Consider the following 115343-nt stretch of genomic DNA (forward strand, 5'->3'; position numbering starts at 1 on the left):
ACTCATCGGAGCGGTGCGCCATAAAGTGCCAGCTGCGGTAGTAGCAGGCAAACTGCTGCAGACCCGAGTAGCAGGCGTACACTCCCTTGATGGCATCGTCCTGGGTTTTCCAGAACTGGTCGGTAGTAGGAGCGTTGGGGTTGGCTTGATCGAGCAAGTCCTTTTCGCAGCCGGTAGCTACCAGAAGGCTTCCTGCCAGTAGCAGGGTTGCTATCTTATTTGATTTCATGTCAGAGTAGAGAAGACGTTTTGAGTTAGAGCGGCTTACCGAAGTCCTTCGCTCAGTCCTGATCTAGAAGTTTACCTGCAGGCCGCCCGTGAAGCTGCGCACGTTGGGGTAAGAGCTTACATCGACGCCGCGGCTATAGAAACCGGTACCCGTGATTTCCGGATCGAAACCCGTGTAATCCGTGATGGTAAACACATTGCGTCCCGTTACATATAGGCGCACAGCCCCCATGCCCGACATGCGGTTGGTCAGGGTTTTGGGTAAAGTGTACCCTAGCTGAATGTTGCGCAACCGGATGTAGGAGCCGTCTTCGAGCCAGCGCGTGGTGTTGAACATGGCGTTGGACGAGGCGGCCAGTCCTAGGTCGCCGAGGCCACCGCCCTGCAACAGGCGCGGCGTAGTAGACGAAGGATTTGCAGCAGTCCAGGGCGTTACGTCGGCGTTATAGTTATTGGGGCCGTTGTAGCTCTCCAAGTCACGACGCGCTTGGTTGTAGATTTTGTTGCCGCTAGAGGAGTTGAAGAACACCGACAGGTCGAAGCCTTTGTAGGCCGCCGTCAGGTTCAGGCCCATCACCAGGTTCGGGATGGATTTGCCGGCAAACACGCGGTCGGCGTTGTCGATCCGGCCGTCGTCATTTACGTCGCGGTAGCGCACATCACCAGCCGAGGCGTAGGGCTGAATAACAGTACCATCAGAGCTCTTGTAGTTTTTGGCCTCATCATTCGACTGGAAAATACCGTCGAAAGGAATCAGATAAAACTCACCCAGCGAAGTACCCAGCTGCGAGCGGGTTACCCCTTCTCCGCCGCCAAAGGTCTGGCCTTCCACGGGCACGGCCGTAATCTTGTTCTTCACGGTGGTCAGCGTGAAGTCGGCGCCGTAGGTGAAGGCGTTGCGGTTTTCGTGGTAGCCCAGGGCTAGTTCAAAACCACGGTTTTCAATGTCGCCGGCATTCTGGAACAGATCCTGTCCGAAGTGGCCCAGGTAGGTTAGCACCTGCACGGGAGCTAGGGCGTTGCGGGTCTGCGAAATGTAGTAGTCGGTAGACACCGTAAACCGGTTTTCGAGCAATGCCAGATCCAGACCGATGTTACGGGTATAGCGGTCTTCCCACTTGATATCGGGGCTAGGCAGCGCCAACTGTGAAGCACCGTTCACGATGGTCTGGCCCGTGCCGATAACGTAGTTCACGTTTTGCCCCACGATGGGGTACGGCAGGTAGGCCCCGCCATAGATACCGCCTAGGGCATCGTTACCGTTGGTACCGTAGCTGGCGCGCAGCTTCAGGTTGCTAACCTGCGGCAGAGCATCTTTAAAGAAGTCCTCTTCGCTGATGCGCCAGCCGATGGAAGCGGCCCCGAAATTGCCCCAGCGGTTAGCCGGAATAAAGCGCGAGGAACCATCCCGACGGCCGCTCACCGACAGCAGGTAGCGGTTTTTGTAGTCGTAGGTAGCCTGAGCGAAGAAGGAGCGTTTCGTGTATTTGAACGAGGAACCACCGATAACACCTTTTTCCGGACCGGCGCTTAGTTCAAAGTAATACTGAGGCGAGGAGGTAAACCCTTGAGCACCTGCCTGAATATTATGCTGATTGTAGCTTTGCTCAGAGTAGCCGCCTAGCGCATTAATGGAGTGGTCGCCGAAAGTTTTATTGAAGTTCAGTGTGTTTTCAGCCAGCAAAAACACGTCGTAACCCAGGAACTCGTTCAGCGAAGAAGTATTGATTTCCGTGTTCTGACGCAGAATGCCGGCCTGTTGAGCATCGGCATTGCTGTACGTATGGCCGTCCATGGCCAAGTTCAGACGGTAGGTCAGGAAATCGAAGATGGAGAAGTCGGCGCTTACGTTACCGGCCAGACGGTTATCGTTCTGGGTGCGGCGCAACAGCTGCTGGGCCCCGATGGGGTTGGTAGCAAACGTGTTCAGGATGGGCGAGCCAGTCCCGAACCCGCCTTTGTTGGCGGGGTCATACACTGGAATGCTCGGAATCATGATCAGCACATCAATGAATGGCGCGCCGTTGAGCAGGGTCGAGTTCAGGTGCGTGAACTGCACGTTCTCCTGGAACTTCAACCGGCCCCGGGTGAGGCCCGAGTTCAGACGCAGGCTGTAGCGCTTGAAATCGGGACCTTTCACGATGCCTTCCTGGTGGAAGTACTCACCCGAAACCAAGAAGTTGGTAGCGGTTTTCTCGCCTGTAGAGCCACCCGAGAACGAGAGGTTATAGTCTTCGATAACGCCGGTCTGGAAAAACTCCTTCTGCCAGTCGGTATCCACGTTGGGGTTGAACGCTCCACCCGGACCTTTTACGGCACCCGGCAAGCTATTCTGACCATTGTTCAGAGGGTCGAGGCCAGCGTTGGCGTAAGCACCTACTGCGCGGTCAGCCCACTCGCTGGCGTTGGTGAGGTTATACTGCTTGTATACCTGGTCGAAGCCGCGGTATCCGTTGAAGCTGATAGAAGGCGTACCGGCACGGCCTTTTTTGGTGGTAATCTGCACTACCCCGTTGGCACCCCGCGAGCCGTACACGGCCGTGGAGGAAGCGTCTTTCAGGATAGAGAGGCTCTCAATATCGTTCGGGTTCAGGTCACGGATGTTATCCGTCCACAACCCGTCAATCACGTACAGCGGGGCGCTGCTGGCGTTGCCGAGCGTACCAATGCCCCGGATGTTGATGATAGGAGCAGCACCAGGACCGCCGGAACCCGTTACTTGCACGCCGGGCAGGCGGCCCTGCAGGGCCTGTGTAGCGGTAGCTACCGGAGCTTTATTGGCTTCCTTTACATCGAGGCTGCTGACGGCGCTACTTACGTTCTGGCGGTTTTCGGTCAGGTAACCTACTACCACTACCTCTGAAAGGGCGCGGCTATCGGGGGCCAACGACACGTTTACAGAAGTACGGCCGCTTACGGGCACTTCCTGTGCCGTGTAGCCTACAAAAGAGAAGAGCAGCGTAGCATTATCAGGAGCCGTCAGGGAGTAACGCCCGTCGGCATCTGTTTGGGTGCCGGTGGTAGTGCCTTTTACAATGACGTTGACGCCGGGAATACCAGCGCCCTTTTCATCTACTACCCGGCCCGTTACGGTAACGTCGGGCTGGGCTACTTCAGTGGCCCGAACGGCTACAGGCGTCCCCGCAATTTCTGCCAAGGCAGGCTGCAGAGGAAGGCAGCAAAGCAGAGCCGGAACAGTTAGCCGGCGCATTCTGGGTACAGGCTTTTTCATGAATAGTGTGGGAATTAAGGTGAGATTAACACAATCGTTTGTGTGTAGTAAAAATTCCACAATCGTTTGTGTACAGATTCAAAAAAAAAGGCGTTGTGAAAAAGGTGATGAATTACTCAGGGAATGGTGAACCGGGTTTTTAAGCAGGAAATGCGGTTTTTTGTTTTCGACCTGAGAATCGGTTAGTAAGGTTGGTAAAATCACAACAAATACCAAACAAATTATTCTGTTATGTGCTCGGCAAGGTGCTGCTCTCCCGGCATTACACAAACCTGAGGTAGAGCTTGTGAGTAACCACTTCATTACCGGAGGCAGCTGCCTTTACCTCCGAAAGGTTTGTGCATTCCGGCAGGGCTGTTCCGCGGTGCTGCCACTGCTAGGCACTAGGGTAGCTATGGCAAGAAACCGAGCCCGAACCGAGAGCCGCGTCTAGGGAATGGGCCGGTTGGCAGATGTTTTAGGGACCTTCCCGCAGGCAGGAACTAAGTTTGCACGGGTACTGGCTGCCGACGAGCCAACGGACCCTATTCCTTTCTACTAGTTTCCTGACCGATGGAAAAGCTCCTAGCAACTTCCTTTTTACTAGGCCTCACAGGAGCGCAAACCCGTTTTCTTCGGGGCGCGGCCCATAGCATTTCGATTTCATGAATCTTTCTCAGCCCCGAACCCGCTGGCGGCAGGTGCTCCATGTGATTGTGCACGTTACCGCCTGGATAGCAGTGGCCACCCTGCCACGCTTGCTTTCCAGCAACCCTCCCCCCTTTCGGTTGGGCAGCTTGCTGTTGCCACTCACGCTGGCCGGGTACTTCTACCTGAATTATTACGTCCTGATACCGCGCCTTTTTGCCCGGAAGCGGTTTGCGTTGTATTTCCTGGTAGCGCTAGGCCTGCTCGGGCTGGTGTATTTGCCGATGCTGCTGCATATGACCGGCCTGCTGCACCCAACGGGGCCCCACCACCTAGGGCCGCCGCCCGGGCCTCCTCCTTCGGGCGAGCATTTCTCTCGCCCGCCACGGGGACTGTGGCTGATTGGGGTGCTGGCCTGGATTGTGAGCAGCGGCATGCGCATTACCAGCGAATGGTTTGAAACGGAGAGGGCCCGGCGCGAACTGGAGAACAAGCACCTTACAGCTGAGCTGGCGTTCCTGAAGTCGCAGGTTAGCCCGCACTTTCTGTTCAATACCCTCAACAACATTTACACCCTAGCGCACCTGAAATCCGACGACACGCCCGAAGCCATTATGCAGCTCTCGCACCTGATGCGCTACATGCTCTATGAGTCAGAGGCGGCGCGCGTACCGCTGGGGCGCGAGGTAGACTACCTGCGCAACTATATGGACCTGCAGCGCCTGCGCCTCGACCCCGACCAAGTGAATATTCAGCTAACCATAGATGGCCCGCTGGAGGGCCACCTGATTGAGCCCATGCTGCTGATTCCGTTCGTGGAAAATGCGTTTAAGCACGGCATCAGCTCCCAGCATTTCTCTCGTATTGCCGTACACTTGGCAGTGCAAAATCAGCAGCTCTTGTTTACCGTCCAGAACTCTTTATTTCCGGTTTCCGGCACCCATGATCCAAACTCGGGCATTGGGTTGCCGAATGTGCGCCAGCGCCTAAACCTGCTGTACCCTGACGGGCGCCACCACCTGACCATTGCACAAACCTCCAGTGAATTTATGGTAGAACTGATCTTAACCTTGGCCTATGCTCCGGTGCCTGCTAGTTGATGATGAACCGTTGGCTCTGCGCCTGCTAACCAGTTATGTGGAGCGTGTGCCCTTTTTGGAGCTGGCAGGCACCTGCCGCAGCGCCCTAGAAGCCATGACGGTGCTGCAGCAAGAACCCGTAGATGTGTTGTTTCTGGACATCCAGATGCCTGACCTGACGGGGGTAGAGTTTGTGCGCAGTATGCAGCCCCAGGCCCTGGTTATTTTCACAACGGCCTATGAGTCATATGCGCTGGAAGGCTTTAACCTGAATGCCGTTGACTACCTCGTAAAGCCCATTGCGTTTGAGCGGTTTGTGAAGGCAGCCCAGAAGGCCCAAGACCGACTAGCCCCCAAACCTGCCGAACCGGCGGCCAGCCTGCCCGCTCCGCCGGCTCCGGCTCCACCAGCCGAAGACTACATCTTCGTGAAGGCCGACTATCACACGCAGCGCCTGAATCTGCGCGACATTCGCTATCTGGAAGGTTTAAAAGACTATATCAAAATATACGCCGGCGGCAAGCCCATTCTCACGCTCAATTCCCTGAAGGCATTCGAGGACCGCTTACCGTCGCAGGATTTTGTGCGCGTGCACCGCTCCTATATTGTAGCGCTGGCCCACATCGACTCCATCCGCAAAAACCGCATCTACATGGGCGAAACCATTATTCCCATTGGCGACTCGTATGCCGATGCGTTTCATAAGCTGATTGAGGAACGCAACATGCACTAGCCCCTCGCTGAGGCTCAACCCACCAAGTACTTCCGCCGACAGAGGAAAAGTAGGCTTACAGGTACCTGCTTTTCCTCTGTCGGCGGAAGTTGTGTGTGTGCTTGCTACTGTACTCGCGTTAGGTAGAGCCCCAGGCGAATAGGATTGGTGGCATGGCCAGAGCCGCCGAGCACCACGCGCTCAGGCGTGTCGAGGGAGTTGGGGGCTAGCAGAATGCCTTCGTTGGCTACTTCTCGCTTCAATAAGGCCTCGAGGTACGGCTGCAGCGCGAAGGTATAGCTGCCCTGCTCCAGATTGGTGCGCGGCGAGGTTCCGACTGAATAGGACCCTAGTAACTGCGTGCCATCTGGCTCAGCCAAGTACGTGCCGGGCTGGTTGGCTCGGTTGGTGGTTTGGGCAGTTAAGGTGCTGGGCGCAGGTAGCAGGTGGTTTTCGCTGCCGTTTACCGTTTCCAGCGTGAGGGTTGCACCATTAATTACCCAGGTACGGCCCAGCATATTAAGGTTGAGCAGGTACGGAATTTCAACCTTGGTTTGCAGCCCCAGCCCGCCTTGCACGTAGGTTTCCGCGGCCGTTAGGGTACTAGGTATGCTTTGGCGGGAAGCCGAAAGCGTGCTCAGCAACGTACTGCGGCGGTCAGCCTGCAACTGGTAGAAATGTCGCTCACCGCTCAGGGCCGTGAAGCTATAACTCACGGCTTCTGTGGGCGCTGCCGGAAGATGGCAGTGCAGTTGCAACACCAAGTCAGTGGAGGTAGCCAGAAAGCGCACCAAAGCAGCATTATCAGCTGAGGCAGGGGCCAGCACCAGCCCCGGCAACAAGGCTTCCAGCTCAGCATCGCTAGAAATCTGCCTTCGGATTCCGGCTTGCAACAGTTGTTGCCCTAGGGCATCGGAGAGCCGCAACCGTAAGGAGCCAAGCCCCGATTTCGGTAAAAACGAGTGCGTACCCAGCGGCGTAGCATTATAAGGCAGCGCGCTGATGCTGTAATATTTTTGAGCCGGTCGGATGGCATCCTTAAGTTGATGTACCTGCACATGCTGCAGGTGGGTAGTATCGCCGTAGCGGTACGTATCGGTGGGAAGCGTTAGGGTTAGTGAGTCGTACTGCGCCATTACATCGGGCATGAAAGCACCGCTACCTAGCCCCAGCCGCACATAGCTTCGGGCCGTAATGGTGCCTAGTCGCGCATCGGTGTACTGGCCCACCAGCAGGTAGTTGCTGGAGGAAGTCTCCACCGAATCGATGAGCACCGTGGATGTCCGGACCGTGAACGTATCCACGTAGACCGTGCCCGAAACGGGGTCTACTGAAAATTCAGCGCCTAGGTCAGAAGTGGTTTCGCAGCTACTCAGCAAGCCGGGTAACAGCAGCAGTGCGAGCAGGCGGGCGGCGACCCAAGAGAGCCACCGCCCCGTTCTCTGGCGTCCGTTACTCATCGGTGGTAGTGGGGTCTAGCTCCCAAAAGTCATCGAGGCGGGTGCTGCCGGTGGTGCCTAGGCCCACATAGCCTTTGCTGCCCAGCCCAAAGCCCACCGACTGCATACGCGCCGAGCCGCTAAAGCCTGTTTTCAGGGCCCAGGTATCCGCCGTTGGGTCATACACCCAGCACGAGGTCAGGTAGCCGCCGCTGTTGCCCAAGGCCACGTAACCCAGGTTATGGATGACAAAGCTCACGGCGTTGGTGCGGGGCACGTTGCTGTAGTCGTAGTCCTCGTCGGTGTTGGCCGTGAGGGTGCGATGCTCCGTCCATTGTTCCGTGGCGGGGCTATACGACCACACATCCGACAAGGTCAGGCCATTATCGGAGCCCGTCAGGATGTAGCCCTTGTCCGAGAGCGTGAAAGCCACGGCCCCAATGCGTTTGTTTCCTCCAAAGCTGGGCTTTTGCATCCATTGGTCGGTGGCGGGGTCGTACTGCCAGAAGTCCTTTTTGAAGTTGCCATCGTAGCCAGTACCCACGTAGCCTTTCTCCTGAATGGTGAGCGCCACGGCGCCGTAGCGGGCTGAGCCGGCAAAGTCAGCCTTTTGCGTCCATTTGTTGGTAGCGGGGTTATATTCCCAAAAGTCTTTGAGCTTATTCACGCCATCGGTGCCAGTGCCCACGTAGGCCTTGCCGCCGGCCGTAAAAGCCACCGCCTGAAACCGCGCTACCCCCGGAAAATCAGCAATCTGGCGCCAGGTGTTGGTGGCCGGAGTGTACTCCCAAAAGTCCTGGAACTTCTCCACGCCATCGGTGCCCAGGCCCACGTAGGCCTTGCCATCAAGGGTGAAGCTAACGGCCGAGTTGCGGGCTAGCCCCTCAAACTGCGAGCGGCTGGTCCAGGTGCCCAGCACTTCATGGGTGGGATCCTCATCATCGGAGGAGCAAGAGGTTAGATTCCAAGTGAGCGCCAGCAGCAGCCAGAGCAGGACACGGGGATAGTTCATACGTATGGTAGTTGTTGTTTGCGGGGTAGAGCACCAAGCACCCGCAGCAGGTTGCAGCCGAAAAGGCCCTCCCGGTCCTACAAACGTATTTCAGGCGGGCTGCTCCCCTCGCCTTACCTCTACCAATTGCCGGTTAATCCAGACGACTCTCCTCTTTTCATCGGCTGTTTCCGTTTGAGAAAAAAATGCGTTTTGGGTGAAAAAAAGTTGAAGAACCCCGGCTCATCTTATCTGTTTCTGTGCTTTCTTCTGCATGCCCTGCCTCGCTACTTCCGACCGTTATAGTATTCAGCTGCCCGCCGGCCACCGCTTCCCCATTGCTAAATACGCCCTGATTCGGGAACAGCTCTTGTGGCAGGGCATTGCCCCCATCGAGGATTTTTACGACCCCGGCCTCTGTCCCGAAGACGATATTCTGCGAGTGCATTCAGTGGAGTATTGGCACCGGGTGCGCGACTTGCAACTGTCTGCAGCAGAGGTGCGCCGACTGGGGTTGCCGCAAAGTACCGAGCTAGTGCGCCGTTCCCTGAGCAGCTCGGCCGGCACGCTGGAATCGGCAAGGCGGGCGCTGCAGGATGGCATTGGCCTGAGCTTAGCGGGCGGCACGCACCATGCTTTCCGAGACCGGGGCGAGGGGTTTTGCGTGCTCAACGACATTGCCATTGCGGCGGCCCACTTGCTCCACCACAGCTTGGCCCGCCAAGTGCTGGTAGTAGACCTGGACGTGCACCAAGGTGATGGAACCGCCAGCATTTTCCAGGCCGAGCCACGTGTGTTCACCTTTTCCATGCACGCGGGCGCCAATTACCCCTTGCGCAAAGAACAGTCGGACCTGGATGTGGCGCTGGACCTCGGCACCGATGATGCAACGCATCTGGGTATTTTGCAGGAAACGCTGCCTAGGCTGCTGGAGCAGGTAAAGCCTGATTTTGTCTTTTTTCAGGCCGGTGTAGATGTGCTGGCAACCGACAAGCTGGGCAAACTGGCCCTAACACAAGCCGGCTGCCAATCGCGCGATGCCTACGTACTAGGCCTCTGCCGCCAGCAAAGCCTACCCGTAGCCGTGAGCATGGGCGGCGGCTACTCCGAGCAGCTCCGCGACATCGTAGATGCTCACTGCAATACATTTCGGGTGGCGTATGAGCTGTATGGCTAACGGCCCCCTAGCAGCAGGCACCGCGCCAGGCTCGTACCTTTGCCGCATGGATTTGCACAACCCCTTCACTGACCTACCTGCCGCTAACTCCCTCCCCGTTCCGGCCGCCGCCCCCGCGCCTGGCAGTCCGGCCCAGCAAGCCTTTCGGGCGGCGGTAGAGCAGGTTGAAGGCTTACGGCAGCGGCTGCAGGAACTACAGGCCGAGCAAGCGGAAGCCCGCCGCCGCTACTGGCAGCAGGTAGGCCCGGCGGCCGCAATGGTCGTTGAGGCCCGTCGTGCGTTGTTCGGCCCGCTGGAGGAAGCGCTCCTTTTCGACTTCTTCAGCCGCCTGGAGCACCGCCAGATTCAGGACGTTATTGTTGGGAATGCGCGGGCCTTGCAAAACCGGTTTGGCGAAGACGCCGCCGATATTTTGCGCAAATACGCGCCACGCCGCCGCGTAGAGGAAGATGATGATGCCGAAGTGCCCGCCGCGCCCAGCCCTAGCCCCGACATCGACCCCAACCTGCCACCCCACGAGCAAGCGGCCGCAGCGGCCCGAGCCCGCCGCAAAAGCAAAGCCCAAAAAGCCCAGGACAGCGCCGCTGAGCAAGCCAAAGCCCAAGAGCAACAGCTGCTCTCAAACACCAAAACGCTGTACCGGCAGCTGGCCCGCATTCACCACCCCGATCTGGTCCGCGACACGGCCACCCAGCAGCAAAAAACCATGTTGATGCAGCGCATCACGGAAGCCTACGAAACCAACGACCTCTACACGCTGCTGCAATTGCTCTCCGAATCGGGCCCGGCCAACGCCGCCGATGACGACGTGCTGACCCGCTATACGCTAGCCCTGCTGCAGCAACAAACCGACCTGAAGAAACAGCTGAACGAGCTGAAATTCGGGGATAATGGCTTCTTCGGGAGTACCGGCAAAAAGCGGGAGCAGGAAATCCGCCAGCTGAAGCGCCACCTGCGCGCCGAAGCCGAGTACCTGGCTCACGTGCACCAACTGATTCAGGAACCTCAGGGCTTGCGCGAAGTACTGCGCGGCCTGGCCGCCGAGGGCCACGAAACGATTTAGACCACTAGCAACCCTAGCCAGGGCTTGCGCCTAGGTGCTAAGTTGCCTCAAACTGGTTCTGCCTGATCACCGACCTTTGTACAAGGGCGAAGCTGCTAGCCCGAACACGTCACGCAACGCGCGGCGGGCGGCGTGATAGCCGCACATACCATGTACGCCGCCACCGGGTGGCGTGGCCGAGGAACAGAGGTACAGCCCCGGCTTGGAGGTACGATAAGGCGAAGCGCGCAGGGCCGGCCGCGTGAAAAGCTGCGTAATATCCAGCAGCCCTCCATTAATGTCGCCGCCCACGTAATTGGGGTTGTGAGCCTGCATTTGTGCCGTATCGAAGGTGTGGCGGCCAATAATTCGGTCTCGGAAACCAGGGGCGAAACGCTCTACCTGCTGCTCAATGGCTGCCGTCATGTTCTGGCGGGAGCCATTCGGGACGTGGCAGTAGGCCCAGGCGGTATGCTTACCCGCCGGGGCGCGGCTCGCATCTAGGAGGCTTTGCTGGGCCAGCAGTACAAATGGCTTTTCTGGGTGCTGGCCCTGCGCAGCAGCTTTTTCGCTGGCCGCAATTTCTTCCAGCGTATTGCCTAGATGCACCGTGCCCGCTTGCCGGCATTCAGGCGCCGTAAACGGAATTGGGCCATCCAGGGCCCAATCAATTTTATACACGCCCATGCCGTAGCGGTAGCGCCGCAACTGCCACTGATAGATGGTAGAAAGGCTATGCCCGGCAATCTGCAGCAGCTGGGCCGGTGTCACGTCCAGGAGCACGGCGCGCGCTTTGGGCAGCTGGCTCAGGGAAGTAATAAAGGTGCCGGTTTCAATGTGGCCGCCCAGAGCCGTAAAGTGAGCCACCAGCGCATCAGCAATGCGCTGCGAGCCACCTTTGGGTAGTGGCCAACCCTGGCGGTGGGCGGCAATCAGGAGCACTAGCCCAATGGCGGAAGTCGTGAGGTTGGAAAGCGGCTGGATGGCGTGGGCCGCCATGCCGGCAAACAATCCGCGCGCCTCCTTCGTCTGGAAGTGGCGGGTAAGCACTGTGGCAGGCAGCAAGGCGGGCAAGCCAAACCGGGCCATATGTAGCGGATGCTTCGGAAACTGTAGCGGCGCCAGCACGTCGTTCGCAATGCTGGGCCACTGTGCCACGAGGGGCGCCAGCAACTGCTCGTACGCACGCGCATCCATTCCAAGCCGCCGCGCCGTATCGGGCAGCGACATAGAAACTGCCGCGGCAGTGCCATCATCGAAGGGATGCGCGGCGGCTACTAGGGGCGTGAGGTACTCCAGGCCATACTGGGCTAAGGGCAGCGTCTGGAAAAAAGGCGAGGCGGCGGCCAGCGGATGAATGGCCGAACAGATGTCGTGGTGAAAGCCGGGCAACGTGAGCTCGGCCGTGCGCAGCCCTCCGCCCAGCGTATCCTTACCCTCCAGCAACAGCACCGATAACCCCGCCTGCCGCAAGACAATGGCTGCGGCTAGCCCATTTGGTCCGGAGCCTACTACCACGGCATCGTATTCAGGGTTGGTCATGCAGGCAGCTTGTGTGAGGGAGTGGTGCTGCTAATTAGGCTAAAAAATCGGTTACCTGCTTAATTATATCCGGGTCGCGCATGATGCGGTTGTGGCCGTGGCCGGAGGTAGCACGAAAGTCGAGCCCGGGCCAGCTGGCGGCTAGCTCCTGCGCTTCCGTAAACGGGATGCTCTCGTCGTCGGTGTCATGAATGAGCAGGGCGCGGTCGGCGGGGAAGTTGCGGCCAGTTTGCACAAGGCTGAAGCTCTCGGCGTCGCGGCCGTTTTGCTCCTGCACGTAGCGGTTCATGCGGCGCACCACGGCCGCTGGCAGCTGCAATAGCTGGGCAAAGCGTTGGGCTACCGCGGTAGTGCTGGCCGGCACACTCAGCAGCACCAGCCGCTCCAGGCGCCCGGAGGTAGCTTTGTTGAACCGAACCGGAATACCCGCCGTAGCGGCCCCGCCCAGCGAATGCGCTACTACCCCATACACTTCGCCTAAAGTATCGGCCACAGCTTCTACGGCATACGCAAAGGAAGGCAGGGTAGTACGCGAGCCATAGGAAGCGCCGTGGGCTGGCCCATCCAGGGCTACCACCCGAAAGCCGCTCGCAACCAGCCCGCGCGCCATAAAGCCCCAAAAGCTAGCCCGGTGCTCCCAGCCGTGCACCAGCAGCACCGTGCGGGTGCCAGCTGAGTTCCACTCGTAGGCCGCTATATTGCCCCGCTTGGTGGGCACCCAAAACTGACGGGCATCAGCAAGCGCCTCGGCCTCCCATTTTTTTTCGGGCAGGCGGCGCGGCGTCGTAAACAGCTTCCAGGCCGCCCCAAATGCCCACTCTGTGGATACCGCCGCCTGCACCCGCAGCTTCAGGCGCAACAAGCGAATTCCGGTGGGTGCTGAGGGGTAGCGGTTTACAGGGGCTAGAGGTTCGGCAAGGTTCGTCATCAGCTGCAAATATCCTTCGCCAGAACTTAAGATGTCCTTTTATCGCGCGGCGGCCTAACTACTTTGCCCTTTCCAGGAGCCTAGTACTGCTGCTCTTGCCAACGCCCACTACCTAATCCAAAACAGCATTTACATCTAAAATGAGGCAATTTTGGCTACTTTTCTACCTTTGCCCGGCAGCGCAGCTTTGGCTGTTGGCTGCTGTGCCGTTTTCTTTTCGGCGGGGCCGTATGTAAGTTGCCCCCCTGAAAACTGCATTTCTACTGACACCTCGCGAACTATACCCGCATGAGCCAACCTACTTTGAACATCCCCGCCATGACCCTGCAACTGGGCTCGTACCAGGCCGATATCACCGCTAAACTGCAGGAGTTTAACGCCCGCAACTTCACCGCCGGATTCTGGCAAAAGCAAGCCGACCTGTGGGTGCAGGACGCCGAAGCCCAGCAGAGCCTGCGCAGCTTTATGGGCTGGCTCCGGGTGGCCGAAACCATGCTGCCCCGCGTTTCTGAAATCGAGGAGTTCGCCCAGGAAGTAAAGGCCGCTGGCTTCAAGCACGTGGTAGTGATGGGAATGGGCGGCAGCACCATGACCCCGATTGTGTTTAAGCAGGCGTTTGAGAAAGGTGCCAACGGACTACCTCTCTCGGTGTTGGATACCACCAACCCTGGCTCGGTGCGCGAGATAGAGGAGGCTGTGCCGCTGGCCGAAACGCTATTTGTGGTAGCCAGCAAATCGGGCACCACGGCCGAGCCTCTGGCCTTCGGCGATTATTTCTATGCTCGCCTGAAAGAGCTGAAGGGCGACAAAGCCGGTGAGAACTTCGTGGCTATCACGGACCCCGGCTCCAAGTTCGTGACCCAGGCCACGGCCGAAGGCTACCGCCGCATCTTCCTGAACTTTGCTGAGGTAGGCGGCCGCTTTTCGGCCCTCTCCTACTTCGGGCTGGTTCCCGCCGCCCTCTATGGTATCGATATCAAAACCCTGCTGGAGCGCTCTATTAACATGATGCGTGCCTGCGGCGCCGATGGCGAGGTAGAGCACAACCCCGGCTTGGAGCTCGGGGTGGCCCTAGGCGTACTGGCCCAGCAAGGCCGCGACAAGCTCACGCTGGTAGTGCCTGATAACCTCACCGACCTGGGTTTGTGGCTGGAGCAGCTGATTGCCGAAAGCACTGGCAAAGAAAACAAAGGCATTCTGCCCCTGGCCGGCGACCCGCTCAACGGCCCTGAGGTGTATGGCTCCGACCGCGTGTTTGTGTACATCGGCTACACTAACCAGCTCGATGAGGCCAACCGCAGCAAGGTAGCGGCGCTGGAAGCTGCCGGCCACCCCGTCATTACCATCCTGATGAACGACCCGCTGGATTTGGGCCAGGAGTTTTTCCGCTGGGAAGTAGCTACGGCCGTAGCTAGCGCCGTGCTCGAAATCAACCCCTTCGACCAGCCCAACGTGCAGGCCGCAAAAACCGCTACCGACCAGCTGATGAAGGTGGTAGTGGAAAAAGGCGCCTTGCCCGAAGGCACCGCGCCGGTGCTGGAGGAAAACGGCATTGCCTACTATACCAGCGTTTCGGGCAGCTCGGCTACCGAGGTGCTGCGCGCCTTCTTTAACCAGTCGGAGCCCGGCAATTTCTTGTGCATTCAGGCCTACCTGCAGGAAACGCCCGCGCTAAACCAGGAGTTGCAAGACTTGCGCAGCCTAGTACAGCAGCAACTGCACATTGCTACGGCCTCCGGTTACGGCCCCCGCTTCCTGCACTCCACGGGCCAGTACCACAAAGGCGGCCCCGATGCTGGTCTGTTCCTGCAGCTCACCACCGACCACGCCCAGGACTTGCCGCTCCCTGGCCGCCCCTACACCTTCGGCACTTTCCAGAATGCCCAGGCTGCCGGCGACCTGCAGGCCCTGCACAACTACAACCGCCGCACCTTGCGTGTACACCTCGGCTCCGTTGGCGCTGAAGCTGGAGTAGCCAGCGTGCTGCAGGCTTTGCGCGAAGCACTGGCCTAGTAAACCAGGTACTAGTCTATTCAGATTTAAAAAGCCCCAGTCGATTCGTCGGTTGGGTCTTTTTGCATTTTCCTTCTAGCGTAATTGGCCATAGCTGAACAGTAGAATTCGGGCAAATTGGGGTAATACCGGAGTGCGGCCACTACCTAATTGCTGTGGTGCCCGTATTGCTGTAGTATCGTTTCACCTACTCTTGAACTTATGGAAAAGGTTGCTGCTGGGGTTCACCAGCTCTCGATCCAACGATTTGTTAACGTATACTTTGTGGAAACCGGCTCGGCCGGCGGCTGGGTGTTGGTTGATACCGGTTTGCCCGGCTCCGAAAAGGATATAATTGCTGCCGCCGACAAGATTTTCTATCCTGGTACGCACCCTGAGGCCATCATCCTCACGCACGGCCACATGGATCACTCGGGCTCGGTGCAGGCGCTGGCTGAGCACTGGAAAGTTCCGGTGCTGGCTCACCCCCTTGAAATGCCCTTCCTGACGGCCCGCGCCGTATACCCACCCGCCGACCCAACCGTGGCTGGCGGCGGTTCCTTGGCGTTTGTGAGTCGGTTTTTCCCGCCCCAGTCCTTCCAGTTCAGCGACTTTGTGCAGCCGCTGCCCACGGCTGATACCGAGCCACCCTTCCTGCCCGACTGGCAGATTCTGCACGTGCCGGGCCACGCGCCGGGCCAGATTGCACTGTTCCGGGAAAGTGACCGCACTTTACTAGGGGCCGATGCCTTTGCAACCGCCAACCACGAATCGGTACCCCAGCTGCTCCTTCAGATTCCCAGCATTAGCATTGCTGGCGCTCCGTTCAACTATAATTGGCAGCAGGTGCAGGAGTCGGTGCAGAAGCTGGCCGCGCTTCAGCCTGAAGCTATTGGCTGCGGACACGGCCCCGTTATTAAGGGCCCACAAGCCGCTGCCGGCCTGCAGAAGTTAGCCGATGAGTTTAAGATTCCGGCCAAAGGACGCTACGTGCAGGATCCTGCCCGCCTCGATGAAAACGGCGTAGCCTACCTGCCGCCCGCTCCCTACGACCCTATCCGGACCAAGTTTGCCATTACGGCCGCTGGTTTAGGCGCTTTGGTAGGAGCCGCGCTGCTCGTGAAGCGTTACCAGAAGCACAAGCAAAACGACTACCCTCAGAAAACTTCTCCCCTGCCCAAGCGCGAACGGACCGAGGAAGTAATTCGCTACGAAGAAGAATACTAAGTCTGCTTCAGGCCTAGAGTCAACCGCCGCACCTTTCCCGTTTTATGCTGGAGAGGTGCGGCGGTTTCTGTTTGCCTCTGTATTCTGTTTGACAAGGCCTCTCGGCAATTGTGTTGGCAGCACCTTCACGGCTTTCTTAGGGTTAGCAGCAGCGCGGTTCAACAAGTCACGAAAGAATGTTCTACCGAGCGCAACCGAACGTCATGCTAAAAACAGAACCGACATACTAAGCAAGTGGCACATCAAGCCAGTGACCGAAGCATCTTACTTGGCTAACCTTACCAAAGTAACTGTCATTCCGAGCGCAGTCGAGGAATCTCGCGTGCTGACGTTGAGTTACCATTACAACGTCAGCACGCGAGATTCCTCGACTGCGCTCGGAATGACGTTCTGTATAATTATGATAAGTATGGCGCGTTCCGGAACCGCTGAATTACTAGGCCCTACGCTACAGCAAACCAGTACATGCTTACCTAAAGTGGCTTAGCGGAATCAACAGAAGATGCATGCCTAAAAGGGATGCTGTTTACGTGCTCAGGCCGGCAGCAACGCCCGTCAGATACGCTGTTATGATGGTAGCGGCCAAGCGGGCGGTTTGGTTGTCGCGGTCGAAGACGGGGTTGAATTCTACCACTTCAAACAACAGCACCTCCGGCTCCTTACCAGCTAAAAAAGCCGCTTCTGCGGCCTGGCGGGGCGTAAAGCCATCGGCACTGGGGGCCGATACGGCGGGCGCGTACGCTTCGGCGCAGCCATCTATATCAAAGCTCACGAAGGCAGGGCCAGCACTGGTGGCGCGGCGCAGGGCCCGGCGCATATACTCGGGCATGCCGTCTTGCTGCACGTGGGCCAGTGGCACAATAGTGGCCTGCTGCTGGTGCAGGAAGTCGATATCCTCCTTGGTATTGAGGTTGGAGTGCAGCCCGATTTCCGTGAACCGCTCCCCACTCAGCACTTCTTCGCGCAGCAGCTTTCCGAACGGAGTACCGCTGCTAATGATGCCGGGGCGGTCTTTCACGTCGGCGTGGGCATCGAGATTGATGCCGCCTACGGGCTGGCCATCGGTGGCGTCGCGGAGACCGCGCACGGTGCTGTAGGTTCCGTCGTGCGCCCCCCCTAGTACTACCACGCGGGGGTACTGGTTCAGCAGGCGCGTTAACTCGGCCCGAATAGTCTGGTGGTTGGCTTCGTGGTCGGTGGAGTGGCGCAGGAGTAGGTTGCCGGCATCGGCAATGCGCAGCGTATCCAGGCTCACATTGTGTTCTAGGTTGTAGGTTTTGTGGTAGCGGCGGAGCTCCCGCCGGATGGCATCGGGGGCGCCGGCGGCACCGGCGCGGCCGCCTTCCAGTACGGTTCCAAAATCAAGGGGCAGCCCCACTAGGCACACATCGGCCTGGGGCAGCTCGGCGGCGGGGCGAATAAGGTCACGAAGAAAGGTGGGCATGCCCCAAATGTAGGAGGAAACCGGAGCTTCGCTAGCCGCCCGAACGGCCAAATACGCAGCGGCTTGGCCATGCTGTACTACATCTGCCGCCTACCAGCTACCTTGCAGTATGTTGTATCGTTTGCTTTTACTAGGAGCCCTGAGCCTGAGCAATTTCACAAGCCTGGCTCAGCGTACGCCCACCGCCGTACCCCGGCTGGCGCCTTCGTTCTTTACTACCTATACCTACCTCACGTACGCCATCCTCGATAAAGGTACCAGCCCCACACCCATGCCGGCTAAAGGCGTCGGCGGTACGCTTACGCTTCGCCCCGATGGCACCTACCAAAAACGCCTTACTTTGGCCGTAAACGGCGGCACCATGCCCTTCGACCAGGACGGCCGCTTTACCTTTAGCGGTAACCGCATCAGCTTTACCTATACTGATAAAAAGGGCCAGCCGCGCACCGATGAAGGCACTTTTCAGCTCCGAAACGGCCTATTGAGTCTTACCATTCTGGGGTACCCGGCCGGCAATCAGAGCCTGTACACGCTCCGCCAACAGTAACCGGTTGGGCCTCAGGCAGGGGGTAGTGAAATTCTGCTAGCTTGCACTCTATGCAATCTACCCTCCCAGCCCTGCTGATTACAGGCGTATCAAGTGGCGTGGGGCTTGCCGCCACCCGGGCTTTTCTGGAGCGGGGCTACCGCGTTTTTGGCAGCGTCCGGACTGCTGCCGATGCAGACCGCTTGCGCACGGAACTGGGCGAGGCCTTCGTGCCCCTGCTTTTCGACGTAACTGATGCCGAGGCTATTGCCCAAGCTGTGCAGGAAGTTGAGCGCCAACTGGAGGGAGAACCTTTGCGAGGCCTTATCAACAATGCCGGGGTAGCGTTTGGTGGTCCCTTGCTGTACCAACCCATTGCCGTGGTGCGGCAGCATTTTGAGGTAAACGTGCTGGGGCTGATTCAGGTAACGCAGGCCTTTCTGCCTCTGCTCGGTGCCCGTCCTGGCTTTCAGGGCCGGCCGGGGCGCGTCATCAACATTGGCTCGGTGAGTGGGCAGGTAGCCGCTCCCTTTATGGGGGCATATGTGGGCACGAAACACGCGCTGGAAGGCCTGAATGCCTCTTGGCGCCGCGAACTGCAGCTGTTTGGCATCCCCATGATTTTGATTGGACTGGGCGTAACCCAAACGCCCATCTGGGATAAGGGCATTGACCTGGAGCCGTATCATAACACCCCATATTTTGGGGCAGCCCAACGCTTCGTGCAGCTTATTAACCGCACACGGGCCCACGGCCTTACGCCCGAATACGTAGCCGGGCGCCTCGTCAGGATTCTGGAAACGCCGCGACCGCGCCTGCGCTACACTATTGCTGCTGACATAGTTCGGGCCTTGATTGTGCCTAGGCTGGTGCCCGCGCGCCTGCTCGACTGGCTAATCGGACGAGGCATAGGGCTGTTTCCTCAGGTTCGCTGAGAGCAGTGCAGCTACTTACCGGGTGCCCCGCATACCAATATGGCGGCCTCATTGCGCCCCGCCGGGCTTTCTGCTAACTTGCAGCCCCTTCCGGCTTCACCCGTGCTGGCTAGGTAGTCATTATTTCACAACTCCACAAATTCACAGATAGATGGGACGCGCGTTTGAATTCCGCAAAGGCCGCAAAATGAAGCGCTGGGACCGGATGTCCAAAGACTTTACCCGCATCGGCCGGGAAATCGTGATGGCCGTGAAAGAATCCGGCTCCAACCCCGATACCAACTCCCGTCTGCGCACGGCCATGCAGAACGCCAAGGGCGTGAACATGCCCAAGGACCGCGTGGAAGCCGCCATTAAGCGCGCCAGCTCCCGCGAGGAAAAGGATTATCAGGAAGTGGTGTACGAAGGCTATGCACCTCACGGTGTGGCCGTTGTAATTGAAACCGCTACCGACAACCCCACCCGCACGGTAGCCAACGTGCGCATGTATTTCAACCGCGGCAACGGCGCCCTGGGTACCGCAGGCTCCTCTGACTACACTTTCACCCGCAAAGGTGTGTTTAAGCTGGCCGCCGAAGGCCTTGAGCTCGATGAGCTGGAGCTGGAGCTAATTGATGCCGGCGCCGAAGACGTGTATGCCGATCAGGAGGAAGACGAGCACGGCCACGTGACGGAGTACATTGTAGTAGAAACCGCCTTCACCGACTTCGGCCAGATGCAGAAAGCCTTGGAGGAAAAAGCCCTGAACGTCGTTTCAGCTCAACTCCAGCGCATACCCAACACCACTGTGCACCTGGAAGGCGAGCAGCTGGAAGAGGTAATGAACCTCATAGAGAAGTTTGAGGACGATGACGACGTGCAGGCCGTATACCACACGCTCGGGTAGGTCTGCTAGCCCCTGGACAAAAAGAAAGCGGGCTGCTCTAGTTTAGAGCAGCCCGCTTTCTTTTTGTCCAGGGGCTACTAAATCGGCCTTTGTTGCGCAGCAACCGCTACTATTGTGCTTTCCTTATTTCAGTTCTCTTATACTTTTAACCGCTTATGAAACATCTTTTTACCCTAGCACTATTACTATTCTCGTTTGCCGCTATGGCTCAGCAGGCAGAGCTGGTTGCCTTGCTCAAAAAGAAAAATGTAGCGGGGCTGCAACTCGTGTACAGCCGTAAGAGCGAGACAATGAGGTTCAGCATGGGCACGCGCAAGGCTGGCACCACACAAACCGTTGATGCCAACACCATTTTTCAGGCAGCCTCTTTGGGCAAGGTCGTGCTGGCGTATACCGCCCTGCGCCTCCACGATCAAGGCAAGCTTGATCTGGACAAGCCGCTGCTGAGCTACTACCCCTACCCCCGCCTGCAAGCCGAGCCCCGCGCCAACCGCATTACGGCGCGCATGGTGCTGGGACACACCACGGGCCTGCCCAACTGGGCCGGATACCCACTGGCGGAGAGCTGGAAAACTTCAGAGCTGCGCCTCCAGTTTGCGCCCGACAGTTGCTGGAGCTACTCGGGTGAGGGCTACGTGTTTCTGCAGAAAACCCTGGAGCACCTGACCGGAAAAACGCTCGAGCAGTTGGCGCAGCAGGAAGTGTTTGAACCGCTGAAAATGAAAAACAGCAGCTTCATTTGGCACACCCGCTTCGATAAAAACGCTGCTTTCGGCCACGATAAGGCAGGACAGCCCACCGAAATCAAGCGGTTTGCGGAGCCGAATGGCGGCTTTAGCTTGCTTACCACCGCTTCTGACTATAGTCGGTTTCTGCAGGCCATTCTGGCGGGTAAAGGGCTGCAACCTGCCACAGCTAAGATGCTTACTACCCCTACAAATGCCGCCAACCGGTGCACTACCCCCCTCAGCCCCACCGATGCCAATATTGCCTGGGCGTGTGGTGTGGGCCTGGCCACCACTAGCCACGGCCCCGCCCTCTGGCATTGGGGCGACAACGGCGACTTCCGGGGCTTCTTTATGCTCTTCCCCGATACTCAAGAAACCCTACTGTTCATTACCAATAGCGCCAACGGCCTGCGCCTCACCGACGACATATTACGCTTGTTTGTAGGCGCTGGCCAGTACCACGCCATGCAGTGGCTGGCCGAAGAGAAATAGCACCTTGCACGTGGGTTTACACCCTCATGCTACCTAGCAGTCTGGCCGGCGGAAGCACTTACCAAGTTGCCTGCTTAAACAGCACATTATACCTTACCGTTAGAAGGCTTTCCACCCTGTTATAAAGCTGCCAACATGCCTTTCGCTTACAATACCCTGTTCCTGCTCGAAGCCGATGCGTTTTCGCTGCTTGAAATAAAAGCCCTGGATGTGCAGAGCGACGACCCCGCTGAAGTGTACTTCTGGTTCCGGTTCGACAAAAGCAGCCACACGCTGGAAAAGCTCGAGTTTGTGTCCATGAACAAGGATGGTGCAGAGCAGCAGCGGGAGTTCCGGCAGGGCAAACTACAGTTCAACCAGAGCAGTGGGGTTTATGCTCCGGCAGGGGCTAGTGAATCAGTAGCACTGCAGCCTAAAGACGGGACCGAACTTCCTGCAGAATTGGATGATGCCATCCAGCGGTATTTTATCGGGGCCTAACCCTTCTTATGCCATTATATCTATTCATATTTGTGGGAGTGCCTCAACTCTGCTTTCAATAAGACGGAACTAGCTGCACCATTTTATACCTCATACCGTGGAAGCAGTAGAAACTACTAAACTGCCTTTGTATTCAGCACTGGCTATCCGTATTTTTTCATTCTTGTTTAGTCCTGTAGCTGGCGGGCTTATGCTCGCACAGAACTTTAGAGATGTGGGGCGCCCCGATGCAGCGCGCAAAGTAATATGGGGGACTATCGGAATTGTGGCAGTTGCCATAGTGCTCTTATTGGCTTTGCCTGGTCGTCAGGTTGGTGGTTCGGGTTTCAATGTAGCGTTCGGCATAGGTGGTGGTATTGCTTTAAATGCCTATTTTGACAGAATAGTAGAAAACAAGGAGCTTTTCCCGGCCAAAAAGATCTGGAAGCCCCTGCTTATTTGCTTAGCTGTATTTACTCCACTTCTCATCGGGCTTTTCTATGCTTTATCTGTCGATTAACCGCCTTGTGTTAGTATTGCAGTTACCTCGATAAACGAGCTACGTGTTAGCCGCTATGGCCACCTAGTACTTCTCCTCTTGTTCTGCCGTATCTTTGCGGCCCGCCGGCACTTGCTGCTTTGGCGGGCCGTTGTTTTTTACCCTTCGCTTAGCATTTTTACCTCATGGCCACTCGTCTCAATAAATACATCAGCGAAAGCGGCGTCTGCTCCCGGCGGGAGGCCGACCGCTTTATCGAGCAGGGCAACGTGCTGGTTAATGGCAAGCGCGCCAGCATCGGCGACCAGGTAACCAGCAAGGACCGCGTGAGCGTAAACGGCAACATCATCGAGCCGCGCGCCGAGGAAGATGCCGTGTACATTGCCTACAACAAGCCGCCGGGCATCATCTCCACCACCGATACCGGCATTAAGGATAACATTATCCGGGCCATTAAGCACTCGGTGCGCATCTTCCCCATCGGCCGCCTCGATAAGGAGTCGCAGGGCCTGATTTTGCTCACCAGCAATGGCGACATTGTGAACAAGATTCTGCGGGCCGGCAACAAGCACGAGAAGGAGTACATCGTGATGGTGGATAAGCCCATCAACGACTTGTTCATTGAAGGCATGGCCAACGGCGTGCCCCTCGGCGGTGTCATGACGCAGCCGTGCAAAGTCACCAAGGAAACGCCCTACATCTTCCGCATTATTCTGGTGCAGGGCCTCAACCGCCAGATCCGGCGCATGTGCGAGTACTTCGGCTACGAGGTAGTGCAGCTGGAGCGCATTCGCGTGATGAATATCAACGTGAAAGGCCTGGGCGTGGGTGAGTGGCGCGAGCTGAAGGAAAAGGAGCTGAAGGTACTATTTGAGATGATCAAAGACTCTGATGGTACCGATAACGGCTCCTCGCCGCGCCGTCGCAAGCGCGCCTCTTCCGCCGAGTTCTGGGCCGACCGCCCGGGCCGCCAGTCTTCGGCGCCAAGGCCCAAGGAGGACGAAGGCACTTCGGCACGCGCATCGAAGCCCAAGCCGGCTGGCTCCTGGATTGAAAAACCAACCAATAAGCGCGCTGCTGCCCGTTCCGCCACGAAGAAAGCAGCCCCTAGCCCCTCTGATACGCCGGAGTGGCCATCCGGCCCCGGTCGCCAGGCCGGCCCCCCCACGGGCGTCCGGCCGGATGGCCCGGGGTTTGGGAAAGCAAGCCGGCCAGCGGGCACCCGCCCACGAGGTGCGGCCGCTGGTCCGCCGAAGGGCAAAACCAGCACCCGTGGTACCCGCGGCGCCAGTCGTCCCGGCAAACGCTAACACCAAAACGGGCCGCTCCTATGGGAGCGGCCCGTTTTGGTTTAAGGCATCTCACAAACACGGCAAGTATGTCTTGTGAAAAGTCTGAAAAATGACATAACGTCCGTGTACTTACCAACCTACTTCATTCAGAATTACACGAGTAATATTGCTTTTCCTGCACTTCATAGCATGTTTTTCTGAATCAAGACAACGCACTAGAAACCATCGAAAACAGTACTACTTGGCAAAAAGTAAAAGTCTAATATCGGTTAAAGTTTGGATACGACCTAGCCCGGGGTAGGCGCTATGTTTGGCTTGTCGGAGGGCTAGTTCTCCGATGAGATTGTCAACCACTTTCCGCCTACCCCCTTATGTACGCCAAACCCTCTAACGCCTTTATTGCCGCCTCTTGGGTTGCCCTGCTGGCGGGCACTTCCGCTTTTATCATTGGCCTTTGGAACGCGCAAATGCAGCTCAACGAGAAGGGCTACTACTTTACCATTCTGATGTATGGCTTGTTTGCGGCGGTTTCTCTGCAGAAAACAGTGCGCGACCAGATGGAAGGCATTCCAGTAACGGGCATCTACTACGGTCTGAGCTGGTTTTCCACTATTCTGGTTATCTGCCTGCTGACCGTGGGCCTCTGGAACGCTAGCCTCACGCTAAGCGAAAAAGGATTTTACGCCATGTCGTTTGTGCTGAGCTTGTTTGCTGCCATTGCCGTGCAGAAAAACACCCGCGACGCTCGTAGCACTAGCTCAGCGCAGGAGACTTCGGCCCTGTAAGCGGGGTAGTAACGGCGCATACAAGTAAGCCTGAGGCCAGGTATATTGCCCCGGCGGCTACTTCTTCGCCGAGCCTTTATGCTATCCACCGACAAAGAAAAAATGCTGGCCGGCGAGCTATACCAGGCCAACGACCCAGTGCTGGCAGCCGAACGATTGCGCGCCAAACAGCTGTGCCACCGCTACAACCAAGAGCCAGTGCAGCTTAACAAGCACGTGCTGGCCGAGCTGCTCGGCTACGAAACCGATGCGCACATTGAGGCCCCCTTCCGGTGCGACTATGGCTATAATATTCAGCTAGGGCAGAATTTCTACGCCAATTACAACCTTACCATCCTCGACTGCGCACCCGTAAGCATTGGCGACAACGTGTTTATGGCGCCGAATGTGCTGTTGACTACGGCCGGCCATCCGGTGGAGGTAGCGCCCCGCATTGCCGGGTGGGAGTTTGCAAAACCAATTACCATAGGCCACAACGTGTGGCTAGGCGCGGGCGTGCTAGTGATGCCCGGCGTGAGCATCGGCGACGGTACCACCATTGGGGCGGGCAGCGTGGTAACGCGCGATATTCCGGCCGGGGTAGTAGCCGTGGGCAATCCGTGCCGGGTGCTGCGCACTATATGAGGCGGTGTAAATCCACTTCTCATGTATCTTGCAGCCCGCGGCAGTAGCTTTACTGCGCGCGGGCTGTTCTTTGCAGCATTCTCCAACCAGAAACCTAGACACGACTTCTTTCCCACCCATGATTCGGACTGACTGGACCCTCGACGAAGTAAAAGCTATTTATAACCTGCCCGTGCTGGAGCTGGTAACCAAGGCTGCGGCCATCCATGCCGAAACCCAGGCAACCGGCGAAGTACAGGTGTGCACCCTGCTGAGCGTAAAAACCGGCGGCTGCCCCGAAGACTGCGCTTATTGCCCCCAGGCGGCCCGTTACCACACTGGCGTGCAGGCCCACAAATTGCTCCCTGATGCTGAAGTGCTGGCCTCGGCGCAGCGCGCCAAAGACTCGGGCAGCACCCGTTTCTGCATGGGCGCCGCCTGGCGCGAAATTCGCGACAACCGCGACTTCGACCGCGTGCTAGGCATGGTGGAGCAAGTAAACGGCCTGGGCTTAGAGGTGTGCTGCACCCTGGGTATGCTGAACGAATACCAGGCCGAGCGCCTGAAGCAGGCGGGCCTCTACGCCTACAACCACAACCTCGATACCAGCGCCGAGCACTATTCTGAAATTATCACCACCCGCACTTACGACGACCGCCTCAACACCCTGGAGCACGTGCGCAAAGCGGGTATCTCAGTATGCTCGGGCGGCATCATTGGCCTCGGCGAAACCGACGAGGACCGCATTGCCATGCTGCACACGCTGGCTACCCTGCCCGCTCACCCCGAGTCGGTGCCCGTAAATGCCCTAGTACCGGTGGAAGGCACGCCCCTGGCCGACCAGCCTCGCGTGAGTGTGTGGGAAATGCTGCGCATGATTGGCACCGCCCGCATTCTGATGCCACACACCATGGTACGCCTCTCGGCCGGCCGCCAGGAAATGCCCGTTACGGAGCAGGCTCTGTGCTTCCTGGCCGGCGCCAACTCCATCTTCTCCGGCGAAAAGCTCCTTACGACTCCCAACCCTGACTTCGACGCCGATAAGCAGATGTTTGCGTTGCTAGGCCTCAAGCCCCGTAAGTCCTTCAAGGACGCTCCGGAAGGCGCTATAGTATTGGGCAGAGAAGCCGCACCAGTAGTTGCCTAATTGAGTACTAAAACTGGCTCCCCTCCTCAAATGAGAAGGGGCCAGGGGTGGTTGATGAATCGTTGAACAGGAAGTAGAATATAGTTCTAGTAATTGTTCTAGGTCAGTCAACTCTCCCTAGCCCCTTCTCATTTGAGGAGGGGAGCCGTTTTTAGCTTGGTACTGGATAGCCTATGCCTTACTCCTCTCCTCTCCATCAGCGCCTTGCGCAGCATCTTGCTAAGCGTGACGCCGATGGTACCCGGCGCCGGCTCACGCTCTCCGCGTCGGGCTTAGTCGACTTTAGCTCAAACGACTACCTAGGCCTCAGCCGGCACCCAACCGTGCAGGCAGCCTTACAACAGGCTCTGGCTGAACCGGCCGGCAGCACCGGTTCTCGCTTGCTTACCGGCAACTCCCAGGCGGCTGAAGAGCTGGAAACGGTGCTAGCGGCCTTTCATCGGGCGGAGGCGGCTTTACTGTTCAACTCCGGCTATGCGGCCAACCTAGGCTTCTTCAGTGCCCTGCCGCGCCGCGGCGACACCATTCTCTACGATGAAGCCTCGCACGCATCGGTGAAAGACGGCATCCGGGGCTCTTTCGCTACGGCCTGGAGCTTCCGCCATAACGATGTACACGACCTAGAACGCAAGCTGGCCCGCACTACCGGCGCCGTTTTTGTAGCCGTAGAGGCTCTGTATTCCATGGATGGCGACATGGCCCCGCTGGCGGAGTTGGCCGCTTTGTGTCAGGAAAAAGGCCTGCACTTGGTGGTAGATGAGGCGCATACCAATGGCATTTATGGCACCCAGGGCGAGGGGTTGGTTACGGCGTTGGGCCTAGAAGAACAGGTGTTTGCCCGCATTCTCACCTTCGGGAAAGCCCTCGGCAGCCAGGGTGCCGCCGTAGCTGGCTCCACCTTACTACGCGACTATCTCCTGAATTTCAGTAGGCCATTCATCTATACTACAGCCCTACCGCCGCTCACAGTGGCAGGCCTCAAGGCAGCGTATGCGGTGCTCCCTACCCTCACTGCTGAGCGCAACCGCCTGTTCGAGTTGTCGGACTACCTGAAAGCTACCCTGAACGCCGTGCCGGGCTTACGAGTACCGTTGGAAAGCCACGTAATTCACCCCGTTTTCTTCACCACCAGCCCCGGCCCGGCCCAGGTGAGGGCCGTAGCGGCGGCGGCGCAGGTGGCCGGCTTCGATGTGCGGCCCATTGTATCGCCTACGGTACCGGTAGGCACCGAGCGTTTGCGGCTGATTGTGCATAGCTACAATACCGAGGCAGAAATTGATGAGCTGGCAGATGTGCTGAAACAAGCCCTGCCGCCCTTGGCATAAGGCTCATCAAGTATTTACCCTAGATATACGTTATCTATTACTGTACCCCTAGCCCTTCAATTATGCGAATCCCAACCATCCACGGCATTATCGACAGAAGGATTCTAATCAACTTTACGGCTGATCCAAAAGATGTTGCAACCATTCTACCTGCACCTTTTCGGCCGAAGGTGTACAAAGGCAAAGCCATCGTTGGTATTTGCCTGATCCGCCTGAAAAACATCAAACCGAAGGGTCTTCCTAATTGGCTGGGTGTTTCCTCTGAAAATGGTGCTCATCGGATTGCAGTAGAATGGGATGAGGCTGGAAAAACTCAAGAGGGCGTTTTCATCCCCCGGCGCGACACGTCCTTACGACTAAACGCGCTGGTGGGTGGACGTTTATTTCCTGGCAAACATCACGTAGCAACTTTCAACGTGCGTGAGACGGGCCCGAATTATCACGTTGGTTTCGTTAGCTCAGATCAAACGCACATTTCGATTGATGCGGCCGAAGTTGAGCACTTCAATTCCGAGTCTATTTTTCAAACGCTTGAAAATGCTTCCGACTTCTTCTAAAAGGGTGCCCTTGGCTACTCTCCAAACGGAAACAGCTTCGATGGTTTGCAGCTCCAGACCTATGATTGGCAGGTTAAGCCATTGGCAGTAAGCAAAGTAAAATCGAGTTTTTTTGCTGATGACGCCATTTTCCCAAAGGGGTCCGTCAAATTCGATAATGCCTTGTTAATGACACGAGTTGAGCACGAATGGCACAGTGTAGCCATGAAATAAAGACAATAACGGCATGAAAACATGCTGCTTTTAAGCTGACTGCCAACTCCACCTTCCGTTTCATTTATACTTCACTTGGCAGCAGCCATTTCTCCCGAAAATCTCACTACCCTTCTCTCCTTGGAACGACTTTTCATAACCGGTATTGGCACTGATGTAGGCAAAACTCTTGTCTCAGCCATCCTGACGGAAGCCTTGCAGGCCGATTACTGGAAGCCCGTGCAAGCAGGCCTCACCCCTACTACCGACGCGGCTACGGTGCGCAGCCTGGTTCAGAACACTTGGAGCCACTTCTGGCCAGAGCGCTACCGTCTGCAGCTACCCGCCTCGCCTCACGCCGCAGCCGCTGCAGAAGGAGTAACCCTGCACCCAGAAGATTTTCAAGTGCCCGAAACCGACAACCATTTGCTGGTAGAAGGTGCCGGCGGCCTGTTGGTGCCGCTAGCCCCCGGTTTTCTGATAGCCGACCTGATTCAGCAGTTGGGACTGGAGGTGGTGGTAGTGTCGCGTAATTACTTAGGCAGCATCAACCACACGCTGCTCACTCTAGAAGCCCTGAAAGCGCGGAACATACCAGTGCGGGGCCTCATCTTTAATGGCGAGCCGACACCCGCTACGGAAGCGTTTATTGCCACGCACACCGGAGTACCCATTATGCCCAGGGTGTTACCCGAACCAGAAGTTTCGGCCGCTGTGGTGAGCCGCTATGCAGCAGAATTCCGGGAGTGGTTTGGGCTGTAACGGAAGCTAGCGAAGTCAGGCTTTGTAGCCCTGGAGAGCACCATATCTGGCCTGCTGGCAATTGGCAGCTACCTTTGCGGCCCTCGTTTGTTTACCACCCATGCCTACCCTAGCTGAACGGGACCACGCTGTACTGTGGCACCCCTACACCCAAATGCAGACTGCCCCGCTGCCCGTGCCCATTGTGCGCGGCGAAGGTAGCTGGCTGATTGCCGAAGACGGCACCCGTTACCTCGATGGTATTTCCTCGTGGTGGGTGAACCTGCACGGCCACAGCCATCCGCATATTGCAGCCCGCGTGAGCGAGCAGCTGCGCACCCTGGAGCACGTGCTGTTTGCCGGCTTCACGCACCCAAGCGCCGTAGAACTGGCTGAGCAACTGCTGGCGCTGTTGCCTACTAACCAGGCCCGCGTATTCTACTCCGACAATGGCTCGACAGCCGTGGAAGTAGCCCTGAAAATGGTGCTGCAGTACTTTCACAACCTCGGCCAGCCCAAGCGTCGCACCTTCCTCTGCTTCCGCGACTCCTACCACGGCGACACGTTTGGGGCCATGGCCGTGAGCAGCCGCGGTGCCTTCACCCAGCCCTTCTGGCCCCTGCTGTTTGAGGTAGAGTTTGTGGACGTGCCAGTGCCCGGCCGCGAAGCCGACGTGTTGGCGCAACTTGATACCCTAGTATCCCGGCCCGATGTAGCTGGCTTCATCTTTGAGCCCTTGGTGCTGGGTACGGCCGGCATGGTGATGTACTCGCCGGAGGTACTCACGGAAATGGTGCGCCGCTGCCACCAGCACGGTGTGCTCTGTATTGCCGATGAGGTAATGACCGGCTTTGGGCGCACTGGCCCCTTGTTTGCCAGCAGCTTACTTGAAGAGCAGCCTGATATTATGTGCTTTTCCAAGGGCCTAACCGGCGGTACGCTGGCTATGGGCCTGACGACCTGCGCAGCGCCCATTTACGAGGCGTTCCTCAGCGACGACAAGATGCGGGCTTTGTTTCATGGCCACTCCTACACCGCAAACCCCGTGGCTTGCGCCGCCGCGCTGGCTAGCCTAGAGCTTACCCGCGCCGAGGAATGCACCGAGCAGCGCCAGCGTATAGAAGCCGCCCACGCGGCTTTCCGTGAGGAAATAGAAGGCCTACCGGGCATACGGCAGGTGCGCCACCGCGGTACTATTCTGGCCGTGGAGTATGACCCTGGCGAGGGCACCAGCTACTTCAGCCGCCTCCGCGACGCCTTTTATCAGTTGGCCATTGATAACCAGGTAGTGCTACGCCCGCTGGGCAATGTGGTGTACCTGCTGCCGCCCTACTGCACTACCGATGCCGAGCTGGAGCTGCTCTACAATGTGCTTCGCAAGATGCGCGAGCTCGTCCTCAACTTCCAGCCCGCGCCTACCCTGCCAGAATACCTGCATGACTAACGCAACGCATGGCGAGGAACTGATTATCATTCGGGGGCGCGGCCGGGTTTCGTCGCTAGGTCTGCTGCCGGCCCCAACCGACGTAGCTACCTCTCCTTTCACTACCCACGCAAGCGGCCTGCCCGTAGCGGCCCTGCCTGCTACCGCTGATGCGGATGTAGCGGACCTGCGCCGCGCCCATCCTGCCTACCGCCAACTCGACCGCACTGTGCTATTGGGCCTCTTGGCAGCTCGGCAGGCCACCGCGGCGGCCGGCTGGCAAACGGCAACCTCGCCACTTACTGTTAGCCTCGGGAGCAGCCGTGGCGCCACGGGCCGCTTAGAGCAATTTCACACGGAATTTCTCAAGGAAGGAGCTGTTTCGAACGCGGCCTCCCCGCTTACTACTCTCGGCAACGTGGCCAGTTGGGTTGCCTTTGATGCCGGCGCTAGGGATGGCGCTGCTTTAAGCCACTCCAGCACGTGCAGCAGCGCGTTTCAGGCTTTGGGCAACGCTACGGCTTGGCTGCGGGCGGGTATGGCCACACGGTTTCTGGCGGGCGGCACCGAGGCTCCCCTCACGGGTTTCACGCTGGCTCAAATGCAGGCCATCGGCATCTACTCGCCTTTCGCCGCCGCCGACTGGCCCTGCCGACCAGGTGCTGGCAAGCCCTCTACGTTTGTGCTCGGCGAGGGCGCAGCGGTATTTGCCTTGGAGAAGGCTAATCGCCAGCAGCTTACTATTGAAAACTCCCCTTGCCCCGTTTTCGTGCTAGAGGGCGTGGGGTTTGGCTTTGAGGCCATAGGTAGTAAAACCGGGCTTTCGCCTGATGGGCAGCACTTTCAGCAAGCCATCCGGCAGGCACTACAACAGGCCCAGTGCGCGCCCGAAGCCGTGGATGCTGTGGTGCTGCACAGCCCCGGCACGCCCGCCGGCGACGCGGCTGAACGAGCGGCGTTGCGAGCTATATTTGGTGAGGCGCTACCGCCACTGCTGTCTAATAAGTGGATGGTGGGGCATACGCTAGGTGCCTCGGCCGCCCTAAGCCTCGATTTTGCCTTGCACGTGCTCGAAACCCAGCAGTGGCCCGCCCAACCTTTTGCTACGGATCTGGCGCAGTCACCAGCCGCTCCTGTCCGCCGGATTCTGGTGAATGCGGCCGGCTTTGGTGGCAACGCTGCCAGTGCCGTGGTAGCCATGCTGTAAGTAGCGGAGCGGGGGCTGCCAGCAGTGCCAAATTTTACGTGTTGTGGCTGAGCTGCAAAGTTCGCGCTACACTCCTACCTTGTGCCGCAACGCCAGGGCTCCGTTCTGCGTCTCTTGCCCACTCCATACCAGACTTTCTCCATCAACCATGCGCCGTTCTACCCTGCTGCTGCTTTCCCTGGGCCTCACCACCCAGGCGTTTGCCCAAACCAAGCCCACCACCACGCCCGATCCGCTTATCACCACTATGGTGGAGGAAATATCGGAGAAAAACCTTCGCGAGGATATCGATAAGCTCGTGAGCTTTGGCACGCGCCACACGCTTTCGGATACCAAAAGCAAAAAACGTGGCATTGGCGCGGCCCGCAATTGGGTAGAAGCGGAGTTCAAGAAATACAGCAAAGCCAGCGGCGGCCGCCTGAAAGTAGAGCAGGATACCTTCACGATTAAGCCCGACGGCCGCCGCATCGACCGGCCCGTGCTGATGGCCAACGTGATGGCCACGCTGCCCGGCACCGACCCCACCGACAAGCGCATCTTCATCGTGAGCGGCCACATCGACTCGCGCGTGACCGACGTGATGAACGCCACCGCCGATGCGCCCGGCGCCAACGACGACGGCTCCGGCACAGTGGCCGTGATGGAGCTAGCCCGCGTGATGTCGAAGCAGAAGTTTCCGGCTACCATCATTTTCGTGGCGGTGCAGGGCGAGGAACAGGGGTTGTACGGCTCTACGCACCTAGCAAAGCGCGCCAAAAAAGAAGGCTGGAACCTAGTGGCGATGCTCAACAACGACATCATGGGCAACTCCACGGGCCACGACCCGGAAATCAAGGACGATAAGCGCCTGCGCGTTTTCAGCGAAGGCGTGCCCGCCACCGAAACCGCCGATGAAGCCAAAGTACGCCGCACGCTTTCTTCGGAAAACGACTCGCCTTCCCGGCAGCTGGCCCGCTACACCCGTGAGGCCACCAAGCAGTACGTGGCTGGCCATGAGGTAGTGCTGGAATATCGGCCCGACCGGTTCCTGCGCGGCGGCGACCACACGCCGTTCAACCAGCAGGGCTTCACGGCGGTGCGCTTCTCGGAAATGAACGAAGACTTCCGCCACCAACACCAGGACTTGCGCACTGAAAGCGGCACGGAATACGGCGACCACGCCAAGTTCATGGACTTCGCGTATCTGCGCAAAAACACTGGCGTCAATCTGGCTACCCTAGCCAGCCTGGCCCTAGCCCCCGCCGCGCCCGAAAACGTGGGCGTACTCACGGCCCAGCTCACTAACCGCACGGAGCTGAAATGGGAAGCCCCCAAAGCCGGCGAAAAACCCGCAGGCTACTACGTGCTGATGCGCGAAACCAGCGCCCCGGAGTGGCAGCAGAAGTTCTTTGTAACTGATACCAAAGCCGACCTACCGCACAGCAAAGACAACTACATTTTTGGGGTAGTATCCGTAGATGCGGAGGGCCACGAAAGCCTGCCGGTGCTGCCCAAGCCCGTGCGCTAGGCTTCCTCTCTTCCGCAGGCCTGAGCCTGAGAAACCAGCCCAAGTACGTTGCACATCTGCAACCGGCGCTGGTTTCTCAGGCTCTTGTCGTTTAGCCTCTAACAGGTACTAGGTCTTGCGCATGGGCCAACCTTGCTGATGCTGGTAATGTCTTCTGCAGTAGCGCGCAAGCAACCAGCAAATAGCTTACCTTTTACACAAATTCACGTTACGTATCTGGCTTCCTCGCATCCTTTGTTATCCTAATGAAAAACGTTGCGCTTCTGCTTGCCCTGACCCTGTTTTGCGGTGCTCCGGCGGCCCTGGCTCAGTCGACCTACAAACCGCCTATTGGCTATTCCTTGCAGGATCCCGACGACTATGCCGAATATGAGCCGCAGGTAGTGGCCACCGTGAATTGGCTGGAGGCTACCCCCATTGGGAAGGAAGCCGCCAAGCGCCAGGAGGCTACCCGTTTTTTGTTTCAGTGGATCAGCGGTACGCCCACCGTATCGGTGCAGCTGCAGAAGTTTGTGGCCGACCTCACGGGCCAGAATCCGGAGCTAATGATGCTGTTTATGGGCGGTTGGGCCCGCTACCAGATTCAGCACCCTGAAGTGAAAGATGCTGTGGTGCTGAACACTGAGGGCATCAAAACCTTGCTGAAAGGCTACCAAATCGGCAACATGAAGCGTACAAAACCCCTAGATGAAGTAGCCAAGCTAGGCACTGGCGCCGCCCTAACCGAGTGGGTAAAAAAGCAGCTTGCCAACTAGGTTTAGCGCAAAGGCACATCTAGCAAATAGAAATTTTCTCATACGGTCTGCTGGATTTTTTAGCAGAATCTCCGTACTTGCAGCCGCAAACGCGCCCTGGCTGCTGTAGCTCGTTGCGTTTTCTTTTTGTACATGGCACAAGCATCCGCTGTATTTCTTGCTACTACATTCCGGGCTTCGGCTGGGGTAGTAGCGGTGTGTACAGGCCGGAAGCAGGGTAAACAGGTGGCTTCGCCGATGGCGGCTGGCCTGATGATGGTCAAGAAATCGAAGAAACGTAACCCGACCTGACCGTCGCACCTGTTCGTTGTAGCCACCTACCACTGAACCTTCAAGCGCCGGTCCTACCTAGGGCCGGCGCTTTTTTTTATTCTGCCCGCAACCAATCGGGCATTTCTGCGCCACTTATCTCCCGTTTTTCACCGTTTATGAAAGTTCTAAAGTTTGGCGGTACGTCCGTTGGGTCGCCGCAGCGGATGCGCGAAGTTGCCGAGTTGATTCATGCCCCGCACCTGGAGCGCCGCATTGTGGTGCTGTCGGCCATGAGCGGCACCACCAACGCGCTGGTCGAAATTGCCAGCCTGCTTTATGCCGCCGATACCACCACGGCCACGGCCCGCCTAGAAGCCTTGCGCCAGCGCTACCACGAGGTGGCCCGCGAACTGCTCCCGGAGGCAGCCATAGCCGAAGCCGCCATTCAAACGCTTAACCAGAACTTCGATACCATTCTGGGTTTGACGGCCGCACCACTTTCCGCTGATGGTGAGCGGGTAATTCTGGCCCAGGGCGAATTGCTGAGCACGCTGCTAGTCCACCGCTACGTAACGCAGGTGCTGGGCCGCCCGGCGGTGCTTCTGCCTGCCCTCGACTTTATGCGCTTGGATGTGGACGAAGAACCCGATGCAGCCTACATTCAGGAGCACTTGGCTAGCACACTAGCACCATACGCCACCGAGCAACTTTTTATCACGCAGGGCTACATTTGCCGGAGCGCCCAAGGTCACATTGACAACCTCAAACGCGGTGGCTCCGATTATTCCGCTTCCCTTATTGGAGCAGCAGTAAAAGCCGAGGAAATCCAAATCTGGACTGACATCGACGGCCTGCACAACAACGACCCGCGCATCGTGCAAGGCACCTACCCCATCCGGGAAATGTCGTTTGATGAGGCGGCGGAGCTAGCCTATTTCGGGGCGAAGATTCTGCACCCCAGCTCGGTGCTGCCGGCCCGCCAGCACGGTATTCCGGTGCGCCTGCTCAATACCATGCAACCCGATGCGCCCGGCACGCTTATTTCAGCCAAAACCGGCGCCGAAGCCATCAAGGCCGTAGCGGCAAAAGATGGCATCACGGCCATCAACGTGAAGTCGAGCCGGATGCTGCTGGCCCACGGTTTCCTGCGCAGCCTGTTCGAGATTTTCGAGCGCTACCGCACCTCCATCGACATGATTACTACCTCGGAAGTAGCCGTGTCCTTGACCATTGACGATGCCGGCCGCCTGCCCCAAATTCTGGAGGAACTGCGCCGTTTCTGCACCGTGGAAGTGGATGAAAACCAAACCATCATTTGCCTCGTCGGTAACCTGGAGCAGGATGCACATGGCGCTGCCAACCAAGCCTTTGCCGCGCTGAAAGACATTCCGGTGCGCATGATCAGCTACGGCGGCTCGCCGAATAACATCAGCATTCTGGTGCACACCAACGACAAAGTACGCGCCCTCCAAGCACTAAACGCCGGTCTGTTTCAGCGGTAATTTTTTCTCTTTCCGATGCCCTTTCAACTTCCTGCGGAGCTAGTCTCCCAGCCGACGCCCTTTTACTACTACGACCTAGCCCTGCTGGACCGAACGCTGGCGGCTCTGACAGCGGCGGCCCGCCCCGGCAACTTTCAGGTGCATTATGCCCTCAAGGCTAACTCCAACCTTCCCATTCTACAGCGCATCCAACAGGCTGGCCTGGGGGCCGACTGCGTAAGCGGCGGCGAGGTGCAGCGCGCCTTGGAGGCGGGCTTCTCCCCTGACCACGTGGTGTTTGCCGGGGTCGGAAAATCTGACACCGAAATCAACCGCGCGCTGGCCGCCGACATCTTCTGCTTTAATGCCGAATCGGTGCCGGAGCTGCAGGTACTCAATGAGCTGGCCGGGGCGCAGGGTCGCACCGCTAGGGTAGCATTGCGCATCAACCCCAACGTAGATGCTTACACCCACGCCTATATTACCACCGGACTGGAAGCCAATAAGTTCGGTATCAGCCTGCCAGATTTGGCGGGGGTAGTAGACGGGCTGGAGAGTTTGCCCAACGTGGAATTGATTGGCCTGCATGCCCACATTGGCTCCCAGATTACGGAGTTATCGGCATTTGCCAATTTGAGCCGCAAGCTCAATGAGCTGCAAACCTGGCTCGAAGACCGCGGCCACAACCTGCCTCACCTGAATGTGGGCGGCGGCCTCGGCATCGATTATCAGCAGCCCGACCAGAACCCCATTCCGGATTTCGGAGCGTACTTCGGCATGTTTGAGCAGCACCTGCTGCGCCGTCCACACCAGCAGGTGCATGTGGAGCTGGGCCGGGCCGTGGTAGCGCAGTGCGGCACACTTATGAGCCGCGTGCTGTACGTGAAAGAAAGCCAGCAGACCCGCTTTGCTATTCTTGATGCGGGCATGACAGAGCTGATTCGGCCGGCCTTGTACGGCAGCTTCCACCTCATTCAGAACCTGAGCAGCCAGCGCCCGGAGCTTGCCTACGATATTGTGGGCCCCATCTGCGAGTCGTCGGATACGTTTGGCAAAGCAGTATGGCTTCCGGAAACCCAGCGCGGCGACTTGGTGGCTATCCGTTCGGCCGGCGCGTACGGCGAGGTGATGTCCTCGGCCTACAACTTGCGTGAGAAGGCGGAGGCAGTGTACCGGTAAGCAACCACTACCGCTCCCACTCTGCTGACACTAATGATGACTTCATCGGCTATAGGTTGCTGTTGGCCGGGCACAAGCTTCATTTGGTCAAAACTTTCAGCATGCCGGTATGGGCTTATCCTATCTTTGATTCAATAACAAACGGCACACGAAGAGTTTATTGGAAAGGAGGCTCTCCGCGTGTAGTGTTGTGGTTGGGAAGGGAGTAGGGTGGACATTATGAATTGCCAACCACAGCCCGTAGATAAAAAGCCGCTGCTTTTAGCAGCGGCTTTTTCTATTTCTGCAAGTGTAGTTATCTGCTACATGGTGGTAGCACACTACCCATCTACTTACCCGGGCTAGGATATTACCACCACACCGTCCACTTTCCTAGGGTTTGGTGCTGGCTAAAGTGGCGCAGCATCCAGAGGCGCTCGGGTTTCAGCTCGCCTTTCACCAGCAGCACGGGGTGCTGATTTAGCAAGGCATTGAGCGCCGGCTCCTGCTCAGGTTGCTGCAGATACAGCAGGTAGCGGTGCCAGCTGGTACCGGGCTCAAACTGGGTTTCGCGGTTGAGATTGTGGTTGCCATCGTTCAGAAAGACTGGTAGCTGCCCTAATTCGAAAGCCAAGGACGGCAGCAACTGGTCATAGACGACTACCTGACGAGTGGCAAGTTTTTTCTCGCGGATGAACTCGGCTAGGGGTCGGCTTCCATTAAAGGCCAGCTCGTTCTGCTGCATAATAGGCTTGGCCGAAAGCAACAGAAACACCGTGAACAGCGTGGTAGCCACCAACAACCGCGGGGCAATCCGGACTTGGTTCCAGAGCGTGAGCACCAGCACCAGCGTAATAACACCCGCCGCCGGCCAGATAGCTGTGAATGGTTTCACCTCAAACCCTAGGTCTACGACTGTGGTCAGGATGGGCAACAGGCACAGGGCACCTAGCAGAAATCCATAAAAGGCCACAATGCCCACGTACCAGCGGTGCAGGGCGGCCTCGGTGCAGCGGCCCAGGTAATACACCGTGAGCAACACTACCCCCGGGAAAATAGGCAACACATACAGCAGCAGCTTCGACTTCGAAAGGGAGAAGAACAGCAGCGGCACCAGCACCCAAAAGATCAGAACGTTGCGCCACTCTCGCGACACCGAGTTCCAGGGCGTACGCACGGCACGCATTACCAAGGCTACGGCCCAGGGTAGGCTAGTAGCTGGCGCCAGCACGATATAAAACCACCACGGCTTGGCGCGGTTGAACGTAGCCGCGTTAGCAAAGCGCTCCACGGTATGCTCATACAGGAAGTAACGCACGAAGGCCGGATTCTCGGCAATCAGGTACAGATACCAGCTCAACCCTACCAGCAGAAACAGCCCAAATCCTAGGCCATGATGCACGGTAAACGGTCGCTTGGGCTGGCCCTGCTTAAAGTAATGACTGATTACTACCATCAAAGGCAGCACAAACCCCACCGGACCTTTGGTCAGGAAAGCCAGTCCTAGTCCTACCCAGAACAAATACAGCCAGCGCACCCCGCCGCCATGGTAATAGCGCAAAATGCCGTAGGCCGCCGCCAGCTCCAGCGTGGCCAGGTACACATCGGTAGTCACGTTGAGGGCCGAAATCAGGACGACGGGCAAAGTGCCGTAGATGACAGCGGCGGCCAAGGCGCGGGCACGGTCTTGCTTGAACAGCAATAACCCCAGGCCATACATCAGAACAACTTGCAGCAGCAGCGCCAGCACCGGCAGTATACGCACGCCAAGCGTGTTTTCACCAAATAGCCCTAGGCCCGCTGCCGTGAGCCAATACGTGAGTGGTGGCTTATGAAAGTGCTGAATACCTAGCAGCCGTGGGTGCAGCCAGTCCTGGCCCGTCAGCATTTCGCGGCCTATTTCGGAGTATCGCGCCTCGCTGCTTTCCAAAGGTCCCCAGCTGCCGAGCTGCCACAAAAACGCCGCACCAAGCACCAGAAGAAAAAGCCAGAGCCAGCGGCGAGACGTCATGGGGAAGGGCATAGCTAAATTCGCAGGGTTGAATGAGGCTGCAAAGGTAGAACGAACCAGCAGCCGACCCGCAGTACCCGTGCAGATTTGCGTGGGCGGTTTTGACTTTCACCTACTCTAGTAACCTTCTGCTAGCTGCTCTGCCTAGAAGCTAAATCAGAAGCGCTTTCATCCGACACATTCTCGTTGGTACTTTGCGAACGGTTAGCTATTATTTGCCTGCAACCAGTAACCACCTGGGAGGTGACCATGATAAGGCAGTAAATCCACATAGTTCATTCGAACTAAGCGAATGCTTTGATCAAGTGAGTGCAACTCCAGCAAAACTGTTTGATATAATGCTGCAATACTCGATTGGAAGCAACAAGCATGTTCCTTTGCTTAAATAAATTATTCGTTTGTTTTACAAATAAATCATAGCATTCAATAATAATTACATGAATTCTTCATTAATAAAAAAATCCCTAGCCATATACATAATTACAGGGGCAATACTAGGCATATATACAAGTGTAAATTTTATGCTATCTGCTAATGATTATCCTAACCTCATCTGGGCAGGTTATTTTTTTGGAATAGTTTATATACTTATAGGATTATCAGGATACATGCTTTTCAAGCTAAATAAATACTTATGGCACACTGTTTTATTCCAATCAATTCAGGTTATAGGTTTCTGTATATTAGGAATTAAATATATATTTTGTGCTGGCTCATTATTTGCAATAGGATACAATTTTCCTTTTAACAATATATATAGCGCAATTAAACCAATAGGCATAGAATTTACAGTTGGCAAAAATATTGAAAATTCATTTATTTATATCAACATCATCCCAATCATTATTATCATATTAATTATCAAGTTGTATAATAACAAAACATAAAACTTATATCTAAATTTGAATAACATATATGTTACTAAAATTTCAAAAATCTCACTACAGCATTTTTGTGAACGATATATCCTTCTACCCATGAACGACCCCGACATCCGTGTGCTGCTGTATCCGCTCCTGGAGGGCGGCGTGTACGTAGATGAGCTGCCTACTGGCACCACGCGCGCCGATGTCGTGCACATTACGGAGCAGTTTATGCACGGCTACGAGCTGAAAGGCGACGGCGACACGTTGCAGCGCGTGGCTAAGCAGCTGCCCTGCTACAGCAAAGCCTACGATTTCGTCACGTTTGTCGTCACGGAAAAGCATCTGCCCAAGCTCCTGCCGCAGCTACCTGAGTGGGTGGGCGTGCTGGTGGCTTCAGCTGAGGGCCTACAAACGCATCGGCCGGCTTTGTATAACGCCACTGTGGAGCGGCCCGCCGTAGCCGCCCTGCTGCGGCTAGAGGAAATCAAGCAGTTTCTGCTGGCTCAGGGCCTAGTGGGTGTGAGTACGCTACGCCGCCGCGACGTGCTAAACTTTCTGCGCACCACCCAACTCGTCACGCTCTCGGCGCTGGCCCACCACGTACGACGCCAGCTGATGGGCCGTATGGAAGAGCGCCTGGCGTTTCGGGCCGAGCGGAAGGCTGAGCGGGAACGGGTAGCGGCCCGGCGGCGCAAGCGCCCAAAGCGCAAGTAACGGGAGTTCGACGGGGCTCTGGCAACAACACATTGCCTAGAATCACAACCTGTTGAGCTGCTAAGTGGTTAGACAAGTAAACGTCTGCTGCTGCCATGAACATTCTGCTTACCGGCGCCAATGGCTACATTGGTCAGCGGCTGCTCCCGCTTCTCGTGGATGCCGGCCACCACATCATCTGCCTCGTGCGCGATGCCCGGCGCTTTGAACTGCCGGAGCGGTTGCGCGCCAACGTGACCGTAGCGCAAGCCGATTTACTTAAGCCCGATACGCTGGCTTCTCTGCCCACCGATATCGACGCGGCCTACTACCTGGTGCACTCCATGAGCGGGCACGACAAAGATTTTTTCCGGCTGGAGCAAGAGTCGGCGCAGAACTTTACTAGCTACCTCAATAGCACCAACTGCCAGCAGGTCATCTACTTATCAGGCATCGCCAACGACCGGGCCCTGAGTGTGCACCTTCGTTCCCGCAAGGCCGTGGAGAAAGTGTTAAAGAAGGCTCAGAAAGCGGCGCTTACGGTACTGCGGGCCAGCATTATCATCGGCTCGGGTTCGGCATCGTTTGAGATAATTCGGGACCTAGTAGATAAGCTACCCGTGATGGTGACGCCGCGCTGGCTAAACTCCCGCTGCCAGCCCATTGGTATCCGCGACGTGATGCACTACCTGCTGGCCGTGCTCGAAAACCCCAAGTGCCTGGGCCAGTCGTTTGATATTGGCGGGCCCGATGTGCTCACGTATCGCCAAATGCTGCTGGGCCTGGCCGAAGCGCGCGGGCTAAAGCGTTATATTATTACGGTGCCGGTGCTCACGCCGCGGCTCTCCTCGTGGTGGCTGTATCTAGTAACCAGCACTACTTTCTCCCTAGCCCAAAGCCTAGTCGAAAGCCTACGTAACGACACCGTAGCCGACTCCAAACGCAGCATCCGAGAAGTTGTGCCGCATGAATGCATGAACTACCGAGCCGCCGTAGAGCTGGCCTTCCAGCGCATTGAGCAGAATGAAGTGGTCAGCAGCTGGAGCGATGCGCTGAGCAGCGGCGTGATGCCGCGCAACTACATGGACCACATCCAGATTCCGCAGCACGGCCTGCTGCAGGACCGCCAAACGCTGCGCTTCACCCGCCCGGCGCAGGAAGTGCTGCGCAATGTATGGAGCATTGGTGGGCAGCGGGGCTGGTATAAGGTAGATTGGCTGTGGCGCATTCGGGGGCTGATGGACAAGCTGGTGGGTGGCGTGGGCCTGCGTCGCGGCCGCCGCTCTCCTACCCGCTTGCGCGCCGGCGACCCGCTCGACTTTTGGCGGGTGCTGGTAGCCGACCGCACCAACCGTCGCCTGCTGCTCTACGCCGAAATGAAGCTCCCCGGGGAGGCCTGGCTGCAGTTTCGCATTCTGGATAATGATGATGGCTCTCATACCTTGGAGCAGCTAGCCGCATTTCGGCCACACGGCCTAGCCGGGCGCTTGTACTGGTATTCGTTGGTACCGTTTCACTTCATCATCTTTAAGGGCATGATTGAAAATATTGTGAACTACGGTGCATCTGTACCCGTGCCGCTTCCTGCAGCCACTTCAGTAGCAACCAGCTCCTAGGGAGCTCAGCCCCAGAAGACAAAAGCCCCATTCCCGTACGCAGGAATGGGGCTTTCTCGTAAAAATCACTAGGCTCCGTGAAGCGAGCAACCGGTCGGCAAAGCTGATTTAAGGTTACTTTGCTGGACGTATCAGGCGCCTACGTTTTGCCTAAATTTTTTCAGGTAGTAAGGTGGCATCCTCGAAGTTGCCCAGAATGGCTTTTTCGCCTTCCGTTACAGCTTCCACCAGCAGCGCGCCACCTACAAAGGCACCCTTCCAAGATTCGCCTAGGCCACCGAACACTTCCTCCCGGTCGCCGCGCGAGCGAAGCTTGTTGATGCCCATTTTGAAGGCTCGTACTTCCTTAGCCGTGCGCTGGGCCCACTTTTCATCGTCGGACGCCAGGGCGCCTACCAGGGCACCATTCGAGATATTCATCTCGCCAACCAGTTCCTCCACGCGGTCAACCAGCACAATGGAGTCAATCGGGCCGAAGGGCTCTTTGAAGTACAGCTCACTTTGGCGCGGCAGATTTACGAGGGCCCGCGGGGCGCGGTAGGCACTCATATCCTGGCCGGGCAGGAATAGGTTCTCATCGAGCTTGCCTTCGTAGATGGGGGTAGCACCAGTTTTTAGCGCATCCGCGTATAGTCGGTCGAGGTCTTCGGCCTGGCGTGCGTTAATTACCGGGCCGAAAGCCAGGTCTGGCAGCTTGTCGTCAGCGTTATCTACCAGCGTGGGGTTGCCTACTTTTAGGTCCTTGATGGTGTTCCAGTAGGTTTCCACAAACTGCGGAAACAAGCGGCGCTCCACCACAAAGCGCACATAGGCGGTACAGCGCTGCTTGCCATAGTCATAGCCTTTCTTGAGTTGGTCGGAAAGCCCGGCCCAGTCGGAGAAGTTCCAGATGCCGTAGGTGTTCACGCCTTCCATTTCCAGCATATAGCGCTTATGCACGGAGCTCAGGGCATCGGCGATGTTGCGGCCGTTGTAGCGCCCGCCCACAAAGCTGAGGCAATCTACGGCCTCGTTTTTCACCAGCACGTCGCTGAGCTCACCACCCGAACCGCTCACCAATGTAACCGGCAGGCCGCAGCGGCGGGCAATAGCGAAGGTCAGGCTAAGGGAAATAAAGCCGCCATCGGTAGGGGTTTTGGCGATAACCGAGTTGCCGCACAGCACCTGCACCAACACTGCGTGCAGCAGCACCGACATGGGATAGTTCCAGGAGGCAATGTTACTCACCAGGCCCAGGGGTTTGCGCTGGCCCAGCATCCCTTCAATATTGTCTACGTACCACTGCACGCCCTCAATGGCACGGTCGATGTCGGTGAAGCCGAGTTTATAGGTTTTGCCAATCTCCCAGATTAGGAGCTTGCCAATGAGGTCGACCTGCGGGCGCAGTTGGTCCAGGCAGTCTTGTACGCGGCGCTTGCGCTCATCGAGGTCAACAGCGGCCCAAGCAGCGGCCTCCTGCTTGGCGGCGGCCACGGCCCGCAGCGCAGTAGCATGATCCAGCATGGGCAATGAGCCGATTTCGGAGCCATCAACGGGCGAAACAAAGGGACGGGGCTTGCCAGGTTCCTGCCACCGGCCTTCCAGCAGGTTCAGGTAGCCGTTGCCATCGGGGGTGAAGATTTCGGGAGTTACGGTTTTGGTTTGTTGCAGCAGGTATCCAAACTCAACCTGCGGAGAAATCAGTTTTGCCATGAGGGAGAAAGTGTAGGGTTGCGACATGCAGCAAGGCTGGCGTCGCGCAAAGGATACGCCAGCCCAAGGCCGGCAAGGTACACGGTTCCGGCTGCATCTGGGCAGCCGCGCTATATAAGTAGGCAAGGCATTGTTTTGTTCAACGCTTTCCTTTTGCAATACTATTCAGAAACTAGCCAACCTCTATCCTACTAAGCTGTTTGCGCTTCGTTTTGCAACTGAAATCCGGAGCCAACAAGCTAAGGTGGTGCACAACCTGCTCGTAGTGGCAGCTAGCCGAGGCGCCGCACCAGCCACAGGATGGCGCTGATAAGCAGACTTACTAACAGCATCGAGACGAGAGGCGCATAGAAACGAAAGCCAGGCCGCTCAATTCGGATATCGCCGGGCAGGCGGCCAAACCAGCTGAGCAAGCTACCGCCCCCGAGCCACAAAAAAGCCCCCAACGCCACGATAACGAAGCCAAGTACTACGATGGTTTTACCGAGTTGAGGAGTCATGACAGGCTAGTAAGGTGCAGTATTGTTTACGCATGCTGGCTGGCTATGATGCAGGCGCAGCAGCACATGCGGGGCCTGAATACGAAGCCGACTCCTCTAAAATCAGTTTATATATATAGTAAGCCTCTTATTACCAAGCCACTATACCTCTCGCATCAGGGAGCAAGAAGTCTGATGCGAGGCGTAACTGGCTTGGTGGTTTGCAGTCGGATTCCGACCTAGTAGCCGATTCCTTACTCGTGCTCATGTCCTTTTGACTTCTATGCCTGTAGTACTACCTCCTTCTTCTTCCCAAACCGATTACTATCTATTCTTTTATGTGGTGGGCTTCGGGGTTGCGGGAGCCTTGCTGTTGCGTGCGGGCCATATGCGCCGCTATCCGTGGCGGCAATGGCTGCCGTTGCTGGCGGCCACCTTGCTCAGCCTGATTCTGGGCACACGCCTGGTTGCCGGCACTGCCTCTGATTGGTACCACCTGCTGACCCACGCAGCCTGGGCCGGCCCTGATACGCGCTCCATTTTAGGCGGTATACTAGGTGCTAGTCTGGCCTTAACCGTTCTGCGGCGGTTTCTGGGCTTTGGCCGCGAGGTGTACGATGCCTTTGCATTGCCCTTGCTGGTGGGGCTAGCGGTGCAGGGGGTAGGGTGCCTGCTGACTGGCTGCTGCTTCGGGACTCCTACTTCCGGGCCGCTTGGCATCTGCTACGCTCCGGGCACGCTCCCGTTTCTAGCCCACGCGGCCCAGGGCCTGGTGCCGGCTACGGCCGCCCACTCCGCCCCGGTGCACCCGGCGCAGCTGTACCAGATTGGCCTCTGCCTGCTGATTAGCGCGTTTCTGTGCCTGCAAGCCTGCCGCCGACAAGCGCCGGGTCAACAGTTTCTGCAGGCTATTCTGTTGTATGCAGCGGGCCGGTTGGGCCTGGAGTTTCTGCGCGATACTGCCGGCGACGTGCTGGGCAGCTCCTACTGGCACGGGCTGAAACAGGTGCAGTGGATGTTGCTGCTGGCTGTAGCAGGCGTACTTGGCTTAATGTACTACCGGGCGCGCCTAGGCCGTGCACCAAGCCAAACCCGCCTTGCCGCCTTCAGCCACTGGCGGGCACGGCTATTGCTCGGGGCGCTGCTAGCTACTACGGCGGTGCTGAGCCCGAATTGGCTAACGTTACCGGAGCAATTTATCATCAAAGCAATATTACTTGCCAGCCTGGGCCTGGAAGCGGTGTTGTGGGTACGCGGGCAGTTTGAGCGCCCCCGGCACCTAGCAGGTGGGCCCGTCTTGCTCGGCAGCCTCATCATGCTGCTCACCAGCCAGGCACCCACCCCTACTGATGACAGACGCTACACCACTGTAAGCGCCGGCGGCCTGGTGGGAGCTTCGGAACAGTACTTTGATTACCCGTATGGCTGCTCCGGCACCAAACTACCAACTGCCACCTATCAACAGCGCTTCAAACTAGGCTCTGTGGGCATTGCCCGATCCGTGCCTTTGCGAGAAAATAGCGTGTTTACGTTTGGCCTGAATCTGGGCCTAGGCAGCACTACTTTCCGGTCATCCACAGATTCTGCCACTGTGCAGAGCCCTTACAATGGTTATTCGTCTACTAAGCCACTCTTTAGTGCCAACCCCTATTTTCAGATTGAAAACAGGAAGTATTTACGCTATGGCATTGGAGCCCATATCGGCGATGTAGCGTATGATTTTGCATACGAGCCCGGTAAGGTGAGTAATTTTCGTCTACAGTCGCTCGTTGAGTTGGGCTTACTGCGCAGCATATACTTGCACGCCAGTATTAACTACGGCTTGCAAGGTATGGGCAATGGCTTGACCAAGGTGGGCCTAGGTACCGGTGCTGGCCAAGAGCGTTTCCGCCTTGTTGGCGGGATTGTCGTAGCGAATAGCCAAGCCAATGCAGGATTTCTAGATCAAAACGAGAGCAAACCCATTCCTTTCCTTCAGGCCCAGATACCCGTGAGCGACTCTTGGACTGTAGAGCCTGTTATAGTGACCGATTTTGATAAGGTTCGTTCATTTTGGCTACGTACTAGTTTGCGTATTCCAAGCCGAGGGTCGGATTCTCACAAGTAAGTACGCCCGCACCCCTTACCCCTGCCCGAACACCGGCTCGATGCGGCCTTCGGCTCCTATTTGCAACACGGCTTCGTAGCGGTTACCGGTTTTAGAGGAGATGAAGCCCCGGATGACGCCGGTCTTGCCTTTGCGCAGGAGCTGGTTCATTTGCGCATCGGTCAGGGTTTTGCCGCCCCACTCAAAGGGCACCCGAAACTGACAATCTTCGCGGAACCGGGAGCAACCCCAGGCGCTTTTGCCTTTCAGCATCTGGCCCAGGCGGCACACCGGGCACGGAATCTGGCCGGGGTCGAGGGCCGTGGTGGGTTTGCTTTCGGCGGCCCGCACCAGCTCCAGCGTGTGCTTAGGCGTGAGCCGAATAGCCGCTCCAAACTTATTGCCGGCATCGTCCAGGAAGCCTTGCATTACCTGCGTGCGGCCTTTTTTGAGCAGGTCGCCTACTTGCTTGTCGGTGAGCTTTTTGCCCTCAAACTCGGTGGGCAGGCGTAGCTGGCAACCCTCGCGCCAGCGCGAGCAGCCTAGGGCCGCTTTGCCCCGCAATACGTGGCCGCTGCCGCAGGCTGGGCACGGACCAAGGGCACCAGGCACGGCGGGGGTAGCGGCGGACTTCGGAACTGGGCGCGGCGCCGCAGGTTTACCAGGCGCATTGGTTTCAGCGGAGGCTACCGTCACGGCGCGGCCCGAGCCATCTTGCTTTACCTCGTGCACCATTTCTCGCACCAGTTGCTTGAGCTCACCCAGAAACTGCTCTTGGTCTAGCTGGCCGCTTTCAATCTGGCGCAGCTTCTTTTCCCATTGGCCCGTCAGCTCCGCTGATTTCAACGTGGGGTTGCGGATGAGACCAATCAGCTCTACGCCAGTGGGCGTGGGCACGATCTTCTTTTTGTCGCGGCGGATGTAGCCGCGCTTGAACAGTGTTTCGATGATGGCGGCGCGGGTAGAAGGCCGGCCGATGCCGTTTTCCTTCATGGCCTGGCGCAGTTCGTCGTCATCTACGTTGCGGCCCGCCGTTTCCATCCCGCGCAGCAGCATGGCCTCGGTGTACTCGCGCGGTGGTTGGGTCATTTTCGAGTCGAGGCGCGGCTTGTGCGGGCCGCCTTCGCCTTTCTCGAAGCTAGGCAGCACCGTATTTACCACGTCGTCGTCGCCTTCGCCGGCGGCTTTGGGGGCCGAGGGCGCCTGCTGCTTTTCCGGGTCGCCGTACACTACGCGCCAGCCGGGGTTCAGAATCTGCCGGCCCCGCACCCGGAACGTGCGCTCAGCGGCTTCCGCCGTAACTGTGGTGTTCGATACTTCGCAGTCGGGGTAAAACGCAGCCAGAAAACGGCGCACGATAATATCATACACGCTCTGCTCGGTGCCGCCCAACCCGCCCGCACTAGCCCCCGTCGGGATGATGGCGTGGTGGTCGGTTACTTTGTTGTTGTTGAAGACTTTACCCGATTTCTTGATTTTGCCGGCCAGCAGCGGGGCGGTTAGGCCCGCATAGGCACCTAGTCCGCGCAGGATGCCGGCTATTTTCGGATACTGGTCGTCGGGCAAAAAGGTGGTGTCTACGCGCGGATAGCTCACCACTTTCTTTTCGTAGAGCGCCTGCACCGTTTTGAGGGTATCCTCGGCCGAGAGGCCTAGCTGGTTGTTGCACTGCACCTGCAACGACGTCAAATCGAAAAGGGAAGGCGGCGTCTCCAGGGCCTTCTTAATTTCGACGTTGGTTACGGTTAGGGGCACGTCCTTCACGGCCGCCATGGCCGCATCCGCTTCCTCCTGCGTCACGAAATAACCACGAGCTTTCAGACGAGCTTTCTCATCGGGCTCGTCGTCTTCGGCTTTGCCTTTTTTGGGCGGAGCCACGTGGCTGAACATAGTGCCGCGGTACTCGGTACGCAACACCCAATACGGCTCGGGCTTGAAATTCTGGATTTCGTGGTAGCGGTCAACGAGCAAGGCCAACGTAGGCGTTTGTACCCTTCCGATGCTGAGCACTTGGCGCTGGCCGGGCGCATACTTCAGGGTGAACAAGCGGGTAGCGTTCAGGCCCAGCAACCAGTCGCCAACGGCGCGGCTTTTGCCGGCTTGGTAGAGCTTCTCAAACTCAGCACCATCGCGCAGGTTGGCAAAGCCCTGGCGGATGGCTTCTTCGGTGAGAGAGGAAATCCAGAGGCGCTTAATGGGCTTGCGGTACTTGGCTTCTAGCAGCACCCAACGCTGAATCACCTCTCCCTCCTGCCCGGCGTCGCCGCAGTTAATAACCTCCTCTGCCGAGGCCAGCAGGTTTTTGATAACGTTGAATTGTCGCACTATCCCATCATCGCGGCGCATGAGCTTGATGCCGAAGTTCTCGGGCAGCATGGGCAGGTCGTGGATGCTCCAGCGCTTCCACTCGGGGCGGTAGTCTTCGGGCTCCCGGAGCTGGCAGAAGTGGCCAAATGTCCAGGTCACCTGATAGCCGTTGCCCTCGAAGTAGCCATCCATTTTGCGGGTAGCGCCCAATACCTGGGCAATTTCGCGGGCCACGCTGGGCTTTTCGGCAATACAAACCTTCAAAATCGCAGATTCTCGCTGAGTACACGTATTTCGCTGCGTAACGGCAGCGAGGAATCAACAAAGATAACCGGATAAAAAGTCGATTTTACCTCGTAAAGACTAGTTCGATTTTCCGCGCTCCATATCGACTTAAAATCAGGGGGCAAGGCGCGGTTTTGCCTAGCAATTGCCCTAGTACCTCAAACAAAGCAGTGGCCCTGGGCACCATAACTAGGTTGCATAGAGAGCCAAACCGGCATATCTGCTGGGGCCAAGCATCCGTAAATAGGCTCATTTCTCAAGTCCATGGAAACCGTTTCTACTACTCTTGCTGATGCTTTGCCTTCGCCGGCGGCCAGTCTGAAGGCGTGGGCACGATTGGGTTTTGCCTCCCTCGGGTTTGTGTACCTTACGTTAGGCGGCTTGGCCACCATGGCCGCCCTTGGGGTGCGCGGCAGCAACACACCCAACCAACAAGAAGCGTTTCAGGCCATCCAGCACATGCCGCTGGGCCAGTTGCTGCTATGGCTGGTAGCGGCGGGCTTGCTCGGGTATGTAGTGTGGCGGTTGGCCCAGGCCTTCCTCGATACGGAAAGAAAAGGCAATACCGCTACCGGGCTGGCCATCCGCGGATTTTATGTATTCAGCGGACTTCTGCACGCGGCCCTGGCCTACTATGCTGCACAATTAGCCTGGCACGGTCGCCGATTACCAGCCGACACCACCAGCAAATCGTGGCTGCAGCAGCTAATTCATCAGCCGTATGGGCAGGCAGTGTTTGGGCTGATTGGGTTGGTTATTCTGGCGGCTGGCCTGATCCAGATATACCGTGCCTGGTCGGGCAAGTTTGATACCGACGTTAAACACTACCCCTTCACGGCGGGCCAACGCCGGCTGGTGTACCACATGGGCCAGGTAGGATATAGTGCTCGAGGCGTGGTGCTGTTGCTTATGGGGTACTTCTGCTTTCTGGCGGCCCGCCACGCCAACATCAACGAAATCAGAGACACAGAGGGCTGTTTTACGGTGCTGCAAACCATGGGCCCTGCAGTGTTGGGCGCGGTAGCAGTTGGCTTGGTGGTTTACGGCCTTTATATGTTTGTGCAGGCCCGCTTTCCTATTCTGCGCGGCGTTTAGCTGTCGAACAGGCTATTACTCGCTGCTGCCAGCAGCAGGCTTCTTCTGCACCCGCACGGTTGCCACGCACCGGAAGCCTAGCCAGTTCTGGGGCCCCTGGTAGGGTTGCCGTGCGTCAAGCTGAATGTCCTTTGCTGATGTTTTAAATGAGCCGCCTTTCGCTATTCCTTTGGTAGCTGTCATTTCGGCCACATTGCCGATGACATTGTGCATACCGAAGCCGTTTGGAGGGCCTGCCGTGGTGGGTTGAAGCGGAAATTTCTCTTTTGCTGGTGTGCAGGTAAACACTTGGCCGCTTCCGGCTAGGTAGTAGTTTTCGCGCAGGTTAAAGGGCAGCTCCACGGCTGCCTCCGTGGCCGGATGCGGCAGCTGCAGCGCATCGAGGCACGCAACAAGGTCGGGGGCGTCGGCCAGCTTCTGTAGCTTAGGCTTGCGCTCCGGCTTGGTCTGGATGATGTCGAAAGCACGCGGGCCGGGTGGCAGGTTGCCGGCCGCGGCTTGCTGCCACTCAGCTTCGGTAGGTAACCGATATTCTACCGTTACGTCAAAATCGCGGAGCTCCGGATGCTGCTTTCGGAACGTGGCCCCCTGGAAATAGCTGCGGTTTACCGCCGCGCTACGCCAGCGACAATAGGCTTGGGCCTGCTCATAGGTGATGCCCGTAGCAGGAAAATACCGATAGCCCGGCGCTCGGAAGTACGACTGCGGCGCCTCGGTAGCCTCGGGCAGCACCACGGGTTTCCAGCCGGTAGAGTCCGGAAGCTGGCTGCGGTAAACGCGAAGTGTGGAGTCTCGGCGCACAAAGTACAGGTACTCCAGCCAGTGCAGGTTGGCCACCTCCACCTCATCCATGAACAGGTTTTCCGCTACCCGAACGGTGCCGGGCGGCTCGGGCAGGCCAGGCGCTGCAGTACTCGTTTTTTGGTTACGCTGCGCCACAAGGGTAGCCGGCAGCAGCGCCAGTACTAGCCCCGCCAGCAGGGCAAAGCGTGGAAGAGACAAGGTATGCATAAGCAGCGGTGGCGCTTTTTAAGCGAGAAGCAACGTGATTTCCGACGTAAGATAACCTGCGGCATCTGGCCGGGCAGCTTTAGCGGTTTGCGTGGTTTTCAGACCTAGTACCTTCAGCTAAACACGGCCCAGCTACGTACCTGTTGGCATAACCGTATTTATCAGGAGCTTATGTGGTGGATGTTTTCGTTGCTGGCCGCGCTTTCGGCCGCTGTAGTAGTTACGCTCTCCAAGGTGGGTGTCAAGAATATTGAGTCGAGCGTGGCGTTTGCTATTCAGTCGGTGCTGATTGTGGGCGTGGCGTGGGGCGTGGTGGCCTACCAAGGGCATTTGGGCCAGGTGGCGGAAATCGACCGACGCACCTGGATTTTTCTGATTTCAGCCGGAATTATCACCTGCCTTTCGTCGCTCTTTTCATTTCAGGCGCTGAAGCTGGGGCTGGCTTCCCGGGCCTCTTCGTTCGACAAAATTTCGCTGGTTTTTTCTATCATACTGGCCGCGTTTTTTCTGAAAGAAAAGGTCACGTGGCAGGTTGTGCTAGGAGCCACCATGATGGTAGGCGGCGCCGTCCTGATTGCTTTTACCCGCAGCACCGACTAGGCCTACTTCCGGGCCAAATAAGGGGTAGCCGCAAAAAAAACCACCGCACCCAAAGGATGCGGCGGTTCCACACATCGAAAGCGCACTCCCCTCAGACTACGCCCGATGATATCAACACTGAGTTAGTTCGAATTCACCAACGACTTCTTCTCAGTTTTGCTTGTAGGTTTTTCACCGGCGGCTTTGCCGTCGGTCAGGTCGGGGAGGTTTTCGGTCAGGCCGTCCTTGGTTTGCTTTTCTACAACCTCGGCGGCATACTCTTTGGCCTCCGTACCATAGATGTGTACCAACTCGGCAATGGTATCGTCATCAACCTGTAAGTCAGTGAGCAGGCCTTCCTTGATGTCGTAGACTAGGCCGTGCAGGCGCGGCGGTTTGCTGCCTTTGCGGGCATTCTGGATAATGCTGGTTTTGGCCAGGTTACGCACCTGCTCAATTACATTCAGCTCCACCAGGCGGCGCAGGCGGGTTTCCTCATCCTTGATGCGCAGGAACTCCATTTCGTGCACCCGAATTACGTCGCGGATGTTGGTGAGCCAGTTGTCAATGAGGCCATATTGCTTGTTGCTGGCAGCTGCCGCCACACCGCCGCAACCGTAATGGCCTACCACCATTATATCTTCAACGCCCAGCACCTCCACGGCATACTGGAGCACAGAAAGCAGGTTTAAATCGGTGTGCACCACCATGTTGGCAATGTTACGATGCACGAACATCTCGCCGGGACCGGTGCCGGTAATGGCCGAGGCGGGCACGCGCGAGTCGGAGCAGCCAATGAAAAGATACTTGGGCTTTTGTCCGTCGGCCAACCGATTAAAGAAGTCCGGGTCGGCGTCGCGCTGGGTTTTCACCCAGTTGCGGTTATTCTCCAGAATGGACTCTATACCTTTCATAGGGGGATTTAAAAAAGTGAGAAAACAAGACTTCATCCGGCGGCTGGCCCTAGTGACCCAGGACCTGTACCTGCGGAATATCCCGCAGCTCTAGCCGAATGCCCCGGTCGGGGGCCGATACCCGGAAGTTTTCAATGGCTTCCAGCACATCGTAGTCGATAAACGACGACTCAGAGCCATCAATCAGCACCTCGGAATTGGGAGGTAGCTCGTCCAGCATCTTAACAATGCTAGCCTTGTTCAGAAACGAAACCTGCTCGGCCAGCAGCAGCCGAATGGGTCCGCCAACTTGGCTGTCGGGGCGGCTCACGTAGTACGCCGACTCGTAATTGGCCTTCAGAATATAGAAGATGCCAATGGCCATCCCAATGGTTACGCCCTTCAGCAGATCCGTGAACAGAATGGCCAGAATCGTGACGATGAAAGGAAGGAACTGCTGCCAGCCCAGTTTCCATTGGGTGCGGTAGAGAGCGGGCTTGGTAAGCTTGAACCCTACTACCAGCAGCACCGCCGCCAACGCCGAAAGTGGAATCTGGTTGAGCACGGGCTCCAGAAACAACAGGCTTACCAGCAGCAGCAGGCCGTGCGAGAAGGCCGACATGTGCGTTTGGCCACCAGCGTTGATGTTGGCCGAGCTCCGCACGATTACGGCCGTCATGGGCAGGCCCCCAAGCAAGCCGCTGATCATGTTGCCTGCCCCCTGAGCCAGCAACTCGCGGTTGGTGGGCGTAATGCGCTTATGCGGATCAAGCTTATCCACTGCCTCCACGCTCAGCAAGGTTTCTAGCGAGGCAATAAGGGCAATGGTAACCCCTACCACGTAGGTAGCAGGGCGGGAGAAAGCAGCCCAGCTAGGAGCCGTAAACAAATTGGTAAAATCAGAGAAAGAGTTGATGTTGGGCAGACTTACCAAATGTTCCTGCCGAATACGCAGGCCCGGCGTTATCACGTCGAATATGTTATTGAGGGCGATGGAAAGAACTACCACTAGCAGTGCTCCTGGCACCAACCGCAGCACCCCGGCGCGCTTGCTCAGGTAGTTGTCCCAGAACAGGAGCACCAGCAGCGAGGTAACGCCAATCAGGAACGAGCCCGGGCTAATTCCATTCATGGCCGACTTAATGGCCGAAAAGGTATTCTGACCATCTAACTGCAGAAAAGACAGGTCTTCAAAGTAGTCGGCATCAGCCCCCAGGAAGTGCGGGATTTGCTTCAGTATCAAAATCAGACCAATGGCCGCGAGCATGCCCCGGATGACGGAAGTAGGGAAATACAACCCAATAATGCCGGCTTTTGCAAAGCCCAACACCAACTGCAATGCCCCCGCAATTACGGTAGCGGCCAACACGGCTTCAAAAGAACCCAGCGTTTGGATGGCTCCTACCATAATGGCTGTGAGGCCAGCTGCCGGGCCGCTTACGCTTAGCTGCGAGCCGCTAAGCCACGACACGAGCACTCCGCCCACAATACCGCTGATTACTCCGGACAGCAACGGCGCACCTGAGGCCAGGGAAATGCCCAGGCACAGTGGCAGCGCCACCAGGAATACAACCAGACCAGCAGGCAGGTCTTTCCCTAGGTTTTTCCAAGGGGAGGGCGCCGCGTCCACGGGACGCTGGACGCGCGTAGCTTCAGCAGCTAGAGCAGTTTTTGACATAAATGAGGGGAGGTTGGCAGGTCAGATTCAGTTGATGGAGCGCACGCACTTCATCGACTTTGTGCAAGTCTACACCCCTCTTGTTAAGACCTAATTAAAAGCGAGTTAAAACGATATTAAAAATCATATCTTATTGATTTACAGGTATTTATAAATTAATTAAACTGAACCGTATAAGCCTAGCTCGTTTACACAACGGCAGCCGGTAAATCGAGGGTTACGGCGGTGCCGGCCCCTAGTTGGCTTTCCACGCATATCTGGCCCTCATGCAGCTCCATAATCTTAGAAGTAAGTGGCAACCCAATGCCATGGCCGGGCACGTTGCGCACGGTATCGGCCCGAAAAAATGGCACAAACACCTGCTGCCGGTCTGACTCCGTCATGCCCACGCCTTGGTCGCGCACTACCAGCCGTACGCGGGTGCGCGTGGCCGTGAGGCTGGCCACAATGGGCTCCGTGCTACCCACCGAAAACTTACAGGCATTTTCCAGAATATTGAGAAACGCAGACAGGAGTAGCGCCTCGTTGCCCAACACCCCAAACGGCACGCGCCGCCGACTGTCAGCGGGCTCGCTAAACTCCAGATCAATGCGGCAGGTTGGGTGGCGGCGGTGCACTTCCTCGTGGGCCTGCAGGAGTAGCTCATCTACCCGAACCAAGGTGCGTGGCACCTGCGAGGGGTCGTCGGAGGCGCGGGCAATCTGGAGCAGGCCGTTGGTGAGGTCTTTCAGCAGCCGGGCCGCATCGAGGGTGCTTTGCAGAATGCGCCGGTACTCCTGGGTGCTTCGCTCTTGCTGCAGCAAGGCTACCTCCAGCTGCCCAATAATGGCGGCCAGCGGCGTGCGCAGCTCGTGGGAAGCATCGCGCACGAAGGTGCGCTGGCCCGCAAAAGCCGTTTCCAGGCGGTTGAGCAGGCTGTTGAAGCGCTGGGCCAGCAAGGAAACTTCATCCTGCCCATCGGCCTGCGAAAGGCGGCGGTGCAAATCAGAAGCCGTAATGCTGTCTACTTCCTGAATGATGCGCTGCATGGGTTTCAGGGCCTGACCGGCAAAGAAAAAGCCCCCAATCCCGACGATAACGAAGGAAGCCAGCAGTCCGGAAGACAGAATGGTGAGCAGGTCGCTCATTTTCTGGCGCGAATCAGCATCAACGGACGACGCAATTACTACAAAGTCGCCGCGGTGAATGTCGCGGTACAGCAGGCCCACCGTTTGGCGGTAATCGTTTTCCAGTACCACCTGGCGGCCACTCTTCCGGACGCCCTGCAGCAACTCCGTTGGGGCCTGTTTCTTTCCTTCGCGCCCTTCTTCAAACACCACCACATCCTGGCTGTTAAACACCCGCACTTCCTCCTCGGGCAGCGTCCGGTAGAACTGGCGCAGGTACTGGCGGTACGAGGTGCGGCTGGCTTCATCGCCGCGGTTGGTACCATCCAGATACACGTGGGCAACAATGCGGGCCCGCGCAAACAGGCTTTCTGTAAAGAAGTCGCGGCGCGAGTGGTAGGTGAAGAAGTAAATCACCACCGAAAACAAAATCAGCGTGACAGCCAGAATAACGGCGAACTGCAGCGTCAGGCGGGTACGAATGGTCATGCGGGCGGCGTCAGACGAAAGAAGCAATACATAGTAAAATGGGTGGGTTTCAGCCGAAACCCGACCTAGTGTTTTCACGCCGGGGCACTCGAGGCCGAGACGAAATTACTAGGTCGGGTTTCGGCTGAAACCGCCTTACTCCTCTTTCATGACGTAGCCCATACCCACCAGCGTATGAATCAGCTTGGGCGTGAAATCCTTGTCGAGCTTTTTGCGCAGGAAGTTGATGTACACATCAATAACATTAGAGCCCGTATCGAAGGACGTTTCCCAGACGTGCTCCAGAATATCTACGCGCGACACTACCCGGTTTTGGTTGCGCAGCAGGTACTCGAGCAGGGCGAACTCGCGGGCTGTGAGCTGCACCAGTTGGCCCGCACGTTGTACCACCTTCCGAACCGGGTCCAGGGTCAGGTCGGCCAGCTTCAGCACCGAGTTGGCTGTGGGGCTTTCGTGCCGGCGGCGGGCTAGCGCCCGAATGCGGGCCAACAGCTCCTTAAAGGCAAAGGGCTTCACCAGATAATCATCGGCGCCGGCATCAAGCCCCCGAATTTTGTCGTCGGTTTCGCCGAGGGCCGTGAGCATCAGGATGGGCACGCTGGTATCCTGGGCGCGCACCTGGCGGCATACTTCCAGCCCGCTCAGGCCCGGCAGCAGCGTATCCAGAATCAGCAAGTCATAGCCGCCGGCTTGGGCCAGGCGCAGGCCTAGCAGGCCATCAGCGGCCAGATCAACGGTATAGTGCTGCTCCGTTAGCCCCTGATGCAGGAAAGCGGCCACTTTCGGTTCGTCTTCAACCAGCAGAATTTTCATGGAATGACTTTAAGCGGATTTACACTGCCAAGGTAGGGGCTTGGCGGCGGACTCTGTAAGCACAACCGTGCAAAGCAATGGAGGGTTGCAAAAAGCTATTCCTGTTATCAATACAAATAATTATGGAAATAATTTAAATAGTTCTTGACATTGCAGTTTCAATCCAATACGTTTATGGAAATCTTCAATATTACTACCAATGTAGCCACATCACATTTCACTGCTCTTTTTCAGTAGTTGCCTTCTCCCAGCCACTTCTCTCCTTTCCGCTATATGCTGTCTGCTCTCTGCCGCCGTCTCGGCCGTACCTTTTTGTTGTTACCACTTGTTTTAACCCTTGTTACTGGCTGCGTATCGCAGAAAAACCTACCCTACCTCCAAGGCCGAAGCTACAATACGCGCACGCCTGTAGTCGTGGATAATGCGCGCAATGCGTACCGCATACAGCCCGGTGACGTGCTCAGCATTCGGGTGCAAAGCATTCAGCCGCAGCTTAATGACATTTTCAACACCATGGAAGGCCGCTCTATCTTTAATGGCGACCCAGGCAACCTGTTCCTGACTGGCTACTCTGTTGATGAGGCGGGCACCATCAACCTGCCCACTACCGGCCGGCTCAAGCTCCAGGGCCTAACCGTGGAAGAAGCCCAGGCTTCGGTGCAGCAGGCAGTAGGCCGGCTAGTGCGCGACGCTAACGTTTTAGTTAAACTTCTTTCCTTTAAAGTAACAATTTTAGGAGAGGTGCGTAATCCGGGACGTTACTTCGTGTATAATGCCCAGTGCACCATACTGGAAGGCCTAGGCCTGGCCGGCGACCTGACGGAATTTGGTAACCGCCAGAACGTGAAGCTTATCCGCCAAACGTCCAAGGGTTCTGAAACCATCCTGGTGAATCTCACAGACCCGGCCCTGCTATCCTCGCCCTATTTCTACCTCCTGCCCAACGATGCCCTGTATGTGGAGCCAATGAAGGCCCGCACTGACCGGGGTAATGCGAATAATCTAGGCCTAGTGTTCTCTGGCATCTCGGCCCTGGCTCTCATCTTAAGTTATCTGAAGGCTTTCTAGTCTTCCGGCTTCGCCTGCCTTACTGCGCCTCTTCCTTACATCCTCTCTAAACACGTATCGGAATGGAATCACGTCCGCACACACCCACCGATGAAATTGACCTACACGAGCTGTTTTTTCGGTTGCGCAACCGGTGGCCGCTGTTTCTGGTATCGTTGCTTATTGCCGGCATAGGTGCATTCCTGTATCTGCGGGTGAAGCAGCCCGTGTACGCGTTCCGGTCTACCATGCTCCTCGGCGACCAGGGCACGGGTTCCAAGCAAGCGCAGGAGCTGCTCAAAATTCTGGAAGTAAAGGAGCAAGGCACCAAGATGGAAGACGAAGTTGCCTTGCTGACCTCGGACGACATGGTGCAGCGAGCCCTGGCGCGTCTGCCCTTCACTGTATCCTATTACTCGGCCCCCGATACGTGGCTGAACACATTTAAAGAACTGCAGGTCCGGGAAATGCCCCTGGGCTCGACGCCCTTCCGCCTTACCCCTGTTGCCTCGGCTCCGCAACTGACCGGTGTGCAAATTTATGTACAGCCGCTGCCCAACGGGCGCTATCAGGTGCAGGCCGATGCCGAAAAGGGCTCGCTCTATAGCCTAGCCGATGGCACGTTTATTCGGGAAGTGCTGAATCCGCACATCAACGAAACGGTGCAGGCCGGCGACACACTGCGCACGCCCCTGCTCACGGCCGTTATTCACCCTGAACCCAACTTTCCGGCCGAGCCCGGCCAAGGCAAGTTTTATGTAACGCTGCAGGACCCCGCCAGCCTGCGCGGTGAGTACCAGCAGCACCTGCAGGTGCGCCCCATCGACCAGGAGTCGCGGGTGGTGGAGCTAACGTCAAAAGGGCCGGTTCCTGAAAAGGAAATCCAGTTCCTAGATACCCTCATGCGGGTTTACGTGGAGGCTGACCTGCGCGAAAAGAACATAACGGGCCAGAAAACGGTAGCTTTTCTGGACAAGGAAATCGGGCACCTCTCTGATTCCCTGCGCAAGTCAACGGCAGCCCTGAGCTCGTTCCGCGCCTCACGGGGGGTAGTAGATGTGGAAGCTCAGTCGGCGCGCGGCATTCAGCAGCAAGGCGAGCTCCAGATGCTGCGGGCCAAAGTGGCAACCAACCGCAAGTACTACCAGAACATGCTGAACTACGTCAAGGCCAACCGGGGCGCTTCGCAGGTAGTGTCGCCGAGCAGCGTGGGCATTGAAGACCCGGTAGTGAATAACCTGATTATTCAACTGGCCGACCTGAACAGCCAGCGGGCCGTGTTGGGCCTGAACGCCAGCACCGATAACCCCATGGTAACTCTGCTCGATGAGCGCATTAAGGCCGCCAAGGAATCGTTGATGCAGACGCTGACCAACATGAGCCGGGCCGCTGATATTGCCCTGCGCGACTTGGATTCGCAACTGAGCCAGGTACGCGGCAACATGAGCCAGATGCCGGAAAACGAGCGTCAGTTGGCTACGCTGAAAAGCAAAACCGATTTCAACGACAAGAACTACCAGTTTCTGATTGAGAAGCGGGCCGAAGCCGCCATTGCGCTGGCTACCAACGCCACCGACAAGAAAGTAGTTGACGTAGCCTCTATGGTAGGCGACTCGGCCACGGCTCCGAAGCCCGGCGTAGTGGCCCTCATTGCCCTGATTGCGGGGTTGGCTATTCCGGTGGGGGTCTCGGTGTTCCTGGACAAAGCGAACCGCCGCATCCAGAGCAAGGAAGATCTTTCGCGCATCACCACTATTCCTATGCTGGGTGTGGTGGCCCACGGCACGAAGCTGGACAAAGAGAACATGCTCCGCGACCCCAAAGGTCCTATTGCCGAGTCGTTCCGCTCTATACGGGTGAACCTGCAGTACCTGTCGGCGGGCCTCGATAAGAAAGTGATTGGGGTAACTTCCTCTATTCCGGGGGAAGGCAAGAGCTTCTGCGCCGTGAATTTGGCAGCGGAAATGGCCCAGAGTGGCCGCAAAGTGCTCCTGATTGAGTGCGACCTGCGCCGCCCTACTATGGCCTCGTATTTCCAGCTGGAAGCGGCCTGCGCTGAGCATGGCCTGAGCAGCTACCTCATGGATTTGAGCTCGGTGGAAGAATGCATTCACCAGACTGGGGTACGCAACCTGGACGCTATGTGCTGCGGCCCGATTCCGCCCAACCCCACGGAGCTGCTGGAAAGCAAGCGCATGGACGAGCTCATTAGCAGCTTGCGCGACCAATATGACTATATCATCGTCGATACGCCGCCTACCGGCTATGTAGCCGAATTCTTTATGCTGGTTCGCCACCTCGATGCCAACATTTATGTAGTGCGCCAGAACTATACCGATAAAGGCCTGATCAGTCACATTAATGAGCTGCACCGCGACCAAAAGGTGAAGCAGCTCTACATGATTATCAACGACGTGCACTTCACTAAAACCTACGAATACCGCTACAAGGAAAAAGCCTATACCTACGGTTACTAGCGCCGCCCAGGCGCTACCCTTCCCTACTTAGTAAAGTCCCCGGTTGGCTGCCGGAACCGCTGGCAGCCAACCCGAAGGTTCCCGTCCCTGCTCTCTCGCCTGCTCTCACTCCTTTCTTTCCGGACGCCTTATGGCATCTTCTCCTTCGAATTTGACCACCGCCGCTGTCAATGGCGTTAAATGGACCACTACTGCTACTATAACTACCTCTCTACTACAGATCGGCTACACGGCCACCATGGCGCGGCTGCTGAGTCCGGCGGCATTTGGCCTGGTAGCCTTGGCAGGTGTTATCCTTCGGTTTGGGGGCTACTTCGCCCAGATGGGCATGGAGCAGGCCATCATTCAGAAGCCTGAAATCACCCGCGCCGATATTCGGGCGGCCTTTACCTCTTCCGTGGCCCTAGGCATTCTGTTTGCCGGTATCTTGGCGTTGGGTGCCCCGCTGGCCGCCAGCATTGTGCGGCAGCCGGAGGTAGTGCCCGTGGTCCGCACCTTGGCCATTGGGCTGCTGCTCACAGGGTTTAATGCTACGGCGTTGAGCCTGCTGCGCCGCCGGATGCAGTTTCGGGCTCTGGCCATTATGGAGATAGTGTCGTTTGTGGTCAGTTACGGCGTGTTTGGCATCGGGCTGGCGTTTCAGGGGTTTGGAGTATGGAGCCTGGTAGCGGCAACCCTAGGCCATGGCGTGTTGCTTACCATTCTGAGCTACGGCGCTGTCCGGCATGATGTCCGTTTACTGTTTGATTGGGAAACCTATCGGCCGCTGGTGGCCTATGGCAGCCGGATGTCGGCCATCAGCTTTCTGGAGTTTGTAACCGGCTCCCTGGATACGCTCCTGATTGGCCGGTTGCTCGGGGCAGCAGCCCTAGGGATTTACAGCCGCGGCTGGATGCTGATTGGCTTGCCCGTGTACATGCTTACTACCAGTGTTTCGCGGGTAGTGTTCCCGTCTTTCAGCCAGGTTCAGTCTGACTTGCCGCGCCTGAAATCCGTGTATCTGAGCAGCATTACCCTCATTGCGGCCTTAGTAATTCCTATTTGTGCCGGGGCAGCAGTAGCAGCGCCCGAGATTGTGCAGGTAATGCTAGGCCCCAGTTGGGTGGCAGCCGTTCCCATCCTGCAGATTGTATGCGCTGCGTTTAGCCTGAGCATGGTTACGATGTTTGCCGGCGTGGTGTGCGATGCCACGGCTACGCTCACGCCCAAGCTCTGGCTTAACCTAGGCTACACCGTGCTGCTAACCGGCCTCTTTTTTGGGTTAAGCCGCTACGGCCTGCTAGGCGTGGCCTGGGCCGTGGTTATCGGGGAGGTTATCCGGACGGTGCTGTACCTGCTGCTGATGCGCCAGGTACTGGCCGTAACTGTGGCCGATGTACTGGGCTCTTATGTGCCGGGGATTTTGGCCGGAACCGTGGTGGCCGCTGGTATTGCCGGCCTGCGCTTCTTGGTGCCCACTGAGGCCGTGCCTTCGTTTGTGCTGTTGATGGCGGAAATAACGGCCGGCGCGGTGCTGGTACTGGCCCTGGCCATTGGAGCACCGCCGGCTCGCCTGCGCAGCGTATTGCGCCGCCTGCTGGGGCGCTTGCACGAAGGCAGCTTTGCCACTGGGCGCCTGCATGAGCTACTGAGCATGTTCTCGGCGCGCCTAGCCCGCCTAGATGGCGAAATACCTGCCGGTGCGGCAGCGGTTGCTGAGGTAAACCGAGCTAGTAAGCTGCAGCCACGGGCGTCGTTGCTGCCTGATCCTGAAACTGAACTGGTATAGCTATGCGTGTTCTCTACGACCATCAGGCGTTTACGCTGCAGGATTTCGGAGGCGTATCGCGCTACCACCACGAGCTGCTTTCCCACGCCAACTGGCAAACGGAGCTGGCCGTGGCGCTCAGCAACAATCTGTACCTGCGCGACCGGCAGCATTCCAGCCACAGCACCTTTCTGCCCAACATTCCGCTGCCGGGCCGGTGGCGCGTTATGCGGTATTTCAACCGCCGGGCTTCCGTACAGGCGCTGCAACGGGGCAAGTTTGATGTGTTTCATCCGACCCTCACAGATAGCGACTATTTCCTGGACCTGCTCGAAGACAAGCCCCTGGTTATTACCATTCATGATATGATTCAGGCGCTGTTTCCGCAGTACTACCCCACCCGCGACCAGTCCATTCTGGAGCGGATTGCCAAGCGCGCCAACCACATTATCACTATATCGGAGCACACCCGTGCCGATGTGCTGCGCCTGCTACCGGTAGCACCCGAGAAGGTGTCGGTCATTTATCATGGCTATGCTGATCGGGAATACAGCACTGCCGGGCCGGAACTGGCCGTACCGGAGCGCTACATTCTGTTTACCGGCAGCCGGGCGCTGTACAAAAACTTTAGCTTCCTGGTAGAGGCCATGGCCCTGCTCTCACCCGGCCTTACCCAGAATTTGCACCTAGTGTGCGCCGGTGGCGGCGCCTTCACCCCCCCTGAAAAGGAACTACTTCAGAAACATGGCCTGAGTACCCGCGCCCATCAGTTTGGCCCCGTGTCTGATGCGCAGCTAAACAAGTTGTACCGCGATGCACAGGTATTTGTATTTCCCTCTGAGTACGAAGGCTTCGGACTTCCTATTCTGGAAGCCTACGGCCAGCAGTGCCCGGTGGTGCTGAGCCATGCCTCGTGCTTCCCAGAAATTGCCCACGAAGCGGCTTTGTATTTCGAACTAAACCAGCCCGCCGAACTGGCGCAGCAGCTGGAGCGCGTCCTTTCTGACGCCGCTCTTCGCCAAGATTTGGTGCGCTTAGGCCAGTTGCGCCTGCTTGATTTCACGTGGCAGCATACTGCCCGGCGTACCCGGGAGGTGTATGAAGCCGTCTGCCAGCCGGTACCAGCCCATGAGGTATCGGCGGCCGTGGCACCCTCTGTTTCTGCCCTTGAGCTATGAAAATCAACTTCCGCTTCCTGCATATTATCCCCATCCTGCTGATGCTGGTAACGGACCCGGCCTTCACCGAATTTGTGGTAGAAGACCCTGATTCGCCGCTCATCATCCAGTTTGTTCTGGGGGTTACGGCGTTTTCCATGCTACTTACCGCACTCTTCTATCGGCGCCTGAGCAAAGTAATGCGCCGCTGGCTTTTGGTGGTGGTGGCAGCCATTGGCGCGTTGGTTTTGGAGTCGTACAACGAGTGGGGCACGTACCTGGTGTATCCACACGTGTTCAACAAACTGCTGGTGCTGCTGCTCATTTTTGCCGCCTATGCGTATTACCGCCGCTACCCTTTGCCGGTCAGCTCCCTGATGGTGCTGTTGCTACTAGGCCTGCTGATCAACATAGCCGTCTATCATCCGGATGCCCTCAGCCTATCGGCATTTCTGGACAATGAGCGCGGGTTTAACGTAACCTCGGCGTATCTGCTGTTACTGCCAGCGCTATATTATTTCAACCAGTACCTGAATAAAGGCGGGTTGCTGCGGCTGGCGCTGTTTTTCACCATCCTGGCGTTTATTGTGTTTCTGCAGCACCGCACTGTGTGGCTTACCGCCGCCTTTGCCCTGGCTGTAAACATACTGCTGCTGGTGCTGGGCAGGGTAGAAGGCGTTCGGCTCAGTACGCATCGTATTCTGCCCATTTTCCTGATGCCCCTGATTGTAGGGTTACTAGGGGGTGCCGCCGTGGTAATCGATAACCCGCAGGTGCTGCGCAAACTGGAGAAAAGCGTCAGCGACATTGAAAACGCCGATAAGCAGGGCACCGGCAGCTGGCGCCTGAAACAGTTCCAGTCATACCAGTCGTACGTGGAGGAGTACCCGGTGCTGGGCATGCGCCTCGAGGGATTTGAGCTGCCCGTACAGTTTTACGGTGATGATAATGCCCCCATCTGGCCCGACCGCACCGGCCACCACTTCCATAGCTTTTACCTCGACCGCCTCTTTTACTTTGGGATAGTAGGCCTGTTGCTGGTGCTGGCGGTGCCCATTGTGCAGCTCTGGAAACGAATCCGTCAACCCACGCTCATGAGCCCGGTTACCGTGGCCTTCATTTGCTTTACCATTAGCTCCCTGCTCTATGGCGTTTCTTACGACTGGCCAACCTACCTCTACGGCCTGGTGGGCCTGACGCTGGCCGTGGCTTATCCGCTGGTAGTGCCAAGCGCTGCTCCTGCCCTGCACTGGAACACTACCCCTCCTGACGCTCCTAACCCTCTATCCTATCCTACGGCACCGGGTTTACCGGGCCGGGTAGGGCAACCCGCACCTGAAGCCCCCAACGCCGCGTATGCTACAGTCTCCTGAATCCTCTGTCAGCCAGGCACCGCTACAAACGGCCGTGCTCATGCTCATCTTCAACCGCCCCGATACCACCCGGCAGGTATTTGAGGCCGTACGCAAGGCCCGGCCGGCGCGGCTCTACATTGCCGCCGACGGCCCGCGCACAACCCACCCAGATGACCCGGCCCAGTGCGCGGCGGCCCGATCTATTGTAGCTGGCATTGACTGGCCCTGCGAGGTGTTCACGCTGTTCCGGACCACCAACCTAAACTGCGGCGTGGGGCCAGCCACAGCCCTCGACTGGTTTTTCAGCCACGAGGAAGAGGGTATTATTCTGGAAGATGACTGCGTACCGGCCGCATCGTTTTTTCCTTTCTGCCAGGAGCTGCTAGCCCGCTATCGGCACGATACCCGCGTGATGCACATTGGAGGCAATAACTTCGGCCGCGAGGCCCAGCAGCCGCTCAGCGCCGACTCGCTCTCCTACTATTTCTCGCACCAGATTAACTCTTGGGGCTGGGCTACCTGGCGCCGGGCCTGGCAGCTGTTCGATTTCAACCTGAGCGGGTATCAGCAGTTGCTGGAGGAAGGCAAGCTCCACAAGGTGTTTAGCTCCTGGGCTGAAACCAAGTACCGCCTCAGCAAATTCGAGAGCATCCTGAGCCTACCCCAGCCCTGTGATGTGTGGGACTACCAGTGGCACTACACCATTGTGGCCCACTCGGGCCTGGCCGTGGTACCGGCGGTGCATCTGGTTGAAAACATTGGGTTTGGCAACCACGGCACCCACACCATGGATGCCCAGGACAGCTACTTTGGCATTCCTACCACCGAAATAAAGTTTCCGCTCCGTCATCCGGAATTTGTGCTGGCTGACCAGCGCCGGGACACCCGGCGCTTTCAGGAATTCCTGCTCGGGCGCATTACCACTAAGGTACGCCGCCTCGTTACCGGCTTCCGCCCGGCCTCGTCGGGGCCGGTGCCGGCACCAGCTCCTGCTGCTCCCGTGCCCAACACTCAACTCGCATGAACATCCTGATATCGGCGTACGCATGCAACCCGGTGAATGGCGGCGAAGCCGGCGGCGGCTTTCACTGGACCTGGCAAACTGCTCTGCACGGCCACCACGTGTGGTGCCTCACTACCCCCGAGGGCAAGACGGATGTAGAAAATTTCGTGGCCAAGCACGGCCATGAGCTTTCGGCGGCGCAGCTGCAGTTTATATATGTAGCGGTGCCGGCGTGGGTGCAGTTCCTGTACAGGTGGCAGTTTGGGGTGTACCTGCACTACCTGGTGTGGCAATACCTAGCTTGGCGCCAGGCCCGCACCCTCAGCCAGCAAGTATCGTTTGATTACGTTCACCATGCCACCTACGGGAGCCTGCAAATGGGCTCTTGGATGTGGCGCCTGGGCAAACCGCTCATCTTTGGCCCAGTAGGCGGCGCCCAAAAGGCGCCCGTAGCATTTCGCTCCTTTATTCCGGACTGGTTTAAGACGGAAACCATGCGCAACGCCATCAGTTGGCTGCTGATGACCTTTGACCCTAACGTGCGCCAAACGCTACGCCATGCTACCCTTGTGCTGGCCGGCAACTCTGAAACGGCGGCTTTGGCCAAAAAGCTTGGCGCCCAGCGAATCGAGATGTTCGTTGACTCTGGCCTGCCGGAATCGTTTTTTCCGGCTGCTTTTCCGCAGCGGGAGCCGGGGCCTGTGCTGCGTTTGCTATGGCTCGGTCGGCTTTTTCCGCGCAAAGGGCTCGTACTAGCTCTGGAGGCGCTTTCTCGGGTTGATACTCGCATCCCGTTTCACCTTACTATTATTGGCGACGGTCCGTTAGGGCCCCAGGTAAATGGCTGGATTGAGCGCTACGGCCTGGTTGACAACGTGACGTGGCGTGGCACGGTACCCTGGACGGAAGTAAAGGAGGCTTTCCTGGCTCATGATGCCTTCCTGTTCGGTAGCCTGCGCGACTCCTTTGCCTCCCAGTTCCTCGAAGCCATGGCTACCGGCCTGCCCATCATCACTCTCGACCACCAGGGCGCGCATGATTTCATTCCGGCTGCCGCCGGCATTAAAGTACCCGTTACTACCCCCGACGCAGCTGCCAACGCCATGGCCCGGGCCGTCGAGTATCTCTACAACCACCCCGAAGAGCGCCTAAGTATGGGCCGGGCCGGCTACGAGTTTGCCCGCACCCAAACCTGGTCGGCCCGCAGTGAGCGGCTGCTGCAACGTGTTTCCTCCCTGCTTCACTCCGCCGTTACTAGGCCCGAGCGCCTCCACAACCTGCACGCTCATAGGCGGGCCGCCAAACCTTCGTCTACAGTAGCGTAGGCGAGCGGTTTCGGCTGTTTTGCCACCTAGGGCGCTTCCTCGAATTCTGCCAAGTAAGAAAACCATCATGCTCTACATCGTTATTCCCGTCTTCAATCGAAAAGAGTTTACCCGCGCCTGTCTGGAGTCGTTGCGGCAGCAAACCGCCATCGACTTTAAGATAGTAGTAGTAGACGATGGCTCGACGGATGGCACCGGCCAGATGCTGCGCGACGAATTTCCGGAGGTGCTGATTGAAGAAGGTGACGGCAATCTGTTCTGGACGGCCGGAGTAAACCTGGGCATCCGGCGCGCCATGGCGGAAGGCGCTACCCGCGTCATGACGCTTAACAACGACGTGATTACCGCCCCCGATTTTGTGGCCCAGATGCTAGCCTCGGCAGAACGCCACCCTACTGCGGTGCTGGGCGCGCTGGAGCTGGATGTGAACACAGGCAAACCCGTATACGGCGGCGAAACCCTGGACTGGCGCACCAATACCCGCCGCGACCTGCTGGAAACACTACCCCCCGACCAGCGCCAAGGCCTGCACCCGGTTACCTACCTGCCGGGCCGCGGCTTGCTTATTCCGCGCGTGGTGCTGGATACCATTGGTTTGTTTGATGAAAAACGCCTACCCCACTACCTCGCCGATTTCGACTACACCAGCGTAGCTCGCCGGCATGGTTTCCCGGTATACTGCAACTACGATGCGCGCCTGAGCACCTACCCCGAGGAAAGTGGGCAGGAAATCACCCGCCGGCAGCGTAGCCTGCGTGGCTATTACCTGCACCTGTTCGGGATACGGGGCGGCGGTAACCTGCGCAATTTCACCCACTTCAGCCTCAAAAACTGTCCGCGCCCGTACCTGCCGTATTTTTTGCTGAATGGCTATGCCCGCCGGCTAGTAGGGTATTTCCTGCACTAGGCTCTCTGGCCGCCGCAACCGCCGCCCATACTTCTCTATTTCGTATCCGCTATGCCTATTTCTATCCTGCAGCTTATCGGTATCCTGGGTCTGCTTCTCACTAGTACCATGTGTACTACCCTACTAGGGAGCCAGGATGCCGTGCTGGTAATTAAGAAAGGAGGCACGTATTCCGGCGTCTACGAAAGCAATGACCCTCACAAGGCCTGCATCCGGATTGCGACCACGGAGCCCGTTGTGCTCGATGGCTGCGAGCTGCGTGGCCCTGGCCGCCTGATAGATGCTAGGGCCGGCTCTGCTTCCCTGACGGTACGAAACTGCCGGGGGTTTGGCACCCAACCCAACCTAGACAACCGTGCCCGAGGCCGATTCCTGGAAATGAATGATGGCATAAGCCTGCTGGCCGAAAACAACTACCTAGAACACACAGCCGGAATACTGGTGTACCGCTGGAGCGGCAACGGCACCCCTGACCAAACCATAACTGTGCGCTACAACGAGGCCAAGAATATTGATGGGCGCTACCGCAATGGCGGTGGCACCCACGTCAGCTTTTTGCAGCTCAATGAGGTGCACGGCATCGAGCATATTGATATTGGCTGGAATAAGGTAGTGAATGAGCCAAACAACAGCCTGGTAGAAGACAATATCAACATCCATAACTCATCGGGCACGCCTCGCAGCGCCCTCCGCGTGCACCACAACTACATTCAGGGTGCCTACCCGATGCCCGCCACCGCGGAGAAGTTCACTGGCTCCGGTATTACTGCCGACGGCGACGCCTCTTCTCCGCATACTACCACGGCGTATATGGAGGCCTTTCAGAACTACGTGGTAAGCACCTGCAACGCGGCCATGAATATTGCAGCAGGCCACCACAACGTATTTCACCACAACCGCATGATAACCAGCGGCCTGCTAGCTGATGGCACTCGCCTACGGGCCACATATGCTGGCACCTCCATCTTCAACGGCTACAAAAAACCCACTACTGTCTTCTTCGGAAATCGGATTTCTGATAACACCATTGGGTTTGTGAGCTGGGGCCGCCAGGAGCCCGGCCCTGACCGCCACGACCTGAGCAATGGCAATTGTGCTGATTGCAGTAACACAACGCACTTGCCGGGCCCCATTACGCTGCAGCAGGAGCAACAGGAGCTGGCTGCCTGGCAGGCCCGGGTAAAGGAGCATGGCGTTTTTGTAGGGCCCGTGGCGCAATCAATTCCGCTTCGTTCTACTGCGTATTAACGGCTTTTTTTAGAAGTAACCGCCTGACTAGCAAGCGACGATAATTTTAAAATGCCCGAATTTTATACAAACGGCTTGTCAGCTACTGACAAGCCGTTTTTTTGTGGCCAGTGATATTAAATTATGATAATAGTACAATTACGTAATTTGCAAGCATTCGTTGCATCTTCAATCATTTTTATACATTTGTAATGAACAACGGGTATCAATCTAGCACTTTTCAAAGTTTAGCATTGAGCAGGTTATTCTAAAATCCCCTTGATAGTCTTGTTTGACGACTTTCAGATTGGATCGAAGAAAGAACCGAACGTTCAGCGGACCGGCAAGGTCTCTGGTGGCTTAGAATGGAATGTGAAGATGGATAAACTGGTTAGCCACACGTTTTTAATGCTTAATGCCTACTATAAGGCAGGTAGTACCAAAAGCTTCGAGGTGTTGTTTGAGCTGCGCCAGGCGCCACGTGCACCGCTCAAACAGTAACGGTACTACTGCCGGCAATAAAAACCAAACGCTTACCAGCCAATAGCACTAATTTCATTCAAGCTCCAGGAGCGAATTGACTTACGGGATGTTCACAATTGACTTCCCGAAACAGTTTTTTCTTTTTAATGGCTCACAGAATGCAAAAAGCCCTCGGACCAAATTTTTTCCTGATGACTCCACGCAACCGCTCTGGCGCCCGCTTTCTGCCGCTTCCGGCAGTAGTGATGTTCCTGCTCAACCTAATTCCATCTTTCAGCCAGGCTCAGGGGCAATTCCCCACCGACATTACGTATTCCGCCCCTATTACTATTACCCAGGGCGGTACGTACACTGGCAACTTCCGCAGCAACGATTCGAACACGCCTTGTATTCGCATCCAAACCACACAGCCCGTTATCATTAAGAACTGCGTTCTGGTAGGCGCTGGCGACCTGATTGACGCAAAAAATGGTGGTAGCAACCTTGTTATCACCGGCAACAAAGGCTACGGCATTCAGCAAAGCGTAGACAACCGCCGCCACGGCCGCTTCCTGGAGGTTAACTCCGGACGCTCGGTACGGGTTGAAAACAACTACTTTGAGCACACCTCGGGCATTGCTGCCTACCAGTGGAGCGGCGATGGCTCGGCTACTGGCACCCTGACCGTGCGCTACAACCAGGTAAAGAACATCGACGGCCGCTTCCGCAATGGCGGTGGCGAGTACGTACAGTTCTGCGGTCTGAACCAAGTACGCAACGTGGGCAACATTGACATTAGCTGGAACCAGGTAATCAATGAGCCAAACAAGAGCTTGGTAGAAGACAACATCAACTTCTATAACTCAAGCGGCACCCAGCAGAGCCCGGCCCGCGTTCATAACAACTTTGTAAAGGGCGCCTACCCCTACCCTGCCAACGGAACCAAGTTCACGGGTACGGGTATCACCACCGACGGTGACGGCTCTTCGGCCTCTACCACGGTAGCGTTCCTGAATGCCTTCGAGAACCAGTTCGTTTCGACCTGCAACGCGGCTATGAACATTGCAGCCGGCCACGACATCAAGTTCTATAACAACCGCATGGTAACCAGCGGCCTGCTGCCCGATGGCACTCGCCTGAACGCAACCTACGCGGCTACTTCCATCTTCAATGCCTACCAGCAACCCTCTAGCGTATACTATGGCAACTCGGTAAGCAACAACACCATCGGTTTTGTGAAGTGGGGCTACAACATCCCCTTCCCTGACCGCCACGACCTGAGCACTGGTAACTGCAGCAACTGCACCGGCACCAACCACTTGCCAAACCCCATTACCCTGGCAACGGAGGACAACGAATTTGTGCTGTGGCAGCAGAAGCTGAAGCAGAGCGGCATCACTATTGGTGCTAGCGGCACCAACACAACTACTACCCCTACCACGACGACCAACCAGGCCCCCACGGTAAGCTTAGTAGCAGCTAAATCCTCGGTAACGGTGAACACCGCTCTGGCCCTGACGGCCACGGCAGCCGATGCTAACGGCTCAATAGCGAAAGTGGAGTTTTTCAACGGCTCGACCAAGCTGGGCGAACAGTTCGCGGCACCTTACGAGCTAAGCTGGACGCCTACAGCCACTGGCTCAGTATCGCTCACGGCCCGTGCCACCGATAACGCAGGTGCTACGACTACCTCGGCAGCAGTAGCCGTAACGGTGACCTCGGTTACTTCAACCACGCCTACTACTACTAGCCCGACTTCGTTCCCTGGTCCGGCTAACGCCACCTTCTTCCGGGGCATCAACATCAACGGCACAGCCCTAACGCTAGATGGCAAGGCTTGGGAAGCTTCGGCTGGCGCCGCCAACCTGCAGGTGACGGGCACGAACTTCAGCAACACCGCTGTTGCCCTGAACCCCACTACGGACGCTACCCGCGCTAGCATGCTCAACAGTGCAGTAGGCGGCAGCACGGTTGGTGCTACACTATCCAACGTAGCTAACGGCACTTACAGCGTTTACACCTACATCTGGGAAGATAACGCGCCCGAGACGACCAACATCTTGGTAGAAGGCCAGACCGTCCGCTCGGGCTACAACACGGGCCAAGCGGGCCACTGGGAGCGTCTGGGTCCATTCCAGGTAAACGTGACGGATGGCAACATCGTCATCTCTACCTCTGGCGGCCACCCTAACCTCTCGGGTGTGGAAGTCTGGAAACACACCACCACTACTACTACCAACCAGGCCCCGACGGTAAGCCTGGCTGCAGCTAGCTCCTCGGTAACGGTGAAGACGGCCCTAGCCCTGACGGCGACGGCGGCTGACGCTAACGGCTCGGTAACGAAAGTGGAGTTCTTCAATGGCTCAACTAAGCTAGGCGAAGACCTAACGGCACCTTACCAGCTAAGCTGGACGCCTACGGCCACTGGCTCGGTATCGCTCACGGCCCGTGCCACGGATAACGCAGGTGCCACGACTACTTCGGCAGCAGTAGCCGTAACGGTAAACCCGGCAGCTACTACCTCAACTTCGTTCCCTGGTCCGGCTAATGCTACCTTCTTCCGGGGCATCAACATCAACGGCACGGCCTTGACACTGGATGGCAACGCTTGGGAAGCTTCGGCTGGCGCCCCAAACCTACAGGTAACTGGCATGGCCTTCAGCAACGCCGCTGTTGCCCTGAACCCCACTACGGACGCTACCCGCGCTAGCATGCTCAGCCGTGCAGTGGGTGGTACTACAGTAGGTGCGACGCTTTCGAACGTAGCTAACGGCACCTACAGCGTCTATACCTACATCTGGGAAGACAACGCGCCCGAGACGACCAACATCTTAGTAGAAGGCCAGACTGTGCGCTCGGGCTACAACACGGGCCAAGCGGGCCACTGGGAGCGTCTGGGTCCGTTCCAGGTAAACGTGACGGATGGCAACATCGTCATCTCTACCTCCGGCGGCCACCCCAACCTCTCGGGTGTGGAAGTATGGAAGCACAATACCATAACGACTGCCAGCAACTAAGCAGTGGCTAGCAGCCTGACTACCGCTAACGACTCAACCACGCTCGGCTAATCACCACCCTTGATCCGAAGCGCTACTAAACAGATCTAGGTCTGGTTCAGTCGCAAAATAACTTCTGCTTAACGGGCTCACTAGCCTTCCTTTACCTTAAAAGCCCAGCTCATTCTATGAGCTGGGCTTTTTTCGTTTTAAGCCGCCCTAGTACGCAACGCATTAGCAGAAGTTCGGTTTTCATGATTAAATAAAAAGAATAATTATTTTCACAAATAGTGTTGTATTCATGGAATAAAATACAATAATTTGTCGCTAAAGTTCTACATAAACCTTCGGCACCTTCTGTGTTGTAACACTCTTACTTCTTCCTCATGAAGCGCGCACTCATTACAGGCATCACGGGCCAGGATGGCTCCTATTTGGCAGAATTATTACTTAGCAAAGGCTACGAAGTTCACGGAATAAAGCGCCGCTCGTCGATGTTCAACACCGAGCGTATTGACCACCTCTACCAAGATCCGCACGAGCGCAACGTGCGCTTCAAACTCCACTTCGGCGACCTAACCGACTCTACTAACCTCATCCGGATTGTGCAGGAGGTGCAGCCCGATGAGATATACAACCTTGGGGCTATGTCCCACGTGAAGGTGTCCTTTGATACGCCGGAGTACACCGCCGACGTAGATGGCATTGGCACGTTGCGGCTGCTGGAGGCAGTGCGCATTCTGGGCCTGACGCATAAGACACGCATTTATCAGGCCAGCACCTCCGAGTTGTACGGCCTGGTACAGGAAGTACCCCAGCGCGAAACCACGCCGTTTTATCCTCGCTCGCCTTATGCCGTGGCCAAGCTCTACGGTTTCTGGATAACGGTAAACTACCGCGAAGCCTACGGCATGTATGCCTGCAACGGCATCCTGTTTAACCACGAAAGCCCGCAACGGGGCGAAACCTTCGTGACACGCAAAATCACCCGGGCGGCCGCGCGCATTGCCCTGGGGTTGCAAGACAAACTCTACCTAGGAAACCTGGACGCCAAGCGCGACTGGGGCCATGCCAAGGACTACGTGGAAGCCATGTGGCGCATGTTGCAGCAAGACACGCCCCGCGACTACGTAGTAGCTACCGGCGTAACCACCACGGTTAGGGAATTTGTGCGCCTGGCGTTTGCGGAGCTGGGCATTGAGGTAGGCTTTAGCGGTGATGGCGCCGCCGAAACCGCCTTTGTAGTATCCTGCCACAACCCCGATTATCAGTTGGCCATTGGCCAGGAGGTAGTAGCCGTTGACCCCGCTTACTTCCGCCCCACGGAGGTAGAGCTGCTCATCGGGGACCCAACGCGGGCCAAGACCGAACTGGGCTGGGAACCCCGCTACGACCTGCCGGCCTTGGTGCAGGACATGGTGCAGGCCGATTTGCGCCTGTTCCGCCGCGACGCCGTGCTTCTGGAAGCCGGCCACCAGATTATGTATCACGACGAATAAACTAGCACTATCTAGCAATTGGCCCTGAACGGATTAACCTCTCTCCTTTCGCCTGCAACACCAAAATTCCCGTTTCTCCACTTGCTCTCTGACCAAGCCCTCTCATGGAACTGAATGCTAAAATATATGTGGCCGGCCATCGGGGGATGGTAGGCTCCGCCCTCATGCGCCGCCTGCAACAGGCGGGGTACCAGAATATCGTTACGCGTACCTCCCAGGAACTCGACCTGCGCGACCAGGCCGCTGTTGAAGACTTCTTCTCCTTTGAACGCCCTGATTATGTGCTGCTGGCGGCGGCCAAAGTAGGCGGTATTGTGGCCAACAACACCTACCGCGCCGACTTCCTCTACGATAACCTAATGATTCAGAGCAATGTACTGCGGGAAAGCCAGCGCTTTGCCGTCCGGAAGCTGCTGTTTTTGGGGTCGTCGTGCATCTACCCCCGCCTGGCGCCTCAACCCATCAAGGAGGAATACCTGCTGACGGGCCCGCTGGAAGCCACGAACGAGCCCTACGCCATTGCCAAAATTGCCGGCCTGAAGCTGTGCGAAGCCTACCGGGCGCAGTATGGCTGCAACTTCATCACCGCCATGCCCACCAACCTGTATGGCCCCGGCGACAACTATGATGTAACCAACTCGCATGTGCTGCCGGCCCTGCTGCGCAAGTTTTCAGAAGGAGTAGCCCTGGGCCTACCGCGGGTGTCGGTGTGGGGTACGGGCACTCCACGCCGGGAGTTTCTGCACGTAGATGACCTAGCCGACGCTTGCCTGCACCTGATGCTGCACTACAACGAAGCCGAGCCGGTGAACATTGGCACGGGCCGCGACATCAGTATTCAGGAGCTGGCCGACCTGGTTTCAGAGCTAACCGGCTATGCCGGCGAGATATTATTTGATTTTTCTAAGCCCGACGGTACGCCTCGGAAACTGCTTGATGTAAGCAAGCTCCAGAAGCTGGGCTGGCACCATTCCATTGGCTTACGGCAGGGCATTACGGCAGTGCTGCAGTCCGCGGACTGGCAGCGGGCCACTCCTCAGCCACAATTAGTGTAACTTATTGATAGTATATGCCCATGACAGCATAACTCCCTAGCATTTGTTCACCCTTCCCCTCCTCTCATCCATGTCCGTCGAAACACTCCGCCCACAACATGGTGAGAAGCGAATGGCCGAGCGTCCTGAGCTTCCCAATCTGGTACTTAGCATTTGTGTTCCTACCTATCACCGGCCTGAGCTGCTAGGCCGCGCGCTATCCTCAATCGGGGCGCTGCCAGCTGATGTAGAGATTATCGTATCCGACAACTCAACTGATAACGACCTGTGCGAGCAGAAAACCAAGCAGGTACTGGATAAGCAGCCCGCCAGCCAATGGCGCTACTTCCGGAACGAGCCCGGCGGCAACATTGGCACCAACTGGACGCATTGTCTGGAGCGGGCCCGGGGGCATTATATCCTGATGCTGCATGATGATGACTACTTACTGCCTAACGGGCTGGAAACCATTGTGCGGGCCTTGCGCCAAACGCGTGAGTTGTATCATGCTGTGCTGTTTAATGTGCAGGTGGTAGATGGTGAAGAGCAGCTGATTAAAGAGCAAGCCTCTAAGCGGGAAGAATATCTGGCGCCCAAGCAGGCCGTTGAGCAGGTGCTTTCCAATTCTTCCTTGGTCAGAATGCCCGCCATTGCCGTGAGCCGGGAAGCTTACTTGTCCGTTGGTGGCATTGATGTAGAGCAGAAGGATACTGATGATACGGACATCTGGATGCGGGTATTTGCGCGCTACGGCCTGTACCGGGTACCCGAGTTTACGGCTGCCTACACGGTGCACGCTGGAGCCCTGACCATGGGCATGTTCAACGAAACGAACATTAACCTGGTGCTGCGCATTTTCCGGAAAGCGGAATGCCACCAGCTTCTCACCGACTCGGAAATGCGGATGGCGCAGGCTCGCTTTTTCCACCAGTTTATCCTGGCGGGCGCGTACCGGGCTTTGCGCCGCCGCGACATCAAGGATGCCCACCGCATTCTTCAGCTGTTCCACTTGCCGGTTCTGCAGAAGCTGCCCATTCCTGCCCGCTGGCTTTCCGTACGCCTGGCCCTGAGCGGCCTGGTACGCCTGACGCTTCCTTTCTCCTCGCCTTTGCTACCAAAGCTTCGGTCATCGTTTTAAATCGGGCTGCGTCAGACAGCTACTAAAGCAGGAAGGCCACCAAAAAACATGGTGGCCTTCCTGCTTTAGTAGCTGTTGGGGGCTAGTGTTAGTTAAACCGACGATACACGGACAGCACCGGCCGGCTGTGCAGGTATTTCTCCACGCCTTCATCCAGGGCCTTGCGGTACACTCCCAGTACTTCGTGCAACCGCTCCAGTACGCTGTCAATCACTTCTTCGGTGTGCGAGTAATTCACGATAAGGGAAGGCATAAGCAGCCCGCGCCGCATGGTTTCCTGCAGAAATAGGGTGCGTAAGGCCGCCGAGTGCTGCCCCTGCGCATCGCGGGTGGTATAGATCAGACAGCAGGGCTGGCCTAGTGCCTGCACCTGCTGGCTCAGGCCATGCTCCCGGGCCGACTGTTGTAACCCAGCTGCCAGCCGCCGCCCCACGGCGTACAGCTGGTCTACTACCGGCTCCTGGCGATATACCTGCATGACGGCCCTAGCCGCCGCCAAGGCGTGGGTTTCGGCCCCGTAGGTAGTGGAAAGCAGAAATACCCGCTCGTGCGAGTGCTCCAGGCCGCCGCGCTCCATTAGCTCCCGGCGGCCGGCCAGCGCTGCTATGCTGAAGCCGTTGCCCAGCGCTTTCCCGAACGTGCTCAGGTCGGGCTGCACGCCGTAGAGGCCCTGGGCGCCTTGGTTATGCCAGCGGAATCCGGTAATAATTTCGTCGAAGATAAGGACAACTCCTTCTCGGCGGCACAGGGCCTGCACGCCTTCCAGAAACCCTGGTTCAGGAGCTACTTCTTTCTCTACTTCCAGCAGCACGCAGGCTACCTGCCCCGGGTGCAGGGCCAAAAGCTGCTCGAGGCTAGCCAGGTTGTTGTAGCGAAACCCCACCGTTAAGTTCCGGATGGCATCCGGAATACCAGCATGCAAGGGCGTGGAGCCGATAAACCAGTCGTCGACTGAGAAAAAGGGATGATCCTGACAGATGGCCACCAGGGGCCGGCCGGTGTAGGCGCGGGCTAGCTTCACGGCCGCGCTGGTTGCGTCGGAGCCGTTTTTGGTGAACTTCACCATATCGCCGGCCCTAGTAAACTCCAGGAACTCCTCGGCGGTTTCCAGCTCCAGCACGGCCGGGCGGCCGAAATTGCACCCCAGTGCCATCTGGCGAGCCGCAGCCGAAATTACCGGCTCGTAGGCGTGCCCCAGAGTTACGGAGCGCAACCCGGCGCCAAACTCAATAAACTCATTGCCATCGGCATCCCAGATGCGGCACCCGGCGCCCCGCACGATGTACGGTGCCATATGCTCCGGAAACTGGTCGTCGCCTTTGGCATAGGTATGCGCCCCGCCCGGAATGGCCGCGTGAAACCGCGCCCGCAAGCTATCAGAAGCATGAAAATCAGGGCTTTGCGGTGAATCCAGCGCAGCAGCAGATTCTAAGGTAGTATAAGTGGTAGGTTCCATCAGGTGGTGGCCCTAGGCCAGGTAGCAGGTTAAAGGGGTTGCAGCAGCCCGGCAGCTTCCAGGGCAGTGGCAGCTTTATGCAGCAGCGGCAGCGGTAGCCCGGCTTGCTCCGCCGTATCCAGCAGGCTATGCTGGCCATCGGCCAGGTTCAGCACCCACAGCAGCGCCATCTGCCAGTCAGCGCCTTCCTGCCCGCCCCCGATGCCTTTGTAGAGCCCTCGGCGCCCCAGTTGAGGTTCGCCATAGGGGCTCAGGTTGCGGTAGATGCGGTTGCTTTCCAGCGCTTCGCAGATGGTTACCAGCAGGTGCAGGCTTTCGGCTAGCTGCTCGGGGCGCACAAACGCCAGGTTATCGGCGGAGGTATGGTACTCCGGAAACTCCCCGAAGGGCGTACGGGAAAGGCAGCCCACCGGCAGGTTAAACCCCGGGGAGCAGTACTGCCGCTCATCGTAGCCGTAGGGCAGCCAGGGGCGCACCTCATGAGGGGTTGCGGAGCTGCGCAGGGCTAGGGCCACGGTGCGGTCGATGGCGGCGGTGCCGCGGCGGCTTTGCTTGTAGGTGAAGTTGCCGGGGCCACCGAGCAACGCCAGCACCAGGCCGTGCCGGATGGCCGCCAGGTTTTCAGCATGCTGGCTCAGCCACACAATGGCCCCAATGGTGCCGGGCGCAAATACAAAGCGGTACGTAAAGCGCTGGGGCCGTTGGGCCAGCTCCCGCGCCAAAAACACGGCCGTCACTAGTCCCGACAGGTTATCATTGGCGAGGGACGGGTGACAGCAGTGGCACGAAAACAGCACTTCCTCGGAAGTGGTGCCGGGCACCACCAACTCGGCATAGGTTAAGGCGCCGGCCTCGTCCAAGGTGCTGTCAATGCACACTTCGTAGTACTCGTCCTGCAACTGGTCGCGGACGTGCTGGCTAAGGCAAAAGCCCCAGTTTGGCTGATAGTAGCTGGTTCGATACGGAATAAGGCTGGGCTGCTCCGGCAAGGAAAATAGATGCTCCTCCAGCTCTGCGCGCGAAAACCAGCCCGCAACTGGGGTGCTGTACTGCATCACGTGCAGGTTGTGCTGCCGGAAATCAATTACCCGCTCGCCGGCCGCATTTTTCACCCAAGCATCCCGGATGTTCCACTCCGCCGGCACTTTCCAGTCGAGGGCGGGAGTGCCGCTGGGCACTTCGTGAATCTGCAAATCAGGCAGGTACTCCTGTAGCACTGCCAGCGTCTGCCGGACCCCATTGCCGGTAATGCTGCGGCAGATAGGAAAAAGTCGTTCCAGCAGGGCGTACATAGCCGTTGCAGGAGCTGAGGTTAGCTCCTCCACAGTAGCAGAGGCAGGCGGCACAACAGAAGCCATGGAAAGGGTAACGAAATTGGTAGACTTGATAAACTAACACTAGCCCTTGCCAGCGTCCAAACCCGGTAGTACCGGTTCAGGCGGCGGCAAGGGCTAGGCGCTAGCAGTACACCTTCACTTCCGGAATCGGAACGACAAAGCGGCCGCCCCATTCCCGGATGTCCTGCATCTGCTCCATGATTTCTTCCCTCAGGTTCCAGGGCAAAATCAACAGGTAGTCGGGCTGAGTTTGGCGGATCCGGTCGGGGTGGCAAATGGGAATGCGCGTGCCCGGCAGGAAATTGCCTTGTTTATGGGGGCTGATATCCACCGTGTACTCCAAAAAGTCGGTCCGGATACCACAGTAGTTGAGCAAGGTGTTGCCTTTGCCGGGCGCTCCGTAGCCCACTATAGACTTTCCTTCGCGCTTGGCTTCAATCAGAAATTCGAGAAGCTTGCGCTTCGTTTCCTTCACCTTTTCCTCGAAGCCGCTGTAATACGAAAGCTCCGTAACCCCAATAGCTAGCTCTCGCTCCCGCAGCTCGGTTACGTGACTAGTTACCGGATGCGACGCGTCGTGGGTGTGGCAGGCATAAATGCGCAGCGAGCCGCCATGCGTCGACAGTTCTTCTACATCGAAGAGGGTAAGGCCATGATGCGCAAAAATGCGCTCCACGGTATAGAACGACAGGTAGCTAAAGTGCTCGTGGTAGATGGTATCGAACTCATTGCCTTCCATCAGGCGCAACAGGTGCGGAAATTCCATAGTGATGGCGCCGCCCTGCTTGAGCAGGATCTTCATTCCCGCCACAAAGTCATTAATATCCGGAACGTGAGCCAGCACGTTGTTGCCCAGTAGCAAATCGGCTTTGCCTATCTGCTCGGCTACGTGGGTAGCGGTTTCGCTGCCAAAAAATCTGACCAACGTATTGATACCTTTGGCCTGGGCGTAGCTGGCAATGTTGCCGGCCGGCTCAATCCCGAGTACCGGAATGTCTTTCTCCAGAAAATACTGCAGCAGGTAGCCATCATTGGAGGCAATTTCCACTACCAGGCTTTCCTTGTTTAACTCGAAGCGCTCCGTAGCCATTTCGGTATAGCGCTTGGCATGGCGTAGCCAGGAAGCCGAATAGGAGGAGAAATACGCGTACTCGTTCTGGAAAATTTCTGCCGAGGTTACAAACGTATCCAGCTGCACCAGAAAGCACTCCCGGCAAACACGTGCGTGCAACGGATAGAAAGGCTCCGCCAGGTTGAACTCATGGGGGCGTACATGGTGCTGGCACAAGGGTGAAGTACCCAAATTAACCAGCGTAACATCGAGCGGAGTACCACAAAACCGGCACGGGCTAGCTGGCGGCACCAGGGGCTCAGGCGGTTGCTCCAGCAAGGTAAACGGCACATGAGGAGCCGGAACAGCCGGATGATGGTTAGCAGGGAGATGTGAGTTCATGACGGAGTAAGGATTAGCGATACATAGAAAAACAGTAAAACCGGGTTACACAACGGGCTGGGATCTGGCCACTTGCTCTACTGGGCTGGCCGGGTGATGGAAATAGGCTTCCTGTTCGCGGCGCAACCTATCAATCAGGCGGCCTTCCGGAAGTAGTACATCATCGTAGGTAAGCACTTGGTCCTGGGCAATATTGTGGCGCAGGATGCACCCCTCGGCTACCCCAATGGGCAGTAAGTTTTCGCGGCGGGTAACAGCGGCATTTTCGGCCAGGCCGTAGGTGTGATAGTGCCCGATGCCATCCAGCACCTGCCCGGCCTGCAGCGGTATTTTAGCGGCCGCGACCACCTCCACGCACATGGAGCCGGCAGGAGCCAGAGCAGCATCCTGAAACAGCACGGCGCGGGCTACTGTGGTGGGCGTTTCGAAGTGGCACAGGTGATAGGGCGTATAAAAGCAGTACAGTGGCCCGTCGCCTAGCTTGTACAGCTTCAGGTAATGCTGCTGAATTGGATCATCAATGGTACCTAGCACAAATACGCCGGGGCCTGGTTCCGCTCCTACCACATAATCTACAATGCCAGGCCCGCCATTGAGCAGCAGCTCATGCGGATACCAGTCTGCGGCTTTGGTTATGGATGTACCCGGCGCTACGGTTGGCCGGAGCATACCACGGCGGGCCACCTGCATGCCCAGCGCATTGGCAATTACGGCCTGCTCAAAGCTGATTTTACTACCATCGGCAAAGCTGGTAACCATGCTCGGGTTCTGGCCCCACTGCTTGGCAAAACCCTCCTGCGTAGTAGGGTTGCGGTACGGGTCGTGGAGGCTTTTGATGTTGCCGCAAAGCACCGGCGTGATGCCCAGGCCTTTCACGAAGCGCGCCAAGTTCAGGGTTACGCCCGGCTGGTCGCCGTCCGATACAGTGTATATTACCCCGGCCTGATCAGCATATACCTTCAGAATAGGGCCTACCGTGCCATCGAGCTCGGCGCCTAGCACCACCACGTGCTTACCGTGTTGAATGGCCTCCAGTACCACGTACGCGCCGTATTCCACGGCACCCGTTACCTCAATAATGGCTTCAATACCGGCGGCCCGGCTGAGCAGCAATGGGTTATCGGTAATGGCGGGGCGGCCCTGCGCAATGCAGGCTTCCAGCTCAACCTCTGAGTTTACTTCCACCACATCCATCGCGCCGGCCTCGGTATAAGCTGCGCGCGCCTTTCCTAACGTGCGGTTGGCAATCGCCACTAGCTCCATGCCCGGCACATACCGGCAAATTTGCCGCGCTATACCACGGGCCATAAAGCCGGCACCTACCATCGCCACCCGAATGGGGCGGCCTTCGCGCTGACGCTTTTGAAGCGCCGTATCTATGATGAGCATACTTCTAGAGCATAACGAGGGGAGGGAGTTGGGAAAGGGCTGACTAGGTATCAAACTGCACTTACCTGAGGTGGGCCGACCTGCTGCCCTAGCAACTTCAGGTGGGCACCGGCAGGCTATGGCGTTGACTCCACTACGGCCGGAATTTTCAAATCGAAATCTGGCAGGTTCTGGTCTTTTTCTGAAATAATGGTGGGCGCCAGGGGCCAGCGAATGCCAATGGCCGGATCGTTCCAGCGGATGCCCCGCTCGTACCCAGGGGCGTATTTGGCCGACACCTGGTAGCTGACATCGGAATTATCCTGCAGGGTAATGAAGCCGTGCGCAAAGCGCCCGGGCACAAATAGCATCCGAAACGAGTCAGCAGTCAGCTCAACGCCCAGCCACTGCCCATACGTTGGCGATTCTTCCCGCAAATCCACAATTACATCATAAATAGCGCCGCGGGTGCAGCGCACCAGCTTGGTTTCCTCATAAGGGGGCAATTGCAGGTGCATGCCGCGCAGTGTACCCCGGCGCGGATTCGCGGACACATTGGCCTGCACCGGCGGCATCAGGATACCGTGTGCGGCAAACTCATCTTCGCACCAGGAGCGCGCAAAAAACCCCCGATCATCCGCCATCCGGTCTACATCAATAATGAAAGCGCCCGGCAGCTCGGTTTCAGTGAAAATCATAGGTAGTGCTGGTTGATGTAAGAGGTCGGGATGAAAGGCAGGATAGTAGCTGGGGCGGTTGGTAGGCTCTGGCGAGACGAAATCAGATTAGGGCGGGAACCGGCTGCAGAATAGGGTGCGAAGTGGCGGCTGTCGCCCAGGCTAGGCTATCCGTCAGCTCGCTTGAGGCGCGGAAGCCCGTGAGAACTTTGAGGCGCATGAGCTCAGAAGAGCGGAAAGCGGAGTCGCGGAAGTTCATGCGCAGCAGCCCGTCGCGCAGCTCGGCAATGGCATCGGTGAGGGTGCGACGGGGCTGGTGCGCGGGCGCTAGCTCCCGGTATAGGCTAAAGTCAACCCGATACGAACGTTTATCAGGCGGCGCGGCGGCATTGAGGCTTACCTGGGTTCCGGGCAACGCTTCAGCCACTGCATAGGCCAGCTCCTTCACTTGGTAATTCCACTGATCAGAACCGGTGTTGATAGCCAGGAAATTGCCGCCAACCTCGGGCGTGCGCCCAATGGCCCACTCAATAGCACGTGCCATATCCTCTACATGAATGAGCGGCCGCCAGGGCGTACCATCACTGAGAATACTGATTTCGCCGGCCGCTACGGCGCCAGCCACAAAGTCGTTCACCACTAAGTCAAGCCGTAGCCGGTCGCTCCAGCCGCAGGCCGTGGCAAAGCGCAGGCAGGTAACCGTGAAGGCATCGTCAGCTAAAAGGCGCAGGTCCTGCTCGCTAAATACTTTGGAGCGGGCGTAGGCCGTTAGCGGGTTCAGGTCCGAGGCCTCGGTTTTGGCCCCTTCACCCCCAGCTCCATACATGCTGCAAGAAGAAGCAAACACGAAGCTACGTACGCCCGCTGCCTTGGCCTGCCGCGCCAGCTCAATAGTGGCCCGGTAGTTTACATCCAGCGTAACCTCCTCGTAAGTCTGCCCCATGGGATCGTTGCTGATGGCGGCCAGGCTCACGACGGCATCTACCTCCTCCAAAAGCCCGTGCGGCAAGAAGCGGACATCACCGAAAATTTGCCGATTCAAGCGCGACTCCGGCAGACGCTGGGCCCCAGTTAGGCAGTGGGCGAAATACCCCATATCATAGCCAATAAGCTCGGCCTGTGGAAATTGCTGCCGCAGGTGGCGCACAACGCCTGGCCCCACATAACCCATGTTTCCGGTGATAAGAATGCGGTGCATAAAGGGAGGTTAGTTTTGAAGAAAGCAGTACTCAGGCGGGCGAAAAGCGGGCATAAGGGTTCAGCTACGGGCCAGCTTCTGGCCCGTAGCCAGGCTAGCGCAAGCACTTTTTACCTGCGTAGGATAGAAAATTAATCGGCCGGCATGATGGTTGGAGCCGCCACCAGTTGATCAAGGGGTGCCTTTACCGGCGTATTCAGAATGTCAGCCAGTACGGGGTCCGCGACTTTTGCTTTGGCCGTATCATCCCACACTTTCCAGCTGGCTTTGCCTTGCTGCCACATCTCTTCCAAGATGTTTTTATCGCGCAGAGTATCCATCGGCTGCCAGAATCCGGCGTGACGGTAAGCCGCTAGGTTACCGGCGGCGGCCAAGCGCTCAAGCGGCGCTTTTTCCCACACGGTGTCGTCGCCGTCAATGTAATCGAACACGGCTGGCTCCAGCACAAAGAATCCGCCATTAATCCAGGGCGTTTCGCCGCCTTCGGGCTTTTCAGTGAAGCTAGAAACCATGCTGCTCCCATTCTGGAGGTTAAATACCCCAAAACGACCCGGCTGGCGCACTGCCGTAAGTGTGGCCAACGCGCCCTGCTCGCGGTGGTAGCGGATAGACTCTTTGATATTCACGTCCCCTACCCCATCCCCGTAGGTTAGGCAGAAGGTTTCATTATCGAGGTACTCGCGGACGCGGCGTAAGCGGCCACCGGTCATGGTTTCCTGCCCGGTATCCACCAGCGTCACAGTCCAGGGCTCGGCGTGGTTACGGTGAATCTGCATCTCGTTGCGGTCCATGCGGAACGTCACGTCGGAGTTATGCAGAAAATAGTCAGAGAAATACTGCTTAATCATGTGGCCCTTATAGCCGCAGCAAATCACAAAGTCATAAATACCGTGGTGAGCATAAATTTTCATGATATGCCACAAAATTGGCTTGCCGCCAACCTCCACCATAGGCTTGGGACGTACACCGCTCTCTTCGCTAATACGGGTGCCATAGCCGCCCGCGAAAATCACTGCTTTCATAGGGTTACAGATAAATAGGGAGGTAGTGAAAGAGGAGCCAACGAGAAGTACTCAGTGTACTATTTCTAGATTTATCTACTGATCTACAGTTGCTGAAATATACTGTAAATTATAACCTTGTCAATAAATTTTTTAACTTTTATTTAATAAGGTTAAAAAATTAGTCATAATTATCCTTACAAAGCTATTTTGAGCTTCCTAATCAGCCTCCCAGAATAGTCCTAGCGTTGAGTTGGGCTGTTGCTTCCGTTTCAGACGGTAGCGCGGGTTGCAGGGCGGCCGGCTAGCAGCGCCAGTGCCCGCCGGGAGAGCATGTACACAAACCGGGTATTGGTTACTAGGTAGCGGCGCCACAAGCGCCTTGGTTCCAGCCACAAGCGGTACGCCCACTCCAGCCACAAGCGGCGAGCCCACACCGGCAGGCGCTGCTCTAGGCCGGCATATACCGGAAAGGCCTGCCCCACGCCCAGCATGCAGGCCCTGACCTGACCTTGGTGCGTGGCCATCCAGCGTTCCTGCCGCGGACAGCCCAAGGCTACAAACAACAGGTCGGGGTCGGCGGCGTTGATGGCGGCTACCTCCGCCGCATCCTCTTCGGGGGTAAGGGGGCGGAATGGGGGCGAGTGAACGCCTGCAATGCGCAGCGTGGGCAACTCACGGCGGGCCCGGGCCACCATGGCGTTCAGCACCTCGTTGGTAGTACCATAAAAGTACACCGACTGACCGCTTTCGGCGGCGGCTTCTAACAGGGCAGGTAGCAGATCCATGCCGGCAACCCGGGGCTGGGCTTTGCCTTCCGCATTAAACCAGCCAACCGCCGCCGCTACGGGGCTGCCATCTGGCGCGACAATGGCGGCGTTGGCCAGAATCTGCTGGAAATCGGGGTCGCGCTGGGCTTCCACTACCATGTGCACATTGGCAAAGCACACGTACGCCGACACCCGCATGGCGCCCAGCTTCAGAATGGAGGTTACAAAATCAGTGGGCGTGCCAGTTGAAATCCAAGAATCTAGGACGGGTAGCTTTGGTAGCATAAACGGTGCTTCGGACGGTAAGAGAAGGAAAGTCAGAATTCGGGAAAGCTGGCACAGCGTTCTACGCCCCTCCTTGCAGCTTCCAAACACTTGGTACTCAGGTGAAGCCTAGTAGGCGTTCTTCTCCCCTTTCACCATGTTCCAGACGGTCTGGCCAATGATCTTCATATCCAGCCCAAACGACCAATTCTCTACATACTTCAGGTCGTACTCCACGCGCTTTTCCATGGTGCCGGCTTCGCGGGTTTCGCCGCGGTAGCCGTTTACCTGGGCGTAACCTGTAATTCCGGGCGTTACGGCGTGGCGCATCTGGTAGGTCCGGATGTGCTTGCTGTACTCTTCCAGCTGCGAAATCATGTTGGGGCGCGGCCCTACCACCGACATGTGGCCCATCAGCACGTTAAAGAACTGGGGCAGCTCATCGAGGTTGTATTTGCGCAGATACTGGCCCACGCGCGTAATCCGCGCATCGCCTTTGGTGGCTTGCAGCTCGGTGCGGCCGTGGTCAGAGCGCATGGTGCGCAGCTTGTAGCACGGAAATAGCTGATTCCGCTTACCAGGACGCATCTGCTTAAAGAACACTGGGCCCGGCGAATCTAGCTTGATCAGGATGGCTAGAACGGTGAGCACAATTGGGAAAACCCCCACAATAACCAGCAGCGAGAAGGCAATGTCGAACAGGCGTTTCAGCAGCAGGTTGGTGCGAATACCAAGCGGCTCGTGCCGAATGGTAAGGATGGGCATATGGTCGTAGAAATACACACTCACGTCTTTACGGACAGTTCCCCGGAAGTCGGGGACGATACGGAAGGAAAGGAAATGGTCGTCCGCAAAGCGTGACAGGTCTTCAATAAGCTGGCGGCGGTCGAGCGGCATGGCGAAGTAGATTTCATCGACTTGCGCGCGCAGGCAGTAGTTTTTCAGTTCTGAGAGTCGGCCCCGAACCAGGGAGTGCAAGCCTTCGGGCACTGAGGTGAGGTTATCAGTGAAGAAGCCCATGAATTGGTTGGCAATCGGGTCATGCGACTCCAGGAAACGGTAGAGTTCCTGTCCGCTGGCGCCGGCGCCCACAATCACGAAGCGGCTGCTGGGGCGGGCCACATGGCGGTGGTAGGCCCGGTAAAAGAACGTAATCAGGAAACGGCCGCTTACCACGCCTGCTACTGAGAGGCTATAGACGGAAAACAGGTAATCAGACGGTAGCCAGTACATTTTTAGCGCTACCACTCCGATAAGCACTACCCCGGCATGCAGCAGAAAAGTGCGCATCAGGTACATGAGCTTCTCGGGGTACGTGATCAGCTTATCTGTACGGAAGATGTTAGCAAAGCGCCCCGACAAAATCCACCAAAGCAACGCGAAAATGGCGTAAAAGAACGGGTAGTACCCACCAAAAAACCAGGTACCCTGCACCAGGAAACCCGCTACCCGGAAAGCTCCGAAGATAAGCATTACATCTACCAGCGGCAGAATAATGCTCGATGCATCAGCGTAGTGTCTATAACGTTCCATAGAGAGCAGTTGGTAACAAACGTAAAACGTGACAGCACAGGTGGTTTACAGGTAAGAGAAAGCTCAGGTGCACAAAGAAAGCAATTTTTATACTTTAAACAATAATTATTATGATTTTTTGATCCAAAAATTATAAAAGTAATACAATCAATCATACAACAATCGGGTATACAAACAGGCCATTGGCGTATATAACGCTACATATCAAGGGGTTGAACTTCCTTTTAGAGAAGCATTTACCAAAACAACCACACCTTGCCCTAATGCATATAGGCTGGTACTCATGATGGATGGAAATGTTACAAAAAAAGATAAAAAATATTACATTATATATCAGTTTCTCTATACAGCATCGGGTAACCCACGACCAATACAGCTAGTCCTGATCATAATTCGGACTTAAGCAGGTTGGTCTGCAGTAAGGGGCTAGCACACAGCTGTAAGGCAAGCACTAGCTAGGCGTTACTTGCTACAGGACGCAGAAAAACATCAGGGCTTTACTTTCGAGTGCAAGGGACTATATAGAACTGCTTAAATGTTTTGCGTAATTTTAGCCGACCGGCTGTTACAGGTGTGTGTCTGCCGGTAAGAGCAACCTGTTGCAACAGGGCCCTGGCTGATCGGCTAGGGCCTTTTTACTTTTTCCCTGCAAGGACTTGGTCTGTCAGTCTGGCTTCCGCCCCTTCCGGATGTGCGGATCTGACCATCCGGTGAGTTTGGCGTCAGTTTCGACCTAGTATCTTTGCGGGCATTATGACAAGCACTGAGCGTATTTCCCAGACCCTCTCCAGACATGGCCTCCGCCAGACGCCCATGCGGCGCGCGGTGCTGCAAGTGCTACTTGAGTCTGCTTTTGCGCTTTCCGGCCATGAAATAGAGCAGCAACTAGGCGGCGACACCGACCGGATTACCCTGTACCGCACGCTTAAAACCTTTGAAGAAAGCGGGCTGATTCACCGCGTTATCGATACCAGCGACACGGTGCGTTACGCTTCCTGCTCCGTGGAGTGCAATGTGCACGCCCACTTTGATAACCATGTGCACTTTAAGTGCACCAACTGCCAGCACATTTACTGCCTAAACCAGATTGCCATTCCCGCAGTATTACTTCCAGCGGGTTTTGAGGCCGCTACGCGCAACTACCTGCTGGCCGGCACTTGCCGGGAGTGCCAGGCTTAGCAAGCAGCCACCTCAGGAGGCTTCAGAGGCTGCTAACTCTGCGGGCAGGGCCCGCAACACCCGCTCTATTACCTGCCGAAGGGCCATAGAAGCAACCTTGACTTGGGCGGCTTCCTGCTCATCGGGGTGTTGGCGCGTGAGCTGCTCCAGCTGCACCAGCAATGGTGCCGCCGGCGCTATGCCCAGAGCCAGCAGGCTGGGCTTGATGTGGTGTACCAGGCGGGCCACTTCGGGCCAGTTCTCGCTGCGGGTTGCCGCGCGCAACAGCTCCAACGACGCGGGCATGTTCGTCAGAAAGGATCGGATGATGCTGTACACAAACGTGCTTTTGCCATGCGAAAGGTTGTGCAGGGAGGTCAGATCATATGGCGCCGGGGCCAGTACATTCAGCAGCTTGGCATACAGATCCTGCTCCTGGAAAGGCTTGGCTACGCAGTCGTTCATACCGCAGGCCAGGTAACGCTCCGTATCAGCCTGAAATGCGTTGGCCGTGAGGGCCAGAATGGGAACTGACGCGCGCCGCGGGTCAGGATGGTGGCGGATGGCCGTTGTTACGGCCATGCCGCTCATGCCGGGCATCTGGATGTCCATCAGCACGGCGTCGTAGGTTTGGCTCTCGAAGCAGGCTAGTCCGGCCGTACCATCGGGCGCCTCATCCAGCTCTATTCCCCACTCTTCCAGCAGCATGCGCGCCACTACGCGGTTTATCTCGTTGTCTTCTACCAGCAAAATACGGCGGCCGCGCAGGGCTCCGGTATCGTAGGCAGGTTCCTGCTCAAGCGGGGTTAGCTCCACGGTGCGGGGGAGCGTCAGCTGGAAGGCGAAGGTGCTCCCTTGCCCTAGGGTGCTGCTAACAGTAAGCTTGCCGCCCATTTGCTCTACCAGCGCCCGACTGATGGACAAGCCTAAACCGGTTCCGCCAAAGTGCCGGGCGGTATCTGCGTAAGCCTGCGTGAAGTTCTCGAAAATGCGCGTCACCTTGTCCGGAGCAATACCTACGCCCGTATCCGTCACGCGGAACTCCACGGTAAGCGTTGAGGCAGTTTCAGCTAGCAGGTAGCCCCCCACGGAAATGTGGCCATTGGCCGGCGTAAACTTCACGGCATTGCTCACCAAGTTCAGCAAAATCTGATTTAGACGGTGCGGGTCTCCTACTACCCACGGATATGGGCAGGAGTTCCGCAGCGGCGTGCCCACGAACTCAATGCCCTTTTCCTGGGCCTGCAGGGCTAGCGGCTGCAGGGCCTGGCTGATGGAGTCGCAAAGGTTAAAGGCTTCCCGGGCCAGTTCCAGCTTGCCCGAGGAAATCTTGGCCATGTCCAGCACATCGTTAATCACCCCTAACAGGTGCTGGCCTGAAGACCGAATGATGCCTAGTAATTCGCGCTGCCGCTCGCTCAGGTTGGTTTTGTTGAGCTGGTTGGCCATACCCAGCACTCCATTCAGCGGGGTCCGGATTTCGTGGCTCATATTGGCCAAGAAGTTTTCCCGGGCCCGGGCCGCTACTGTGGCGTTTTCAGTGGCCTGCTTCAGCTCCGTAATATCGGTGCTCACGCCCAACACGTGGGTTTCGCCGCCATCCCAGGCCAGAGGCTGCTTAATCGTCTGCAACCACCGGGGCTCTCCGTCCGGCAGCATCAGGGGTTCTTCCACGTAAACTTCCTTGCCGGTAGCCAGCACCTGCGCGTCAGTAGCATCGTAGGAGGCTAGCTGCGCGGCCTGAATGGCAGCCGTTTCGGGGGAAGGCGTTTCGTTGAGCAGGCGGTTACTTAGCTGAATAGTGGCCCGGTTACGGAAAACGTAATTCCCTTGTTCATCCCGCACATACACCAAGATGGGCAGCGCATCGAGCACCTGCTGCACAAATGCCTGCTGGGCCGCTTGCCGCTGCTGGGCAATAACCCGCTCCGTTATTTCTACCAAGTACAGATTCACATACTGCTCCTCCGGAAAAGGCACCACACATGCCGAAAAGTAGCGGCTGCCAACCTGCAACTCATACTTGCTTTCCTGGCCTGAAACCAGCCCATTCATGGCCCAGCCGAAGCACAAGTCTCGTCCAGCCTCCAGCTCTTCTTCCGACAGCTCACTGGCCAATAACTCCGCCGCGGGGTTAGCATACAGGCGTTTCCGAGCGGGGCCCAGCCGATAAATTGGATTCGGGTTCTGCTCTGGAATGCGGGCTAGCATCCGTTGCTCTGCCAAAGCCGTGCGCAAAGCCAATATTTCAGCGTGCGCAGCGGCCAGCGAGTCAGGCAAAGCGTCGGAAGAACGAAAAGTGGAATCCATAAGCCAAAGAAAAGCAGCTGCGGATGCGCATGTAAAGAAGGGAGTACACGCATCCTGACTATAAAGATCGTACTAGTTGAGCTTGCTACGCAACTTCCGAATCGGCTTTGACCCAGCAAGAAGGATAGTACCCCGCAACAGGACTACGGCAGTTATGGCAGTTGGGCTATTGGAAGGGGGTAGCGCAGCCGACAGGCACCCCAAAAATTATTCCGCAAACCGCTTGCTGCCTGCCAACGCTCCTAGCAGTAGCAGCGCCAGTTATATTCTCATCGTGAAGGCACCAAGAAGATGTCAATCTGCTACTCGGTTTCCCATTTTGGGTTTATTAGTTGCCGGATGAGTTTTGCGCAGCGCCCATGGCCGGGCAGTTTTACGCCAGTTACTAGGCTAGTAACCTTTCAAGAACCCGGCCCGATTTCCTGTTCAGCTACCCGCGCAGAGGCTCAGCTACTCAATCTGTTGCCAAGTTCATTCGCTGTCAGCCGCAATGCTTACTGTTCAGCTTCTGCCTCAGCGTCTGGAGGTTGGCGTAGTAGGCTGGGCTAGTCAGTGTAGGGCTTGGATGCTCCTGCCGGGCGGCTGAGCTCAGACCATTCCTGCAGAAAGCACGTACCTTTAGTTCAAATCTGTTTCTGCATGCAAGCACCCGTCACTTCTTTTGCCCCTACCCCTTCCACACTACCCAAGGCCCCCACGGGTGTTGAAGGCCTGGATGAAATTACGGAAGGTGGCTTCCCGAAAGGCCGCCCAACGCTGGTGTGCGGCAGCGCAGGTTGTGGCAAAACGCTGCTGGGCATTGAGTTTCTGGTGCGCGGCATTCAGGACTACAACGAGCCCGGCGTGCTAATGACCTTCGAGGAAACCGCCGATGAGCTGGCGGCCAACGTGACCTCCCTGGGCTTCGATTTGCCGGGCTTGCAGGCCCAGGGCAAACTCAGACTCGACCACGTGCACGTTGACCGGTCCGAGATTGAGGAAACCGGCGAATATGACCTCGACGGTCTGTTTATTCGCTTGGGCTACGCCATTGACTCCATCGGGGCCAAGCGCGTGGTGCTCGATACCATTGAGGCGTTGTTTTCTGGCTTTCCTAACCAGGGAGTACTGCGCTCCGAAATCCGGCGGCTGTTTCGCTGGCTGAAGGATAAAGGCGTTACAACGGTCATTACGGCGGAGCGTGGCGACGGTTCCCTCACGCGCCAAGGCCTGGAAGAGTACGTTTCCGACTGCGTAATTCTGCTTGATAACCGCGTTATCGACCAGATTACCACCCGGCGCCTGCGCATTGTGAAATACCGCGGCAGCACGCACGGTACCAACGAATACCCGTACATCATCACGGAAGATGGCTTTTCGGTAATACCGGTTACCTCCTTAAAGCTGTCGCATGAGGTTTCAGACAAGATTGTTTCTACGGGCATACTGGCCCTCGATGACATGTTTGGCCTACGAGGGTTATATGAGGGCAGCAGCATCCTGATAACGGGCACGGCCGGCACAGCTAAAACTACGCTGGCCTCTGGCTTTGCCAACCAAGTTTGTAAAGAAGGTGGCCGTTGCCTGTTTTTCGCCTTCGAGGAATCGCCGCAGCAGTTGGTGCGCAACATGCGTTCGGTGGGCATTGATCTGGCCCCTTGGATAGCGCAGGGCCAGCTGCACATTGAAGCTTCGCGGCCTACGCTCAACGGCCTGGAGCGCCACTTGGTCACGCTGCATAAGCTCATCGGCGAGTTCAAGCCGGATGCCGTCGTCATCGACCCCATCAGCAACCTGATTACGGTGGGCAACATTGCCGAAGTGCGCAGCATGCTCACGCGCCTGATTGACTTTCTGAAGCTTCACAACATCACGGCCGTATTCACCTCCCTAATCAGTGGGCGCAACCTACAGCAGGAAATGACGGAAGAAGGCGTGTCGTCGTTGGTGGATACCTGGATAACCGTCCGCGACCTGGAAGGTGTGGGCGAGCGAAACCGCGGCCTCAGCATCCTGAAGTCGCGCGGCATGAGCCACTCCAACCAAGTGCGCGAGTTCATCGTTACCGAAAACGGCATCCAATTACTTGATGTGGTAATCGGACCTAGTGGCATCGTGACCGGGGCAAGCCGCCACACCCAACAAATGATGCAAGAAGCACAGCTGCTGGCAGCCCAACAGGATGCTGAGCGCAAGGACCGGGAGCTGGAACGCAAACGCCGCGTACTGGAAGCCACCATTGCCAACCTGCGCACCAATTTTGAGTCGGTGGAAGAAGAGCTGCGGCAGATTAATGCAGAAGAGCCGCTCCGCCAGCAACAATTCACCAATACCCGCAACCAGATTGCTCGGAACAGCGAACTGGAGCAGCCCTCACCCACGGCCGACTAACCTTTTATGCAAGACGGTATGAGGACTGAAACCACTGCCCTGGACCCTTCCCAGGACCACGAAACCTGGGAGCTACGCTTGTATGTAGCTGGCCAAACGACTAAATCCGTTTCGGCGCTGGCCAACCTGAAAAAGTACTGTGAGCAGTACCTGAAGGGGCGCTACCAGCTAGAAGTAATTGATTTGCTGCTTCATCCGCAGCTAGCCGAAGGCGACCAGATTCTGGCCATCCCGACCCTAGTGCGGAAAGTGCCAGTCCCGATCCGCAAAATCATCGGCGACTTATCTAACCAGGAGCGTGTATTGGTAGGGCTGGATATACGTCCGTTGGAAAGCAAAGAGTTGCGCTAGGCATGATAGCGCACGAAATGCCTTCGCCACCGACAGCTGAGTTTGTACTGCACTTGTTTATCACGGGCGCAACCCCCAACTCCACCCGGGCGGTACGCAATATCAAGGAAATCTGTGAGCAGCACCTGCAGGGGCGCTACGAGCTGCACATTGTTGACATCTACCAGCAGCCCACCCTGGCCATGCAGGAGCAGATTATTGCGGCCCCCACGCTAATCAAGAAGTTCCCGCTGCCGGTACGCCGCCTCATTGGCGATTTATCGGAACGCAGCCGGGTGCTGCTAGCCCTAGGCCTTGCTTCCTCTGCCTCCTAATATAGCTTAGCGGCCATGCCTGACCACTCCGCTCAAACGCATGCAAACTTGGCTCTTGAAAATGAAGAGCTACGCTACCGCCTGCAGGAAGCGGAAGAACTAATTACCGCCATCCGGACTGGAGCCGTGGATGCGCTAGCCGTACAAGGCACCGATGGCCCCCAGATTTACACGCTACAGAGCGCTGACCAAGGCTACCGCACCCTCATTGAGCAGATGAATGAAGGCGCAATGCTGCTAAGCGAAGACGCAACCATTTTGTACTGCAATGCCTGCCTGGCCACTTGGATGGGCAAAGCCCTGGAAGAAGTTATCGGGGAGTCGTTTGCCCGCTTTATTCCGGTTGAGTCGCACACGTACTGGGACATGCTGGTAGCCAAGGGCTGGACGGGCAAGTGCAAAGGCGAGCTGGCCCTGCGCGTTGCCGATGGCTCCCAGCTGCCGCTGTCAGTTTCCATGAATGTGCTCACGTTTAACGAAACGCCCGTGCTGGCCGTCATTGCCACGAGCCTTTCGGCCCAGGAAGAAATCAAGGTTATTCGGGCGCAGGTAGCCGAGCAGAATGTGCTGCTGACGCGTAAAAACCAGGAGCTTCAGGAGCAAGAAGAGGCTAGGCAACTGGCAGAACGGGCCATTGCTGAAGCGAATCGTATGCTGGAAGGCATTCCACAAATTGCCTGGACCGCTGACCCGGCTGGCCATACGACGTATCTGAATCAGCGCTGGTTTGATTTTAGCGGCCAGCAACCCGATGCGCTATCTACTTTACAGTGGAACAAATACATGCATGCGGCCGATTTGCCGGCTGCTCAGGCCCGCTGGCAGGAGTCGTTGCGTACTGGCCAGCCCTTCGAAACTGAGTTTCGATTCTGGAACAAAACGGGCGCGTTCCGCTGGATGCTGGGCCGAGCCCTCCCCTCGCGCAGCTCTGAGGGCGAAATTATGCAGTGGATTGGCACCTGCACCGATATTCATGAGCACAAGCTGGCTCAGGAGCGTATCGACCACGCCCAGCGCCAGCTGCAGGAAAACAATGAACGGCTCACGCGCGTCAACATCGACCTAGACAACTTTATTTATTCAGCCTCGCACGACCTAAAGGCGCCCATCAACAACATTGAAGGCCTGCTGCATGCGCTTCTCTCAGAGCTGCCCGCTAGTACTTCGCAGCACGAGCAGGTACAGCCTATTCTGCATCATATGCAGGATTCCGTGGATCGGTTTAAGCGCACCATTGAACACCTAACGGAAGTCACTAAGCTCCAAAAAGAAAACGACCAGCCCATTGCGCAGCTGGATGTGGCCGCCATCGTGCACGAAATACTGCTGGATTTACAACCCCTGATTGTAACCTCAGAAGCCCAGATGGAGATAGAGCTACCGGCGTGCCCGGCTATCCCTTTTTCAGAGAAAAACCTGCGCAGCGTGGTGTATAACCTGCTCAGCAATGCTCTCAAGTACCGCTCACCCGACAGGTCGGCGCATGTGCGGCTGCAGTACCGCGTGGTGGATGGGTACACGGTGCTGGACGTGCACGACAATGGCCTAGGCCTGAATCTGACCAATACTACCAAGCTCTTCACCATGTTTCAACGCTTTCACGACCACGTGGAAGGCACGGGCATTGGCCTGTACATGGTGAAGAAGATTATGGAAAATGCCGGGGGGCGGATTGAGGTGATGAGTGAGCTAGGGCGCGGCTCTACTTTCTCGGCGTATTTCAGACAAGAGGCTAACAACGGCTCAGCTTAAGTACTGCCCTACTAGGTAGCTTTTTCAGGCAAACCTCTTGGTAGCTCCGTCGGGCGGCAACATCCTCCTACCTACCACTCGTACAGTAAAGTATGAGACTGGATGGTCGGCGGCAGCTAGGCAGAATAGAGTGTCTTCAGTTCCTGATTTCCCGCATATGGATGTTTTAAAGCGCAACAACGTCACAGTTTCCGGGTCAGGAGAAGAGGCCATCATGTTTGCCCACGGTTTCGGCTGCGACCAGCGCATGTGGAGGCTGGTAGCGCCAGCCTTTGAGGCTGAGTACCGGGTAGTGCTTTTTGATTTGGTAGGCGCGGGCAACTCTGATTTGGCCGCCTACGACCCCGACCGCTACAGCTCCCTTTCCGCTCATGCCGACGATATTCTGGAGGTAATTCAGGCGCTTGGCTTGGAGCAGGTAATATTCGTAGGGCATTCGGTTAGCGCCATGACGGGCGTGTTGGCTGCCATCCGGGAGCCGGCCCGGTTTGCCAAGCTCGTGCTGGTAGCGCCGTCTCCGCGCTTCATTAATGATATTGGCTATACTGGTGGTTTTGAGAAGACTGATATTGAGGAGCTACTCGAGGCCATGGACAGCAACTATCTGGGTTGGTCGGGCGCCATTACGCCTGTAATCATGGGCAACCCAGATAAGCCGGAGCTAACGGAGGAACTGCACCAAAGCTTCTGCCGCACTGAGCCCTCTATTGCCCGTCACTTTGCTCGCGTCACGTTTCTAGCCGATAACCGAACTGACCTGCCCCTGGTTTCTACGCCTTGCCTTATTCTGCAATGTGCTCATGATGCGCTAGCCCCCGTAGCAGTCGGAACCTATTTGCAGCAGCAGCTACCGCACAGCCAGCTCGTCATCCTCAATACCTCAGGCCACTGCCCGCACCTGAGTGCGCCGCAGGCTACCATTGCCGCTATTCAGCAGTTTCTGGCTTCCGCCCCGCTACCAGTATCATGAGTGTGCCGGACGATGAACTGCTGCCGGAGTTAGACCTGCGCCTCACGCAGGAAAACCTGGATGACCTTTACGAGCATGCGCCGTGCGGGTATTGCACTTGCCTGCCCGATGGCACCCTAGTAAAATTAAACCAGACCCTGCTCACGTGGCTGGGCTATGCGCGCCAAGAGTTAATAGCCCGGCACTGCCTGCAACAGCTCCTAACCGTTGGCGGACGCCTGCACTACGAAACGCACTGCTCTCCGCTGCTGCTGCTGCAGGATCAGGTTCGGGAACTGAGCTACCTGCTTCGCCGCAAGGATGGCACTACCCTTCCGGTTCTGATGAACGCCACCCTGATTCGCGACAGCAACTCGGAACCTCTGCTGATTCGCGTAACCCTGTTTGATATCACCGAGCGGCGCAAATACGAGCAGGAACTGCTGCGAGCCAAAACCCAGGCTGAGGATCAGCGCGAGGAGCTGGCTCGTGCCAACGCGCAACTAATTCTGCAGAACGAGAAATTAGTTCGGATCAACTCTGATCTGGACAATTTCGTGTACACCGCCTCGCACGACCTGAAACAGCCCATCCACAACATGACGGGCCTGTTTGCAGAACTCAAGCGCACCACCACTTTCCATGATCCGGACGCGCCCGGCATGGTATGCATGTTTGAGAAGGCCCTACAGGAAATCTTGAGCACCATTGAGAGCTTGACGGAGCTAGTACAGATTCAGCGGCAGCTGGAGCAGGTGCCAGCAGAACTTATTGATCTGCAGCCCTTCACAGAGGAAATCATCAGTAGCTTGCAGCCCCATTCACCCCAGCCGGAGCCTCACATTGAGCTGCTTTTTGCTGCGGCTCCTACCCTGCGCATTGCACGGGCCAGCCTGCACAGCATCCTATATAACTTATTGAGCAACGCCCTGAAGTATGCCGAGCCCCATCGGCCACTACACATAAAGCTAACCACCCATCAAGAGGGCAATACCTTTATCCTCCGCATCCAGGACAACGGTCGTGGCATCAATATGGAGCGATACAGGAGCGAGCTGTTTCAGCTGTTCCGACGGTTTCATCCGGAGGTACCCGGTTCCGGCATCGGGCTATACCTAGTAAACCGACTGGCACACCAGGCAGGCGGGCATATAGAGGTAGAAAGCGTAGTAGATCAAGGCACCACCTTCCAAATTTATCTTCCCCAATAGGAAACCTTCGTTCAAGCAACGACACGCACGTCAAACCGCAAAATGCGCTAGTTTTACCTTGTTAGCTAAGGCGGCAGCTCGTCCTATTATTCCGGCTTGGTCTCCTCCTGCTCGTCTTCCTTATCCAGCGCTATTATTTCGTTTACTATAACGTCTGGGTTAAACAAACCGGTCAATGCAGCTAAGTCCTCCAACGTGTGGTCTTCCTGTTCAAGCTTCATTTCTGGCTGCTTTGGGTGCTCGTTTTGGGGGTACTGGGTAGTGTCCATAGTTTTAACTTACTACTATTTCTAGATTAATCTTTTATATACATCAATTTAAGTGATCTCCAAAAGTCGGACAGTTTATGGCGGCAATATTAGTCAACGCCATGAAACGAAGACATAGCTGTATCCACTTTAAAACGATGCTGCGATGCACGTAGCCCAGTTCACTCCCTAATGGGGATAGATCTTGGCGGCGAACGGCAGCAAGGCTACCTGTGCTTTGTCGTAAATTTTCAACTGTTGAAAGATAAGTGGCGTCACTTGGCCCTAGTGTCTATTTGTAGCTGCTACTTATCCCGGATGACATGCGGAAGGACAATAGCCCGACCTATCTAACCGGTCAGTCCGTCAACGAATGATCAGATTCATCTGCTTCTGTTTCACAAACCAGTGGAGAAACTTGCTTAAAAACAACTACAAAATTCTGTTGATCTGTTAATCATTGAACTTTCTTCCCATAGCCAGAAGTATCTTACGCTTAGCTAGGTTTTCAACCTTTGTAAAAAAGGCACGCTTATTATAGCGCCACAGCAAGCGTAGATGCCTATCATATTGATGAATAATAGATACTACCTGGCCATCGACATTTAGTATCCTTTTTTTTGTGTCAAAAGATATATTATTAAATGGCTTAAAGGTAGTCAGCGTACTTACCTCTCCTTCATCATCATTAACAATTATTGAATTTTTAATTTTTGATTTATATAAAAGATAATTGTGTATCCCTTGTTCTAGCACGCCAGTTTGCGGAGGAATGCTAATAATTAACTGCACCATAACATCAACGTATTTTATAAAATATTGCGCTGTTCCATATACTACACCGCAGCAAGAGATAGGATTGTCGCCAATTTCATTTAGCACATCTTCACCAAAGCCTGCTTTTATCCATAGAGCATTATATTTTTGTGATTTTATAGTTTCTGATCTATCCTCCAAAAAGCAATACACACCATCCTGCCATGGCTTAGAAAAAATATCTTCTTGAAAATATACATCACGGGTGTCAGCATGTAATATCCTTTCATAAAGATGCCCATAAAGTGACATAAATACCTTATAAAATATAAATCTAAGACTATTAGGGGAAAATAACTGATCACTCTGCTCAGGCAGCGCCTTAATTAGATTCACCTCCTTAAAGTAAGGATATGTTTCTTCATAAGTGATACAAATAACACCATCTTGGCGAAGCTTCACCAAGCATTCATTATCTAATTTTGAAACAAACCATACTAAATCACCATCGTAGCCAGTTTCGCGTAAGCTTTCAACAAAAGGGAGAAGGTCACTATATTTATACTTGGAGGCAAGACCAATTACCAAGTTTTTACCTTTCAGATTTAAGTTCATTGTAATAGTGTTGAAGTTCTACAAAATTAGATAAATAATATTAAACAAGTCAATATTTTTTTATATTGTTATTGGAGCACCACCTAAATATTCAACAATATTTAAGTTTAAATAAAAACTATCAATTGTCTAATAACCAAAAAAAAGCTTGTAATCAACTACTTACCATACATACTCAAGTCAGTATACTTAAAATCACTCAACCTAACTAACAGGTTGCTACCCATATTCCCACGCAAAGCTAGATTTCTATCGAATCACCGTCCAAATTGCCAGAAAGCCTTCTTTGCTCAGTTTTGAGGAAAGATTATATGCACGCATGGTAGGTATATAATTAAAGTCAGAACCGATGCTAGACATTTGAATATATGAGATACGCGCGAACCAATGCGACAGAATCAGGTACTCTACTAAGATAGCTGGATGAATAAAGGAGACTTCGTTTACGTCAACTGAACCTTAGGTTGCTGTTACTGCCGTAGAATGTTACCACATTACAAAAAAATTTACTGTGTTTTTGAAGCTGTACCAGCTTACGAAACATAGAAATCTTAATAGTTGGTTTCTAATCTGATTCATTGCCTAAGTCCCCCTCGTTCACTGCACTCCACTTTAGCCACCACCCCATGCTTAGAGAGACTAGGTTAACCTCAAGGATAAGCTAAGCATTTAGCTTGGTTTGAATGTTGATGAGAAATTGCGATTTAAAAGAGAGGTACACAAAGCAACTCGATATAAATCATATTGAAAAAGTTTTTTTTAACAAAGTAAACTTAAAAAGTGCTAGTTCCTTGTAAGAGCCATGGCTTGTGCTTTTTAATGTGGCGATGGTCTAATGGAGGGTGAGTTCGTATAAGCCTAGATGATAACGACTCATCATGTCTGCAGCCGGTGCGCGAGCCTGCAGATTCGCAAAAACGGCAGTAGTGGTGGCCGGGCCAAGCACCAGTGCACGAGTTGCGGCCATCAAGGCTATTTTTAGCCGGCCTCACTGGCTCGGGTCGCACGCTACGCCCAAGTTAAAAAAGCTGCTGGTGGAACGCGTCTCGCAACGCGCGATTGTGCCCCTGACGAGCGTCTCGCGCATGACGGTGGCCAAACTGGCAAAAAGCACTGGCTCCGCCTCAGGCGCGCCCCAAGCCCAGCCGGCCCCAGTACTGGAACTAAATGAACTGTGAACGTTTATGGGTCGTAAACGGCGAAAAATTTGGCTGTGGCTGGCCATAGAGCGCTACACCCGCCGCATTATCGCGTGGGTACTAGGCACCCGCAGCACGGCCACGGCGCGTTGGCTCTGGCTGGCGGTGTCGGCTTAGTATCGCACCGGTACGTACGGATAAGTGGGAGGCCTACCGGCAGGTGCTGCCATCGGCCGCGCACCGGCCCAGTGCCAAAGGCCGACGGCCACATCAGTATAGTGGAAGCTGTTAACTTTTCCCTGCGCCAACGCTGTGCCGTGTTCGTGCGCAAATCCTGCTTGTTCAGTCGCTCGCTGGCTATGCATCGTGTTCGCTTGAAACTCTGCATCGAGGACCCTAACCACCGATTCACCTTCCACTAGAACACCACAGAGTAATTTAAAGCCACTTGTCAGCTTCACGATGTCCCGGGCTCGAATCGGTAGTTCATGCCAATTCATTAGCCTCCAAAGCCGCCGTGCTCTGCAGCGCTGTTGCTACCATCGCCAATCGGTGGCTAAACTTCCACAGGTACCTAGTAGAGTAGAAATTCTCGGCGGCTTTGGTAATAATACTCCTGCCCACCCATGGTAACCGCCTTTAATGTAATCTCGATAGGTACTCTAGTTGGAAAAGTATGTTTTCCCGGTCTTAAGTTCATCGGTAGATTCCCGTCGTAGGTGAAAGTTTACACCTTGTTTTATCAGCAAAAAGCAAAAAACCCCATCAGGATAATCCTAACGGGGTTAAACTTATATTAGTGGGCCCAACTGGAATCGAACCAGTGACCTGCTGATTATGAGTCAGCTGCTCTAACCGATTGAGCTATAGGCCCGATGCAAAATCAACGATTCGCTCGTTGGTTTCAGCTGCGCAAACTTCGACTTTTGTTGGCGAATTTGCAAAGGCAACGCGTGCAGATAGACAAAAAGGGGCGATTTACCGGTTTGGCATCTGCAGGCTTTGTGAGCTTGGAATACCCCCTACTCCTTTTCCTTATGTCAACGAAGCCAAACCTCCTTTTTGATTTTGGGGGCGTAATTATCAATATTGATTACAGCCTGACTTTGGCGGCAATGCGCCAGTATGGGAGCAGCATTGAGTTTACGCAGGCCGCCCAAGCGGAGCTATTCGACCTGATGGAAACCGGGCAACTTTCGCCTCAGCAGTTCCGGGAGGGGTTACGCACCCATTATCAATTAACTGCCACCGATGAGCAGCTGGATGCGGCCTGGAATGCGATGTTGCTAGATGTGCCGGCCGAAAGGTTGGCGCTGATTGCCGAGCTACGGGCGCAGGGACATCAGACTGCCTTGCTCTCCAATACCAACCAGATTCACATCGAGGAAATAAACTGCCGCTTAAAAACGCAGTACGGTTTGGAGCACGGCATTGCAGATTGCCTTGACCGAGTGTTCTACTCCCAGCAGGTAGGCTTGCGTAAGCCGGGCGAAGAAATTTTCCGGCATGCGCTGCAGCAGATGAACTGGAAGGCCGAGGAAACGTTGTTTATCGAAGACAGTCCTCAACACATTGCCACGGCTCAGCGGTTAGGACTACGCACCCTGTTCCTGACTCCGCCGCTCACGCTGCCTGACGCTTTGCCCGCTGCTATCCGTGCCTTCCCCCGAGAATACTCCGCCCCTACCCCTGCCTGATATTCAGGCGCCTTCTTCTACCTCGTATACTTCAGTTGAAGCGGCCCAAGATGCGGCCGCGGCATTTCAGCGCTATGAGCGCCGACCGTTGCCGCGCTTCTGGCAGTATGGGCTTCATTTGCTGCTATTTTTAGTTACGCTGCTCACTACCACGCTTGCTGGCTTGGTGCTTACGGCTGGAGCCATTACCGAGAAATATCCACCTTATGACCTGCTACTGCAGCCGTGGCCTCAGATGTTGGCGGCTCTGCAGCCTGGGCTATGGTTTTCGGTACCATTTCTGGGCATGCTGGTAGTGCATGAGTTTGGGCACTATTTTATGGCGCGCTACTATCAGATTCGGGCGACGCTGCCGTATTTCATTCCGTTCCCATTGGGAATTGGCACGTTTGGGGCAGTTATTCGAATCAAGGACCGAATTTTCTCCCGGCGGGAATTCTTTGATGTAGGGCTGGCGGGGCCGCTGGCTGGGTTTATAGTGGCGCTGGCTGTTATAGTGTATGGTTTGTTGAATTTGCCTCCTCTTGAGTATCTGTATGGCATTCATCCGCAATACCGCATGTATGGGGCTAACTACGCCAACTTTGTGTATCCGCCCGGCCAAGAAGTTAGTGCAGTGCTGGCCCAACCATTACTTTTTCAGGGCCTAGCCTCTTTGCTGGCTGACCCAGCTCGGATGCCGCACCCGATTGAACTGATGCATTACCCGGTGTTGGTTGCGGGCGTGCTGGCTCTGTTTTTCACAGCGCTGAATCTGCTTCCAATTGGGCAGCTGGATGGCGGGCATATTGTGTATGGATTACTAGGCCCACGCCGGGCGGCAAGGGTGTCGGCGGTGCTATTCATTGGCTTTATCTTCTATGCAGGCTTAGGACTTTTTTCCCTGCGCTCTGACCAGGACACCTGGCTTTACGGAGCCGCGCCCTACGCCCTGTATTTGTGGTTGGTACTGCGGCGCGTGGTGCCTACTGCGCGGCGGGCCATTCTGCTCGGTATTAGTATCTGGCTGGGGCAACTGGCTTTGGCGTCGGCGGCGCCCGGGCTGGAAGGCAACCCAAGTTGGTTGGCTTTTGGGCTGATGTTGGCCCGACTCACCGGCATATTTCACCCTCCGGCACCCGATGAGCGGCCGCTTTCCCGTAGCCGGAAAGTGCTGGGCTGGCTAATGCTGGTTATTTTTGTGCTGTGCTTTACGCCTACTCCCTTTATTTTTCGCTAAAGCTATCTGCCAAAGGGCCTACTCGCCCGGATTGGCTCTGCTAATGACCTTTTCTACTTTTACTCAGTCTCATCTGTTTCGTGGCACTACGGTGCTGCTACTGCGCCAGCATGGGCTTTATGTCAGCCAGAGCAACCGAAACGGTGCGCCGTGGCTTGAAACCGAAATTCCGTACGAAGAACTATTGCCCGTGGAGCTGGAATATGCCAGCCCGTCTTCGCTGAACATTGAGCCCCTCCTGATAGCGGGGTGGTTAATTGCACAGACGGCTTTCTACCTGACAAATCAGAAAGCAGCGCCTTTACTAGTCGGCGGTTTAGGGTTTCTGCTAGGTCTATGGACAATACTCCTAATACGCCGTCGCCTTGCCCACACCATCACGCTGGGTACCAACCGCATTCGGGTTACGCTGCGCGACCAGCCTAGTAAACGCCCGGCGCTGGAGGCTTTTGCCCACGAGCTGCGCCTGCGGGCACACGGGTATTTGCGCGATGAATACGCCCAGATTAATCCGCTAGGCCCCATTGAGCTGCAACTGCATCGGCTCAACTGGCTGCATCACCTTAATGTACTGTCGGCGGCCGAGCTTAAAACCCTAAGCACCCGCCTCACGGGCCGCCTCTCACTTGATCCGCTCAAGCTCATGGGCCAGGACTTGGAGACGCCGTACGTGAACTAAATAGTATTTTTGCTTTCCTTACTGTGGACTCATCCCTGTCTATGCTACCAGAGTTAAAGCAGCCCTATTCCCTCATTGGCTATTCGCATCTTACCCTTCAAGAAACAGGCTTACGGATTGAGGAAAAGCGGTTTTTCAAACGGTCCGATATCCTGATTTCCTACGAAGAATTGCTACCCGTTGGAATTGGCCGGTATCATACTTTCCCTTTCCGATTGACGCTTGCTGCCCTATTTATTGGGTTTGGCTGCTTAAAAGCAACTTATACTATCGTTGCGCAACCAACCCAGCGTGAGTCTGCCATGTGGCTGCTACTTATTTTAACCGAACTCCTGCTGGGCGTAAGCAGCTATGCTTTACAACTCTGGCGACATGATTTTCTTATCACTACAGCCAGTGGTAATATAGCCGTGTTTGACAGCACTAGAAATCAGGAAGCGATAGTCTCGTTTGTCAGCTCGATCCGTGCTCATACTACGCAGTATCTAATAAAGCAGTATGCCAAAATAGATCCGTTGCTGCCAGTCGAGCCACAGTTAGCCCGTCTGGAATGGCTCCGTAGTATGGGAGCACTTAATGACAATGAATTTCATAAGCTAAAAACGCGCCTCATCGGTCGGTTTTATGGTTCTGACAATATGTTAGGCACTGAATACGGCCTTGCTCCATCAGCCAACTAGCTCAGAAATAGAACAACAAAAAACCACCGACTGAAAAGTTGGTGGTTTTTTGTTGTTCTATTCAGTGCTGCTCTACCGGCCGCCTAGGGCAGTTACACCAGGCAACTCCTTGCCTTCCATGTACTCGAGCAGGGCGCCACCGCCAGTGCTTATGTAGGATACCTGCTCTGAGAAGCCGAGCTGATTCACGGCCGCCGCGGAGTCGCCGCCACCGATGAGGCTGAAGGCGCCAGCTTTGGTGGCATCGGCAATGGCTTGGGCAACGGTTTCGGTGCCTTTAGCAAAGCTGCTCATCTCAAACACGCCCATCGGGCCATTCCACAGAATGGTTTTCGACTGGCGCACGATGTCAGTGAAGGCTTTGATAGATTCCGGACCTAGGTCGAGGCCGAGCCAGCCTTCCGGAATCTGGTCGTTCGGGGCTACTTTGGTTTCCGCGTCGTTAGCGAATTTGTCGGCAATGATGCTGTCGGTGGGCAACACCAGGTTTACGCCTTTGGCTTTGGCCTTTTCGATGAGCTCCAGAGCCAGGTCCATTTTGTCCGCCTCCAGCAAAGAGTTACCGATCTGGCCGCCTTGTGCCTTGGCAAATGTGTAGGCCATGCCGCCGCCGATGAGCAGGTTATCTACCTTATCAAGCAGCTTCTCGATGATGAGAATTTTGTCAGAGATTTTGGCGCCGCCCATGATGGCGGTGAAGGGGCGCTCGGCTTCTTCCAGTACTTTTTTGGCGTTGTCTAGCTCGCCTTGCAGCAGGTAGCCGCCTACCCGGTCTTCGGGCGCAAAGCTCTCAGCAATTACAGCCGTAGAAGCGTGCTTACGGTGCGCGGCCCCGAAAGCATCATTTACATATACGTCGCCGAGTTTGGCCAGCTTGGTCGCAAACTCAGGGTTGCCTTTCTCTTCTTCGGCGTAGAAACGCACATTTTCCACTAGCAGAATCTGACCGGCTTGCAGCGCCTGCGCCTTTTCTTCGGCCTTCAGAGCATCATCAGCAAACTGCACCTCCTGGCCGTACTCCTGGCTTAGGCGTGCCACAATGTGCTTCAAGGAGTACTTGTCTTCTGGTCCGCCTTTGGGCCGACCCAGGTGCGAGAGCAGCACCACGGAGCCGCCATCAGCCAGGATTTTCTTGATAGTAGGGGTAGCAGCCCGAATGCGCGTGTCGTCGGTGATGGCGAAGCTCTTATCGAGGGGCACGTTGAAATCTACGCGCACCACGGCACGCTTGCCGGCAAAGTTGTACTGATCGAGAGTTTTCATGCAATGGAAATGGGTTTGGCTGGGGCGAAGGTAAGATTTTGAGCTAAGCAGCTGGTAGAAAACCCGGCATTGGGCAAAATCTAGCGCTTTCGTGCAGAAACTGCCCTAGCAACCTGGGCGCTTTTGGGTTGGGACTAGGTTGCCGAAATGCGGAAACCAGCTGTTTTGCTCCCTATGACACGTTATTGGGAGGCACTTTGTTGGGGTGCGCAAGCTAGTAGCCCGTATGGGTTATTTCCGCACCTCCCGAAATACTACCTTTGCCCCTACGTATGAAAATAGGCATCTTCTTCGGCGGCCCGTCGCGTGAGCGGGAAATCAGCTTTGCGGGCGGCCGCACCGTGTACGATAATTTGGATAAGTCCTTGTTTGAGGCTGTGCCCGTGTTTGTGGACAGCCGCGGCAACTTCATCCGGCTGGAGTGGGAATACATCTACAAAGGCACCATCCGCGACTTTTACCCGCCCGTGTCGGCGCTGCCGCGCACGGAGCTACCGGTGCAGATGTACTTTGAGAGCTTGGGCGAGTTGAGCTTGGTCGAGCAGGACCGCATCATCTCGGAGGTAGGCCAGTGCGTGCAGCCCCAGGAGCTGAGCAGCCTCATGGACTTCGCGTTCCTGGCCCTGCACGGCCCCGGCGGCGAAGACGGCGCCATTCAGGGTTTGCTGGAGTGGTACGGCATTCCGTACTCGGGCTCCGGCATTTTACCTTCGGCCTTCGGCATTGATAAAATTGCCCAAAAGAAGCTGCTTAAAGCCCTGGGCCGCCCTACCCCCGACTTCCGCCTTATCACGGCGGAGGAATGGGATGTGGCCGATACCCAAGCTACCCTCGACTACCTCGTGCGGGAGCTTGGTTTGCCGTTGGTGTTTAAGGCTCCGCGCCAGGGCAGCAGCATTGGCGTGAGCATTCTGCGCGAGGCTGATGTGGCGAAATTTGCCACGGCCGTAGAGCGCAGCTTGTTCCGCAAAACCGTAACCCAGCAAGAGTGGCAGGCGCTATCGGAGCAAAAGAAGATTGTGTGGCTGCAGCAGCTAGTGGATATCCGCGAGGGCATCGGCCTGCCGGTTGTGCTCAATGAGGAGCCCGAGCTGATTTACCAGCCGGAGCAGTTGCTACGCGTGCTGAATGAGCGCCTCCAAACGGCTAGCTCGGTGCGCCTGACCAGTGTAGAAGGCGAGACGCAGGTGTTGGTGGAGAGCTTCGTGCATGGCCGCGAGTTTTCGTGCATTGTGGTAGAAGACCCCAATGGCAAAGCGCTAGCCCTGCCGCCCACGGAAATCGTGAAGGGCGAGGAGATGTTCGATTACCGCTCAAAGTACCTGCCCGGCCTGTCGCGCAAAATCACGCCTATTGACCTGCCCGAAGCCGAAATTCAACGCATCCGCGAGGCCTGCGAGGAAATGTTCCGCACCTTCGGGTTCCAGGTATATGCCCGCCTTGATGGCTTTATTGGCTCTGATAGCAAGCTGTTTCTGAACGACCCGAACACAACGTCGGGTATGTTACCGGCGTCGTTCTTCTTCCACCAGGCGGCTGAAATTGGGCTGAACCCTTCGCAGTTCCTGACTTACCTGATCCGGACTTCGCTAGCTGCTCGGCGGCGGGCAGGGCTGCGTCCGGTGAAGTTGGCGGGGTTGCTGACTCAGTTGGATGCGGCCGTAGCCGCTAGGGCCAGTGAGGAGCGCAACCGCACCAAAGTAGCCGTGATTATGGGCGGTTACTCCTCGGAGCGCCATATTTCGGTGGAAAGCGGCCGCAACATCTACGAGAAGCTGAGCTCCTCCATCAAGTACGAGCCCGTGCCCGTGTTCCTGACCGGCAACAGCCAGGAATTCCGCCTGTATGTGCTACCCATTAACGTGATGCTTAAGGACAACGCCGACGACATCCGGGAGAAGGTAGAACACATGGAAGCGGGCCACAGCCTACACCCCATTCTGGAGCACATTCGTCGTGAGGCCCAGGCTATTACCAGCACCTACGCTGGTCAGCTTACGGCCCAACCCCGGCGTGTGTCGTTTGAGGAGTTGGCCGGGATGGTAGATGAGGTATTTATTGCCCTGCACGGCCGGCCCGGCGAGGATGGTGCTTTGCAGCGCGAGCTAGAAAAATTCGGCCTGCCCTACAACGGCTCGGGCGTAGAAAGCTCCTCTATCACCATCAACAAGTTCGAAACCAACCGTCGCCTGCGCGAAGCCGGCTTGCGCGTGGCTGAGCACCGCATGGCCAACCGCCTGGAGTGGGACGCCGACGCGGAAAGCTTCTACCGCAGCCTGGAAACGCAGTTCCCCTACCCCTTCATTGCCAAACCCGCTGATGACGGCTGCTCTTCAGCCGTAAAGAAAATCAAAAACCGCGAGGAGCTGGAGGCCTTCACGCGCCTGATTTTCCGCGGTCAGGAAGACCTGATGCCCGCCGAGGCCACTACCCTCAGCCTGGGCTTCAAGGAGGAGTTCCCGCAGAAAGAAGCTTTCCTGGTAGAAACGCTCATTGACCGCGACGGCGCTGCACACTTCCTGGAAGTAACCGGCGGCCTGCTCACGCACTGGGATGAAAATGGCGAGCTGAAAATTGAGGTGTTTGAGGCTTCCGAGGCCCTAGCAACCGGCGAGGTACTGAGCCTAGAGGAGAAATTCCTGGCCGGTGAAGGCCAAAACATCACGCCCGCCCGCTATGCCGCCGACCTGACGGAACGCCAGCGCGTGTCGGAGGAAGTGAAGAGTGAGCTGCGGCGCGTGGCGGAAATCCTGAACATTCAGGGCTATGCTCGCATTGATGCCTTTGTGCGGGTACGGCAGAACGGAGCCGTAGAAGTCATTATCATTGAGGTGAACTCCCTGCCCGGCATGACGCCCGCTACCTGCATCTTCCATCAAACCGCCCTAGCCGGCTACACCCCCTACGACTTCATCGACCGGATTTTGGAGTTTGGGAAGCAGCGGACGGAGAAGGCAGTGGTATAAGCAGCAAAGAACCTTGTCTCCCGCTTCCAATGAAGTGAGGAACTAGCCTACTAATCCCTAGTTTTGTCGGCCGCTTCGGTGGCGCTTCACTAGCTTTTAACTCCTAGCTACTCCCGATGTCTTTTTTTAAATCCGATACTCCGGCCGACCTGCTCAAACACGTGCTGGTGATTTTGCTGGCGACGGGTATCCTGGTGTTCGGGTTCTTCTATGTGTACCTGCCCATCACCACTAACCACGGCGAAACCATTGTGGTACCTAAGGTAACGGGCATGAACCAGACTGATCTGGAAGATTACCTCGATGAGCGCAACCTAGCGCACTTCGTGGATGACAGCACGTACCGTCCCGATATTCGGCCCGGCACGGTGTTGAACCAGGAGCCAAAAGCCGGAGAGAAAGTAAAAGAAGGTCGCAAAATCTATATCACGGTGGCCATGAAGAACCCGCCGGTGATTAAGATGCCCAAGCTGACCGACGGCTCGCTGAAAAACGCCCAAATGATTCTGAAAAGCTATGATTTGATTGTAGGTCAAATTAAGCTGGTGCCCAACATTCAGAAAGATGCCGTGTTGCGGCAGTTTGTGGGCGGCAAAGAAATTACGCCCGGCGCTCCTATTGCCAAGAACACGCGCGTTGACTTGGAGGTGGGTGACGGCCTAGGAAATCAGGAGTTCCCGGTGCCTAACCTCGTAAATATGCCTGCTGATGAGGCATTTACTCTGCTGGCTGGCCAAGGCCTAATGGTAGGAGAGAAGTTCTATCAGCCCGCCCAAGACGGCGAAACGGAAGGCTCCATTGTAAAGCAACGCCCCGTGTCAGGCCCCAATACGACCATCCGGATGGGCCAAATGGTTGACGTTTGGATTGCCGGTGAAGAGCCCGTGAAAGCGGTGGAATAGCCGAGTTGTACTACAATCAGAAAAGGTTCGTTGGCAATTGCCAGCGAACCTTTTTTGTTTCCCTTCGTGAGGACATGGCAGGCTGTTCGCTCCCTCCACTCTATTGCCGTACTTTGCCCTGATGACAACTTCGTTACGCTTATTTTTTGGGTGCCTTCTTCTACTAGGTCTGGCTTCGCAGCAAAGCCTAGCCCAAGCGGTGGTGCGGCCGTTAGGGGCTGAACCTGCCCACCGAGCCAGCCCTACGGCCGGAACGCGGCGCGGCGCAGCTTTAACGCTTCCTTTTTTCGATGATTTTGCCAGCCAGCCCGAAGGCCGACCCGATGCCCAGCGCTGGGAAACCAGCGGCGGGACCCTCATAAACAGCCGTTTCCCGCGGCGACCTCCTACCCGGGGAGTAGCCACACTCGATGGGCTTTCGGCTTCAGGACGACCAAGGGGCCCGGTTTCGTTTATCGGAGATGCTGATTCTTTGGTTTCTCAGCCTTTGGATTTGAGTGCGCTTTCCACAACTGACAACGTATACCTAAGCTTTTTCTGGCAGGCGGGCACACTTGTTGGGCCGCCCTCACCCAGCGGAACTCGCCCGATTGCGTTGTATGTCGATTTTCTGGACAGCGACCAGCAATGGCGGCAGGTGTGGCAGCTGCGGAGCCAGGGCGATACCACCAACTTCCGATTTAAGGCCTTACCCGTCAATCAGGCAGGTTTTTTTCACAGCCAGTTTCGGTTCCGGTTTCGTGTGAGCGGCTACCTCTACAATGCCCGCGATGCCTGGAGCCTCGACTACATCCGGATGGACCGTAACCGCACGGCCACCGACTCTGCCTTCCGCGACATTGCCACCAGCCGCCCCTTGCCTAGCGCCCTTAAGCGCTACGCCGCCATGCCGGTGGCACAGTTCAACCAGAACCCAAGCCAAGAGCTAACCGACCGCACCGGCACTACCATTAATAACCTGGATGCCGGCCCCGCTCCTACCCCTATCACCTGGACCGGCACCCTGGAAGTATTGCCCAGCGGCCCACGGAGCCAATTTCTGGAGGGTGGCCTCTCACTAGATGCCAACGCGCGCCAGCAGCCCGTTACGGGTAACCCCAGTACCGCTTCTGTGCCGGCTACGGCGGCCACCAAGGTACTGCGGCAGCGCATTACACTGGTCACCAACGAAACCAACCCGCTTACGCTCCCCAACGATACCATTACGCGCCTAACGGAGCTGAGCGACTATTATGCCTACGACGACGGCACCGCCGAAGCCAGCATCAGCCTGCCGCCCGTGTCAACGGGACCAGCCAGCTACTATGCCCTTCGCTTCGACCTTAACCAGCCCGACCAGATACGTGCTATCCGGTTGGCTCCCGGGCTGATTACGGCGGCTGGCCGGCCTATTACACTTAACATTTGGGATGACGATGGCACGGGCAAACCAACGGCAACACCCAAAGCCACTAAGTCGTTTGTGATTCCGGCCACGTTGCCTGCCGGCCAAAACTTTGTAGAAGTAGCCTTCGATGCCCCGGTTCCGGTGAGTGGTACGTTTTACGCCGGCTACGGGCAGGGTGCTATAGGGCAATACATTGAGTTTGGCTTGGACCTGAACAATGCGCCGCCCGCTGGTTCTTTCTTTATTAATGCCCAGGGCACTTGGTCGGCCATTACTACGGCCACGGCCACTAGCCCTGCCGGCGCCCTGATGCTGCGCCCCGTGGTCAGCAGTGTAGTTACCTCATCGGCCGCTCCGGCCGAGGTAGCGGCGGGCTATCAACTGTTTCCTAATCCAACCCGTGATGGCCGCGTGCAGGTGCAGGGCCGCTATGCCCGCGCATCTGCTCTGGATGCCTTGGGCCGGGTAGTGTGGGAGCAACCCACGGGCCAGCGCGGCCAAGCCATTTTGGCGATGCCTGTATTGCCGGCTGGCCTGTATTTTGTACGGCTCACGCTTCTGAATGGCCAAATTGTAACCAAGCGCCTAGCTGTAGCGGCTCACTAGGGTTCCGCCTACCACAAACCCTGGTTGCTCAGTAGGTGTGGCAGTTTCTTCTTATTGTTGCACCCAGAAAAGCGCCACCACCCCTACCCCTTATTCCCACGAAACGTAACCAATGCCTTACATGAACGACATCACCGCTGCTGAATTGAAAGAGCGCCAGGCCGCTGGCACGGCTCCCGTTATTATTGATGTGCGCGAGCCTTGGGAAAATGAAGAAAGCCGCATTGAAGGCAGCCAGAATATTCCGCTCGGCACACTCCCAACCAAGCTCGACGAACTGGAAGACCTGAAAGAGCAGGAGGTGGTAGTGCATTGCAAAGGCGGCGGCCGCTCCAGTTCGGCCAAAGCTTTCCTGACGCAGCAAGGCTTCAAGCATGTCCGCAACCTAGTAGGCGGTATGCAGGCCTACCAGCAGGCCTAGTTTCCTAAAAAGCTTTGCACTAGCCCTGAAACTGCGCACCGCGTGGTTTCAGGGCTTTTTGTTGGCATCAGCGTGCAATGATGGATGAAGCAACTGTCCAGTCTAAATTTTATTGGCTTGTCAGACAGCATTTTATCTTGCCAGTACTTATTTTAATTGTGCACAACCAAACATTGCACAACCATATTCAGTTAACTACACCAGAAGCATGACTCAGACGCCCAACTTCCCCGACACGAACCCGCTGCTGCAACTGGAAAACCAGTTGTGCTTTCCGTTGTATGCCCTTTCGCGGATGATCACTAAGGCCTACCAGCCGCTGCTGCAGGAACTTGACCTTACCTATCCGCAGTACCTAGTGTTTCTGCTGCTGTGGGAGCACCAAGAGCTTACAGTGAAGGAGTTGGGCGAAAAGCTACTGCTCGACTCGGGCACCTTAACACCTCTGCTGAAGCGCCTGGAGCAAAAGCAATGGATTAGCCGCCGCCGCGACCCGCGCGATGAGCGCTCCGTGATTATTGGGTTGCTGCCGGCGGGGCGAGCTCTGCAACAGCGGGCTTGCCAGGTACCGGAGCAGCTTCTAACTAAGCTCGATATGTCGCCGCCTGAGTTTGAAAGCTTACGGCAGCAACTCAACACCTTACTTACCCGGCTGGCCTAGCCATCTTCATTTACCATTTAACCACTTCTCATGAAAATCGAGAAAATCTTCACTGCTCAAGCCAAAGCCAAAGGCGGCCGTGACGGCCACGTGACCACCAATAACAACGTGCTCACGGTTGCCCTCAGCACTCCCAAAGAAATGGGTGGCCCGGGCAAAGCGGGTGCCACCAACCCGGAGCAGCTTTTTGCCGCTGGCTATGCCGCCTGCTTTGAAGGCGCTTTGGGGGTAGCAGCCCGCCAAGCCCAAGTGAAGTTGGAAAACGTTACGGTTGAAGCGTTCATCGGCTTTGGCAAAGCCGAGGACGGCGGCTACGGCATTTCGGCCGACCTGCACGTGAACCTACCAGGTTTTGAGCAGGCCCAAGCCGAGCAACTAGTGGAAGCTGCGCACGGCATTTGCCCTTACTCGCGCGCTACCAAAGGTAACATCGAGGTAAACCTGACTACCACCACTAATGCGGCCTAGCCCTTTGCAGGCCACGTAGTAACGCTGTCATTCTGAGCAGCACGCAGGAGCTTTTCCCGGGTGAACGGTTAATTCTGTACCGGCGCCAGAAGCAGTTGCGTTGCGCTCAGAATGACAGTTTTATTTTCCTCTCCATCACTACCTCCGCGCTATGCAAACGCAAACTATCCTGCTGGCCAGTCGCCCGAAAGGGGAGCCGACCGCCGCTCAATTCCAGTTTGAAACCCTGGAGCTTCCACCGCTTCAGCAGGGCCAGGTGCTGCTCAAAACCCGCTATGTTTCCGTCGACCCGTATATGCGAGGCCGGATGAACGCGGGCAAATCGTATGTGCCACCGTTTGAGGTAGGCCAGCCCATTGCCGGTAGTGTGGTCGCCGAAGTGGTGGAAAGTAAGCTGGATCAATTTCCGGTAGGCACTCTGGTAGTGGGGAACCTGCCCTGGCAACAATACAGCATTTCGGAGGGTCAGGGTCTGCAGCAAGTACCTGCCGACCAGGCCCCTATCAGTTATTACCTGGGATTACTCGGCATGCCGGGCATCACAGCCTATTTCGGGCTGCTCGATATCTGCCAGCCAAAAGCCGGCGAAACGGTCGTGGTTTCAGGTGCTGCCGGCGCCGTGGGCATGCTCGTAGGCCAAATTGCCAAGATTAAAGGAGCGCGCGTGATAGGCACGGCCGGCTCCGATGAGAAAGTGGCCTATCTCAAGCAGTTGGGGTTCGATGAAGCCATCAACTACAAAACGGCTAACATTCAGGCGGCGCTGGCGGCCGCAGCCCCCAATGGCGTAGATTGCTACTTCGATAATGTAGGCGGCGCTATTACGGACGCCGTGTACAACCTGCTGAACAAGCACGCCCGTATTGCCCTCTGCGGCCAGATTTCCAGCTACAATGCCACCGAGGCGCCGGTTGGCCCGCGGCCCGAAGGCAAGCTGCTCACTACTAGCTCCCGCCTGCAAGGCTTCATCGTGAGCGACTATTATCAGCGGTGGCCCGAGGCGGTAAAGCAGCTTACCGAGTGGTACAAAGCCGGTCAGCTCCAAACCGAGGAAACGATTACCGACGGCTTCGACCAGATACCAACGGCGTTCCTGGGCCTGTTTAAGGGCGAAAATACCGGCAAGGCCATCGTGAAGGTTGCGTAAGTTTTAGGCCCTAGTCCTTTACTACCCTTTGCTGCTGCGCAAACTGTCCACAACTCTTTGCCGTAATCTACAGTTCAGCTTCGGCGTGCGTCCTTACTTGCACCCAAGTCACTTTCCACCACCTAATTTTCTTGCAAATGAATATTTTAGTAGTTCTTACCTCGCACGACCAACTAGGCAACACTGGGCACAAAACCGGTTTCTGGCTGGAAGAATTTGCCGCCCCCTACTACGTGTTTAAAGATGCCGGTGCTACGCTCACACTGGCTTCGCCCAAAGGTGGCCAACCTCCGCTAGACCCCAAAAGCGACGACCCCAGCGCCCAGACGGAGGCAACCGAGCGTTTCAAAAAAGACCCGGAAGCCCAAAAGGCGTTGGCCAACACGGTTCCACTCTCGTCTGTTTCGGCCGCTGATTTTGATGCTGTGTTTTACCCCGGCGGCCACGGCCCTCTATGGGACCTGGCTGAAGACCGTACATCCATCGAGCTGATTGAGACCATGTACAACGCTGGCAAACCCGTAGCAGCTGTATGCCACGCCCCGGGCGTGCTGCGCCATGCAAAAGATGCCACCGGCAACCCACTGGTGAAAGGCAAATCGGTAGCTGGTTTCACGAACACCGAGGAAGAAGCTGTGCAGCTAACCAATGTCGTTCCCTTCTTGGTAGAAGATATGCTGAAGCAAAACGGCGGCAACTACTCTAAAGGCGCTGACTGGGCCCCCTACGTCACGCAAGACGGCAACCTCATCACGGGCCAAAACCCGGCTTCATCGGAGCCAGCGGCCGAAGCTCTGCTGAAAATGCTGGCTAAGTAACTAGGTCCGATTGGCGCGCAAACTGCCCCGATGGCTTCTGAGATAGAAGTCATCGGGGCAGTTTTTTGTGCAGACTGGTGTAGTTGTCACTTCCACTTTTTAGTACAACTCAGTCGTTTGCCTCTGAGTTAATTATGCTTGCCTGTTCCTATCTACGGTAGAGGTTACCATTCCTGAGTTGCCATGCCGTGCTGGTGCTCATGCCATTAGTAGCATGCTAAATTTCTGTGGAGGGCGCGCCAAATCCTCACAACTTCTTATATTTCCTGCCTTATCCGTTCCCTTTTGAGCATATGAGCAAGATTCTGGAAGAAATTGACCAGGTGCTGGCCACCTTCGACTCCAGCCACGGCCGTCCGGTTGCCATTGAGCTAGGCGAGCGTAAGTACACGCAACTCGTGCTGGATGTGGCTCATCTGTATGAAGGCGACAGCCTCACGCACAACACTGGCCGCCCGCTGGCCTACCGCGGCCTCGAAATCCTGCGCGACGACACTCACCGCGACCGGGTACGGG

At 56.5% G+C, this 115343-nt stretch carries 96 protein-coding genes, 1 tRNA gene and 1 pseudogene (1 of these 98 cut by a window edge); 68 read left to right on the forward strand and 30 right to left on the reverse strand.

The genetic code is table 11. From position 1 onward, the window contains the following. Both ACYVGU_RS09015 and ACYVGU_RS09020 read right to left on the reverse strand, forming a co-directional pair. Positions 1-229: pseudogene (locus ACYVGU_RS09015) on the reverse strand (RagB/SusD family nutrient uptake outer membrane protein); the annotation flags it as partial. Between the two features lie 63 nt (positions 230-292). Continuing rightward, positions 293-3385: a SusC/RagA family TonB-linked outer membrane protein gene (locus ACYVGU_RS09020; RefSeq protein WP_460621765.1), complete on the reverse strand. Its 3093-nt coding sequence runs from the start codon at positions 3383-3385 to the stop codon at positions 293-295. 719 nt (positions 3386-4104) lie between these two features. Between ACYVGU_RS09020 and ACYVGU_RS09025 the strand changes: the two genes are divergently transcribed. Then, a complete protein-coding gene (locus ACYVGU_RS09025) occupies positions 4105-5187 on the forward strand; it encodes a sensor histidine kinase (RefSeq protein ID WP_460621766.1) in 1083 nt (360 codons plus the stop codon). Further along, positions 5165-5899 carry a LytR/AlgR family response regulator transcription factor gene (locus ACYVGU_RS09030; protein WP_460621767.1) on the forward strand — a complete coding sequence of 245 codons (735 nt, stop codon included), beginning with the start codon at positions 5165-5167 and terminating at the stop codon, positions 5897-5899. Before ACYVGU_RS09025 ends, ACYVGU_RS09030 begins: the two co-directional genes overlap by 23 nt. Positions 5900-6003: 104 nt before the next feature. Here ACYVGU_RS09030 and ACYVGU_RS09035 read toward each other — a convergent pair whose 3' ends face one another. After that, a complete protein-coding gene (locus tag ACYVGU_RS09035; RefSeq protein ID WP_460621768.1) occupies positions 6004-7338 on the reverse strand; it encodes a DUF4270 family protein in 1335 nt (444 codons plus the stop codon). After that, positions 7331-8329, reverse strand: coding sequence for a Kelch repeat-containing protein (locus ACYVGU_RS09040; RefSeq protein WP_460621769.1), 999 nt, complete (start codon positions 8327-8329; stop codon positions 7331-7333). The genes ACYVGU_RS09035 and ACYVGU_RS09040 overlap by 8 nt, the downstream gene beginning before the upstream one ends. Positions 8330-8582: 253 nt before the next feature. Here ACYVGU_RS09040 and ACYVGU_RS09045 point away from each other — a divergent pair, with 253 nt between their 5' ends. Together ACYVGU_RS09045 and ACYVGU_RS09050 are read left to right on the forward strand one after the other, a co-directional pair. Further along, positions 8583-9485, forward strand: a complete 903-nt coding sequence (locus tag ACYVGU_RS09045) for a histone deacetylase family protein (RefSeq protein ID WP_460621770.1) — start codon at positions 8583-8585, stop codon at positions 9483-9485. Between the two features lie 46 nt (positions 9486-9531). Next, the gene (locus tag ACYVGU_RS09050) at positions 9532-10548 is read left to right on the forward strand and encodes a J domain-containing protein (protein WP_460621771.1); all 1017 of its coding nucleotides are present in this window, start codon (positions 9532-9534) and stop codon (positions 10546-10548) included. Between the two features lie 66 nt (positions 10549-10614). Here the strand turns inward: ACYVGU_RS09050 and ACYVGU_RS09055 are convergent, their stop codons facing one another. Both ACYVGU_RS09055 and ACYVGU_RS09060 read right to left on the reverse strand, forming a co-directional pair. After that, positions 10615-12069 carry a phytoene desaturase family protein gene (locus tag ACYVGU_RS09055; protein ID WP_460621772.1) on the reverse strand — a complete coding sequence of 485 codons (1455 nt, stop codon included), beginning with the start codon at positions 12067-12069 and terminating at the stop codon, positions 10615-10617. A 34-nt stretch (positions 12070-12103) separates the two neighbouring features. After that, a complete protein-coding gene (locus ACYVGU_RS09060; protein ID WP_460621773.1) occupies positions 12104-12997 on the reverse strand; it encodes an alpha/beta fold hydrolase in 894 nt (297 codons plus the stop codon). Between the two features lie 288 nt (positions 12998-13285). Here ACYVGU_RS09060 and ACYVGU_RS09065 point away from each other — a divergent pair, with 288 nt between their 5' ends. Both ACYVGU_RS09065 and ACYVGU_RS09070 read left to right on the forward strand, forming a co-directional pair. Continuing rightward, entirely contained in the window at positions 13286-15010 is a 1725-nt protein-coding gene (locus ACYVGU_RS09065; RefSeq protein WP_460621774.1) for a hypothetical protein, read from the forward strand. 201 nt (positions 15011-15211) lie between these two features. Further along, positions 15212-16216, forward strand: coding sequence for an MBL fold metallo-hydrolase (locus ACYVGU_RS09070; protein ID WP_460621775.1), 1005 nt, complete (start codon positions 15212-15214; stop codon positions 16214-16216). A gap of 526 nt (positions 16217-16742) precedes the next feature. On the opposite strand, the gene ACYVGU_RS09075 is transcribed toward ACYVGU_RS09070, so the two are convergent. Further along, positions 16743-17660, reverse strand: coding sequence for an arginase family protein (locus tag ACYVGU_RS09075; protein WP_460621776.1), 918 nt, complete (start codon positions 17658-17660; stop codon positions 16743-16745). 109 nt (positions 17661-17769) lie between these two features. On the opposite strand from ACYVGU_RS09075, the gene ACYVGU_RS09080 reads away from it, so the two are divergent. From ACYVGU_RS09080 to lysA, 20 genes are all read left to right on the forward strand, one after another. Next, on the forward strand, positions 17770-18207 hold the full coding sequence (locus ACYVGU_RS09080; protein ID WP_460621777.1) for a hypothetical protein: 438 nt from the start codon (positions 17770-17772) through the stop codon (positions 18205-18207). A 50-nt stretch (positions 18208-18257) separates the two neighbouring features. Then, positions 18258-19121: a Rossmann-fold NAD(P)-binding domain-containing protein gene (locus tag ACYVGU_RS09085; protein ID WP_460621778.1), complete on the forward strand. Its 864-nt coding sequence runs from the start codon at positions 18258-18260 to the stop codon at positions 19119-19121. A gap of 151 nt (positions 19122-19272) precedes the next feature. Further along, positions 19273-20007, forward strand: coding sequence for a YebC/PmpR family DNA-binding transcriptional regulator (locus ACYVGU_RS09090; protein ID WP_460614507.1), 735 nt, complete (start codon positions 19273-19275; stop codon positions 20005-20007). A gap of 155 nt (positions 20008-20162) precedes the next feature. Next, complete coding sequence (locus tag ACYVGU_RS09095) at positions 20163-21227, forward strand: serine hydrolase domain-containing protein (protein ID WP_460621779.1); 1065 nt, start codon at positions 20163-20165, stop codon at positions 21225-21227. A gap of 135 nt (positions 21228-21362) precedes the next feature. After that, positions 21363-21707 (forward strand): hypothetical protein, encoded by a 345-nt coding sequence (locus ACYVGU_RS09100; RefSeq protein ID WP_460621780.1) that lies wholly within the window; start codon positions 21363-21365, stop codon positions 21705-21707. A gap of 97 nt (positions 21708-21804) precedes the next feature. Further along, the gene (locus ACYVGU_RS09105; RefSeq protein ID WP_460621781.1) at positions 21805-22206 is read left to right on the forward strand and encodes a hypothetical protein; all 402 of its coding nucleotides are present in this window, start codon (positions 21805-21807) and stop codon (positions 22204-22206) included. Positions 22207-22370: 164 nt separating this feature from the next. After that, positions 22371-23495 (forward strand): pseudouridine synthase, encoded by a 1125-nt coding sequence (gene rluF, locus ACYVGU_RS09110; protein WP_460621782.1) that lies wholly within the window; start codon positions 22371-22373, stop codon positions 23493-23495. 353 nt (positions 23496-23848) lie between these two features. Beyond that, positions 23849-24262: a YiaA/YiaB family protein gene (gene yiaA / locus ACYVGU_RS09115; RefSeq protein ID WP_460621783.1), complete on the forward strand. Its 414-nt coding sequence runs from the start codon at positions 23849-23851 to the stop codon at positions 24260-24262. A gap of 78 nt (positions 24263-24340) precedes the next feature. Further along, positions 24341-24886 (forward strand): sugar O-acetyltransferase, encoded by a 546-nt coding sequence (locus tag ACYVGU_RS09120; protein ID WP_460621784.1) that lies wholly within the window; start codon positions 24341-24343, stop codon positions 24884-24886. Between the two features lie 118 nt (positions 24887-25004). Then, the gene (gene bioB, locus ACYVGU_RS09125) at positions 25005-26012 is read left to right on the forward strand and encodes a biotin synthase (protein ID WP_460621785.1); all 1008 of its coding nucleotides are present in this window, start codon (positions 25005-25007) and stop codon (positions 26010-26012) included. Positions 26013-26185: 173 nt separating this feature from the next. Next, on the forward strand, positions 26186-27337 hold the full coding sequence (locus ACYVGU_RS09130; RefSeq protein ID WP_460621786.1) for an aminotransferase class I/II-fold pyridoxal phosphate-dependent enzyme: 1152 nt from the start codon (positions 26186-26188) through the stop codon (positions 27335-27337). A gap of 62 nt (positions 27338-27399) precedes the next feature. Further along, positions 27400-27894, forward strand: a complete 495-nt coding sequence (locus tag ACYVGU_RS09135; protein ID WP_460621787.1) for a YqjF family protein — start codon at positions 27400-27402, stop codon at positions 27892-27894. A 333-nt stretch (positions 27895-28227) separates the two neighbouring features. Continuing rightward, entirely contained in the window at positions 28228-28848 is a 621-nt protein-coding gene (gene bioD / locus ACYVGU_RS09140; RefSeq protein ID WP_460621788.1) for a dethiobiotin synthase, read from the forward strand. A 100-nt stretch (positions 28849-28948) separates the two neighbouring features. Further along, a complete protein-coding gene (gene bioA, locus ACYVGU_RS09145) occupies positions 28949-30271 on the forward strand; it encodes an aspartate aminotransferase family protein (RefSeq protein WP_460621789.1) in 1323 nt (440 codons plus the stop codon). After that, positions 30264-31457 carry a beta-ketoacyl-[acyl-carrier-protein] synthase family protein gene (locus tag ACYVGU_RS09150; protein ID WP_460621790.1) on the forward strand — a complete coding sequence of 398 codons (1194 nt, stop codon included), beginning with the start codon at positions 30264-30266 and terminating at the stop codon, positions 31455-31457. Before bioA ends, ACYVGU_RS09150 begins: the two co-directional genes overlap by 8 nt. Positions 31458-31605: 148 nt before the next feature. Further along, positions 31606-32964: a M28 family metallopeptidase gene (locus ACYVGU_RS09155; RefSeq protein WP_460621791.1), complete on the forward strand. Its 1359-nt coding sequence runs from the start codon at positions 31606-31608 to the stop codon at positions 32962-32964. A gap of 245 nt (positions 32965-33209) precedes the next feature. Continuing rightward, positions 33210-33719 (forward strand): hypothetical protein, encoded by a 510-nt coding sequence (locus ACYVGU_RS09160; RefSeq protein ID WP_460621792.1) that lies wholly within the window; start codon positions 33210-33212, stop codon positions 33717-33719. A gap of 132 nt (positions 33720-33851) precedes the next feature. Further along, entirely contained in the window at positions 33852-34010 is a 159-nt protein-coding gene (locus tag ACYVGU_RS09165; RefSeq protein ID WP_460621793.1) for a hypothetical protein, read from the forward strand. A 137-nt stretch (positions 34011-34147) separates the two neighbouring features. After that, positions 34148-35473, forward strand: a complete 1326-nt coding sequence (locus tag ACYVGU_RS09170; protein WP_460621794.1) for an aspartate kinase — start codon at positions 34148-34150, stop codon at positions 35471-35473. A 15-nt stretch (positions 35474-35488) separates the two neighbouring features. Next, on the forward strand, positions 35489-36631 hold the full coding sequence (lysA, locus tag ACYVGU_RS09175; protein WP_460621795.1) for a diaminopimelate decarboxylase: 1143 nt from the start codon (positions 35489-35491) through the stop codon (positions 36629-36631). Between the two features lie 349 nt (positions 36632-36980). Here the strand turns inward: lysA and ACYVGU_RS09180 are convergent, their stop codons facing one another. After that, the gene (locus ACYVGU_RS09180; protein ID WP_460621796.1) at positions 36981-38621 is read right to left on the reverse strand and encodes an ArnT family glycosyltransferase; all 1641 of its coding nucleotides are present in this window, start codon (positions 38619-38621) and stop codon (positions 36981-36983) included. Between the two features lie 437 nt (positions 38622-39058). On the opposite strand from ACYVGU_RS09180, the gene ACYVGU_RS09185 reads away from it, so the two are divergent. The 3 genes from ACYVGU_RS09185 to ACYVGU_RS09195 all read left to right on the forward strand — a co-directional run bounded on the left by ACYVGU_RS09185 (position 39059) and on the right by ACYVGU_RS09195 (position 41796). Further along, positions 39059-39508: a hypothetical protein gene (locus ACYVGU_RS09185; RefSeq protein WP_460621797.1), complete on the forward strand. Its 450-nt coding sequence runs from the start codon at positions 39059-39061 to the stop codon at positions 39506-39508. A gap of 90 nt (positions 39509-39598) precedes the next feature. Then, a complete protein-coding gene (locus tag ACYVGU_RS09190; RefSeq protein WP_460614528.1) occupies positions 39599-40201 on the forward strand; it encodes a sce7726 family protein in 603 nt (200 codons plus the stop codon). A gap of 95 nt (positions 40202-40296) precedes the next feature. Continuing rightward, complete coding sequence (locus ACYVGU_RS09195) at positions 40297-41796, forward strand: SDR family oxidoreductase (protein WP_460621798.1); 1500 nt, start codon at positions 40297-40299, stop codon at positions 41794-41796. A 150-nt stretch (positions 41797-41946) separates the two neighbouring features. Here the strand turns inward: ACYVGU_RS09195 and ACYVGU_RS09200 are convergent, their stop codons facing one another. After that, positions 41947-43488: an aldehyde dehydrogenase family protein gene (locus tag ACYVGU_RS09200; RefSeq protein ID WP_460621799.1), complete on the reverse strand. Its 1542-nt coding sequence runs from the start codon at positions 43486-43488 to the stop codon at positions 41947-41949. A 272-nt stretch (positions 43489-43760) separates the two neighbouring features. Beyond that, a complete protein-coding gene (locus tag ACYVGU_RS09205) occupies positions 43761-43988 on the reverse strand; it encodes a DUF2905 domain-containing protein (protein WP_460614531.1) in 228 nt (75 codons plus the stop codon). Between the two features lie 262 nt (positions 43989-44250). Between ACYVGU_RS09205 and ACYVGU_RS09210 the strand changes: the two genes are divergently transcribed. After that, the gene (locus ACYVGU_RS09210; protein ID WP_460621800.1) at positions 44251-46074 is read left to right on the forward strand and encodes a prolipoprotein diacylglyceryl transferase; all 1824 of its coding nucleotides are present in this window, start codon (positions 44251-44253) and stop codon (positions 46072-46074) included. 15 nt (positions 46075-46089) lie between these two features. Here ACYVGU_RS09210 and ACYVGU_RS09215 read toward each other — a convergent pair whose 3' ends face one another. Beyond that, positions 46090-48624: a type IA DNA topoisomerase gene (locus tag ACYVGU_RS09215; RefSeq protein ID WP_460621801.1), complete on the reverse strand. Its 2535-nt coding sequence runs from the start codon at positions 48622-48624 to the stop codon at positions 46090-46092. A 285-nt stretch (positions 48625-48909) separates the two neighbouring features. Here ACYVGU_RS09215 and ACYVGU_RS09220 point away from each other — a divergent pair, with 285 nt between their 5' ends. Continuing rightward, on the forward strand, positions 48910-49740 hold the full coding sequence (locus ACYVGU_RS09220; protein WP_460621802.1) for a DUF1206 domain-containing protein: 831 nt from the start codon (positions 48910-48912) through the stop codon (positions 49738-49740). Between the two features lie 15 nt (positions 49741-49755). Here ACYVGU_RS09220 and ACYVGU_RS09225 read toward each other — a convergent pair whose 3' ends face one another. Then, on the reverse strand, positions 49756-50751 hold the full coding sequence (locus ACYVGU_RS09225) for a formylglycine-generating enzyme family protein (RefSeq protein ID WP_460621803.1): 996 nt from the start codon (positions 50749-50751) through the stop codon (positions 49756-49758). Between the two features lie 171 nt (positions 50752-50922). Here ACYVGU_RS09225 and ACYVGU_RS09230 point away from each other — a divergent pair, with 171 nt between their 5' ends. Continuing rightward, complete coding sequence (locus tag ACYVGU_RS09230) at positions 50923-51351, forward strand: EamA family transporter (RefSeq protein WP_460621804.1); 429 nt, start codon at positions 50923-50925, stop codon at positions 51349-51351. A 122-nt stretch (positions 51352-51473) separates the two neighbouring features. Here ACYVGU_RS09230 and can read toward each other — a convergent pair whose 3' ends face one another. The 4 genes from can to ACYVGU_RS09250 form a co-directional block, all read right to left on the reverse strand. Next, positions 51474-52244: a carbonic anhydrase gene (can, locus tag ACYVGU_RS09235; RefSeq protein ID WP_460614538.1), complete on the reverse strand. Its 771-nt coding sequence runs from the start codon at positions 52242-52244 to the stop codon at positions 51474-51476. A gap of 49 nt (positions 52245-52293) precedes the next feature. Further along, entirely contained in the window at positions 52294-53901 is a 1608-nt protein-coding gene (locus ACYVGU_RS09240; RefSeq protein WP_460614539.1) for a SulP family inorganic anion transporter, read from the reverse strand. A gap of 188 nt (positions 53902-54089) precedes the next feature. Further along, the gene (locus ACYVGU_RS09245; RefSeq protein WP_460621805.1) at positions 54090-55523 is read right to left on the reverse strand and encodes a sensor histidine kinase; all 1434 of its coding nucleotides are present in this window, start codon (positions 55521-55523) and stop codon (positions 54090-54092) included. A 108-nt stretch (positions 55524-55631) separates the two neighbouring features. Continuing rightward, positions 55632-56309: a response regulator transcription factor gene (locus ACYVGU_RS09250; protein WP_460614541.1), complete on the reverse strand. Its 678-nt coding sequence runs from the start codon at positions 56307-56309 to the stop codon at positions 55632-55634. Between the two features lie 273 nt (positions 56310-56582). Between ACYVGU_RS09250 and ACYVGU_RS09255 the strand changes: the two genes are divergently transcribed. The 14 genes from ACYVGU_RS09255 to ACYVGU_RS09320 all read left to right on the forward strand — a co-directional run bounded on the left by ACYVGU_RS09255 (position 56583) and on the right by ACYVGU_RS09320 (position 75683). Then, the gene (locus ACYVGU_RS09255) at positions 56583-57377 is read left to right on the forward strand and encodes a polysaccharide biosynthesis/export family protein (RefSeq protein ID WP_460621806.1); all 795 of its coding nucleotides are present in this window, start codon (positions 56583-56585) and stop codon (positions 57375-57377) included. A 62-nt stretch (positions 57378-57439) separates the two neighbouring features. Continuing rightward, complete coding sequence (locus ACYVGU_RS09260; RefSeq protein WP_460621807.1) at positions 57440-59833, forward strand: polysaccharide biosynthesis tyrosine autokinase; 2394 nt, start codon at positions 57440-57442, stop codon at positions 59831-59833. A gap of 130 nt (positions 59834-59963) precedes the next feature. Then, a complete protein-coding gene (locus ACYVGU_RS09265; RefSeq protein ID WP_460621808.1) occupies positions 59964-61601 on the forward strand; it encodes a lipopolysaccharide biosynthesis protein in 1638 nt (545 codons plus the stop codon). 2 nt (positions 61602-61603) lie between these two features. Next, on the forward strand, positions 61604-62758 hold the full coding sequence (locus ACYVGU_RS09270) for a glycosyltransferase family 4 protein (protein WP_460621809.1): 1155 nt from the start codon (positions 61604-61606) through the stop codon (positions 62756-62758). Then, positions 62755-64110, forward strand: a complete 1356-nt coding sequence (locus ACYVGU_RS09275) for an O-antigen ligase family protein (protein ID WP_460621810.1) — start codon at positions 62755-62757, stop codon at positions 64108-64110. Before ACYVGU_RS09270 ends, ACYVGU_RS09275 begins: the two co-directional genes overlap by 4 nt. Continuing rightward, positions 64094-65116 (forward strand): nucleotide-diphospho-sugar transferase, encoded by a 1023-nt coding sequence (locus ACYVGU_RS09280; RefSeq protein WP_460621811.1) that lies wholly within the window; start codon positions 64094-64096, stop codon positions 65114-65116. The genes ACYVGU_RS09275 and ACYVGU_RS09280 overlap by 17 nt, the downstream gene beginning before the upstream one ends. Beyond that, positions 65113-66420, forward strand: coding sequence for a glycosyltransferase family 4 protein (locus ACYVGU_RS09285; RefSeq protein ID WP_460621812.1), 1308 nt, complete (start codon positions 65113-65115; stop codon positions 66418-66420). The genes ACYVGU_RS09280 and ACYVGU_RS09285 overlap by 4 nt, the downstream gene beginning before the upstream one ends. Positions 66421-66487: 67 nt before the next feature. Next, positions 66488-67327: a glycosyltransferase family 2 protein gene (locus tag ACYVGU_RS09290; protein WP_460621813.1), complete on the forward strand. Its 840-nt coding sequence runs from the start codon at positions 66488-66490 to the stop codon at positions 67325-67327. A gap of 51 nt (positions 67328-67378) precedes the next feature. Continuing rightward, positions 67379-68575, forward strand: a complete 1197-nt coding sequence (locus ACYVGU_RS09295) for a hypothetical protein (protein WP_460621814.1) — start codon at positions 67379-67381, stop codon at positions 68573-68575. Positions 68576-68842: 267 nt separating this feature from the next. Next, positions 68843-69055, forward strand: coding sequence for a hypothetical protein (locus ACYVGU_RS09300; protein ID WP_460614551.1), 213 nt, complete (start codon positions 68843-68845; stop codon positions 69053-69055). Positions 69056-69228: 173 nt separating this feature from the next. Further along, on the forward strand, positions 69229-72033 hold the full coding sequence (locus tag ACYVGU_RS09305) for an Ig-like domain-containing protein (protein ID WP_460621815.1): 2805 nt from the start codon (positions 69229-69231) through the stop codon (positions 72031-72033). 365 nt (positions 72034-72398) lie between these two features. After that, complete coding sequence (gmd, locus tag ACYVGU_RS09310) at positions 72399-73511, forward strand: GDP-mannose 4,6-dehydratase (RefSeq protein WP_460621816.1); 1113 nt, start codon at positions 72399-72401, stop codon at positions 73509-73511. A gap of 104 nt (positions 73512-73615) precedes the next feature. Beyond that, positions 73616-74566, forward strand: coding sequence for a GDP-L-fucose synthase family protein (locus ACYVGU_RS09315; RefSeq protein ID WP_460614554.1), 951 nt, complete (start codon positions 73616-73618; stop codon positions 74564-74566). Between the two features lie 70 nt (positions 74567-74636). Further along, the gene (locus ACYVGU_RS09320; RefSeq protein ID WP_460621817.1) at positions 74637-75683 is read left to right on the forward strand and encodes a glycosyltransferase family 2 protein; all 1047 of its coding nucleotides are present in this window, start codon (positions 74637-74639) and stop codon (positions 75681-75683) included. A gap of 88 nt (positions 75684-75771) precedes the next feature. Here the strand turns inward: ACYVGU_RS09320 and ACYVGU_RS09325 are convergent, their stop codons facing one another. From ACYVGU_RS09325 to ACYVGU_RS09365, 9 genes are all read right to left on the reverse strand, one after another. Further along, positions 75772-77139, reverse strand: coding sequence for a PLP-dependent aminotransferase family protein (locus ACYVGU_RS09325; protein WP_460621818.1), 1368 nt, complete (start codon positions 77137-77139; stop codon positions 75772-75774). A gap of 29 nt (positions 77140-77168) precedes the next feature. Then, complete coding sequence (locus tag ACYVGU_RS09330; RefSeq protein ID WP_460621819.1) at positions 77169-78497, reverse strand: DUF4910 domain-containing protein; 1329 nt, start codon at positions 78495-78497, stop codon at positions 77169-77171. 100 nt (positions 78498-78597) lie between these two features. Further along, a complete protein-coding gene (locus tag ACYVGU_RS09335) occupies positions 78598-79929 on the reverse strand; it encodes a methyltransferase domain-containing protein (protein WP_460614558.1) in 1332 nt (443 codons plus the stop codon). Positions 79930-79974: 45 nt separating this feature from the next. Beyond that, the gene (locus tag ACYVGU_RS09340) at positions 79975-81318 is read right to left on the reverse strand and encodes an NAD(P)H-dependent oxidoreductase (RefSeq protein WP_460621820.1); all 1344 of its coding nucleotides are present in this window, start codon (positions 81316-81318) and stop codon (positions 79975-79977) included. A gap of 116 nt (positions 81319-81434) precedes the next feature. Continuing rightward, a complete protein-coding gene (rfbC, locus tag ACYVGU_RS09345; RefSeq protein ID WP_460621821.1) occupies positions 81435-81995 on the reverse strand; it encodes a dTDP-4-dehydrorhamnose 3,5-epimerase family protein in 561 nt (186 codons plus the stop codon). Between the two features lie 82 nt (positions 81996-82077). Continuing rightward, positions 82078-83172, reverse strand: coding sequence for an NAD-dependent epimerase/dehydratase family protein (locus tag ACYVGU_RS09350; protein WP_460621822.1), 1095 nt, complete (start codon positions 83170-83172; stop codon positions 82078-82080). Positions 83173-83303: 131 nt separating this feature from the next. After that, positions 83304-84194 (reverse strand): glucose-1-phosphate cytidylyltransferase, encoded by an 891-nt coding sequence (rfbF, locus tag ACYVGU_RS09355; RefSeq protein ID WP_460621823.1) that lies wholly within the window; start codon positions 84192-84194, stop codon positions 83304-83306. A 251-nt stretch (positions 84195-84445) separates the two neighbouring features. Then, complete coding sequence (locus ACYVGU_RS09360) at positions 84446-85228, reverse strand: WecB/TagA/CpsF family glycosyltransferase (RefSeq protein ID WP_460621824.1); 783 nt, start codon at positions 85226-85228, stop codon at positions 84446-84448. A gap of 108 nt (positions 85229-85336) precedes the next feature. After that, on the reverse strand, positions 85337-86740 hold the full coding sequence (locus ACYVGU_RS09365) for an exopolysaccharide biosynthesis polyprenyl glycosylphosphotransferase (RefSeq protein WP_460614564.1): 1404 nt from the start codon (positions 86738-86740) through the stop codon (positions 85337-85339). A gap of 753 nt (positions 86741-87493) precedes the next feature. Between ACYVGU_RS09365 and ACYVGU_RS09370 the strand changes: the two genes are divergently transcribed. Beyond that, on the forward strand, positions 87494-87919 hold the full coding sequence (locus ACYVGU_RS09370) for a Fur family transcriptional regulator (RefSeq protein WP_460621825.1): 426 nt from the start codon (positions 87494-87496) through the stop codon (positions 87917-87919). A 12-nt stretch (positions 87920-87931) separates the two neighbouring features. Here the strand turns inward: ACYVGU_RS09370 and ACYVGU_RS09375 are convergent, their stop codons facing one another. Next, positions 87932-90208, reverse strand: coding sequence for an ATP-binding protein (locus tag ACYVGU_RS09375; protein ID WP_460621826.1), 2277 nt, complete (start codon positions 90206-90208; stop codon positions 87932-87934). Positions 90209-90847: 639 nt separating this feature from the next. On the opposite strand from ACYVGU_RS09375, the gene kaiC reads away from it, so the two are divergent. The 6 genes from kaiC (at position 90848) to ACYVGU_RS09405 (ending at position 97155) form a co-directional block, all read left to right on the forward strand. Next, positions 90848-92578 (forward strand): KaiC family protein, encoded by a 1731-nt coding sequence (gene kaiC / locus ACYVGU_RS09380; RefSeq protein ID WP_460621827.1) that lies wholly within the window; start codon positions 90848-90850, stop codon positions 92576-92578. A gap of 18 nt (positions 92579-92596) precedes the next feature. Beyond that, complete coding sequence (locus ACYVGU_RS09385; protein WP_460614568.1) at positions 92597-92929, forward strand: circadian clock KaiB family protein; 333 nt, start codon at positions 92597-92599, stop codon at positions 92927-92929. A 2-nt stretch (positions 92930-92931) separates the two neighbouring features. Continuing rightward, complete coding sequence (locus ACYVGU_RS09390; RefSeq protein WP_460621828.1) at positions 92932-93243, forward strand: thioredoxin domain-containing protein; 312 nt, start codon at positions 92932-92934, stop codon at positions 93241-93243. 15 nt (positions 93244-93258) lie between these two features. Beyond that, positions 93259-94995: an ATP-binding protein gene (locus ACYVGU_RS09395; RefSeq protein WP_460621829.1), complete on the forward strand. Its 1737-nt coding sequence runs from the start codon at positions 93259-93261 to the stop codon at positions 94993-94995. A 157-nt stretch (positions 94996-95152) separates the two neighbouring features. Continuing rightward, on the forward strand, positions 95153-95965 hold the full coding sequence (locus ACYVGU_RS09400) for an alpha/beta fold hydrolase (protein WP_460621830.1): 813 nt from the start codon (positions 95153-95155) through the stop codon (positions 95963-95965). Further along, positions 95962-97155 carry a sensor histidine kinase gene (locus tag ACYVGU_RS09405; protein WP_460621831.1) on the forward strand — a complete coding sequence of 398 codons (1194 nt, stop codon included), beginning with the start codon at positions 95962-95964 and terminating at the stop codon, positions 97153-97155. The genes ACYVGU_RS09400 and ACYVGU_RS09405 overlap by 4 nt, the downstream gene beginning before the upstream one ends. An 86-nt stretch (positions 97156-97241) precedes the next feature. Here the strand turns inward: ACYVGU_RS09405 and ACYVGU_RS09410 are convergent, their stop codons facing one another. Further along, entirely contained in the window at positions 97242-97424 is a 183-nt protein-coding gene (locus tag ACYVGU_RS09410) for a hypothetical protein (RefSeq protein ID WP_460621832.1), read from the reverse strand. Between the two features lie 432 nt (positions 97425-97856). Next, positions 97857-98774 (reverse strand): hypothetical protein, encoded by a 918-nt coding sequence (locus ACYVGU_RS09415; RefSeq protein WP_460621833.1) that lies wholly within the window; start codon positions 98772-98774, stop codon positions 97857-97859. An 862-nt stretch (positions 98775-99636) separates the two neighbouring features. On the opposite strand from ACYVGU_RS09415, the gene ACYVGU_RS09420 reads away from it, so the two are divergent. Next, entirely contained in the window at positions 99637-99756 is a 120-nt protein-coding gene (locus ACYVGU_RS09420; RefSeq protein ID WP_460621834.1) for a transposase-like zinc-binding domain-containing protein, read from the forward strand. Between the two features lie 202 nt (positions 99757-99958). Continuing rightward, entirely contained in the window at positions 99959-100090 is a 132-nt protein-coding gene (locus ACYVGU_RS09425; protein WP_460621835.1) for an IS1 family transposase, read from the forward strand. 623 nt (positions 100091-100713) lie between these two features. Here the strand turns inward: ACYVGU_RS09425 and ACYVGU_RS09430 are convergent. Continuing rightward, positions 100714-100787 (reverse strand) — tRNA-Ile (locus ACYVGU_RS09430). 163 nt (positions 100788-100950) lie between these two features. On the opposite strand from ACYVGU_RS09430, the gene ACYVGU_RS09435 reads away from it, so the two are divergent. The 4 genes from ACYVGU_RS09435 to ACYVGU_RS09450 are packed head-to-tail and all read left to right on the forward strand — an operon-like array spanning position 100951 to position 104188. After that, positions 100951-101610: an HAD family hydrolase gene (locus tag ACYVGU_RS09435; RefSeq protein WP_460621836.1), complete on the forward strand. Its 660-nt coding sequence runs from the start codon at positions 100951-100953 to the stop codon at positions 101608-101610. After that, positions 101570-102829 carry a site-2 protease family protein gene (locus tag ACYVGU_RS09440; protein ID WP_460621837.1) on the forward strand — a complete coding sequence of 420 codons (1260 nt, stop codon included), beginning with the start codon at positions 101570-101572 and terminating at the stop codon, positions 102827-102829. Before ACYVGU_RS09435 ends, ACYVGU_RS09440 begins: the two co-directional genes overlap by 41 nt. Positions 102830-102872: 43 nt before the next feature. Then, positions 102873-103508: a hypothetical protein gene (locus tag ACYVGU_RS09445; protein ID WP_460621838.1), complete on the forward strand. Its 636-nt coding sequence runs from the start codon at positions 102873-102875 to the stop codon at positions 103506-103508. Between the two features lie 23 nt (positions 103509-103531). Beyond that, positions 103532-104188, forward strand: coding sequence for a hypothetical protein (locus ACYVGU_RS09450; protein ID WP_460621839.1), 657 nt, complete (start codon positions 103532-103534; stop codon positions 104186-104188). Positions 104189-104260: 72 nt separating this feature from the next. Here ACYVGU_RS09450 and ACYVGU_RS09455 read toward each other — a convergent pair whose 3' ends face one another. Beyond that, the gene (locus ACYVGU_RS09455; RefSeq protein WP_460621840.1) at positions 104261-105451 is read right to left on the reverse strand and encodes a phosphoglycerate kinase; all 1191 of its coding nucleotides are present in this window, start codon (positions 105449-105451) and stop codon (positions 104261-104263) included. Between the two features lie 272 nt (positions 105452-105723). Between ACYVGU_RS09455 and ACYVGU_RS09460 the strand changes: the two genes are divergently transcribed. The 9 genes from ACYVGU_RS09460 to ACYVGU_RS09500 form a co-directional block, all read left to right on the forward strand. Continuing rightward, the gene (locus tag ACYVGU_RS09460) at positions 105724-108417 is read left to right on the forward strand and encodes a D-alanine--D-alanine ligase family protein (RefSeq protein ID WP_460621841.1); all 2694 of its coding nucleotides are present in this window, start codon (positions 105724-105726) and stop codon (positions 108415-108417) included. 116 nt (positions 108418-108533) lie between these two features. Further along, positions 108534-109319, forward strand: coding sequence for a PASTA domain-containing protein (locus tag ACYVGU_RS09465; protein ID WP_460614583.1), 786 nt, complete (start codon positions 108534-108536; stop codon positions 109317-109319). Positions 109320-109440: 121 nt separating this feature from the next. After that, positions 109441-111312: a T9SS type A sorting domain-containing protein gene (locus ACYVGU_RS09470; protein WP_460621842.1), complete on the forward strand. Its 1872-nt coding sequence runs from the start codon at positions 109441-109443 to the stop codon at positions 111310-111312. A 121-nt stretch (positions 111313-111433) separates the two neighbouring features. After that, positions 111434-111733: a rhodanese-like domain-containing protein gene (locus ACYVGU_RS09475; RefSeq protein ID WP_460614585.1), complete on the forward strand. Its 300-nt coding sequence runs from the start codon at positions 111434-111436 to the stop codon at positions 111731-111733. A gap of 208 nt (positions 111734-111941) precedes the next feature. Next, on the forward strand, positions 111942-112394 hold the full coding sequence (locus ACYVGU_RS09480; RefSeq protein ID WP_460621843.1) for a MarR family winged helix-turn-helix transcriptional regulator: 453 nt from the start codon (positions 111942-111944) through the stop codon (positions 112392-112394). 30 nt (positions 112395-112424) lie between these two features. Beyond that, positions 112425-112862, forward strand: coding sequence for an organic hydroperoxide resistance protein (locus ACYVGU_RS09485; RefSeq protein ID WP_460621844.1), 438 nt, complete (start codon positions 112425-112427; stop codon positions 112860-112862). 151 nt (positions 112863-113013) lie between these two features. Continuing rightward, positions 113014-114009: an NADP-dependent oxidoreductase gene (locus ACYVGU_RS09490; RefSeq protein ID WP_460621845.1), complete on the forward strand. Its 996-nt coding sequence runs from the start codon at positions 113014-113016 to the stop codon at positions 114007-114009. Positions 114010-114146: 137 nt separating this feature from the next. Then, the gene (locus ACYVGU_RS09495; protein ID WP_460621846.1) at positions 114147-114827 is read left to right on the forward strand and encodes a type 1 glutamine amidotransferase domain-containing protein; all 681 of its coding nucleotides are present in this window, start codon (positions 114147-114149) and stop codon (positions 114825-114827) included. A gap of 293 nt (positions 114828-115120) precedes the next feature. Beyond that, on the forward strand, positions 115121-115343 hold the 5' portion of the coding sequence (locus ACYVGU_RS09500; protein WP_460614591.1) for a hypothetical protein. The gene runs 8 nt beyond the window's last position; only the first 223 of its 231 coding nucleotides appear in the window; its start codon is at positions 115121-115123; its stop codon lies off the right edge, out of view.

The organism is Hymenobacter tenuis (assembly GCF_054780495.1).

Bases quoted from the DNA above. Each gene is read 5' to 3' on its own strand.
- ACYVGU_RS09025 (WP_460621766.1), top strand. From the start codon at position 4,105: ATGAATCTTTCTCAGCCCCGAACCCGCTGGCGGCAGGTGCTCCATGTG.
- ACYVGU_RS09030 (WP_460621767.1), top strand. From the start codon at position 5,165: ATGCTCCGGTGCCTGCTAGTTGATGATGAACCGTTGGCTCTGCGCCTG.
- ACYVGU_RS09035 (WP_460621768.1), bottom strand. From the start codon at position 7,338: ATGAGTAACGGACGCCAGAGAACGGGGCGGTGGCTCTCTTGGGTCGCC.
- ACYVGU_RS09040 (WP_460621769.1), bottom strand. From the start codon at position 8,329: ATGAACTATCCCCGTGTCCTGCTCTGGCTGCTGCTGGCGCTCACTTGG.
- ACYVGU_RS09045 (WP_460621770.1), top strand. From the start codon at position 8,583: ATGCCCTGCCTCGCTACTTCCGACCGTTATAGTATTCAGCTGCCCGCC.
- ACYVGU_RS09050 (WP_460621771.1), top strand. From the start codon at position 9,532: ATGGATTTGCACAACCCCTTCACTGACCTACCTGCCGCTAACTCCCTC.
- ACYVGU_RS09055 (WP_460621772.1), bottom strand. From the start codon at position 12,069: ATGACCAACCCTGAATACGATGCCGTGGTAGTAGGCTCCGGACCAAAT.
- ACYVGU_RS09060 (WP_460621773.1), bottom strand. From the start codon at position 12,997: ATGACGAACCTTGCCGAACCTCTAGCCCCTGTAAACCGCTACCCCTCA.
- ACYVGU_RS09065 (WP_460621774.1), top strand. From the start codon at position 13,286: ATGAGCCAACCTACTTTGAACATCCCCGCCATGACCCTGCAACTGGGC.
- ACYVGU_RS09070 (WP_460621775.1), top strand. From the start codon at position 15,212: ATGGAAAAGGTTGCTGCTGGGGTTCACCAGCTCTCGATCCAACGATTT.
- ACYVGU_RS09075 (WP_460621776.1), bottom strand. From the start codon at position 17,660: ATGCCCACCTTTCTTCGTGACCTTATTCGCCCCGCCGCCGAGCTGCCC.
- ACYVGU_RS09080 (WP_460621777.1), top strand. From the start codon at position 17,770: ATGTTGTATCGTTTGCTTTTACTAGGAGCCCTGAGCCTGAGCAATTTC.
- ACYVGU_RS09085 (WP_460621778.1), top strand. From the start codon at position 18,258: ATGCAATCTACCCTCCCAGCCCTGCTGATTACAGGCGTATCAAGTGGC.
- ACYVGU_RS09090 (WP_460614507.1), top strand. From the start codon at position 19,273: ATGGGACGCGCGTTTGAATTCCGCAAAGGCCGCAAAATGAAGCGCTGG.
- ACYVGU_RS09095 (WP_460621779.1), top strand. From the start codon at position 20,163: ATGAAACATCTTTTTACCCTAGCACTATTACTATTCTCGTTTGCCGCT.
- ACYVGU_RS09100 (WP_460621780.1), top strand. From the start codon at position 21,363: ATGCCTTTCGCTTACAATACCCTGTTCCTGCTCGAAGCCGATGCGTTT.
- rluF (WP_460621782.1), top strand. From the start codon at position 22,371: ATGGCCACTCGTCTCAATAAATACATCAGCGAAAGCGGCGTCTGCTCC.
- yiaA (WP_460621783.1), top strand. From the start codon at position 23,849: ATGTACGCCAAACCCTCTAACGCCTTTATTGCCGCCTCTTGGGTTGCC.
- ACYVGU_RS09120 (WP_460621784.1), top strand. From the start codon at position 24,341: ATGCTATCCACCGACAAAGAAAAAATGCTGGCCGGCGAGCTATACCAG.
- bioB (WP_460621785.1), top strand. From the start codon at position 25,005: ATGATTCGGACTGACTGGACCCTCGACGAAGTAAAAGCTATTTATAAC.
- ACYVGU_RS09130 (WP_460621786.1), top strand. From the start codon at position 26,186: ATGCCTTACTCCTCTCCTCTCCATCAGCGCCTTGCGCAGCATCTTGCT.
- ACYVGU_RS09135 (WP_460621787.1), top strand. From the start codon at position 27,400: ATGCGAATCCCAACCATCCACGGCATTATCGACAGAAGGATTCTAATC.
- bioA (WP_460621789.1), top strand. From the start codon at position 28,949: ATGCCTACCCTAGCTGAACGGGACCACGCTGTACTGTGGCACCCCTAC.
- ACYVGU_RS09150 (WP_460621790.1), top strand. From the start codon at position 30,264: ATGACTAACGCAACGCATGGCGAGGAACTGATTATCATTCGGGGGCGC.
- ACYVGU_RS09155 (WP_460621791.1), top strand. From the start codon at position 31,606: ATGCGCCGTTCTACCCTGCTGCTGCTTTCCCTGGGCCTCACCACCCAG.
- ACYVGU_RS09160 (WP_460621792.1), top strand. From the start codon at position 33,210: ATGAAAAACGTTGCGCTTCTGCTTGCCCTGACCCTGTTTTGCGGTGCT.
- ACYVGU_RS09165 (WP_460621793.1), top strand. From the start codon at position 33,852: ATGGCACAAGCATCCGCTGTATTTCTTGCTACTACATTCCGGGCTTCG.
- ACYVGU_RS09170 (WP_460621794.1), top strand. From the start codon at position 34,148: ATGAAAGTTCTAAAGTTTGGCGGTACGTCCGTTGGGTCGCCGCAGCGG.
- lysA (WP_460621795.1), top strand. From the start codon at position 35,489: ATGCCCTTTCAACTTCCTGCGGAGCTAGTCTCCCAGCCGACGCCCTTT.
- ACYVGU_RS09180 (WP_460621796.1), bottom strand. From the start codon at position 38,621: ATGACGTCTCGCCGCTGGCTCTGGCTTTTTCTTCTGGTGCTTGGTGCG.
- ACYVGU_RS09185 (WP_460621797.1), top strand. From the start codon at position 39,059: ATGAATTCTTCATTAATAAAAAAATCCCTAGCCATATACATAATTACA.
- ACYVGU_RS09190 (WP_460614528.1), top strand. From the start codon at position 39,599: ATGAACGACCCCGACATCCGTGTGCTGCTGTATCCGCTCCTGGAGGGC.
- ACYVGU_RS09195 (WP_460621798.1), top strand. From the start codon at position 40,297: ATGAACATTCTGCTTACCGGCGCCAATGGCTACATTGGTCAGCGGCTG.
- ACYVGU_RS09200 (WP_460621799.1), bottom strand. From the start codon at position 43,488: ATGGCAAAACTGATTTCTCCGCAGGTTGAGTTTGGATACCTGCTGCAA.
- ACYVGU_RS09205 (WP_460614531.1), bottom strand. From the start codon at position 43,988: ATGACTCCTCAACTCGGTAAAACCATCGTAGTACTTGGCTTCGTTATC.
- ACYVGU_RS09210 (WP_460621800.1), top strand. From the start codon at position 44,251: ATGCCTGTAGTACTACCTCCTTCTTCTTCCCAAACCGATTACTATCTA.
- ACYVGU_RS09220 (WP_460621802.1), top strand. From the start codon at position 48,910: ATGGAAACCGTTTCTACTACTCTTGCTGATGCTTTGCCTTCGCCGGCG.
- ACYVGU_RS09225 (WP_460621803.1), bottom strand. From the start codon at position 50,751: ATGCATACCTTGTCTCTTCCACGCTTTGCCCTGCTGGCGGGGCTAGTA.
- ACYVGU_RS09230 (WP_460621804.1), top strand. From the start codon at position 50,923: ATGTGGTGGATGTTTTCGTTGCTGGCCGCGCTTTCGGCCGCTGTAGTA.
- can (WP_460614538.1), bottom strand. From the start codon at position 52,244: ATGAAAGGTATAGAGTCCATTCTGGAGAATAACCGCAACTGGGTGAAA.
- ACYVGU_RS09240 (WP_460614539.1), bottom strand. From the start codon at position 53,901: ATGTCAAAAACTGCTCTAGCTGCTGAAGCTACGCGCGTCCAGCGTCCC.
- ACYVGU_RS09250 (WP_460614541.1), bottom strand. From the start codon at position 56,309: ATGAAAATTCTGCTGGTTGAAGACGAACCGAAAGTGGCCGCTTTCCTG.
- ACYVGU_RS09255 (WP_460621806.1), top strand. From the start codon at position 56,583: ATGCTGTCTGCTCTCTGCCGCCGTCTCGGCCGTACCTTTTTGTTGTTA.
- ACYVGU_RS09260 (WP_460621807.1), top strand. From the start codon at position 57,440: ATGGAATCACGTCCGCACACACCCACCGATGAAATTGACCTACACGAG.
- ACYVGU_RS09265 (WP_460621808.1), top strand. From the start codon at position 59,964: ATGGCATCTTCTCCTTCGAATTTGACCACCGCCGCTGTCAATGGCGTT.
- ACYVGU_RS09270 (WP_460621809.1), top strand. From the start codon at position 61,604: ATGCGTGTTCTCTACGACCATCAGGCGTTTACGCTGCAGGATTTCGGA.
- ACYVGU_RS09275 (WP_460621810.1), top strand. From the start codon at position 62,755: ATGAAAATCAACTTCCGCTTCCTGCATATTATCCCCATCCTGCTGATG.
- ACYVGU_RS09280 (WP_460621811.1), top strand. From the start codon at position 64,094: ATGCTACAGTCTCCTGAATCCTCTGTCAGCCAGGCACCGCTACAAACG.
- ACYVGU_RS09285 (WP_460621812.1), top strand. From the start codon at position 65,113: ATGAACATCCTGATATCGGCGTACGCATGCAACCCGGTGAATGGCGGC.
- ACYVGU_RS09290 (WP_460621813.1), top strand. From the start codon at position 66,488: ATGCTCTACATCGTTATTCCCGTCTTCAATCGAAAAGAGTTTACCCGC.
- ACYVGU_RS09295 (WP_460621814.1), top strand. From the start codon at position 67,379: ATGCCTATTTCTATCCTGCAGCTTATCGGTATCCTGGGTCTGCTTCTC.
- ACYVGU_RS09305 (WP_460621815.1), top strand. From the start codon at position 69,229: ATGACTCCACGCAACCGCTCTGGCGCCCGCTTTCTGCCGCTTCCGGCA.
- gmd (WP_460621816.1), top strand. From the start codon at position 72,399: ATGAAGCGCGCACTCATTACAGGCATCACGGGCCAGGATGGCTCCTAT.
- ACYVGU_RS09315 (WP_460614554.1), top strand. From the start codon at position 73,616: ATGGAACTGAATGCTAAAATATATGTGGCCGGCCATCGGGGGATGGTA.
- ACYVGU_RS09320 (WP_460621817.1), top strand. From the start codon at position 74,637: ATGTCCGTCGAAACACTCCGCCCACAACATGGTGAGAAGCGAATGGCC.
- ACYVGU_RS09325 (WP_460621818.1), bottom strand. From the start codon at position 77,139: ATGGAACCTACCACTTATACTACCTTAGAATCTGCTGCTGCGCTGGAT.
- ACYVGU_RS09330 (WP_460621819.1), bottom strand. From the start codon at position 78,497: ATGGCTTCTGTTGTGCCGCCTGCCTCTGCTACTGTGGAGGAGCTAACC.
- ACYVGU_RS09335 (WP_460614558.1), bottom strand. From the start codon at position 79,929: ATGAACTCACATCTCCCTGCTAACCATCATCCGGCTGTTCCGGCTCCT.
- ACYVGU_RS09340 (WP_460621820.1), bottom strand. From the start codon at position 81,318: ATGCTCATCATAGATACGGCGCTTCAAAAGCGTCAGCGCGAAGGCCGC.
- rfbC (WP_460621821.1), bottom strand. From the start codon at position 81,995: ATGATTTTCACTGAAACCGAGCTGCCGGGCGCTTTCATTATTGATGTA.
- ACYVGU_RS09350 (WP_460621822.1), bottom strand. From the start codon at position 83,172: ATGCACCGCATTCTTATCACCGGAAACATGGGTTATGTGGGGCCAGGC.
- rfbF (WP_460621823.1), bottom strand. From the start codon at position 84,194: ATGAAAGCAGTGATTTTCGCGGGCGGCTATGGCACCCGTATTAGCGAA.
- ACYVGU_RS09360 (WP_460621824.1), bottom strand. From the start codon at position 85,228: ATGCTACCAAAGCTACCCGTCCTAGATTCTTGGATTTCAACTGGCACG.
- ACYVGU_RS09365 (WP_460614564.1), bottom strand. From the start codon at position 86,740: ATGGAACGTTATAGACACTACGCTGATGCATCGAGCATTATTCTGCCG.
- ACYVGU_RS09370 (WP_460621825.1), top strand. From the start codon at position 87,494: ATGACAAGCACTGAGCGTATTTCCCAGACCCTCTCCAGACATGGCCTC.
- ACYVGU_RS09375 (WP_460621826.1), bottom strand. From the start codon at position 90,208: ATGGATTCCACTTTTCGTTCTTCCGACGCTTTGCCTGACTCGCTGGCC.
- kaiC (WP_460621827.1), top strand. From the start codon at position 90,848: ATGCAAGCACCCGTCACTTCTTTTGCCCCTACCCCTTCCACACTACCC.
- ACYVGU_RS09385 (WP_460614568.1), top strand. From the start codon at position 92,597: ATGAGGACTGAAACCACTGCCCTGGACCCTTCCCAGGACCACGAAACC.
- ACYVGU_RS09390 (WP_460621828.1), top strand. From the start codon at position 92,932: ATGATAGCGCACGAAATGCCTTCGCCACCGACAGCTGAGTTTGTACTG.
- ACYVGU_RS09395 (WP_460621829.1), top strand. From the start codon at position 93,259: ATGCCTGACCACTCCGCTCAAACGCATGCAAACTTGGCTCTTGAAAAT.
- ACYVGU_RS09400 (WP_460621830.1), top strand. From the start codon at position 95,153: ATGGATGTTTTAAAGCGCAACAACGTCACAGTTTCCGGGTCAGGAGAA.
- ACYVGU_RS09405 (WP_460621831.1), top strand. From the start codon at position 95,962: ATGAGTGTGCCGGACGATGAACTGCTGCCGGAGTTAGACCTGCGCCTC.
- ACYVGU_RS09410 (WP_460621832.1), bottom strand. From the start codon at position 97,424: ATGGACACTACCCAGTACCCCCAAAACGAGCACCCAAAGCAGCCAGAA.
- ACYVGU_RS09415 (WP_460621833.1), bottom strand. From the start codon at position 98,774: ATGAACTTAAATCTGAAAGGTAAAAACTTGGTAATTGGTCTTGCCTCC.
- ACYVGU_RS09420 (WP_460621834.1), top strand. From the start codon at position 99,637: ATGATAACGACTCATCATGTCTGCAGCCGGTGCGCGAGCCTGCAGATT.
- ACYVGU_RS09425 (WP_460621835.1), top strand. From the start codon at position 99,959: ATGGGTCGTAAACGGCGAAAAATTTGGCTGTGGCTGGCCATAGAGCGC.
- ACYVGU_RS09435 (WP_460621836.1), top strand. From the start codon at position 100,951: ATGTCAACGAAGCCAAACCTCCTTTTTGATTTTGGGGGCGTAATTATC.
- ACYVGU_RS09445 (WP_460621838.1), top strand. From the start codon at position 102,873: ATGACCTTTTCTACTTTTACTCAGTCTCATCTGTTTCGTGGCACTACG.
- ACYVGU_RS09455 (WP_460621840.1), bottom strand. From the start codon at position 105,451: ATGAAAACTCTCGATCAGTACAACTTTGCCGGCAAGCGTGCCGTGGTG.
- ACYVGU_RS09460 (WP_460621841.1), top strand. From the start codon at position 105,724: ATGAAAATAGGCATCTTCTTCGGCGGCCCGTCGCGTGAGCGGGAAATC.
- ACYVGU_RS09465 (WP_460614583.1), top strand. From the start codon at position 108,534: ATGTCTTTTTTTAAATCCGATACTCCGGCCGACCTGCTCAAACACGTG.
- ACYVGU_RS09470 (WP_460621842.1), top strand. From the start codon at position 109,441: ATGACAACTTCGTTACGCTTATTTTTTGGGTGCCTTCTTCTACTAGGT.
- ACYVGU_RS09475 (WP_460614585.1), top strand. From the start codon at position 111,434: ATGAACGACATCACCGCTGCTGAATTGAAAGAGCGCCAGGCCGCTGGC.
- ACYVGU_RS09480 (WP_460621843.1), top strand. From the start codon at position 111,942: ATGACTCAGACGCCCAACTTCCCCGACACGAACCCGCTGCTGCAACTG.
- ACYVGU_RS09485 (WP_460621844.1), top strand. From the start codon at position 112,425: ATGAAAATCGAGAAAATCTTCACTGCTCAAGCCAAAGCCAAAGGCGGC.
- ACYVGU_RS09490 (WP_460621845.1), top strand. From the start codon at position 113,014: ATGCAAACGCAAACTATCCTGCTGGCCAGTCGCCCGAAAGGGGAGCCG.
- ACYVGU_RS09495 (WP_460621846.1), top strand. From the start codon at position 114,147: ATGAATATTTTAGTAGTTCTTACCTCGCACGACCAACTAGGCAACACT.